The organism is Flavisphingomonas formosensis (genome assembly GCF_009755815.1).
Lineage (GTDB): Bacteria > Pseudomonadota > Alphaproteobacteria > Sphingomonadales > Sphingomonadaceae > Flavisphingomonas > Flavisphingomonas formosensis.
Genome location: NZ_WRPK01000007.1, coordinates 1 through 109,216, shown reverse-complemented (window position 1 = coordinate 109,216; position 109,216 = coordinate 1). Strand labels below are relative to the sequence as shown.

Sequence of the window (109,216 nt, the reverse complement as noted above, 5' to 3'; positions counted from 1 at the left end):
CTTTTACCTGCAGCTCACTTACAAGCTAGGCGGGGCCAAGCTCTGAGGCGTAGTTGAGAGGCGCCGTGCCGGGTGCCAGTCCGGGCAGGATCAGATCGGCGATCGCGCCGCCGGCGCAGCGGATCTGATCCGTGGAAAAGCAACGCTGCTGAAAGGCGGACCGCATCGCCTCCGCGAAGACGAGATCCACGCTGGCCGATGCGATCGCCATCGTATCCGCGCCGCGCATCTCGCCGCGCGCCACGACCACATCCAGGAAGTTTGCCAGAGGCCGGATCATCCGTTCCAGCGTCATCTGCTGCAGCAGCAGCGCCAGCTGCGGGAAGCGGTGTCCTTCCCGCATTACCAGCCGGCAGACGAGTTGTGCCCGCGGGCTCAGCGCATAGCGCAGATAGTCGCGAACGCGCCGGGTAAACCCTTCCGCCAGCGGATCGCGATCGTCATGCCGCGGCATCGCCGCATCGACGTCATCGGAAAGGCGGGCGATCACCGCGGCGAACATCGCCTCCTTGTTGGCATAGCGCTGATAGACAGCCTGCTTGCCGATGCCCGCCGCCAGCGCCACCGCCTCCATCGTCGCGCCGTCGAAGCCGCGCTCAACGAACAGCGCGGTAGCGGCCTCGAGCAGCTGCTCGCTCTTTCGCCGCGCATCGTCGAGTGTCGGCCGTCCGCCACGTCGCATCGCGACTCCGCTCATCCATCCTCTCGATTGACAACCATACGACCTCGAATGATTATATCTTTATAAAATAAATGGAGGATGCAGATGAACGGCATTCTGATCAAGGGCGGCACCGTTATCGACGGCACGGGCGCCCCTCGTTTCCAGGCCGACATTCGCGTGGAAGGCGGCGACATCGTGGAAGTCGGCCCCGGCCTCGCGCCGCGGTCGGGCGAGCGGCAGTTCGATGCGGCGGGATGCCTGGTGACGCCCGGCTTCATCGAAAGCCACACCCATTATGATGGGGTGATGTGGTGGCAGCCCGATCTCGATCCTCTGCCCGGCTATGGCGCAACGACGGTGGTGATCGGCAATTGCGGCTTCGGCACCGCCCCTGTCGCCGAGGATGCGACGGTGCGGGAGGAGATGGCGAAGATATTCTCCTTCTTCGAGGACATGCCGCTCCGCCCCTTCCTCGAAAAGCTGCCCTGGAGCTGGCGGAGCTGGCCGGAATATTGGGAGACGACTGCACGAACCGTGCACAATCCGCTCAACGTGGCGGCCTATGTCGGTCACATCCCCCTCCGTCTCGCGACGATGGGCATGGATGCCTGGGAAAGGGCGGCGAACGCCGAAGAGATCGCCGCGATGGCGCGGCTGCTCGACGAGGCCATGGCAGCCGGCGCGCTCGGCCTGTCCACCAATTTGGGCGATTACGACATCCAGTATCGGCCGGTGCCCAGCCTGAAAGCGGACGACGCCGAGTTCGACGCGCTGTTCGACGTGCTCGCGCACTACCCTCAGGCCACCGTCCAGATCGCGCTCGACGTGTTCATAACCAAGACCGCGCCTGACCAGGTCGATCGCTTCTCCCGCCTCGTCCGATCGCGCCCGATCCGGGTGCAGATGGCGGGCGGCGTGCCGCTCAGGAAGTTCCAGGAAGGTTTCCGCGACCGGATGGTGGCGCAGCATGCCGCGCATTCGGCCGCGGGCCGGGATTTCTGGGTGGGCTACGAGCATAGCGCACACACCTTCACCCTCGGCCTGTGGAAGACCCTGGTCTTCGGCCAATCGAACATCATGCCGTGGCAGGAGGTCGTCAATCTCGAGACGGAAGAGGAAAAGCGGGCATTGCTCGCCGATCCAATCTGGAGGGCGCGGGCGCGCGATGTGTGGAGCGCCTATCTCGAGAACGGCAATCCGCCACTCAAGGAGCCCGATACGCTGTTCCTCAACAATTCGGACAATGACCACGGGCCGGTCGGCATTTCGCTGCAGCGCTATGCCGACGAGAGCGGTCTGCACATTTCCGATGCACTTGCCGAATGGTTCCTCGCCAACGGCATCAACTCACTGATCGAAATTCCGCCGATGCCGCTGGACGAGACGCTGATGGTCACGCTGTTCCGCGATCCCCGCAGCGTCGGCAACATCACCGACTCGGGCGCGCACAGCCAGATGCTCTGCGGCGCAGGCGAGAATATGCATCTGCTCGCACATCTCGCGCGCGATCGCGGGCTCATCACCATCGAGGAAGCCGTGCATGTCATGACCGGCAAGCTGGCCGATCATTTCTTCCTGCAGGATCGGGGCGTGATCGCGCCCGGCAAACGCGCCGACATCGCAGTGTTCAGACTCGACGAAATCGAGAAACGCCCGCTGCGGAAGGCGCATGACGTCCCCAATGGCGAGGGCCGCTTCACCTGGCGCTGGACACGCGCACCCGCGCCGATGCGGCTCACCCTCTGCAACGGCGTGCCGACCTTCGACAATGGAGCCCAGACCGACGCGACGCCAGGCGAATATGTTCGCCCGTCGGCGCCCGCGCTCAAGGCCGCAGCCGAGTAGCAAGCGGCGGCGCGGCGCCGCATTACCGCGATGACGAGCCGGCGAGCGGCCGATCGGGAACCTTTTTCCCGTTTCGATGCTCATGCGCCGGAGGCAGGCCATGGATTGGCAAGGCAGTTTGCGCGCGCTGGGGCTCGAGGTTCCCGTCTCGCCCGATTTTTACGCCATCGTCGTCGCGGTGTTGATCGTGGCCGGCGCCTATGGGCTGGGAAGACTGATCGGCCTGCGTGCAGAAACCCGCGTCGCGGCAGCACTGCACCGCTGGACCGGACGGCGCGACGAAGGAGGGGCCGGCCTTGCCCGAGCGCTGATCCATTATGGAATCATGGCGCTGCTGCTGCTCGTTGCGGACAATGCGGCGTTGCTCAGCCCCTATGGGTTGATCATTGTCGCATTGGCGCTCGGCTGTGCGACCGCGCGGATCGTCCATGCGCTGGCGTCCACCTTCGCCCTCGGCCAGGCGGGATCGATGTTGCTTGCAGCGATCGCCCTGGTCGCGACCACGGCGGGCACGCTCGGCGGCATGGAGCCGCTGCTCGCCGCGCTCGACCGAATAGGGCTTACCGTCGGCACCCATCGCCTGACGCTGCTCGGCATCGTCAACTTCATCGTCGTCGCGTCCGTCCTGTATGTATCCGCGCGCGTGGCGAACCGGGTGCTGGTGCATTCGATCGAACGGATGCGCGGGCTGGACATCTCGCAACGTACCCTGGTGCAGAAGCTGGCCGGCATCACGGTGATGATCGTCGCCGTCCTGCTCGGCATCGATCTGCTCGGCATCGACCTCACTGCGCTGACCGTCTTTTCCGGCGCACTTGGCCTCGCTGTCGGCTTCGGCCTGCAGAAGACCTTCGGCAATCTGATTGCGGGCCTGATCCTGCTCATGGACAGATCGGTGAAGCCAGGCGACGTGATCGTCGTCGGCGATACGTTCGGCACGGTCGGCAAGATCGGGGTGCGCGCCGTCTCGGTGCTCACCCGCGACGGCAAGGAGCATCTCATCCCGAACGAGCAGCTGATGACCGAAGCCGTCGAAAACTGGTCCTATTCAAGCCGCAACGTGCGTATCCACATTCCCGTCGGCGTCGGCTACGGCAGCGACCTGCAGCTCGCCCAGCGCCTGATGATCGAGGCAGCGATCGCCGCCAAGCGCGTGCTGGACGAGCCCCGGCCGTCGGTCTGGCTGAAGGATTTCGGCGAAAACGCGGTGCAGCACGACATCATGGTGTGGATCGCCGATCCGGAACTCGGCACCGGCAATGTCCGGTCGGACGTTCTCAACCGCCTGTGGATCCTCTTCCGCGACAACGGGATCGAGCTTCCCTTCCCGCAGCGCGACATCCACGTCCGCAGCATCGCCGCCATGCCGGCGGCGAGCGACCATCCCTCCGGCAAAGCGGTTCCCGAGGACGGCCAGGCTGGGGACACATAGCCTGGCCGCCACCCGGGGCCGTGCCGCACAGGGTGGCCCGACGCGTTATTTCAGGACGGCTTCACGCACCAGCAGATCGCCCAGTATCGTGCGGATCGCGCCCCTGTCCGCCTGTTCCTGGTTGGCCTTCGACAACGAACCGAAAATCTGCTTCTGCAGGGCATATTCGTCGGCCACCGAATGATCGAAGGCGGCCATATTGGCGAATTGCGTGGCAAGGATGATGTCGGGCTCACCCTTGCGCGGATCGACGACCACCAGGACCTTGTAGTCGACGATACGCCCGGCCTTCTTGAGCGCCTCCTCCTGCGCGCGCCACTGCCCCGCCAGCCACTTCACATAATCGTCGAAATGCCCATCCTTGGTCTGGACCAGCCCGAAATCCCACACCGGCCCCTTATCATAGGACGGCGCGTCGTCGGCTGCCGCCCGAGCGGCGACCGCCGGAACAGCAGCAAGAGCCAGGGCCATGACGGCGGCGGATAGATGTCGCATCGATACTCTCCCCCAGGAACGAACGAACGCCTCACGCGCGATCGGGGAAGGTCCAGGCTCGTCGGCGGCACCGCCATCGCGAGCGATGCACGGTCGCCGCCGCGCCGGCCAACCCCGTTTCCGCAGGACGATCATTGGTAAGAGCCGCCCGTGCCGCAACTGAACAAATTTGACCGGACGGCACCGAAGCCGTTCTGCCGCCAGATGCGGCTAGACGATCCAGGCGGGCATGATACGCCGTGCAGACAGGGATCGTAGGCGCGAATCGAGCCCGGGCGGCAGCTTGTGGAGACTGCGGTGCAGATTGCGCGCGACGGTGCCTATATGCCCCATGGTCATGCTGATCTGGGGCAAGGGGAGGAATCCCTGCGGATGATCGCACATCCGCAATTCGCCGAGGCCGCACGCTCGCTCGCCACCAACATGCTGGCCTCTGCGGCAGGCGACGAGGCATTGGGCGGCGTGTTCAAGGATGCGGGCCGCTATGTCACGGCGCTTTGGGTCGGCTATCTCCACGCCACCGGAGGGATGACGCTGGCGCGACTCAAGGAATTGTGCGCAGCATCGGGCTATCTCAGCCCCGGACGCGCCCGCTCGCTGCTGCAGTTTCTGCAGCATGTCGGCTATGTGGCGGTGATCACGCCGCCTGGTGCGGGCGCCCGGCCTCGCTACGAGCCGACACCGCTCTATTTCGCAGCTTGGCGCAGCCACAGCGCAGCCGCATTGCGTGCCGCAGCGATAGTCGCTCCGGACGTGACGGGGCTGATCGATCGGATGGAGGAAGCCGGTGTGTTCGAAACCTTCCTGTGCGTGCACGCCGCACGGCTTCACGATCGGGCGCGGGTCAGCGACGCCATGTCCGCCTTCTTCCAGATCTTCCCCAATCGCTACGCAGGCTTGCTGATGGTGATGACCTTCGTCGAGACGGGCGGGCCGGACGACTTTCCCTCGGCGGGCGAGATTCCCGTCTCGCTCTCCGCCGCTGCCCGTCGCTTCGGCGTCTCGCAGATCCATATCCGACGCATGCTTACCGATGCGACGCGCGCCGGGCTGCTGCTCTACGACGCCAAGGGAACGGTGCGGCTGGAGGAAGAAGCGCGCACGGCCATTCGTTTCTTCTATGCGTCGCAGCTCGCCGAGCTCGTCGCCAGCGCGCAGCTGACGCTTGCCCGGCTCGCGGACGCGCGACCCGGCTGACGCCATGCATTCCCCTTGCCGCCCTCCTTCCCTAACTAGGGCGGGCCATGCCCAGCCACCGTGCCCGCGTTCTCCTGCTCAATGCCGCTCTCGGCCCGCTCGATTATCGGGTGGATCGGGAGCATGACGTCGTTCCCGGATCGATCGTCCTCGCCCCGCTCGGCCCACGCCAGATCGCCGGCGTCGTGTGGGAGGCGGATCGCATGCCCTCCGATGCCGAGGTGGGCGACAACCGGCTCCGACCGCTGGCCGGCGTCTATGACCTGCCCCCGATCGCCGCGCCGCTGCGTCGGCTGATCGAATGGACCGCCAGCTACTATCTGGCGCCGCCCGCCGCGGTGCTGCGCATGGCGCTTGCCTCGGCCAGCGCGCTCGACGGGGGACGCACCGTCACCGAATATCGCGCGACCGGCCATGTGCCCGATCGGATGACCGCGCAACGCACCCAGGCGCTGGAGCGGATCGGCGAGCGGCAGGGCCTGGTGCGCGAACTGGCGATGGCCGCCAACGTCTCCGACGCGGTGATCCGCGGGCTGGTGAAGGCCGGCGCGATCGAGGCGGTGACGGTCGCGGTCGACGATCCGTTTCCGATCCCCGATCCGGGCCATCATCAACCCGAACTTTCCAAGGCGCAGCATGAAGCGGCGGGTGCGCTGGTGGCGGCCGTCAAGGCCGAGGCGTTCCAGCCCTTCCTGCTCGACGGCGTCACCGGATCGGGCAAGACGGAGGTCTATTTCGAAGCGGTGGCCGAGGCGATCCGGCGAGGCCGGCAGACGCTCGTCCTCCTGCCCGAGATCGCACTGACCGAGCCCTTCCTGAAGCGGTTCGAGGCGCGTTTCGGCCATGTCCCGGTCGCCTGGCATTCGGATCTGCGCCAGTCGCAGCGCCGCCGCGCCTGGCGGGCGATCGCCAGCGGCGAGGCGATGGTGACGGTCGGCGCGCGTTCGGCCCTGTTCCTGCCCTATCGCAACCTCGGCCTGATCGTGGTCGACGAGGCACACGAGACCTCGTTCAAGCAGGAGGACGGCGTCACCTACCACGCCCGCGACGTCGCGGTGATGCGCGGCCATTTCGAAGGCTGTCCGGTGGTGCTCGCCTCGGCGACGCCTGCGATCGAGACGCGCCAGCAGGTCGCACTCGGCCGCTATGCCGAGCTGCGCCTGCCCGGCCGCTACGGCGCCGCCGAGCTGCCCGAGATCGTCACCGTCAACATGCTGGATACCCCGCCGCCGCGCGGGCGCTGGCTGTCGCCGCCGCTGGTCGAGATGATCGGCCAGACGATCGCGCGGCAGGAGCAGGCGCTGCTGTTCCTCAACCGGCGCGGCTATGCGCCGCTCACCCTCTGCCGTCACTGCGGACACCGCTTCCAATGTCCGAACTGCACAGCCTGGATGGTCGAGCATCGCCTGCTCGCCCGGCTGCAATGCCATCATTGCGGCCATATCATGCCGCCGCCGCGCGCCTGCCCGGAATGCCACGAAGAGGACGCGCTGGTCGCGTGCGGGCCCGGTGTCGAGCGCATCGCCGACGAGGTGGCGGCGCTGTTTCCCGATGCGCGCACCGCGATCGTCACCTCCGACACGCTCTGGTCGCCCGCCAAGGCGGCCGAGTTCGTGACGCGGATGGACGAAGGCGAGATCGACATCGTGATCGGCACGCAGCTCGTCACCAAGGGTTATCACTTCCCCAATCTCACCCTGGTCGGCGTGATCGATGCGGATCTCGGCCTGTCGGGCGGCGATCTGCGCGCGGCCGAACGCAGCTTCCAGCAGATCGCGCAGGTCGCCGGACGCGCCGGGCGCGGCGCCAAGCCCGGCCATGTGCTCGTCCAGACGCGCGAGCCCAGCGCGCCGGTGATCCAGGCGCTCGTCTCGGGCGATGCAGAAAGCTTCTATGCGGCCGAAACCGAATCGCGCCGTGCCGCCAACGCGCCGCCCTTCGGCCGCTATGCCGCGATCATCGTGTCGGCCGAGAAGCAGGACGAGGCCGAGGAGACGGCGAAGCGGATCGGGCGGACGGCGCCGCAGGTGGAAGGCATGGCGGTCTACGGCCCCGCCCCCGCCCCGCTCGCCATGCTGCGCGGACGGCACCGCTATCGCTTGCTCGTCCATGCCCGCCGCGCGCTCGACGTGCAGGACGTGATCCGCGACTGGCTGGGTGGAGTCGACTGGCCGCGCACCGTGCGCGTCGCGGTGGACGTCGATCCCTACAGCTTCGTGTGACTATTCTCGCCGTCAGCCATGCTCCCTGCGCAGCAGTTCGCGCTTGATCGGCAGCCCATAGGCATAGCCGCCCAGCGTGCCGTCGCCGCGCTGGGCGCGGTGGCAGGGAATCAGCACGGCGACCGGATTGGCGCCGCAGGCGGTTCCCGCCGCCCGCGCGGCGCCCGGCTTGCCGGCGCGGGCGGCGAGCGCCGCGTAGCTCAGGGTCTCGCCCGGAGGGATGCGGCTGAGCTCGCGCCAGACGGCCTCCTGGAACGCCGTGCCGCGCACGTCGAGCGGCAGGCCGTGGCCGCGACCGGGCTGCTCCACCGCCGCCACCGCGCTTTCGAGCAGGTCGCCGAGCGCGATGTCGTCGCGGTCGATCCGGGCGTTGGGAAACCGCTCCGACAGCGCCGAATCATCCTCCTCGAACGACAAGCGGCAGATACCGCGATCGGTCGCAGCCAGCAGTATCCGTCCCATGCTGGTCTGCGCCGTCGTCCAGCGAATCACCTCGCCCCGGCCGCCGTCCCGCCACGCGGAAGGCGTCATGCCGAGCCTTTTATCGGCCTCCGCATAGAATCGGCTGGGCACCGAATAGCCCGCTTCGTAGATCGCCTCGGTCACGCTCTGCCCTCCCGCGAGAGCGCCTTCCGCCCGCCGGGCACGAACGCCGCGGGCATAGGCGGCGGGCGTCACGCCGGTCGCACGCTTGAACAGGCGGTGGAAATGATGCGGGGCATAGCCGGCGGCGCCAGCCATCGCCTCCAGCGTGGGGAGCTCGTCCGACCTTTGGATGAGGGCGATCGCGCGGGCGACTCCGGCCTCGTCGCGAGCGATATCATCCGGCCGGCAACGCAGGCAGGGCCGCAGCCCGATCGCCCGCGCCCCGGCTCCATCCGCGAAAAACCGCACATTTTCGCGTTTTGGATGACGTGCCGCGCAGGACGGGCGGCAATAGATGCCAGTGGAAAGAACGCCGGTCACGAAGCGGCCGTCGCTGGCCCGATCGCGCGCAAGTACTGCACGCCAAGCCATATCCTCGTCGATCGAATCGGTTTGCGTGATACTTTGGGTCATATCCTCCATGTGGCGACGGCAATTTCATTCCGCATCCCGCGAATTGCTTCCAAAGCCAGCCGCCTTGCATCGCAGCACCTCCCCTGCTAACCGGCCCGCGACCCATCCGGGGACGCCTCCGGGCGGCCCCTTTTTCGTATGGGTCAGGGACAATCATCTGGGGGACGGTGCGCGCGTGGAGAATTCCGGCGGTATTCAGGCTAGCCTCTCGGGCCGTTATGCGACGGCGCTGTTCGAGCTCGCCCGCGACGAGAAGAAGCTGGACGCGGTTTCGGCCAGTCTGGCGACGCTGAAGACGGCTCTGGCCGAATCGGACGACTTCCGTCGCCTGACCACCAGCCCGCTGGTCAGCCGCGAGGAGGCAGCCAAGGCGATTGCGGCCACGGCGGGAGCCATGGCGCTCGATCCGCTGACCACCAATTTCCTCGGCGTGCTCGCCAGGAACCGGCGGCTCGGCCAGCTCGGCGCCGCGATTCGCGCTTTTTCGGCGTTGGCCGCCCGGCATCGCGGCGAAACCACGGCGGAGGTCACCTCCGCTCACCCGCTGTCTTCGGACCAGATCGACGCGTTGAAGGCCAAGCTCAAGAGCCAGCTCGCTCGTGACGTGGCGATCGACCTCACTGTCGATCCCGCTATTCTCGGCGGTCTCATCGTCAAGGTGGGTAGCCGCCAGGTCGACGGCTCGATCCGCACCAAACTCAATTCCCTCGCGCACGCGATGAAAGGCTGAACATGGATATCCGCGCCGCAGAAATCTCCAAGGTCATCAAGGACCAGATCGCCAGCTTCGGCACCGAAGCGCAGGTATCCGAGGTCGGCCAGGTGCTGTCCGTCGGTGACGGCATCGCCCGCATCCACGGCCTCGACAACGTCCAGGCCGGCGAGATGGTCGAATTCGCCAACGGCATCAAGGGTATGGCCCTCAACCTCGAGGCCGACAACGTCGGCGTCGTGATCTTCGGCGCCGACTCCGAGATCAAGGAAGGCGACACCGTCAAGCGCACCGGCACCATCGTGGACGTGCCGGTCGGCAAGGGACTGCTCGGCCGCGTGGTGGATGGCCTCGGCAATCCGATCGACGGCAAGGGGCCGATCGTTGCCGATCAGCGCAGCCGCGTCGAGGTGAAGGCGCCGGGCATCATCCCGAGGAAGTCGGTGCACGAGCCGGTGCAGACCGGCCTCAAGGCGCTCGATGCGCTCGTCCCCGTCGGCCGCGGTCAGCGCGAGTTGATCATCGGCGACCGCCAGACCGGCAAGACCGCCGTCGCGATCGACACCTTCATCAACCAGAAGGGCCCGAATGCCGGCGACGACGAGAGCAAGAAGCTCTACTGCATCTATGTCGCGGTCGGCCAGAAGCGCTCGACCGTCGCGCAGATCGTTCGTCAGCTCGAAGAGAATGGCGCGATGGAATATTCCATCGTCGTCGCGGCCACCGCCTCCGAGCCGGCGCCGCTCCAGTATCTCGCGCCCTATACCGGCGTCGCGATGGGCGAATATTTCCGCGACAACGGCATGCATGCCGTGATCGTGTATGACGATCTGTCCAAGCAGGCCGTCGCCTATCGCCAGATGTCGCTGCTGCTGCGTCGTCCGCCGGGCCGCGAAGCCTATCCGGGCGACGTCTTCTATCTCCACAGCCGCCTGCTCGAGCGCGCCGCGAAGATGAACGACGCCAATGGCAACGGCTCGCTCACCGCGCTGCCGATCATCGAGACGCAGGCCGGCGACGTGTCCGCCTACATCCCGACCAACGTGATCTCGATCACCGACGGCCAGATCTTCCTTGAGACCGACCTCTTCTACCAGGGCGTCCGGCCGGCCATCAACGTTGGCCTCTCGGTCAGCCGCGTCGGCTCCGCCGCGCAGACCAAGGCGATGAAGAAGGTCGCCGGCTCGATCAAGCTCGAGCTCGCCCAGTATCGCGAGATGGCGGCGTTCGCGCAGTTCGGCTCGGACCTCGACGCCTCGACGCAAAAGCTGCTCAACCGCGGCGCGCGCCTAACCGAGCTGCTCAAGCAGCCGCAGTTCAACCCGCTGCCCTTCGAGGAGCAGGTCGCGTCGATCTTCGCGGGCACCAACGGCTATCTCGACTCGATCCCGACGTCGGCGGTCACGCGCTTCGAGGCGAGCCTGCTCGCCCATCTGCGCAGCCACAATGCGGACGTGCTGACCGAGATCCGTGAGACCAAGGATCTTGGCGACGCCACCAAGACGAAGCTGAAGGACGCGATCGAAGCGTTCGCCAAGACTTTCGCCTGAACCGTGTCACCGTCGTCCCGGCGCGAGCCGGGATGACGATAAAGAGGAAAACGAGTGGCCAGCCTCAAAGCCCTCAAGGTTCGCATCACCTCGGTGAAGTCGACCCAGAAGATCACCAAGGCGATGAAGATGGTCGCCGCTGCCAAGCTGCGCCGTGCGCAGATGGCGGCCGAGGCCGGGCGGCCCTACGCCGAACGCCTCGCTGCCGTCATGGCCAGCCTCGCCTCCAAGGTCACGATCGGCCCGGAGAGCCCGAAGCTGCTTGCCGGCACGGGAAGCGACCGCAAGCACCTCTTGGTGGTCGCCACCTCCGAGCGCGGCCTTGCCGGCGCCTTCAACAGCAATATCGTGCGCGCGGCCCGCAAGACTGCCGACGCGCTGATCGCCGAGGGCAAGGAGGTCAGCTTCTACCTGATCGGCAAGAAGGGCCGCGCGGTCATCCAGCGCATCTATCCGGGCAAGATCGTCCACCAGGTCGATCAGAGCCACATCAAGAACGTCGCCTTCTCCGATGCGCATGAGGTCTCGGAAGACCTGATCCTGCGCTATCGCCGGGGCGAGTTCGACGTCGCGCATCTGTTCTTCGCAAAGTTCCAGTCCGCGCTGGTGCAGGAACCGACGGAAATCCAGCTCATCCCGGTTCCGCTGACGGCAACTCCGGCTGGCACGGCCGCGGCCGGCGCCTCCGCCGCGGTGGAATATGAGCCCGATGAGGAAGCGATCCTTGCCGAGCTGCTGCCGCGCAATATCGCCGTCCAGCTGTTCCGCGCGATGCTGGAGAATGCGGCATCCGAGCAGGGCAGCCGCATGACCGCGATGGACAACGCCACGCGCAATGCCGGCGAGATGATCAACAAGCTGACGATCCAGTACAACCGGACGCGTCAGGCCGCGATCACCACCGAACTCATCGAAATCATCGCTGGCGCGGAAGCGTTGTAGCGCCAAAATTCGCTGGCGCGGAAGCGCTGTAGCACCAACAGAAGCTGGCGCCGAAGCGCCTAACGGACCAGGCAGGCAAGGAAGAATAGCATGGCTACCGCAACCACCAACAATGTCGGCCGCATCAGCCAGGTCATCGGCGCCGTCGTCGACGTGACCTTCGAGGATCGCCTGCCGGCGATCCTCTCCGCGCTGGAGACGAAGAACGGCGAGAACCGCCTCGTCCTGGAAGTCGCCCAGCATCTCGGCGAGAACACCGTGCGCACGATCGCGATGGACTCGACCGAAGGCCTGCAGCGCGGCCAGGAAGTGACCGATACCGGCTCGCAGATCCGCGTGCCCGTCGGCCCGAAGACGCTCGGCCGCATCCTGAACGTGATCGGCGAGCCGATCGACGAGCGCGGCCCGGTCAATTCCGAATTCTCGGCCCCGATCCACGCCGAGGCCCCGCTGTTCATCGACCAGTCGACGGAAGCCAGCATCCTCGTCACCGGCATCAAGGTGATCGATCTCCTCGCCCCCTACGCCAAGGGCGGCAAGATCGGCCTGTTCGGCGGCGCCGGCGTCGGCAAGACCGTGCTGATCCAGGAGCTGATCAACAACATCGCCAAGGGCCATGGCGGCACCTCGGTGTTCGCCGGCGTCGGCGAGCGGACCCGCGAGGGCAACGATCTCTATCACGAGTTCCTCGACGCGGGCGTCATCGCCAAAGACGCCGACGGCAACCCGACGTCCGAGGGATCGAAGGTCGCGCTGGTGTTCGGCCAGATGAACGAGCCGCCGGGCGCCCGTGCCCGCGTCGCGCTCTCGGGCCTCACCATCGCGGAATATTTCCGCGACCAGGAAGGCCAGGACGTGCTCTTCTTCGTCGACAACATCTTCCGCTTCACCCAGGCGGGCTCGGAAGTGTCGGCGCTGCTCGGCCGTATTCCTTCGGCCGTGGGCTATCAGCCGACCCTGTCGACCGACATGGGCGCGCTGCAGGAGCGCATCACCTCGACCAACAAGGGCTCGATCACCTCGGTGCAGGCGATCTACGTGCCGGCGGACGACTTGACCGATCCGGCGCCGGCCACCTCCTTCGCCCATCTCGACGCGACGACCAACCTCAACCGCGCGATCTCGGAGCTCGGCATCTATCCGGCCGTCGACCCGCTCGACTCCACCAGCCGCATGCTGGAGCCGCGTATCGTCGGCCAGGAGCATTACGAGACTGCCCGCGCCGTCCAGGAGACGCTGCAGAAGTACAAGTCGCTGCAGGACATCATCGCCATCCTGGGCATGGACGAGCTTTCCGAAGAGGATAAGCTGACCGTGCAGCGCGCCCGCAAGATCCAGCGCTTCCTCAGCCAGCCGTTCCATGTCGCCGAGGTGTTCACCGGCATCCCCGGCAAGTTCGTCTCGATCGAGGATACGGTGAAGTCGTTCAAGGCGGTGGTCGAAGGTCAGTATGACCATCTGCCCGAGGCGGCCTTCTACATGGTCGGCGGCATCGACGAGGTCGTCGAAAAGGCGGCCAAGCTGGCGCAGGACGCAGCGTAACGAAGTATCTCCCTCTCCCGCCCGCGGGAGAGGGCAGCTGGAAGAGACGAAATGGCCCTGCACTTTGAACTCGTGACCCCGGAAAAGCTCCTCCGCTCGGAGGAGGTCTATATGGTCGTGGTCCCCGGCACCGAGGGCGATTTCGGCGTGCTGCAGGGCCATGCGCCCTTCATGTCCGTCGTTCGCACGGGCGAGCTGGCGATCTATTCGGGCCCTACCACCGTCTCGGCGCGGATCCGCGTCGAAGGCGGCTTCGCCGAAGTCAGCGAAAAGGGCCTGACCGTCCTGGCCGAAAGCGCCAGCGAGGCCTGAGCCGATAGCCTCTTCGCCCGATCCACGGGCTTCGCAAGGGCCGCGCCGATCATCGGTGCGGCCCTTCGCATGTCTGCCGCGGGGCCGGCTCCCGACGCCGAGGCCGCGTGTGGTTAGGATATTGTAAAACCTTTGCGAGCTATCCCTGCCACCGTGTCTACCGCCCACAGGTACGTGGGCGTTTTGGGGATCGTCGATGAGCGCATTCGGCAGGCGTGGCGGAATATCTGGGAACACGGCGCAGCGCCCCTCTTTCGGCGTTGCGAGGCCGATGAAGGGAGGCGCCGGCGGCCCCTCCCAGACCGGTGGAGAACAATTTCCCTCGATCGATTCGCTCCCCCTGCCCAGCGCTGCCATCGAGGAGGAGGCCGCTGCCCCGTCGCTTCACGGCGATGCGATGGCCCGGCTGGCCAGCCGCGAGGCCCAGTCGGGCGAGCGCGGCAGCCTCAAGGCGGAGGGTTTCGAAGCCTCGGTCCACAAGATCAAGGAGCAGGTGCTGCCACGCCTGCTGGAACGCGTCGATCCGGAAGCCGCGGCCACGCTCAACAAGGATGAGCTTGCCGAGGAATTCCGCCCGATCATCGGCGAGGTGCTGGCCGAACTGAAGATCAACCTCAACCGGCGCGAGCAATTCGCGCTCGAGAAGGTGCTCGTCGACGAACTGCTCGGCCTCGGACCGCTGGAAGAGCTGCTCAACGATCCGCTCGTCACCGACATCATGGTGAACGGCCCCGAGCAAACCTATGTGGAGCGCAAGGGCAAGCTGGAACTCGCGCCGATCAGCTTCCGGGACGAGGAGCATCTGTTCCAGATCGCGCAGCGCATCGTCTCGAAGGTCGGCCGCCGCATCGATCAGACCACCCCGCTTGCCGACGCCCGCCTGCTGGACGGATCGCGCGTCAACGTGATCGTCCCGCCGCTGTCGCTGCGCGGCACGGCCATCTCGATCCGCAAATTCTCCGCCAAACCGATCACGCTCGACATGATGGCACGCGGCGGATCGATGAACGAGAAGATGGCGACGGCGCTCAAGATCGCGGGCGCCAGCCGCTTCAACGTCGTCATCTCGGGCGGTACCGGCTCGGGCAAGACGACGATGCTCAATGCGCTGTCCAAGATGATCGATCCGGGTGAGCGGGTGATCACCATCGAGGATGCGGCCGAACTCCGCCTGCAGCAGCCGCACTGGCTGCCGCTCGAAACCCGTCCGGCCAATCTCGAAGGAAATGGCGCGATCACCATTCGCGATCTGGTCATCAACGCGCTGCGCATGCGGCCGGATCGCATCATCCTGGGCGAGATTCGCGGATCCGAATGCTTCGACATGCTGGCCGCGATGAACACCGGCCATGACGGCTCGATGTGCACGCTCCACTCCAACTCTCCACGCGAGGCGCTGGCCCGCATGGAGAATATGGTGATGATGTCGGACATCAAGGTGCCGAAAGAGGCGATCAGCCGTCAGATCGCCGATTCGGTCGATCTGATCGTGCAGGTGAAGCGCCTGCGTGACGGCTCGCGCCGGGTGACCAACATCACCGAGGTGATCGGCATGGAAGGCCCGGTGATCGTCACCCAGGAACTTTTCAAGTTCGAATATCTCGACGAGACGCCGGACGGAAAGATCATCGGCGAATATCGCTCGATGGGTCTGCGACCCTATACGCTGGAAAAGGCCCGCGCCTTCGGATTCGATCAGCCCTTCCTGGAAGCCTGTCTGTAGGATTCCCGCTTTCTTCAGCGGGCGGGAGAGGGGGAAAGGCTATTCCCTCTTGCCGCCCTGCCTCCGCCCAGCCACCTTCGGCGAAGGGACTGTATCGGAGAAGATCATGCAAAAGCGCGTCATTCTGCTGGCCGTCGCGGCCGCCCTAGCCTGTCCGTCCGTCGGCTTCGCCACTCCTGCCGAGGCCGCCGAAAAGGCATCGAACCCGATTGCCGCGGCAGTCGCCGACCACCGCCGCAGCGAGGCCAACCGTGCGCGCGATTCCTATCGCCACCCCATCCAGACGCTGGAATTCTTCGAAGTGCGGCCGAACCAGACGGTGCTCGAATATAATCCGGGCGGCGGCTGGTACACCGAGATCCTCGCGCCGCTGTTGAAGGCGGAAGGCCATTATATCGCCTATGGCTCGACGCGCGGCGAGGCGCCGACCAAGGCCATGCTCGCTGCCAAGACCGACTGGTTCGGCACCTCGCCGCGCTACATCGTCTTCGATCCAACGACGGGCAACTATCCGGAGCCCGGCACGGTCGATCGCGTGCTCACCTTCCGCAACGTGCACAATCTGCTGATGGCGGGCGACGCACAGGCCGCAGCCGCTTTCCGCGCATTCTACGCGGCACTGAAACCCGGCGGTATTCTCGGCATTGTCGATCATCGCCTCCCCGAAGAGGCGGACAACGCGCTGGAGCGCTCCAGTGGCTATATCAAGCGCTCGACGATCCTCCGGCTAGCCGAGGCCGCTGGCTTCAAGCTGGCCGGCGAATCGAACGTGAACGCCAATCCCAAGGATGATCACGACCATCCGAACGGCGTGTGGAGCCTGCCGCCCACCTATCAGGGGGGCGATACCGATCGTGCGAAATATCAGGCGATCGGCGAGAGCGACCGGCTCACCCTGAAATTCGTGAAGCCGAAATAACGAATTGATCCTCCCAGCGACCGGGAAAGATCACCCGCTCAGCTTGTCGATCTTGTCTTGCAGGCCGGCAAGCTGAGCCTTGAGTGCGGCGACTTCGTCGTCGCGCGTGCCGGTGGAGGCGGTGCCGGCTTCCTTCTTCGGCTTGAACGCGCTCGCCGCAGCCTCGAACATCTCCATGTTGCGTTTGGCGATCTCCGCGAAGGGACCGCCGGCAAAGGCGCCTTCCATCGCGCTGCGGAACTGCGCCTGATTACGGCGGAACGCGTCCATCGACGCTTCGAGATATTGCGGCACCATCGACTGCATCGAATCACCGTAGAGGGAGATCAGCTGGCGCAGGAAACTCACAGGCAGCATCGTCTGCCCGTGGCTTTCTTCTTCCATGATGATCTGGGTCAGCACGTTATGCGTGATATCCTCGTCGGTCTTTGCATCGACGACCTTGAAATCCCGCCCCTCGCGCGTCATCGCTGCGAGATGATCCAACGTGATGTAGCTTGAGCTTTCCGTATTATAGAGGCGGCGATTGGCGTATTTCTTTATAATGACCGTGCCCGAATTGTCCGTAGATTTCGCCATGGACGCGACCCCTAGCAACTGAAAACATGACGATAGCATCAACCAATGCCGCACCGCAACACGGACCGCGTCCATTGCCGTTGTTTCTCGCTTTGCTGCGTAGCGAGACTGCAACATCACCGGATCGGATGAAAAAGGCGCTTGCCGGATTGCGTGCTTATCAGGAGGCGGAACGCCGCCCTGCCCCGCCCGCCATGCCGATTGTTGCGCGTGCCGGACGCGCCATGCTGCGCGATTATGGCGGCTCCGGCCCATCTGTGCTGTTCGTCCCCTCGCTCATCAACCCACCATCGGTGCTCGATCTGGCGGAGGACAATTCGCTGCTGCGCCGGCTTGCTGCGGAGGGGCTGCGTCCGCTGCTGGTCGATTGGGGCGATCCCGATCCAGCCGAACGCGGCCTGAGCATAGCCGGCCATGTCGAAACCATGCTCCTGCCACTGATCGATGCAATCGGCGAACCGGTCTCGCTCGCCGGCTATTGCCTGGGCGGCACCATGGCGATGGCAGCCGCCGCGCTGCGGCCGCTGCGGTCGCTGGCGCTGATCGCCGCGCCGTGGCGCTTCGATGGTTTTCCGCAGACCGCGCGCGACGGCCTGTCGGACCTGTGGGATCAGGCCCATTCGTCCGCAGAAACGCTCGGCCTGTTGCCGATGGAGGTGCTCCAGGCGGCCTTCTGGCAGCTCGATCCCGCCAGGACGATCGGCAAATATGAGCGTTTCGGCACGCTCGATCCCGGCAGCGAGGGCGCCCGCGCCTTCGTCACACTCGAAGATTGGGCCAATGCCGGACCGCCGCTGACCTTCGCGGCCGCCCGCGAGCTGATCGACGACTGCTTCGTCGCCGATCTGCCCGGGCGCGGCCGATGGCGGGTCGGCGGCCGCGCGATCGATCCGGCCGCGATTGCCTGCCCCGTGCTGGACATCGTATCAACCACGGATCGCATCGTGCCCGCCGCCTCGGCCGCGGGCATCGGCGAAACGGTCACCCTCGCCCAGGGCCATGTCGGCATGATGGTAGGGGGCCGCGCCCGCGCCACACTGTGGCCGAAACTCTCCAGGTGGCTTTCGCAACCGCAATAAAGCCAGTACAGGCGCGGCAAAGAAGCAGGAGGAACAGGAACGCATGACCGGAGTCGTGATCACCGCCGCCAAGCGGACCCCCGTAGGCAGCTTCAACGGCGCCTTCGCCAACACACCGGCGCATGAGCTGGGCCGTATCGCCATCGTCGCCGCCCTCGAACAGGCCGGCGTCGCGCCGGGCGATGTGGACGAGGTGATCCTGGGCCAGATCCTTACCGCGGGGGCAGGCCAGAACCCTGCACGGCAGGCCGCGGTAAACGCCGGCATCCCGGTGGAAAAGACTGCGATCGGGATCAATCAGCTCTGCGGATCCGGCCTGCGCGCGGTTGCGCTGGCGGTCCAGGCCATCCAGACGGGCGACGCCAAGGTCGTCGTCGCGGGCGGCCAGGAAAGCATGTCGATGGCGCCCCACGCGCAGCATCTGCGCGGCGGCACCAAGATGGGTCCCGTCAGCCTCGTCGACACGATGATCCATGACGGCCTGACCGACGCGTTCAACAACTATCATATGGGCGTGACGGCGGAGAATCTGGCGGAGAAATATCAGGTCACCCGCGCCGAGCAGGATGCCTTCGCCGTCGCCAGCCAAAACAAGGCGTCGGCCGCGCGCGCGGCGGGCCGCTTCAAGGACGAGATCGTTCCGGTGACGATCGCCGGCCGCAAGGGCGACACGATCGTCGACGCCGATGAATATATCCGCGACGGCGCGACCATCGAGGCGATGCAGAAGCTGAAGCCGGCCTTCAAGAAGGACGGCAGCGTGACCGCGGCCAATGCGAGCGGCATCAACGACGGCGCCGCCGCGATCGTGGTCATGTCCGCCGACGAAGCGGCCAAGCGCGGGTCCAAGGTGCTCGCCCGCGTCGTCTCATGGGCGACCTGCGGCGTCGATCCGGCGATCATGGGCATCGGACCCGCCCCAGCCAGCCGCATGGCGCTGGAGAAGGCGGGCTGGAAACTTGCCGATGTCGACCTGATCGAGGCGAACGAGGCTTTCGCCGCGCAGGCGCTCTCGGTCGGCAAGGAGCTCGGTTGGGACGCGGACAAGGTGAACGTCAACGGCGGCGCGATCGCGATCGGCCATCCGGTCGGCGCGTCGGGCGCCCGCGTGCTCACCACGCTGCTGTACGAAATGGAGAAGCGGGACGCCAAGAAGGGCCTCGCCACGCTCTGCATCGGCGGCGGCATGGGCATCGCCATGTGTGTCGAGCGGGACTGAGCCTCTGAATTCCCCTCCCCACAAGGAGGGGATCTTCCTACCGTATCGGCCCGTCCGCGCGGCCCTGGACGAACTGGTCCACATAGGGATTGCCGGAGTCATAGAGCCGGTCGCGCGGGCCATGCCAGATGATCCGGCCTTCGTAGAGCATCGCCACGCGATGCGCGATCTTACGCGCCGAAGCCATGTCGTGGGTGATGGTCAGCGCCGTCACCCCCAGATCCTCGACCAGCGAGACGATCAGATCGTTGATCACGTCCGCGCGGATCGGATCGAGGCCCGTCGTGGGCTCGTCGAAAAAGATGATCTCCGGCCGCGGCGCGATGGCGCGGGCCAGCGCGACGCGCTTCTGCATGCCGCCCGAAAGCTCGCTGGGCCTGAGATTGAGAATCTTGCTGTCGAGCCCGACCCGCTCGAGATTCTCGGCCGCTACCTTGCGCATCCGCGCCGCATCGCGCGCCCGGCCCTGGGTGATGCCGAAGGTCACGTTGCGCCACACCGGCAGCGAATCGAACAGGGCGCCGCCCTGGAAGAGCATGCCGAACTTGGCGCGCTGCTTCTCCAATTCCCGACCGCCCATCCTGGTCACGTCCACGCCGTCGACGAGGATCTCCCCCCGATCCGGCTGCAGCAGGCCGAGAATGCATTTCAGCGTCACCGATTTGCCCGTGCCCGATCCGCCGATGATCGCCACCGATTCGCCGGAATGGATGGTGAGATTGACGCCCCTGAGCACCTCGTTCGTGCCGAATGCCTTGGCGACGTCGCGCATCTCGATCTTGGGGTCGCCGTTCATGTGAACACCATCACGGTGATCAGCAGGTCCGAAAGCAGGATCAGGATGAAGGTGGAAACCACCGCATCGGTGGTCGATCGGCCGACGCCGGCCGCGCCACCTTGGGTCGCATAGCCGTTGTAGCAACCGAGCAGTGCGATGAAGAAGCCGAATACCGCCGCCTTGACCAGTGACATGACGACATCGTCCATCTCCAGAAATTGGCGGGTCGTGTGGAGATAGTTGGAAGGATTGAAGCCGAGCTTGCCGATCGAGAGCATATAGCCGCCGAACAGGCCGATCGAATCGGCGATCAGCACCATCGCCGGAAGGGCGAGGACCGCGGCAAAGAGCCGCGGCGCGATCAGGTACCGGAACGGGTCGGTCCGCAACGTCTCCATGGCATCGAGCTGCTCAGTCACGCGCATCGTGCCGATTTCCGCCGCCATGGCCGAGGCGACGCGGCCGGCGACCATCAGGCCGACCAGCACGGGCCCCAGCTCGCGGACCATGCCGAAGGTGACGATCGCGGGCACCGTGGACTGCGCATTGAATCGCGAGCCGCCGGTATAGACTTGCTGGGCGAGCGCGGCACCGGTGAAGATCGCCGTCATGCCGACCACCGGCAGCGAGAACCAGCCGATACTGGCAAGCTGCTCCAGGAAACGACCGGGATAATAAGGCGGCGCGAGGCCGCGCGAGATGGTCCGCCAGGCGAAGATGGCGACGCGTCCGATCGCCGCGAACAGCCCGATGGGCACGCGTCCGATCGCGGCGAAGAATCCGAAAAGAGCAGCGATGAGACGCGTCATACCCATCGCCGCTGATAGCGGCGGCCTAGCAGGGTCAGCAACTCATATTGCGTGAGGCCTGAAAGGCGGGCCGTTTCGGAAAGGTTATAATCGATCTCGACCCAGTCGCCCTCCGCAACGTCCGGCATCGCGCTCACGTCCACGGCGGTGAGATCCATCGAGACGCGGCCAATCACGGGCAGCGGCACGCCGCCTGCCCGCGCCCGCCCGGTGCCGCCGGAAAAGATGCGGAGATAGCCGTCGGCATAGCCGATGTTGAGCACCGCGATTTCGGTCGCACGCTCCGCGACGAAGGTCGCACCATAGCCGACGCTGCCCCCCTGGGGCACGCGCCGGCGCTGCAGCACCTGCGCCTCGACGCGTACGACCTGCCGGATATGCCCGTCCGCTTCGGGACGCGGAATGCCGCCATAAAGGGCGATGCCCGGTCTGGTCAGCCCGAAGGCGTAGCGCGCGCCGAGGCAGACGCCCGCCGAATTCGCGAGGCTGTAGCGCGTGGCGGCTATGGCGCCCTTGAGGCCGCGGAAGGTGAAGAGCTGCGCCTCGTTCATCGCATGATCCTCGTCCGCGCAGGCGAGGTGGCTCATCAGCGTGCGGATCTCCAGCCCGTCGAGCAGCGCGGTACGGGTATCCTCCGGCGCGAGGCCGAGCCTGTTCATTCCCGTGTCGATCATCACGTCGCAAGGGCCGCCGCCCGCCGCCCGCCACCGCCTGACATCGCCGATGCTATTGAGCACGGGGCGGGCGCGGCTGCCCTGGGCGAAGGGGACATCCGCCTCCCGCACGCCGTGGAGCACCGACAGCGACAGCCCGTCCGGCCAATCCCCCAGCGCCGCCGCCTCGGCCCAGGTGGCGACGAAGAAATCACGGCACCCCGCGGCGGCAAGCCGCTCCACCACCTGCCGCGCGCCGAGACCATAGGCGTCTGCCTTGACCGCCGCGCCGCACGCGGCCCGCCCTCCGGCCTGGGCGAGCCAGCGCCAGTTTGCGACGAGCGCCTCTGTGTCGAGGGTCAGGCGGAGCGGAGCATCGGGCGAAATCACTGCGCAGGCGATAGCCGCCCCGGGCAGGCGAGGGCAAGCCGCGGCTTCTCCCTGATCCTCGGCTGCGACCAGAAGAGTATCTTTAATCCAGTTCCTTGCCCGCCGTCTCCGGTAGCCAGATCAGCGTCACTACGAACGCCATCGCGACGACACCGAACGTGTACCAGATGCCTGCAAAGGGATCGCCGGTCTTGGCCACGATATATTGGCTGATGAACGGCAGGAAGCCACCGAAATAGCCGGTTCCGATATGATAGGGCACCGACATGGAGGTGTAGCGAACCCGGGAGGGGAACAGCTCGACCAGCAGCGCCGCCGTCGGCCCGTAGGTCATGCCCGACAGGCAACCGATGCAGACGATCGCGAGCACCAGCACGATCGCGTGGCGGAAAGGCGGCGCGACCTTGTCCAGCCTGTAGCCGGCGCCTTTCAGCGCGGTATCGAGCGCCACCGGATCGAGCGCATCCACCGGAACGTTGCCGATCGTCACATGCGGCGCCGCGCCGGGCGCGCCGTCCACCTTGCGATAGCCGACGCCCTTCTTGGAGAGCGCGTCGAGCACCTTGCCGCATTCCGTCGCCTGCCCCTTGGTGGCGAAGGGATCATAGGCGCAGTTGCTGCCGGTCACGACGATGGGATTGCGCGCCATCGCCTCAGACAATTCGGGATTGGCCGCGCCAGCCATCCAGTGGAAGAGCGGAAACATCAGCGCCATGGTGAGCGCGTAGCCGATGAGGATCGGCTTCTTGCGCCCGACCTTGTCGCTCAGCCAGCCGAACAGGATGAACCAGAACAGGCTGAACACCGCGCCCGCGCCGATGATCAGCCGCGCCGACGTATCTTCGACGCGCAGCGCGTTCTGGAGGAAATAGAGCGCCTGGAACTGGGCGGTATACCAGATCACGGTCAGGCCGGAGGCGATGCCGAACAGCGCGACGAGGATCATCTTGATCTTTGGCCAGCTGTCGAAGCTTTCGCTCACGGGATTGCGCGCCGTTTCGCCCGCTTCCTTCATCGCCTTGAAGACCGGGCTCTCCTTGAGCTTCAGCCGGATCCAGAGCGAGATGGCGAGCAGCAGCAGCGAAAACAGGAAGGGCACGCGCCAGCCCCAGTCATGCTGCTGCTCCGGCGTCAGGAAAGCGTTGGAGGAGAGCACGACGATCAGGCTCAACAGGAAGCCGCCGATCACACCGGCCTGGATGAAGCTGGTATAGAAACCACGACGGTTGCGCGGCGCATGCTCGGCCACATAGATCGCCGCGCCGCCATATTCGCCCCCCAGCGCCAACCCCTGCAGCAGGCGGCAGATCACGAGCAGCACGGGCGCCAATATGCCGATCGCCGCGAAGGTCGGCAGCAGGCCGACCGCGGCGGTGGCGACGCCCATCAGCGCGATGGTGACGAGGAAGGTATATTTGCGACCGAGCTTGTCGCCGAGATAGCCGAACAGCAGCGCGCCCACGGGCCGCACGCCGAAGCCGGCCCCGAAAGTCGCGAGCGCTAGGAGAAAGCCCGCCGTTTCGCTCGCGGCCGGGAAGAACAGCTTGGCGATGACCGGCGCCAGCGTGCCATAGACGAAGAAGTCATACCATTCGAACACGGTGCCGAGCGTGGATGCGACGATCACCAGACGATCGCGCTTCACGTCGATCACATAATCCCCGCCCACACCGGCCATTCATCTCTCCCCCGCCCTTGCGGGCCGTTCTAAGGGTGAAATCGGCTGGTCCGCAAAGGATTTCCGCCGAGACGCCTATGAGCCGAGCGTGGCGCGCGCGGTATCCCAGTTCCGGCCATCGAAGGGCTCTATGCGCGGATCGAGGCCATGATCGTCGTCGACGCAGCGCCAGTTGATGCTGATCCCCTCGGGATGCGAACGCGGCCGATAGAAGCTCTTGATGCCGCATTGCGAACAGAAGATGTGCCGCGCCTGGCCGGAGCCGAACCGATAGGTGGAGGTCTCCCGCTGCCCTTCGATCAGGCGGAATTTGGTCTCCGGCACGATCAGATGGAGATAGCCGGTCATCCTGCATATCGAGCAGTTGCAATCGAGCAGCACGACATCCTCCGGCACGAAGGCCTCGAAGTGTACGAGGCCGCAATGGCATCCTCCGGTGATCTTCGGCATGACGGGTCCTTTCCGGTGCGCGCGGCGCGGCACATATCGCCGGCCTCGGCCGATGGCAAAGCCCCACTTCTTCCCGCTCGGAAAGCGTTGCCTCTGACCGCTCGGGCTGAGCTTGTCGAAGCCCTCCCTTCTTTTTTCTGCTAAACGCCTTTAATGGCATTTTGGACCTATATGCTGCACTGCGCGCCGACCGGAGCTTCTATGTCGGCCACACTGACAATCTCGACCTGCGTTTGGCCCAACATCATTCGGGCGGCTTGCGTGGTTACACATCCACCCGGTTGCCAGTCGTCCTGGTCTGGTCGGAGAATTTCCAGACTCGAGTCGAGGCGCTGGAGGCTGAAGAGCGCCTCAAGGGCTGGAGCAGAGCAAAGAAACTGGCCTCGATTCGTGCGGATTGGCCGCAAATCAGCGAATTGTCGCACGGACGAAAAGAATGAAGGGAGGGCTTCGACAAGCTCAGCCCGAACGGAGTTCCGTTCCATGAAAATAGACGTGCTCTGACGGAATGCCATGCCGACTCTCTTCCCCATCTCCCACGACGCCCTCGTCGCCGATATCCGCATCCTGGCCGAGCGGATCGCCGCCGATGGCTGGCGGCCCGACTATCTGGTGGGCATCGGCCGTGGCGGCCTCGCCCCCGCGGCCTATCTCAGCCACGCGACCGGCCATCCGCTGCTCTCCATCGATCACAGCACCAGGCTGGCAGCGTTCGGCGAGAAGCTGTTGGCGCGCATCGCCGCGATGAGCGCGGCGGGCAAGCGCATGCTGCTGGTCGACGACATCAACGATTCGGGCGGCACCATCGCCCATCTGCGCGGTGCCATCTCAGCGGCGGGCGGCGATCCGGCCAATTTGCGCGCCGCCGTGCTGATCACCAATGTCCGGTCGGACGCACGCGCCGATTATTGGGCCCGCAGCATCGATCGTGCCGAGGACAAGCGCTGGTTCGTCTTTCCCTGGGAAGCGATGGCGCCGCGCCAGACGGTGATCGAGGATGCGCTGGACGTGCCGGAACGGCTGGGCTGATCGCCCGTCCCGACCTTGCCGCCGCTCTCACTCCACCGTGACGGACTTGGCGAGATTGCGCGGCTGATCGACGTCGGTGCCCTTGGCCACCGCGACATGATAGGCGAGCAGCTGCACCGGGATCGCATAGACCAAGGGCGCGATCAGCGGATGCACCTTGGGCATGGTGATCGTCGCCATGCAGCCATCGCCGGCTGCCGAGATGCCGTCATAATCCGATATCAGCACCACCTTGCCGCCGCGCGCCTGCACCTCCTGCATGTTCGATACGGTCTTCTCGAACAACGGACCCGACGGCGCGATCACGATCACCGGCACATTCTCGTCGATCAGCGCGATCGGGCCATGCTTCATCTCGCCGGCAGCATAACCTTCGGCATGGATATAGCTGATTTCCTTGAGCTTCAGCGCGCCTTCCAGCGCCAGCGGATAATCCGGCCCGCGGCCGAGATAGAGCACGTCGCGCGCGGCCGCGATCTTCTGGGCCACGGTCTCGATCGCCTCGTCATAGGCGAGCGCCGCGTTGAGCGCCGCCGGTGCCTCGGCGAGGTGACGGACGACCGCCTTTTCCTCGGCGGGCGACAGCCGGCCCTTGGCATGGGCCAGATTGGCGGCGAGCGCCGCCAGCACCGCGAGCTGGCAAGTGAACGCCTTGGTGGAGGCGACGCCGATTTCGGGGCCGGCATGGGTCGGCAGCAGGAGATCCGCCTCGCGCGCCATCGAGCTGGTCGGCACGTTCACGACGACGGCGATCTTCTGCCCTTCCGAGCGGGCATGGCGCAGCGCGGCGAGCGTATCCGCCGTCTCGCCCGACTGCGAGATGAAGAGCGCCAGACCGCCCTCCTCCAACACCGGCGCGCGATAGCGAAATTCCGATGCGACATCGAGATCGACCGGCACGCGCGCGAACTGCTCGAACCAATATTTGGCGACCATGCCGGCATAGAAGCTGGTGCCGCAGGCGACGATCGTCACGCGGCGGATGGCACCGAGATCGAAGTCGGGAATCGGCAGCGAAACCTGGTCGTCCAGCCGACGCACATAGGATTTGAGCGTCTGGGCGACCACGATCGGCTGCTCGTAAATCTCTTTCTGCATGAAGTGGCGATGATTGCCCTTGTCGATGAGCGCACCAGTGACGCCCGACTGGGTAACCGGGCGGTCGACCGGATTATCCTCCCGATCGTAGATCTGCGTGCCCTCGCGGGTGATCACCACCCAGTCGCCTTCCTCGAGATAGGCGATATTCTGGGTCAGCGGCGCCAGCGCCAGCGCGTCGGAGCCGAGATAGGTCTCATTCTCGCCATAGCCGACGACCAGCGGCGAGCCCAGCCGCGCGCCGATCAGCATGCCCGGATGCTGGCGGAAGAGGATCGCCAGCGCGAAGGCTCCGTGCAGCCGCTTGAGCACGGTGCGCACCGCTTCGGCCGGAGCGACGCCCTGCTCGACCTGCTCGGAGATCAGATGCGCGACCACCTCGGTGTCGGTCTGGCTCTCGAATGTCCGGCCGCACGCGATCAACTCCTCGCGCAGAGGCTTGAAATTCTCGATGATGCCGTTGTGGACCAGCGCCACCTCGCCGGTGGCATGCGGATGGGCGTTGTCGGTGGTCGGCGCACCATGCGTCGCCCAGCGCGTGTGGGCGATGCCGATCTCGCCCGGCAGCGGCTCGGCGAACAGCTTCTTGGCGAGATTGTCGAGTTTGCCCTCGGCCCGCCGCCGATCGAGCACGCCATCGTGGATGGTGCATATGCCGGCGGAATCATAGCCGCGATATTCCAGCCGCCTCAGCCCGTTCAGCAGCCGCTCCGAAACCTCTTCAGCGCCCAAAATGCCGATGATGCCGCACATGCCCCGCAACTTCCTTCTGCTCCGGCCGCTCCGGCCGATCACGCGCCGCTGTGTAGCGGACGCGCCTTTCCTAAGTCTGAACTGCCTGCGACACGATCTATTTGCCGATCAGCACGTCGCTGGCCTTGATGAACACGGTCACGCCGTCGCCAACTGCAAGACCGAGATCGGCGATCGCTTCCTCCGTGATGCTGGAGGTGATCATGGTGCCGCCGCCGATATCCACCTTGATGGTTCCATTGACGGCGCCGGGTGTCACGGCGACCACGGTGCCCTGTATCTGATTGCGTGCGCTGATCTTCATCTGCATCCGCTCCCTTTCGCAATCCAGCCAGCTTAGCGGCCGCGCCGATTGACCTCCAGTGCGCCGGGGGTCACGCTCGCCGGAAGAGAGAGGGAGAAGGATGATGCCTACCCAGACCGGCGCCCCCGCCGTTGAGCCCGGCTTTCCGGAGGCCGTCACAGCCGAAACCATTGCCGCCGGCTATGATCTCAGCGGCAAGCGCGCCGTCGTCACCGGCGCCGCCAGCGGGCTTGGCCGCGAAACCGCCCGTGTCCTCGCCGCGCGGGGGGCCGAGGTGGTGCTCGCGGTGCGCGACGTCGCCGCAGGCGAGAAGGTCGCCGTGCGCATCCGCGAGGCGGGCGGCAAGGCGACGGTCGAGCAGCTGGATCTCGGCGATGCCACATCGGTCCGTGCTTTCGCCGACCGCGTCGGCCGGGCGCCGGTCCACCTGCTGATCGCCAATGCCGGTATCATGGCCTGTCCCGAAGGACGCACCGCGGACGGCCACGAGATGCAGTTCGGCACCAATCATGTCGGCCATTTCGCGCTGACGCTGCTCCTGCTGCCGGCACTCGAGCAGGCTGCGCCCTCCCGCGTCGTCGTCCTCTCCTCCGGCGGCCATGCGCTGGGCGACATCGATCTCGACGACGTCAATTTCGAACGGCGCGGCTATGATCCCTTCCTCGCCTATGGCCAGTCGAAGACCGCCAACATCCTGTTCGCGAGCGAGCTCGATCGCCGCTATGCCGATCGCGGCATTCGCGCCTTCTCGGTCAATCCCGGCGCGGTGGCGACGAGCCTCGGCCGCCATATGTCACCCACGGTGATCGCCGACCAGGGCTGGGACAAGATCGGCGAGATCCGCATGCAGACGCCCGGCGAAGGCGCCGCCACCCAGGTCTGGGCCGCGATCGGTCGCGAGCTGGAGGGCAAGGGCGGACTCTATCTGGAGGAATGCCACGAAGCGCCGGTTGCGGAGACCGACCAGCCGCTCCATGGCGTGCAGCCCCGTGCGCTGGATCCGGACCGGGCCAGGCGGCTGTGGGAGTGGTCGGAGAAGGCGACGGGCGTGCGGGGCTGACCTTCTCATCCTCCCCCGGAAGGGGAGGGGGACCGTCCGTAGGACGGTGGAGGGGCGCCCGCCCACGGCCGACGCATCGCTTGTTGTGGGCGGCGGCCCCTCCACCATTCGCTACGCGAACGGTCCCACTCCCCCTTTGGGGGAGGATGAAGAAGGTCAGCCCGCCTTTTTCTTCGCCACCATCATCGCGCGGAAACGCGCGGCCCAGCCCGGCTTCTCCTCCTGGCGACCGCGCGCCAGCGCCAGCGCGTCGGCGGCCACGTCGCGTGTCACCACCGATCCCGCGGCGACGATCGCGCCGTCGCCGATCACGACCGGAGCGACCAGCGCGCTGTTCGATCCGATGAAGGCGCCCTCGCCGATCTCGGTCTTGTATTTGAGGTAGCCGTCATAGTTGCAGGTGATCGTGCCCGCGCCGATGTTGGCGCCCGCGCCGACGCTGGCATCGCCGATATAGCTGAGGTGATTGGCCTTCGCGCCGACGCCCAGCCGCGCCTTCTTGATCTCGACGAAATTGCCGACCTTTGCCTTCTCGCCAATGTCCGCACCGGGACGCAGCCGCGCATAGGGGCCGATCTCCGCGCGGGGGGCGACCCTCGCGCCCTCGATATGGCTGAAAGCGTGGATGACGACATGGTCGCCGACCGCAGCGCCCGGGCCGAACCACACATTGGGCTCGATCGTCACATCGCGCCCCAGCACGGTGTCGTGGCTGAACCATACCGTCTCCGGCGCGATCAGCGTGGCGCCGTCAGCCATCGCCTGCGCGCGCCGCCGCCTCTGCCAGTCCGCCTCGACCTGGGCGAGCTCGCTGCGGCTGTTGACGCCCGCCACCTCCCACGCTTCCGCCTCGATCACCGCCGAGTTGCGGCCATCGGCCAGCGCCAGCATCACGATGTCCGGCAGATAATATTCGCTAGCGGCATTGTCGTTGCCGACCCGGGCGAGCAGTGCCCACAGGTCCGCCGCCTTCACCGCCATCAGCCCCGAATTGCACAGGGTGATCGCGCGCTCCTCCGGAGTCGCGTCCTTATATTCCACCATCTTGCGGATGACGCCGTCCACGGCCGCGATCCGGCCATAGGCCAGCGCGTCCGGCGGCCGGAAGCCGAGCACCACCACCGCGGGCCGATCGGCGGCATTCAGCCGCTCCAGCATGCGTGTCATCGTCGCGGCAGGCACCAGCGGCACGTCGCCATACAAGATCAGCACGTCGCCATCGAAGCCGGCCAGGCTGGCTTGCGCCTGCTGCACGGCGTGGCCGGTGCCGAGCTGCGGCTCCTGCACCACGATCTGCGCGCCGCCGCCGACGAAACGCTCCACCTGCTCGCGGCCGCTGCCGACCACGACGACCTTGGCCGCCGCGCCGATGCCGTCGACGCTGGCCAGCAGATGGCCGAGCATCGGCCGGCCGGCGATCGGATGGAGCACCTTGTGAAGATCGGACTTCATCCGTGTTCCCTTGCCCGCGGCAAGGATCACGGCGGCGATGGGCGATGTCGTCATGGCCGGGCTCCTTGCCACGGAACACTTGCCAATTCCATATCGTCCGCGGCAGGAGCGGCACCATCATGACCGCCTTCCCCTTCTCCGTCGTCGCCTTCGATCTCGACGGCACGCTCGCCGACACCGCCCCCGATCTCACCGCGGCGCTCAACCACAGCCTCACCGTGCTGGGCCGTGACACGGTATCCGAGGAGTCGGTGCGCCACATGGTCGGCCACGGCGCCAAGGCGCTGCTTCAAAAGGGGCTTGCTGCCACCGGCACGATGACGCCGGAACTGGTGGAGGAAGGCTTCCCGATCTTCCTCGATTATTACGAAGCGCATATCGCCGACCGCAGCCGCCCGTTCGAGGGGCTGGAACGGGCGCTGGACGAACTTTCAGGCATGGGCGTCAAGCTCGCCGTGTGCACCAACAAACTCGAATCGCTGAGCCGGCTGCTGATCGACGCGCTCGGCTGGCAGACCCGCTTCGACAGCCTGGTCGGCGGCGATACGCTGCCCGTGCGCAAGCCGGATCCCGCCCCCCTTTTCGAGGCGATCGCCCGTGCCGGCGGCGGCCGTGCGGCCTTCATCGGCGATTCGATCACCGACACGGACACGGCCCGCAACGCCGGCCTGCCGAGCGTCGCCGTGACCTTCGGCTTCTCCGATCGTCCGCACGACCAGCTCGGCGCCACCGCACTGATCGATCATTACGACGCGCTAATCCCCACGCTGCGGGCGCTGGGCTGAGGGCAGTTCGGAAGCTCTCTTTTCACCCTGCCCCTCGGGCTCCGCAGGGAGGATGAAGAAAACGTCAGCCCTTGCGCGCCTTGATCCACAGGTGCCGGGCCAGCATCAGCGGCGACATGCGCAGCCAGTGCGAGCGGATGTAAAAGGCGAAGCGCGTGACCGGACGGCGTTGCCGGCCCCAACCGTCACGGACCAGCAGACGCCGGACATACAGGGCATCGCTCACGCGCGCGGGACCGGCCAGATCGGGATCCACCCGCGTCCCGTAGAGCCGCTCGGCGAGGCGCAGAGCGCGAGCAAGCGGCTTGCCGAGCTGATGCAGCCGCCCGCGCGCCTCCAGTCTCTCCCAGAAGCCGTCTTCTGCGGAAAAATCACGCAGCAGCCGATCGATGTCCCAGAGGTTGCGCAGCCCGCCGGCAAGATCGCCATCGGCGAAGAGATGCGCAACGGCATGGACGATCATGTCCTCCGGGCAAAGCATGCGCAGCCCGTTCTCCAGGGTGACGCTGTCCGCCACCAGCGCCGCCGCATCCGGCGTCGGTCGAGCGGTCGGCGGCAATATGGTGTGGTGCACGTCGATCATCCGGTCGCGGGTGCGATGGATGAGCGGCGGCAGCTCGTGCATCCACTGCCGGTAATAGAGGTCGTCATAGGCGTCCTCTTTCACCCATTCCCACCCGGCGGCGATCAGCGCGGCTTCCACTGCGGGCAGATCCGCCCGATTCACCAATATGTCGAGATCGCCGATCGACCGTCCGATGCCGGCCGACAGACCAGCCGCGACGAACGCCGTGCCCTTCAGCAGGATCACGGGGATGCGGAGCCCTTCCAGTGCGCGACGCGCCATCTCGGCTTCCCACAGCGCGCTCATCCGCGCCTGCGCCGCCCCCGCACGTGCATCGCGCAGCAGCGCGAGCACGGGATCCGGCAGATCCAGTCCGTCGAGCCGGCAGGCGAGCGTACCGATGAGCTGCTCGGCCCGCGCGGCGGCGAGCAGCCCCGTCCACGCCGCGGGTGGCACCGCGCGCGCCTCCGCCGGATCCGCCAGCAGCCGGACGAGCAGCGCGGCTTCCTTCACGAGTCCAGATTTGCCCAGAGGGTCTCGACCAGCGATACCGCAGCCTCGGTATCGGGATAGTCGATCGCGCAGGCCGGCGTGGCGGCAACCAGGCCGGTGAGCGCGCGAAACCCCGCCTCGCCGAGCGAGACATAGTTGGTCGATGCCTGCGTCAGCCGGACGAACACTTCGGCCGGGCCGATCGGCCGTATCGCCCTGGCATGGCCGTAACGCGGGAAAAGGATCAGCGCGGGCGTAGCCGGATCGGCCATGCGCGCGATCGCGTCGGCGCGCGGCCGCAGATGGCGGATGCGGCCCTTCGGCGTATCTTCCAGCACCGGCCCGAAGCGATCCTCCGGCACGTCTGCCGCCATCAGCGCGATCGCGCTGTTCTTCAGGCTCACCGCGCGCGGGAAAGGATGGAGCGCTCCACTCGCCGGATCGAGCAGCGCGAACTCGTCGCCCATCAGGCGCCAGCCGCGTTCGCCCAGCAGGGCCGCGAGCGTCGATTTGCCAGCCCCGGATTCGCCCGTCATCACCAGCGCGCGCCCATCGCGCTCTACCGCCGAAGCGTGCAGCAACAGATAGCGGCGCAGGCCCAGCGCCATCTGCAGGTTCATCCCCATTTCCGCGGCGAGCAGCCCGTGGGCGAGCGCCAGCGGCGCGGCATCCGGCAGCATGTGATCGCCATGGATCGCGACGGACGGACGCAGCCAGCGGCGCCAGGGCCGCTCAGGCTCCAGCCGCACGGTGAAATCGGCGATGCCGTCGTCTGGCCCGGGATAGCCGGCATAGAGGCCGCGCAAGGCCGCGATCGGCCCGGGCCATGCGGAGCCGATGCGAAAACCGATCGGCCCGACCTTCAGCGACAGCCTGTATCTCATCCCCGGTGGACCAGCCCCGCCGCTTCGAGTTCTTCGAGCCGCGCCGCGATCACCGGCTCGATGCCGCCTCCGCCGTCCAGATCGTGCAGGCGCTGCAGGCGGCGCACCATCTCGGCGATATCGGCCGGTCCTTCCGCCAGCGCGGCGAGCAGTTCAGGCGCGGGCGGCCCCAGCACATGCGTGGTCCCGGATGGGCGATGATAGACGAGGGTCAGCCCCTCCAGCTCGATCGTAAGACGCAGCGCCGGTGAATCGGCGCGATAGACCGGCCCGGTCACCGGGCGCGGTTCAGCGCTGCGGCATCTGCAGCGAGGCGTAGCAGGTGAAGCCGCTCATGCCGCGCTGCAGGCGGCGGATATAATTGGTGTAGGCGCGGCTCTGCGCGTAATCGGTGCCCGGCAGCGAACGGCCGTAGCGGAGCGCCGCCTTCACATCCTCGCCCTTGAACGGCATCGGTGCCGGCGGGAAGGCGCCCGGCGTGTCGGAAGGCACCAGCGATCCGTCCGACGCGATATAATTGGCCGAAAGGCTCCGGTCCGGCACGGGGATCTCGCAGGTCAGCACCGATCCGAGCGTATTCGCCAGCGCAGGCCGGATGGTTACCACCGCGGACGCGGAAACCGCGCCGAGCATCAGCAGATGCCGCCGTGTCGGCGCCGCGCCGCCGGCCGCTTCCTCCGGCTGATCCTGATCGGGCTCGTCCATGCCTTCCTCCTGCCCGCACTTCCCTTACATATTCGTAAAAGGAAATGAAGGCGAGCGAATGGAACCCGTAACATTAGAAGCGTAGAAAGTCGGTGACATGACACGCATCGATCCGATTTTCGCAATTATCGCCCTGCTACTGCTCGTTGGAGGCACCATTGGTGCCGCGCTCGCAGGAGAGTCGAGCGTCGTGGCGGCGATCACCCTGCTCACCGGCCTGCTGACCGCATTGTTCGCGGTTATCTCCCGTCGGCGCGACGAGGAATCCGTGGCAGCACCACCTCCACCCATTGCCTTGTCCTCGCTGCCCCCCGGAATCGACGAACTGATCGAGGCGGTCGACGATCCCATGCTGCTCGTCGAAGGGCGGCTGGTGAAGCACGCGAACGCCGCGGCGCGTACCTTGCTCGGCGCGCATATCGTGGGTGAGGATATCCGCCTTGCGATCCGCCACCCGGCGGCGGCGGAACGGTTGACCGGACGTACTTCCTCCAGCGAGGCCGCGTGGCGGATCGCGATCGACGTCGTCGGCGTCGGCGAGCGCGAACGGCAATGGCAGCTGGTGATGCATCAGCTACGCGGCGGCAATCGTCTCGTCCGCCTGGTCGACCGCACCGCAACCTATGCCACCGAGCGGATGCGAGTCGATTTCGTCGCCAATGCAAGCCACGAGCTGCGCACGCCGCTCGCCACCTTGCTCGGTTTCATCGAGACGCTGGAGGACGGCAAGGCGGGCAATGACGAGGTGACGCGGGCGCGCTTCCTCAAGATCATGTTCCGCGAAGCGAAGCGGATGCAGCAGCTCGTCGACGACCTCATGTCGCTCTCGCGAATCGAGGCGGAGAAATACAGCGTGCCGCACGATCCGCAGGCATTGCTGCCGCTGGCGCAGGAGGTACGCGATTCGATGCGGGCGTCGCGCCAGGACGTCGACGAGCGGGTGCGCATAGACGCCGCGCCGCACACCGCCGACGTCATCGGCGATCGGGCGCAGCTCTCCCAGCTCCTCTACAATCTGATCGGCAATGCGCTGAAATATGGCCGTCCCGGCACCCCCGTCCGCGTCTCGCTCGATACCGCGCCAAGCGGCATGGTGCGGCTGACCGTGGCCGATCAGGGCGAAGGCGTCGCGCCCGAGCATCTGCCCCGCCTTACCGAGCGCTTCTACCGCGTCGATGCGGGGCGCAGCCGCTCGCTCGGCGGAACCGGGCTCGGACTCGCCATCGTCAAGCATATCGTGGAACGCCATCGCGGGCGGCTGGATATCGATAGCGTGGTCGGCGAGGGCACGACGGTGACGGTGCTGCTTCCGGCGGCGCCCGCTTCGTCATCAAACCGTAATGCAAATGCAACAGAGACGAATCGGAACGGCCTTAGCGGGATTGCCGGAACGGCATAGCCGACTGATATCTACCGGGGCATGCGCCCCTTGGAGTGAATGACGATGCCCAACGGCAATGCACATACCGTTTCTGCCTTCGACAACGACATGGGCCAGCTGCGAGCGCTGGTTTCCGAGATGGGCGGCCGGGCCGAAGCCGCGATAGCCGAATCGGTGCAGGCGCTGATGCGTCGCGATCTCGACGCCGCGGCCCGCGTCGTCGAGGAAGACCGCAAGATCGACATACTCGAGGTCGAGGTGGAGCGGCAGGTGCTGCGCCTGATCGCGCTGCGCGGACCGGTCGCCGATGATCTGCGCGAGGCGCTCGCCGCGCTGAAGATTGCTGGCATCATCGAGCGCATCGGCGATTACGCCAAGAATATCGCCAAGCGCGTGCCGATCATCCAGGACGCCAAGAGCATCGAGCCCATGGCGATCCTGCCGGCGATGGGACGCGCCGCCGCGGACATGGTGCATGACGCGCTCGACGCCTTCGCGGCGCGCGATGCGCAGAAGGCGCTGGACGTCAGCATGCAGGACAAGGCCGTCGACGATTTCTACAATAGCCTGTTCCGCGCTCTGCTGACCTGCATGATGGAAAGCCCGCAGAACATCACGCCTTCCGCCCATCTGCTCTTCATCGCGAAGAATCTCGAGCGGATCGGCGATCACGCCACCAATCTCGCGGAGATGGTCTATTTTGCCGCGACCGGCCAGATTCTTCCGGATCGCCCGCGCGGCGAGGACATGTTGGCAGCAGAGCGGGTATAACGCATGACTCGTGGTAGGTTGCTTCTCGTTGAGGACGATGCGGCGCTGTCCGAGCTGTTGCTCTGGCATTTCCGGCGCGAGGAATTCGAGGTCGAGCATACGGCGGATGGCGAGGAGGCTCTCCTGCTTGCCCAGGAATCCCCGCCGGACCTGGTCCTGCTCGATTGGATGGTCGAAAGCCTTTCCGGCATCGAGGTATGCCGCCGCCTGCGGCGGATGGCGGACACGGCCAATGTTCCGATCATCATGCTCACGGCGCGCGGCGAGGAGGAGGATCGCGTCCGCGGCCTGGAAACCGGCGCGGACGATTATGTCACCAAGCCCTTCAGCCCGCGCGAGCTCGTCGCCCGCGTCGGCGCGGTGCTGCGCCGCGTCCGCCCCGCACTGGCAGGCGAGCGCCTCGCTTATGCCGACATCGAAATGGATACGGTGAGCCACAAGGTCCGCCGCGACGGCGCGACCGTGCCGCTGGGCCCGACCGAATTCCGTCTGCTCCGGCATTTCCTGGAGCACCCCGGCCGCGTCTTTTCGCGCGAACGTTTGCTGGACTCGGTCTGGGGGCGCGATTCGGACATCGAGCCGCGCACCGTGGACGTGCACATCCGCCGCCTCCGCAAGGCGATCAACGAAGGCAATCGCCCCGACATCATCCGGACGGTACGCTCGGCCGGCTACGCGCTGGACGCCGAGGCAGCGGCTTGATTTCCCTTGATCCTCTCCCTGGGAGGATCGACGTCGACCTATTCCGCTACCAGCTTCATGAGCTTGCGCTCCACCGGCGCCAGCACCGGACCGAGCTCATGCCCGCGGCGGAGGATGGCGCCGGCTTCCCCGACCAATGCCCACATGCCTTGCCGATTGCGCAGTGCAGGGCGTTTCTCGATTCGATATTCCGGTCGTTCGGCGGCGCGGCGATAGGCGCAGAACACCGCGGCATCGCGATCGAAGCTGACCGAATAATCACGCCAGTGGCCGGCAGCGACCATGCGTCCATAGAGATCCAGAATGCGGGTGAGTTCCGCGCGATCGAAACCGACCTGACTCGGCTGCTGTCCGCCGGCGGTCGGGAAAGGCGTTACGACCCCCATATCAGGCGATGGTCTGCCTGTTCTTGGCCGGCTCCTCGGAACGGGCGTCGCGTTCCTCGATCAGCAGGGCCAGCCTGTTGCGAAGCGTCTCCACCTCGCATTTGAGCAGTTCCAGCTGCTGCGTCTGCGGATCGAAACGCTCGCTGCATGGCGTACCGTAGGGCACGAAACCTTTCTGATATTCCTGCGCGTCGACCAGCGTGGGACGTGCCGGGATCCCGGTCATCACCGCGCCTTCGGGCACGTCGCGCGTCACCACCGCATTGGCACCGATCCGCGAGCGCGGTGCAACGGTGATCGGGCCGAGCACCTGTGCGCCCGATCCGATGATCACGTCGTCCTCGATCGTCGGGTGCCGCTTGCCGGCAACGCCATTGGCCGGGTTGGTGCCACCGAGCGTCACGCACTGATAGATGGTCACGTTGTCGCCGATCACCGCGGTTTCACCGATCACGGTGAAGCCATGATCGATGAAGAAGTTGCGCCCGATCTTGGCGCCGGGGTGAATGTCGATCGCGGTCAGGAAGCGGGAGATATGGTTCACCAGCCGTGCGAGAAAATATAGCTCGCCGCTGAACAGCCAATGCGCGATACGGTGCAGGCCGAGCGCAAGCACGCCCGGATAGAGCAGAATTTCCCAGCGCGAGCGCGGCGCCGGATCGCGCGCCTTAACCGAATCCAGATAGGCGACAAGTCCGCTGAACACCGGCGGTCTCCCTCAACGACCCTTATAAAAACGGCATGTAGGGCGCACATCGCCAAAACGCCAGAGGCCGGGCGGAATTGGGGGGACACCCCTTCATCCTCCCCGTTCCGGGGAGGATGAATTCGATCGCCCTCAGGCCACCGCGCTGTGGACGGTCGCGACCGCCTTGATCACCGAGGCGACGCGCGCGCTGGTCTGGATGATCTCGCTGTTCACGCCGTGCTGGCGCAGCACCTTCTCATGGCTGTCGATGCACATGCCGCACCCGTTCATCGCCGAGACGGCGAGGCTGAACAGCTCGAAATCGGCCTTGTCGATGCCGGGCGAGCCGATCACGTTCATGCGCAGCTTCGCCGGCAGGGTGGAATATTCCTTGTTCGAGGCGAGGTGGGTGAAGCGGTAATAGACGTTGTTCATCGCCATGATCGCCGCAGCCGCGCGCGCCGCATTGGCCGCGTCGGGCGAGAGCTTGCCTTCCGCCTCGGCCTCCGCGGCCTCGACGATCGGCTTGTAGCCGGTGCCGTGCGCGCAGGCGAGCAGCAGGCCATATTTGCGCTGGTCGCCGAGCGCCGCGTCATTGAGCAGCGAGCTGACGTTGAGGCGCAGGTCCTTGGCGAAATCGGGAAGCGTGTCGGCAAATGCCTTCAGCGACATGTCGGTCTCCTTGAAATAGAAAAGGGGCGCGGAGTCTGAATTCCTCCGCGCCCCTCGACGTGAAGCCTGGTCGGCCCGGGGGCTGTTAGGCCGCCGGCTTCAGAACTTCCTCGCCCTGCTGCCAGTTGCAGGGGCAGAGCTCGTCGGTCTGCAGCGCGTCGAGCACGCGGATCGCCTCGGCCGGGTTGCGGCCCTGGTTGAGGCCGTTGACCGTGACGTGCTGGATCACATTGTGCGGATCGACGATGAAGGTGGCGCGCAGAGCGACGCCCGCTTCCTCATGGACGATGCCGAGCGCGTTCGCGAGCAGCTTCTTGTTGTCCGCGATCCACGGGAAGTCGCAGGCCGCGAGACGCTCATCCGACTTGCGCCACGCGAAGTGGACGAAATCGGTGTCGGTCGAGGCGCCGATCAGCACGGCGTCGCGATCGGCGAAATCCTGCTTCAGCTCGCCATAGCCGATGATCTCGGTCGGGCAGATGAAGGTGAAGTCCTTCGGCCAGAAGAACACGACCTTCCACTTGCCGCCCGTATCGCCGGTATCGATCGTCTCGCCGGCGGGAAGCGCGCTGACGCCCTGCTGGACGGGAAGGGTGAGAGCGGGGAACTTGTCGCCTACAGTGAGCATGATGTCTCCTCTTGGGGTGGCTCGGTGTTGAAGGGATGACGGGCAGGTATCGGAGTAGCATATAACGATCAAATTGATTATTCCAAGGTCAATGATCGAATGAGGCGATAAATGAGCACCTACCTTCCTACCCTCAAGCAGCTCCAATATCTGGTGGCGCTGAAGGATTACGGCCATTTCGGCCGCGCCGCGGATGCCTGTTTCGTTACCCAGTCGACTCTTTCTGCCGGCCTGCGCGAGCTCGAGTCCTTGATCGGGATCACTTTGGTCGAGCGCACGCGCCGCGTCGTGCGGTTTACGCCGCTGGGATTGCGGATCGCTGACAAGGCGCGCCGCGTACTGCGTGAAGCGGAGGAGCTGGGCGACATGGCCCGCGCCGCCGGCAAGCCGCTTTCGGGTGAGCTGCGCATGGGCGTGATCCCCACCATCGCGCCGTTCTTGCTGCCTCGCATGCTGCCCCAGCTGCGCGCCGCCTGGCCCGAGCTGAAACTCTACCTGCGCGAGGAAACCAGCCCCTCGGCGTGCGATTCGCTGCATCGCGGACTGCTGGATTGCGTCTTGCTCGCCCTTCCCTACGCCTGCGGCGAGGTCGAATCGGCAGAGCTGTTCGACGACCGGCTGTTCGTCGCCTTTCCAGAGCGCGACGCCGCCGGCCTCGCGGCCAGCGTGCGGCCGGACGCGATCGACGAATCGCGACTGCTGCTGCTGGAGGATGGACATTGCCTGAAGGACCACGCTCTCGCCGCCTGCAACCGGCCGGAGCTGCGGGCCGAAGCGGCCATGCTCGGCACGTCGCTGCACACGCTCGTCCAGATGGTGGATAACGGCCTCGGCGTCACGCTCCTGCCTGAAATGGCGCTGGATGCCGGCATATTGAAGGATACCTCGATCGTCGCACGGCCGCTCGACGCGGAGCATCCGACCCGCAAGATCGCCCTCGCCTGGCGAAAAGGGAGCCCGCGCGACAAGGAATTCCGGCTGCTCGCCGACGCCCTGCGCCAGGCGGCGTGAGCCGCGCGTCAGCTCGCCGCGCGTCCCCTTCCGGTGCGATCGAAACGCAGCAGATCGTCATGGGCACCGGCTGAGACGACGCAATTGCGGCCACGGCGCTTCGCCTCGTAGAGCGCGATGTCGGCCTGGGCGAGCGCGGCATCCAAATCGGGCTCGACATTGTTCACCGCGGCCGCGCCGATGCTGACCGTGAGACGCAAATCTTCGCCGATCTCCGGAAAGCGAAGCTGCTCGACGGACAGGCGAAGCTGCTCGCCGATCGCCAGGCCATGCTCGATATCGGCATTGGGCAAGAGCAGCGCGAACTCCTCCCCGCCGAGCCTCGCCGCCAAGTCGCTGCCCTTCAGCACGGAGGTACAGGCTTTGGCGAAGCTGCGCAGCACGCGGTCGCCCATCTGATGGCCGAAGCCATCGTTGATCAGCTTGAAATGATCGAGATCAACCATGAGCAAGGTGAGCGGCGCGCCCGTCCGATGGGCGCGGAGCATCTCGGTACGCGCGGCGGTGAAGAAGCTCAGCCGATTCGGCAGGCCGGTCAGCGTATCGGTGGACGCCAGCCGCTCGAGACTGCGCTCGATTGCCTTGCGGTTGCTGATGTCGATGATGCCGGAGATGATGATCGGCCCCTCGCGCGTGTCGACCTGCGTCGCGCGGATCATCACCGTGCGCTGCGCGCCGTCCGACAGCCGGACGTCAAGCTCCAGGTCGCGCACGCGGCCGTCGCGGTCTAGCAGCGCGAAGATTCGCTCGCGATCAGTGGGATCGACATAGAATTCCTGCAGCGACGTGCCCTCGACAGGCCCGGCGGTGAAGCCGATGAATTCTCGCGCGCTGTCGTTGAGATCGAGGATGCGGCCGTTACGGTTGCTGATCACCACCGGGATGGGACTCGCCGCGAAGATCCGCTCCAGCGTCGCGCGGCTCTCGATCAGTTCCTCGCGCGCATGGCGCTCCGCCCGGCTCGCACACCATTGCAGCCGGGCAAGCCGGTTCGCTCGCGCCGCCATCAGCGACAATGCCGATCCCATCATCAGCAGTGCAAGCGCGAGGCCCAGCATTGTGCCGTCGAACACGCCGATCTCATAGCCGACCAGCAACAGCAGGCTGCTTCCCGCGGCCGCCAGTACCAGCCAGCGCCAGGCGACCGGCACGACCATGAAATAGAGCGCCGGGAGCATCAGCATGACGAACAGCGCGATATCGCTGTGCGACGTCACGAGAACCGCGACCAGCACGGCGGTGACCCACATCCAGCCGATCAGGATTCGCTGGACATGCGCATGGTCGCGCGCTCGGCCGAGCAGGAAATGGCAAATGCCGGCCACGAGGATGACGAGTAGCCGGGCGGGCAACGCGACGAAAAAATGCGGCTGACCATAGAAGCGCCAGTCGCTCGCCAGGAACAAGGTGTTGAGCACCATGGCGGCCGTCATGAGCAACCGTGCGTGGCGCAGCACCTCTGGATAGCGGTCGATCAGGAATTCCTGCTCGGTCTCGCGATCGACGAACTCCCCGCTGAATCGCCCCAGCGCGCCCTTTTCGACACTGATGCTTTCTGGCGCACTCAGGGCGCGGGGCATCGAAGCCTCCGTTCTTCCGAGCAGGAGCAGTAACGGAGCAAGGTTAGCAAAATGCTAATGACCTCACCGAAACCCCCGATTTTGGGGCTATGGATGTGACCGTCATGAAGTTCGCCTACCGAGGCGGCGGCCTCTCGAACACGTGCCGGGCATGTGCCCGGCGATGCGCCTGGGCGCATGGCCAAGGAGATTCTCAGAGCACCGGGGTCTTGTAATGGTGCCAGGAAAAGATCGCCGCACTGCCGCGATGGGGACGCCATCGCTCGGCCAGAGCCCGTGTCGCGCGCTCGTCCGGCCGCGAATTGAGCCCCAATATCCGGCCCACTTCGATCTGAACGGCGAGATCCCCGGCGGGCCAGATGTCCGGCCGGCCTTCGGCAAACAGAAGATAGATTTCCGCGGACCAGCGGCCGATCCCCTTCACCGCCGTCAGCGCCGCGATCGCCGCCTCGTCATCCGCCGGCAGGGCCTCGAGATCGAGCCGACCTGACAACACCTCGTCGGCGAGGCTGCGCGCATAGGCGCTCTTCTGTCGGGAAAAGCCCGCCGCGCGCAGATCCTGGTCCGAAGCCGCCGCGATCGCCGCGGGATCGCGCGCCGGCCCCAGAATTTCACCGAGCTTCGCCCAGACCGCAGCGGCCGAACTCACGCTCACCTGCTGGCCTACGATGGTGCGCAGCAACGTCTCATAGCCGCGCGCACGCACTCGTGGCTCGGGGTAACCGACCCTCTCCAGGCCACGCGCGAAGGCCGGCTCGATCGCCGCGAGCGCATCCATCGCCTCGCGGATTCGATCCGCCGTCAATCCCATCGGCCTTCCCACCCCTTGATTTGTGACCGCGCCCGACCTAGGCGGCGCTAAATTTTTGTCAGGAGGATCCACCTAATGCCGAAGCTGATCGTCGTCACCCGCGAAGGCGAGGAATCGACCATCGACGGGCAGGCCGGCCTTTCGGTGATGGAAGTGATTCGCGACGCCGGCATCGACGAGCTGCTGGCGCTGTGCGGCGGCTGCTGCTCCTGCGCGACCTGCCACGTCCACGTCGATCCTTCCTTCCTCGACCAGCTGCCGGCGATGAGCGAGGACGAGAACGACCTGCTCGACAGCTCCGATCACCGCAACGAGACGTCGCGCCTCTCCTGCCAGGTGCAGCTGACCGATTCGCTCGACGGCCTGAAAGTGACGATCGCTCCGGAGGATTGATCCTCCGGCTGCCTCTTCTCATTTGCCTTGCCAATCGCCCATGGCGCTCTTCGCAGCACCGTGGGCGATTTGTCGTGAGCGGCGATCAGGAACGGCGAATCAGCGGTTGCGTGTCGCGGCCGCATAGAGAGCGATCGCGGCCGCGTTGGAAATGTTCAGGCTCTCGACCAGCGGGCTGATCGGCAACCGGGCCAGTTCGTCGCAATGCGCCTCGGTGTTGGGGCGCATGCCCTCGCCTTCGGCGCCGAGCACGATCGCAAGCCGCGCCTCGCCCATCACCTGCTGCAGCGTAGCCTGGGCATGGCCGGTGAGGCCGATTCGCCAGAAGCCCGCCTCGGCGATCTCGTCGAGAGCGCGGGCGAGGTTCACCACGCGGACCCAGGGAACCACTTCCAGCGCTCCGGAGGCGGCGCGCGCCAGCGCCCCCGATTCCGGCGGCGCGTGCCGATCCTGGGTGATGATGCCGAGCGCGTCGAACGCCGCGGCGGAACGCAGCACCGCGCCGACATTATGCGGATCGGTGACCTGATCAAGCACCACCAGCGGCCGCTGATTCGCCTGCCCCCGCTCCAGAAGGTCGCCCAGCCAGATATCCTCGAGCGGATCGACCTCGATCACCAGCCCCTGATGCGGCGCGTCATGCGGCACGAGCCGGCCGAGATCCGCGACATCGGCATAGGTGACGGGGATGACGGGCGGCAGATCCAGCGCCGAGAGCGCTTCGCGCGTGCCCCACATGCGCTTGATGATACGATCCGGGTTGGCCAGTGCGGCAATGACCGCATGGCGCCCCCAGAAGCGCGGACGCCCGCTCGGGGCGACGGATGGTCGATGGCCTTTTCTCATGATGCGCGCGCTTTTCCACGTGAGGCGTTGACAGTCCAGCCCGGTTTCGCCATGTGGCCGCCTCCGGCAGCGAAGCCTGACGGAAGGGTGGCCGAGTGGTTAAAGGCAGCAGACTGTAAATCTGCCCGCGTGAGCGTACGCTGGTTCGAATCCAGCCCCTTCCACCAGAGCAGCTTATCGCAGCTTCTCAGATATTCTAATCAGCCCTTGCAAAGCCCGCTTTTCCGGGCTTTCTGCGTTCTCAGGCGTTAGCAGAGATTGTCACTTAATCTCGCTTTCGGTGGGGGCTCGCTTGGGGGCCCCAATTTTTTGGTTGGGGGCCCCGGGTGGCAAGCGACTCGACATTCAGGACGGCAAAACCGCGGGACAAGCCGTACAAGATTGCGGACGAGAAGGGCCTCTATCTCTACGTTCTTCCGAGCGGGACGAAGTCCTGGCGTTTCAAATATCGCGTCGGTGGCACCGAGAAGAAGCTGACCTTCGGTCAATATCCCGAGGTGGGCCTGGCCGAGGCGAGGAGCAAGCGCGACGACGCACGGCGGCTTCTGCGGGATGCGGTCGATCCGGTTGTCGAGAAGAAGCAGCGGGCAGCCCAACTGCAGATCGGGACAGCGAACACCTTCCGTGTCATCGCCGAGATCTGGCATTCGAAGAATGCCCCGCGTTGGAGCAAGACGCACGCGCGCAACGTGCTTCAGAGCCTGCGGGACCACGTATTTCCGGAGCTGGGCAACGTGCCGATCAGATCGATCACCGCGCCAATGGCGCTGAAAGTGGTCGTAGCCATCGAGGAGCGCGGTGCGATCGAGACGGCTCACCGCGTCCGGCAACGCATGTCGGAGGTGTTCCTGTTCGCGATGGCGAGCGGATTAGCCGAAATCGATCCTACGGTGGCATCGAAGCCGGCTCTATCGGCACCATCAAAAGGGCGATTCCCTGCGCTCACCGATCTCGAGGAGGCGCGCGCTCTCATTCGAGCGACCGAGGCGCTGCCGGCAAATCCCGTAACGAAGCTCGCTGCGCGGCTCCAGGCTTTGGCTGTCCCCCGCCCCGGCGTGCTGATCACGGCGAAGTGGTCGGAGTTCGAGGGACTGGGCGGCAAGGAGCCCATCTGGCGGCTTTCCGCCACACGGATGAAGCTGCGTCTCGAGAAGAAGGTGCAGGCGAAATTCGAGTTCATCGTACCGCTCTCGCGCCAAGCGGTCGAAACCATCGAAGCAGTACGCATGCTCTCGGGGAGCCTGCCCTACCTCTTCCCCAACGAGCGTCACGCGCACGGGCATATGACGGACAATGCGATCGGCAAGATGTACCGCAGCCTCTCGCAGTTCGCCGGCCGCCACGTGCCGCATGGCTGGCGATCGACCTTCAGCACGATCATGAACGAGCGCGCGGTCGTGCTCGAAAATGCCGGCGACCGCGCGATCATCGACCTGATGCTGGCGCACCTGCCCAAGGGATCGGAAGGCATCTACAATCGGGCAGCCTATTTGCCGCGGCGGCGCCAGCTCGCCCAGGAGTGGGCCGATATGCTGTTGGCGGATTTTCCGCCGGCGGCCGACCTCTTGAAAGGTCCGCGCGGCTAGCAGCTGCGAGGGCCGCGGCATGACCGCGGCGGGGGGATTTGGCCGATCCATCGGCGAGCTGACCCGCGGCGTCCTGGGGGGACGTCGGACATTCCAGCCGGTGCGCCGGAACAGCTATCACGCCGGCACGCGCGAGAGCGAGGTCTGGCAGCCGATCGATCCCAAGGAGATCGGCGCCAGGATGAAGGCGGCCGAGCATTTCGACCGCACCAACAAGGAGCCGGGGAAGAAGAATGGCCCGCTCGGCCATGTCGCGCTCGAGGTGCTGCGTGAGCTGTATCGCCTGGTCGACTACAAGACCGGGCGGCTGGAGCCGTCGATCGAATATCTCGAGCAACGGCTCGCGCGATCGCGAGGCGCTGTCGTGGGCGCCCTCGCCCGCCTGCGCTCCAACGGCTTCCTGCGATGGATCCGCCGCACCGAACCGATTGAGGACGCCGACGGCGTCGGCCCACGCGTCCGCCAGATCACCAATGCCTATGGCTTCAGCCTGCCCGAGATCGCGCGCAAGTTCGTGCGTGCCGTAACCCGCAAAGCCCCCGCCCCGGACGACGACGGGCATCGCCGCGCCGAGGCTGGTGCCGAGGTCAACCGGATGCTGTCCCGCCTCCCCGCGGCCGAGCAGGCCGAGGCGATCGCCGGGGGCACCAGCCTGGGCGAAGCGCTTGCCCGCCTTGGTAAGGCTTTGGATTTGAACGCGAGTTCACTACTCAGCCAGAATCCGGCCCTAGAGATATGATGACGCGCTTCGCGCGGCGCCAACTTGAGGGACAGCCCCACCGCGGCACATAACCAGCATCGTCACCGAGGCTGCGCGACCTCCGCAATGTGCTCCCCAAGGGGCGCATGCGTTTTCTGCTGCGTGAAAAGGCAGCGCCATGCTTGCTGCCCGTGACGAAAGGTACGGAAGAGGTGTTGGCGTCTGGGATTGGCGAAATCGCCCAGTTGCGATCATAAATTGAACCTCGTTGAATCGGCTCGCCGTAGGCTGCTACACCGTCGTATGGGCTATTGGGTTAAGCGCATCGCACTGAAGGATGGCGAAGTCGTCACGGAGCGGGAGCTTCGTGAAGACGAAAATCGCTTCTATGGGCTAGCCCCAGTGATTGGCGATTTGATCGAGGTCACATGTCGCGGCCGCAAGTTCATGGCAGAAGTGGTGTGGGGTAATCCACCCGGGCGCAGTATTTCAGAGGGCGTGGTGGTTCCGCTTCGCGTTTCCGAAGTCGGACTTGATCCTGCGACGCCGCTTCGCTTTCCCCACGGTAGAACCTTCGCGCCGCGCAAATGACCGCTTCCCACCATCCTTGCCGTCCGGCGCCGACAGTGCGGTAGCATCATTCATCCAGCAAAGTCCGACACTGCCAGCGTGGCGGAATTGGTAGACGTATCGCTACAGCGATCCCGGTGACGGGCACGGGTTCGATCCCCTGCCGCTGGCATAGACAGCTATCGCCCCAGTAGCAGACGATCCGGTTCCAGATTATGATCACAGGCTATGACCGATACCGAGCTAACTGAGAAGATTAAGCGTCTCGACGAAACCAGCGATCATGCGGAGCGGCATTCGCTCGCGTTAGAGCTTGCAGATAATCCAGACCCGCGGATTTTTGATGTTCTGGTGAGGCTGATCCAGCGGCCGGAATTGGAAAATAGGCGCGGCACACTGCTCTTTTGCCTAGAGGCCCATGATTGCGCCTCTATTACGGGGCTGTTGGAAGGCATCGCTAAGACTGGCAACTTTGAAGCCGGAATGCAGGCCGAAATTATCCTCGACAATCAGGGATTGCGCTAGCCGTTGCTCGCATCCCTACGACCGCTTCCCACCATTCCTTGCCGTTCAGCGCCGGGTACCGCGTCACGAGGGGAATGGCGCGAAGCGCTGAGTAGCAGACCTTCGCTATCGGGCGATTACACCTGTGGATGCTGCGCTCTGCGTCGCTCCGATTTGGCAATCCGTATTCGCTGCTCGATCAGCCCCGCGATTGTAAGCCGTTCGGACATTCCATCCGCGCGCACGTTTAACGGAATAATCACGGTCTCGCCGTTCGTCAGAGCGAGGGTAAGCGACGTGGCCCCAACGTGGCCCGAGCGCCTCATTGCATTCTTCTCCCGCAGTAGCAGGTCGTGATCGTATAAACTGGCGTTCTCTATCTCATGGAAAGCCACAAACCGCACAACACCATCAGGATCTATCAACAGCCCATCGCGGCAAATAGCAAAGGGATGTCCTCCGTCGTCGTGGCAATAGGTCGCCAGCACTTCATGATCGACTGATGCTTGACCACCAGCGCGAAGTCCTGATGGCGTGCGGAGCAACCGGGCAACAACGGGGTCCGCTTGTTGGGTTGGAGGTTTGACCATACCGCCGATTTATAACGAGGAGCGTGCGCTTTCCACCATCATCGACCGATCCACCCGGCCAACATTAGAAAGCCGTACGCCGCCAGCAGAACGAAGAACGCCAGCGTCGCGGCTATTGCAATAATCAGTACAATCCCAACCCATGTTTTTCGCGTTGGCGTCATACGCCAAGATTACCTCCGCCGCCGCGCTTCGCAATGGTAGCTAACCACCACTTCCCGCCCTTGGGCATGCATCAAATTGCGTCAAGGGCGGATGAGGCTCCAGCTTCATCCTGATGCGCAGACGCTCATTTCCCAGTAAATTTTCCTGAGTTAGTGACGACTAAACGTAGAAAATCGCATCAAAAGTGACCCAAAAAGCGGGCGGGCGAGGCGCGGGGGCCAGCGCGGCGCTCGGAGCTGCGCGGGATCGTTTCGCGCCCGACGCTTGACCGACTCGGATCCAATGTTCCAATTTTGTTCTCATGGAGCATGACGTTAATCCCGCACTGCTGGACGCAGTGGCCCCGCTCGCCGAGCTGGTGCCGCAGATCGCGGGCTTCGATTATTCTTGGAAGGTATACCGCTCGAAGCGCGGCTGGGAGGCCGACATCAAGGCTGGCCAGAAAATCGGCACGCACCTTCAATGGGGCGCTCACGCGCAGACGCCCGAGGAGGCGTTGGCGAGGGCCGCCCACTTCGCCGCCCTACATTGGAGGGCGCATCATCTCGCCACTGTATAAAGCACCTCGTAGAGCAGCGAGGCCGGCGGTCATAAGCCGCCGGCCCCCCAACCCTCAGAGCAGCCAGGTGGACGTCGATGTCGTCACATTACCAGTAAACAGGATCGCCATGTCGGCGGCTGCGTCGCCATTGGTGTCGAACAGCGCCGTTGTCGTGTTCGTCCCCGCATCATAGGTGAGCGTGAACTCGCCCGCCGTGTGGGTAAAGGCCGATGCCAGCACGAAGGCCTGGTCGCCGGCGACCTTCGTGTTGGCGTCGATCGCTGACACGTCGAGGATATCGCCCTTGGCGAAATCGGTGATGCGGTCCGTGGCGGCCAGCGTGCTGTCGCCGACCGCAAGGTAGACGAAAGTGTCGTTCTGCGTGCCGCCGGTCAGCGTGTCGGCGCCCGCTCCGCCGGTGAGCGTGTCGAGGCCGACGCCGCCCGTCAGTATGTCATCGCCCGCCGCGCCTTTGAGGACGTCGTTGCCATAGCCGCCGTCCACCGTGTCGTTGGACGAGCCGGCATCGATCGTGTCGTTGCCATTGCCACCATAGAGGATGTTCACCTGCGCCGAGCCGGTGATGACATCGTCATAGGCCGAACCGGTCACATTCTCGATCGACAGCAAAGTGTCGATGCCCGCGCCATGCGTGTCCTGCGCCGTCGTCACCGCAAGGCTGATCGTCACGCCGGACGCGGCACCCACGTAGCTCGCTGTATCGCTGCCCGCGCCGCCGTTCAGCGTATCGTCGCCCAGGCCGCCGATCAGCGTGTCGTTGCCGGCATTGCCGACAAGGACGTTGTTGCCATTGTCGCCGGTTAGCTGGTCGTCATAGGCGCCGCCGGTGAGGTTCTCGATGCCCGACAGCGTGTCGGTGCCCGCCGAAATGGTCGATTGCGCCGTGGCGATCGCCAGGCTCACCCGCACCGCCCCAGCCGCATTGGCATAGCTCGCCGTGTCGATGCCGTCGCCGCCTGCCAGTGTGTCATTGCCGAGCCCGCCGTTCAGCACGTCGTCTCCCGCGCCGCCGGTCAGGATATTGGCGAAGTCGTTGCCGGTCAGCGTGTCGGCAAAGGCCGATCCGACCACATTCTCGATCGAGACGAGCGTATCCGTGCCCATGCCGGTCGTCTGCGCACCGGTTATGGCGAGGTTCACGCGCACCGCGACGTCGGCCGCAGCATAGGTGGCCGTGTCGGATCCTGCCCCGCCATCCAATGTGTCGTTGCCGGGGCCGCCGTCCAGCACATCGTCTCCGCCGCCGCCGCTGAGCCGATTGCCGAGCGCGTTGCCGATCAGATGGTCGGCATAGGCGGAGCCGGTCAGATTCTCGATCTTGACCAGCATATCGAATCCGGCGCCGAGGGTGTTCTGCCAGTCGGTGAGTCCGAGATCGACGGTTACGCCTGCCGTGGCATCGACATAGCTTGCCGTGTCGGAGCCATAGCCTCCGTCGAGATAATCGTCACCGTCGCCGCCATCCAATATGTCGTTGCCGTCACCACCATAGAGCTGGTCGTACCCGGCTTTGCCGTTCAACGTCTGGTTGCCGGCATCGGCAGACAGAATATTGTCCAGTCCGTTGCCCGTGCCGGTCAGCCCCGCGCCGCTAAGCGTAAGGAACTCGACATTGTCAGGCAGGACGAAAGACACGGTGGCATAGACGATATCGCCGTAATAATCCTCGCCGTTGCCCCCCTCGACCACCACGTCACCGGGCGAATCGACGAAGAAGCTATTGTCGCCGCTGCCGCCATACATCACGTCGCTGCCCGCGCCGCCGTCGATCAGGGTGAAGCTATATTCGGAAAAGCCGGAGCCGAAGCTGCCGTAGATGATGTCGTTGCCGGCACCCCCGTAGAGCGAGTCCGCGCCGACATAGCTATAGGGCGCGAAGCCACCGTAGATGACGTCGTTGCCGCCAAGCCCATAGACGTCGTCGCCCATGACCTCGCCGAATTCGTTATATTCGTCCGGGCTGAAGAGAGTATCGGCTCCCGCCGTTCCCGTGATCACAGCCATATTGTCCTCCTGATCCTGTCAGTCGCCGATGGATGCGGAAGGACTCGGTGCGCCGTACCGGCGCCGTGTTCCTCGTCTTCCCACGATTCTTGCCGCTATGCGGGCATTATCTTTTGTGGCGACCACATGCCCAGAAACCCCTGCAATAAACCTACCCGGTTCGAAGCGCCCTTCCAATGTAAGAATTATCCAGATTCGACCATCATAGGCTCTCACTATGGCGACCTGCGTCGCGAGTTTCGCTACAAATGAACAGTGACATCATCATCTCGATCGGCGTGAGATCGACCAGCTTGCCCCCTTCCTCGTCCCTGTGCATCGTTGGTCGAGAACGATAATTTACCGACAGTCGATCCGACGCGTCGAATTTCAAGGGGGTTTCGATAGAGCGGCTTGCAGTAGGTGGGCCGTTACGAGCCGGAAAGGCCCTTTATATTCCACTGAGTCGCGCATCATTTGTGATGCATGCCATTAATTATGGCAGCAAACTTCTCGTGCGGAAGTCATGAATGCCGTCCATACGGTGAAATATATTATTTCAAAAACGAACTTGAGCCCTATCGCCAACACCGCGCGGGCGTTCGCGATCAGGAGCAGATTGACGAAGCGATAGAGCGGCTGGCTGACGCGGCACCTATTTTGAAAGCAGCAACCGGAAGCGCACTCCACATACTCCGATCGGTTTGATTATCTAGCTGCCGTCGGCGACCTCAATACCCGCATTCTGGAATTAAGCCCTGAGTGCTCTAATGCGCCGCTCGGTCTTCGAACCGACGGAATGCGCTGGATCAGGAGCCCGCCAGCGCCACGGCCGTGGAGGGCTGATATGGCGAGAAAGCCACGGCCGCGGCGCCCAGCTGGTCGTTGATCTCCAGCAGCCGCGCCTGCAGCGGCTCGATCTCATTGGCGAAGAATATGTCGTTCGCCTTGCCGACGTCGCCGAACCCGCCATTGTTCATCGGTACGACGCCGAGCAGCTGCGGCGGCACGCGGTGCGCGGCCAGCATGTCGTCGCGCGAGGTGTTCTTGATGCCGGTGAACTCGTCCTTCGCGGCGACCTCGGCGATCGGGATCACCTTCACGCCATTTTCCTTGCCGCCCGGGATGTGGAGGAACAGGTTCTTGAAATTTCCCGGCCCCTTGGCGTCCTTCATCGCCTTGCGGATCGCGTCGGTCTCGGTCTGCCCGAAGTCGGTGCCGTTGAGGTAGAGGATAAAGCCGGCATGGCTGCCATTGGCATAATAGCGCCGGCGGAACAGCGTCGCCGCCTCGTTGAGCAGCCCGGCCTGGATCGCGCTCAGATATTCGGGCAGGCCGTAAATCTCCTGGCTCGGATGCTCCTGCTGCAGGTGGATGACGCTGTCCCTTGGAAACTCATAGCTCTGCTTCCACCCGGGCACGAAGAAGAAGCGCCCCTCCTCGACGCCGCAGCGCGTGAACCGCGCCAGCGAATGCTCGAGCCGCATCGGCCGCCCCGCCAGATTGTCGATCCGCTGCAGGAACAGGTTGCCCAGGACGAGATAGTCGAGCGCTGCGCGCCGGAAGGTCGCGCGATCGAGATAGCGCGACGGGATGAAATGCTTGGTGAGCAGGTTCACCTTCAGCCGGATCGCGCTGGCATGATGCGGCGCCATCTCGAAAGACCGCGTCAGCCCGTCGAAGCTCACCGGCGGCTCATACCAGTCGCCCGCCCGGAAACATTCGACATAGCTGAGCAGCTCGCGCCGATCGAGCACGCCCTCGGCATCGCCGAAGCTGAACGCGATCGCCGTCTCGGCCTCGCCGGCCGCCGGCCCCTCGCTGCGGGCGACCAGCTCGCCCTCGATCACGTCGCCCATGTCAGGAGATCTCCACGATGTTGCTGGCGGTCAGCAGCTCGCCGTCCAGCGGTTCGAAATAGAGGGCGTGCATCACCGCCCAGGCGAGGTCGGCATGGCCGGTATCGCCGGCGCGCGAGGCGACATAGGTGACCTCGCGCTGGCTTGGGGTGAGCTGCGCGTTGATCGCCATGAAGCTCTGCGCCAGATCGATCCAGCCGGCGTCGAACTCGAGCCGGCCCTTGCTGATCACGTTCTTCGCCTTCAGCACCATCGCGGTCTTGAGCGCGACGGAATAATCATAGCGCCTGGCGGCCGGAAACCGCTTGACCACCAGCTGCCACACCGCGGCGCCGATGCCGGTCGTGTCGATGCCGATATCGGTGACCCGATAGCGGCCGCACAGATCCAGGATCTTCGCCGCCTGCTCCTCGAAATCGAATCCGCGCCAGCGGAACTTGGCGAGGATGCGGTGCTTGCCGCCGGCGACCTTGGGCTTCGCCACCACCACGCAGGCGCCGTCGTCGCCGGCGGCGCTCTCCTGCGGATCGTAACCGATGGCGACATCGCCATCATAGGGATCGAGCGCATAGGGATCGAAATCGTCCGCCCAGGCATCCCAGCTGTCGACCATGCAGCGGCGCATGAGGTCGAACGGGAACATGCTCTTGCTGTCGTCGATGAACAGGCAGCGGAACAGCTGGTCCATCTCGTCCGGCGAATAGTCGAGCGCGAGCTGGTCGAGATCGAACAGGTCGCACCCGCCGGCCTCGGCATCGTCGATCGTGACGATCTGCCGCCAGATGCCGTCGGCGCCCTTCGCGCCGCCCTGCAGCGCGCCATGGCTTACATCGAACTTCGCCTGGTCGGCCTTGGTCCGCCGGCGGTTGAACCGCTCGCCGCTCCACAGCGCATAGGCTTCGTGCGCCATGGTCGACGGGGTCGAGAACAGCGTCTTGCGATAGCGTTTCTGGCTCGCCATCGCGCTGGCGACCTTCCAGATCTGCTCGAAGCCGTAGATCCAGAAGGCCTCGTCGATATAGACGTCGCCATGATAGCCCTGGGCGGTGCGATAGTTGGTGCCGAGGAAATAGAGCTTGGGCGGCTCGCCGCCCGGCCCCTCCACCCCCTCCAGCTCGAGGATGATCGGATCGCCTTCCAGCTTCACGCCGGTCACGCCCTGGACGAAGGCGACGATATATTCCCGGAAGATGTTTGCCTGGTTGCGCGAGGCCGAGATGAAGATCTGGTTGTTGCCGGTCTCGATCGCGCGGACCAGCGCTTCGCGCGCGAAGTAGAAGGTCGCGCCGATCTGGCGGCTCTTGAGGATGAACCGGGTGGAGAGCGCCGATGAGGCGCGCCAGTCGATCTGATACTGGAACAGCCCGTCGCTGAACGCGGCGAGCAGCTTTTCCTGCGCCTCCTGGTCGAGATAGTTGCGCTTCGCCTTCTTCTTCGGACCGGCGTTGCGCGCCTCGATATTGGGATTGAGGTCGGCCTCGTTGCCGCTCTGGCGATATTTCTGGCAGCGATGGAAGCGCTCGATCTGGCGGCCGAGCAGGTCGATTTCCTTGAAGTCGTGCCCGCTCTTCCTGTCCTTGGCGACGAGCGCGGCGTAGCGGACCTCGGTCACATCCTCCATGCGGCGCACGCTCGGCGCCTCGTCCCATTTGTCGCGTTGCTTCCAGCTTTCGACGGTCGGCCGCTTCAGCTGCAGCTCCTCGGCGATCTCCGTCACCCCCCAGCCGCGCCAATAGAGCGAGCGCGCCTCGCGGCGCACATCCAGGAACAGCTGCTTGTCGTCGGGTGATCTCAACATCGCCGGCGGACGCTAACCGCGCCGGCCCCCGAAGCTCCCGCCGCCGCTGTTGTGGCGCCCGCGTCAACAACAGCGCCACGTTGCGAACAAGGGCGCCTCCGGTCCCTGTTGCACCGTCTCCGCGCGATGCCGCGCACCGAACGAACCGGAGCTGCCGAGGACCATGGCCAAGACGTCCAAATTCTTCCGCGTCGCCATCGAGGGCGACACCTGCGACGGCCGCGTGATCGCCCGCAAGGATCTCGAGGACATGGCCGCGACCTATAATCGCGACACCTATGGCGCGCGGGTCAATATGGAGCATATCCGCGGCTACACGCCCGAAGGCCCGTTCAAGGCCTATGGCGACGTGCTGGCGCTCAAGACCGACGATGTGCAGATCGAGCTCGGCGGCAAGACCGTCACCAGGCGCGCGCTGTTCGCGCAGATTGATCCGACCGACGAGCTGGTCGCGATCACCGGCGCCCGCCAGAAGATCTTCACCTCGATCGAGATCAACCCCGATTTCGCGAGCAGCGGCAAAGCCTATCTGCAGGGCCTCGCGGTCACAGATTCGCCCGCCTCGCTCGGCACCGAGATCCTGCAGTTCGCCGCGGCCCAGGGCGACAACAACCCGTTCAACTCGCGCAAGCTCCACCCCGGCAATGTCTTCTCCGCCGCGATCGAGACGAAGATCGAATGGGAGGAGCCCGCGGCGCCGGCGGATCCCACCACGGGCATCTTCAGCAAGCTCGACGCGCTGCTCACCAAGTTCACGGGCGGCACGAAGCCGGAGGAACCGAAGCCGCCGGTGACGCCGCCGGCGCCGGGCAACGACAATGATCCGATGGCCGCCTTCTCGGCCGCCATTGCCGAGGGCTTCACCGAGCTGCGCGGCGCCGTCCAGCAGATCGGCACCAGGTTCGCCACCGACATCGCCACGCTGCGTGCCGACCAGGACGCGCTGAAGGCATCGATCGAGACCACCGAGAAGCCGGGCCAGCAGCCGCGCCCGCGCGGGACCGGCGCGGGCCATTTCGCCCTGGCCGACTGCTGATCGCGCAGCCCGCCGCCCCTAACGCACCGGAGTATCCTTCATGCTGCACGAAACCCGCGAAGCCTGGGAAGCCTATACCCGCCAGATGGCGCAGGTGAACGGCGTCCGCGACGTCTCCAAGAAGTTCACCGTCGATCCTTCCGTCCAGCAGACGCTGGAAACCAAGATCCAGGAATCGAGCGGCTTCCTCTCCGCGATCAACATCTTCGGCGTGCCCGAGCTGCAGGGCGAGAAGATCGGCCTCGAGGTCAACTCGACGATCGCCGGCCGCACCGACACCAGCGGTGCGGGGCGCCGGCAGACCCAGGATCCGACCGGGCTCGATTCGACCGGCTATCAGCTGAAACAAACCAACTTCGATACCCATCTCGGCTATGGCAAGCTCGACGTCTGGGCGAAGTTCGCCGACTTCCAGACCCGCATCCAGGCAGCGATCATGCTGCGCTGCGCGCTCGATCGCATCATGATCGGCTGGAACGGCACCTCGGCCGCCGCCACCACCAATCGCGTCGCCAATCCCCTGCTACAGGACGTCAACATCGGCTGGCTGCAGCATATGCGCACCGACAATGCCGAGCGGGTGATGGACGAGGGCGCCAGCGCCGGCGTCATCACCGTCGGGCCCGGCGGCGATTACAAGAATATCGACGCGCTGGTCTATGACGCCATCTATTCGCTGCTGCCGAGCTGGCAGCGCGAGCGCCAGGACCTGGTCGCGATCTGCGGCTCGGATCTGCTCCACGACAAATATTTTCGCCTGGTCAACAAGGAGCAGGCGCCCACCGAGCAGCTCGCCACCGACATCATCATGTCGAGCAAGCGGCTTGGCAACCGCCAGGCCGCGTCGGTGCCTTATTTCGTGCCCAACGCGATCCTGGTCACGCCGCTCAAGAACCTCTCCATCTATTATCAGGACGGCAAGCGCCGGCGCACCATCCGCGAGGCGCCCGACGCCGACCGCGTCGAGGATTTCCAGTCGTCCAACGAGGGCTATGTGATCGAGGATTATGAGGCGGCCTGCCTCATCGAGAATATCCAGCTCATCACCCCGGACGACGACTGATGGCGCTCTCGCCGGCCCAGCGCTTCCACGCGCGCAAGCTCGCGCAGAAGGCGGCGGCCTCGGCCGCCGCCGCACCCGCCGGCGCGCGCGAGCTGCGCGGCGCGCCGGCGAGCGAATATGAGCTGCTCCGCGCGCGGCTCGGGGTCGACCTGCGCCGGCTCAAGACCATCCAGGCGACCGATCGCAAGATCGAGGCGAAGCGCGAGATGATCGCGGCCTATCTGCCCTGGGTCGAGGGCGTGATCGATGCCGGCAAGCTCATGCCGCGCGGCAAGGCCGAGCCCGACGACATCGTCATCCACATGATGATCTGGGCGCTGGACCTGCAGGACTATGCCGTCGCCTTTCCGATCGTCGAGCATGTGCTCGCCCATGACCTTCCCCTGCCCGAGCGCTTCAGCCGCACCGCGCCTGCCCTGATCGTCGAAGAGATCGCGGATGCCGCGCTCAAGCGCCTCGGGCAGGGTGAAGACGCCGACATCGAGCCGCTGCTGCTGGTCGAGGATCTGACCGCGGATCACGACATGCATGACGAGATCCGCGCCAAGCTGCTGAAGGCGATCGGCCTGCAGATCGTGCGCGATACCGAGAAGCTCGAGCCCGGCGCAGATGGTCCCGCCGGCGGCCGCCGCGCCGGGGTCGAGACGGCGCTGCGCTACCTGCGCCTCGCTTATGGCCACAGCCACACCGCCGGCGTGAAGAAGGATATCGACCGCCTCGAGCGCGAAGCGAGGAAGCTCGCGGCCGAGGCAGCCACTCCGCCGGCCTGAGCCGGCGCACCAGCTCGCCCCGCGGCGCTCGGGGGGCGGAACGAACGGGACGGCCGGTCTCATCCCGGCTCCGTCCCCGATCGCTCCTCACCCCCCCGCTTGCCGCGGGGCGAACCATCGGGAAGATCCGCGTGACCGGCTTCGTCTCCTCACCGCCGCCCAGCAGCTCCGCGACGATCCTCGGGGCCGACGGATGGTGGCCCGACATCGATCTCGCGCACCTGCGCGACACGATGCGGCTCGGCACCGTCGTTACCGATGATCGGCTCACCGAGGCGGCGATCGGCGCGATGATCTCGGTGCGCCGCGATCTCCGGACATGGAAGCTGGCGCGCGTCCTCGATGGCGCCGCCACCCTCGCCGACGTCCCGGCCGAGCCGCTCGCCGGGGTGAGCGAGCTGGTGCTGCTCTGGCGCCGCGCGGTCTACAATCATGCCTGCGCCGATCTGTGCGAGACCTATCGCGATCTCTCCGCCACCAGCGACGGCAGCGACCGCGCCGAAGCCAGGGCGCTCGGCGCCGACGACTATCGCCGCAACGCCCTGTTCGCGGTGCGCGACATGCTCGCGGTCGGCCGCGTCGCGGTCGAGCTGATCTGATGGCGGTCTATGCCGCCAACCAGGACGAGAGCCTGGACGCGCTGGTCTGGCGTACCACCGGCGGCGGCCCGGCTGCGCTCGAGGCGGTGCTGGCCGCCAATCCCGGCCTCGCCGCGATCGCCGCCGCGCTTCCCGAAGGAACGCCGGTCACCATCCCCGACACCGCGCCCGCCCAGGACGAGCGGGCGCTGGTCAACCTTTGGGACTGACGATGGACCGCGACCATATTCTCTCCGCCCTCGTCGCCGGCGCGGTGGCCGTGGCGCCGGCGGCGTTCGGCGCCACGGTGAGCCAGCTCTTGAAGCGCGGGCTCACCTGGCGCGAGCGCGCGGCGCAGCTGTTCATCGGCATCTGCACGAGCTGGTTCGTGACCAAGGGGGTCGCCGCCTGGTTCTCGCTGGATCCGTTCGTCGCCCAGGCGATCGGGTTCACCTGCGCCTTTCTCGCCGCCGATGCCCTTCCGGCATTCCGCGACCGTGCCGTAGCGGTGATCGCATCGATCCCGGATCTGCTGCGCGATCGCTTCGCCTCTCGAAAGGACCGCCCATGAGTACCGAGCTGTTCAACGTCATCCGCGGGATCAAGGGCAGCGGCCTGACCCAGGCCGAGGTCGACCGCGTCAACCGCGCGCTCGCCGGCGGCATCGCCGCGGCCGCCGGTGCGATGAAGACCAGCGCGAAGGGCATCGCGCTGATCAAGAGCTTCGAATCGCTCGCGCTGAAAGCCTATCCGGATCCGGGCAGCAAGGACGGCAAGCCGGTCTCGATCGGCTGGGGATCGACCAGCGACGAGCAGGGCAAGCCGATCGCGATCGGCACAGTCTGGACCGAGGCCCGCGCCGATGCGCGCTTCCTAGCCGATCTCGCGAAAGTCGAGATCGGGGTGAACATGCTGCTTGGCGGCGCGCCCACCACCCAGGGCCAGTATGATGCGCTGGTCTCGTTCGCTTATAATTGCGGGCTCGATATCGACGACGACACGATCGCCGAGGGGCTGGGCGATTCGACGCTGCTCAAGAAGCATCTCGCGAGCGACTATGCCGGCGCGAAGGCGCAGTTCGCCTTGTGGAACAAGAATGACGACAAGGTGCTCGCCGGCCTGGTGCGGAGGCGCGCGGCCGAGGCCGCGCTCTACGCATCGTGATCGAGATCGGAAGCGCGCTCGGCGCGAGGCTCTGGAGCTGGATCGCGCCGCACTGGATGACGATCCTCGCGGCGATCGGCGCCGCGGGCCTGATCACATGGCTGGCGCTCGGCCGCGCCGAGCTGCAGGCGTTCGCCGATCGGAGCTGCGCAACCGCCGGCGCACCCTACGCCGCTGGCCCTGATGCCTGCGAGACGCGGATCCTCGCGCTCGCGACATATGAGCGTGACACCCAGGCCGCCACGGCCAGGGCGCTCGCCGCTGCGGCGGCCGAGCGTGAGAGCAAGGCGGCGGCCGATGCCAGGGCCGCCCAGGCCAATGACGCGGCGGCGCGCAGCGCGGCCGACACCATGGAGAAGGAAGATGCGAAGATCGGTCCGGACGGCCGTGTCGATGGCGACTGGCTTGCTGCTCTCAACCGTGCTGGCGGGCTGCGCGCACCGGCCCGCTGAGCCGCCGCACACGGTCGCGGTCGCGATCCGCGACACGCCGCCGGCGGAGCTGACCCGCTGCCCGGTCGCGCCCGAGGGATTTCCGACCGATGCCTCCGCCACGATCAGCGAGCCGGTGCGCGCCGCCGCGATCCGGCTCGCCACCGCCTATCGCGCGCTCGCCGACCAGCTCGCCCGCCTGATCGCCTGGACGGCGCCCGCAACGCCCTGCAGCCCGCATGATCAAGCCCGATAGCCTGCGCGCCGCGCTGGCCGCCGTGTTCCCGGATCTCGTGCGCGATCCGGAGCGCTGCAAGCTGTTCATCGACAAGGGCCGCATCGCCGCGCGCTTCCCGCCACCCGGGCAGCCGCCGGTCTGGGAATATCGCTATCGGCTCAACCTGCGGGTCTTCGATTATACCGATCATCCCGACCGGCTGATCCTGCCCATCCTGGCCTGGTTGACGGTCCACCAGCCCGAGCTGCTGCTCAACCATGCCAGCGGCGACCAGGCGCTGCCGTTCGAGGCCGACATCATCGACGACCACACGATCGACATCTCGATCGACCTCGAGCTCACCGAGGCGGTACGCGCGCAGCCGCGCGGGGGATGGCGGCTATGACATGGTCCACCTTGCTGAACCTTCCCCGCTCGATCCGCTGCTCACCGGCGCCGTTCCCGATGTGTCGTTGCGGGAGATCTGGATCGGCGGCGAGAAGCTGCTGCCCTGATCGATGGAAGCGGACGATCTCCAGCCGCTCGAGCAGGCGATCGGCGCGCTCATCGAGCAGCTCGCGCCGGTAAAGCGCCGCGCGATCGCCCGCAAGATCGGCCAGGGCCTGCGCCGCCGCACCGTCGAACGCATCGCCGGCCAGGTCAATCCGGACGGATCCCCGTTCGAGCCGCGCAAGCTGCGCGAGGCAGCCCCTCGCGATCGCGCGCCGCTGCGCGGCAAGGCCGGACGGATCAAGCGGCGCGAGAAGGCGCGGGCGATGTTCGTCAAGCTATGGCGTGCTTCGTGGCTGAAGGTCGAGGCTACGGTCGAGCAGGTCGGGATCGGGTTCGTGGGCACGGCAGCGCGGATCGCGGCGGTTCACCAGCTCGGATTACACGACAGGGTGTCGAAGGAACCGGGCGCGCCAGAGGTGACTTATCCGGTGCGGCAGCTGCTTGGGCTGACCGAGGAGGATCGTGCGTGGATCCTCGAGGAAGTGTTCAATCTGGTCGACGCTGCACCACGCGTAGCCTGACGCAACGTCTTAAAATGGTGGATTTGCGACAGGCAGGCTCCGGAGAAGAGTGGTATGAAGCTGCCGTCCGCATCGGAGGGGGGCTGCGTGGTATGCGAATTTTCATAGTCGGTCTGGCGGCTTTGGCGTTGGGTGGGCTCGGAGGCGCAGTCCTTCCTACAATGATCGCAGGAGCGGGAGCTCAAGGGGCCGACATTCAGTGCTTTCAGGTTTCGGGACGCCCAATTTGTAAGGGCCAAGCGGTTACAGAACTTCCGTGGGACTGGGATAAGAAGCTTGGAGGCATTGTGTCCGTGTCGTGCGATTTCGAACGATTGGGCAAATCAAAGGATAGCGGTAACTTACGTGACGTCCCGAGCATCGCCGCTGGCTGCAAAACAGGACGATACGCTGTCTCTCTCAATGATGGTGCCGTGTTGACAAACTTCTGGATTGACAGCGGTCACATCGCCCAAATTGACCGCTATGATGCCAATCCAATCGATCTTTGAAGGTCCCGGCGCTTCCAGCCGTCTTCATTGGCGATTCGGTGGCTAGTGCCGAACGGTAAGGAATGGTGGAAAGCAGACGGTCCGCTCGTCAAGAAAAATTTGGAAGCAGGCCCGAAAAGCAGGCAAGGGCGGCAATCAGGTGCACAAATATCAAAACGGCTGGCCGAGTTGTCCGCATTGCCACGGCCCAGCCGATCAGTGCTCCGTATAGAGGAAACTGCAACAGCCCCACCGCTATAGAAACTGGCCCGATCGAACCCTCCAACAGCGTGAGGAGCATGGAGAATGGAAACAGCGCGCGTGCCGCGATATAAGAGCCATGGCCAGCGCCACCTGACATGATTGCTGCAAAGATCGCCGGACCCATCATGAGGGTGCCAATTCCGGCCCCGCACAATATGCCGAGCCAAGCATTCATCGCGGCCGAATTGGACTTATCCATTGGCGAAAATTACCTTGCCGCCTTTGTATCCGTAACTGGAGCGGAGGAGGCCGCCCCCATATTCCTCGCCGAACGCAGCTTAACTTACGGAGTCGCCTTTACTGGACCATGTTAGGTGATAGCTCCGCAATCTGTTGGTGCACTTGCGGGAGTTCGCTCTCCGTATATTGCCTGCATGGGTAACTGAGATCCGGATTCGTCAAAGCTGCCGTCAAAAGTGTTTCTATATGGATGAGGAGCGCCAACTCACCCTCATGACGCCAAATCAACTCTCTGCGTATTGCTTCATCGAAAACTTCGTCCGGGGTTTTCTCCCGCTCTCCCCAGAACAGCAAGTCGCTCACGTTCGCATGTGGAACCAGCTCGTCCAATTGGTTGATCAATGCATCGAGTTCCTGTTCAGGATCCTCGCGAGAAAGCGCCTCGTTATAGGATACCCACATCGCCTGGAGAGCCCTCTTAAGTTCTCCTTCAGACTGCACTTACCACCCTATCAGGAGTCACCCTGCTCTCGAGAATACGCATTGCGCAAATGTCCGCCAGTGGCGATTCCTGACGGTCTGTTTGCATCGGCATAGCCAGCCCGCCGCACCGGCGCTGTTGTTGGACCGCGCCCTACAACAGCGCCCCTTTGCGGCCTCGCCGCGTGCATGGCGACACAGTCGCCCATGGCCGATGACCTCAAGTCGATCAGCCCCACCACCGTAGACCTGTCGCGCCTGCCGGCGCCGACCGTTGTCGTGCAGATGGGCTATGAGGATATCCGCGCCCAGCTGGTGGCGAAGATGGTGGCGCTCACCACCGCCGCGGGCCTCGCCCCCTTCGATGCGACCGTCGAGTCCGATCCCGTCGTCAAGCTGATCGAGGATTTCGCCTATCGCGAGCTGCTGCTGCGCGCCGATTTCAACGACCGCGCGCGGCAGCTGCTGCTCGCCTATGCGCAGAAGAGCAACCTCGATCATCTCGGCGCTCTGTTCAACGTCGAGCGCCTGGTCGTCACGCCGGCGTCCGATAGCGCTGTGACCGTCTACGAGGACGATGACAGCTTCCGCCAGCGGATCCTGCTGTCGGTCGAGGCGCTGTCCGTCGCCGGGCCCGAGGCCGCCTATGTCTATCACGCCAAGAGCGCACGCATCGATATCGCCGATGCGAGCGCGACCAGCCCGAGCCGGGGCGCTTTCATCGACACGCTGGTCGCCTCCTTCCAGGCCGCCGGCGGCACCGAAGAACAGGTCGCCGCAGTGCGCGCCACCATCGATGCCATTGCCTGGCCGGCGACGTCACCGTGACCGACAGTCCGCTTCCCACCAACTATCGCCGTTCCGGCTGATGCCGACCTTCTCATTATCGCGCGCGCGACGGGTTCCGGGACGCCGTTGGCATTCTCGTTTATCGATCCCTTACGAGACGGTCATTCAGGCAGATGGCAGCAAACACAGAGCTTATTCCCATCGGGATCGCGAAAATAGGCACCGTAGTAATTAGGATGGTAGTGCGGGCGAACGTCGGGCTGCCCCGCGTCAGTTCCACCTAACTGAAGCGCCAAAGCGTAGCATTGATCGACCGTGGCGCGTTTGTCCGCCATCAGAGCGATCATCTGACCATTGCCGACAGTAGCTTCCTCACCATCGAACGGCCGGGTCACAATGAATAACGGCCGGTCGCCAAGGGATGGTTGCCACCCGGCCCAATGGGCGTCGGCAAATCTCGGCTTTAGACCAAGCGCCTTTAAAATCGGACCGTAAAAGCGACGAGCTTGCTCAACATCTTTGACGCCAACAGTTACATGCGACAGCATCTTTCTCGTACCTGAAAATATGAATGGGGCGTTTTATGACGGTCAGGCGTGTGCCCGCAATGAATCTTGAACGAACCGCTACTGCCATCCCGTTTCCCGATCGTTTATGGGAAGCCGTTGCCCTTTCGATCCTGCGCGCAACCCGTCATAGTTAGCGCATGAGCGAGATAATCCGATTAGCCACCCTCGATGATGCTGCGGCTGTTACTGCTCTCACCAGATTGGCCTATTCCAAATGGATTCCGCTCATCGGTCGCGAGCCGCTACCGATGAGGGCGGATCATGCCGCGCATATCCGGGATCATCGCGCCGACCTCCTGTTTGTCGGAGAAGAGCTGGCAGCCCTTGTCGAAACCATCGAACGCGACGATGACGTGCTGATAGAGAATGTGGCCGTCGATCCGAGCTTTCAAAAACGCGGCTACGGTCGAAAGATGGTCACTTATGCCGAGCAACTGGCGCGTGCGGCCGGACTGACCACGGTTCGTCTCTACACGAACCAGAGGTTTGAAGAGAACTTACATCTCTACGCCTCGCTCGGATATGAGATCGAGCGGGAGGAAGCCCTTAATGGGGGCGTTCTGATCCACATGGTTAAGGCGGTCGTGTAGCTTTCCCAATTGACCATCCTTTTCGCGACGGCAGCTATCGGCGTCTGCCTGTCGGGATCCGCCAGAACGATTCTTCACCAGTTTAAGCGTTCGGAGCCGGCCACGGGGTCGCTGATCGAAACGATGGGTCGCCCCAGTAGCGGACAGGGAATCCACGGGTCAATTTCTCCCCTGCCAAGCAAACGCCGAGGTTGCGGGCCTGTTGGCCGGCAACCATCCGCAACATGCCCTTGCGGTCCCCGGTGAGCGGATGGAAACCGAAGTTCGGCGGCGTGCCGAGTCCATCGCGCCCGGCCGCCGCGACGATGAAAGCGATCATGTCGATCAGGCGCGGCCTCGATCAAGCCCTTGGCGCCGCCCTTCTCGACGAGTTTGCGAAGCGCCTTGTGCTTGATGCTTTCGATTTCCAAGTGTCGACCGGCAATTGACACGGCGTAGAGCTGCCGGCGGGTCACGTATGTAATCCCACTCAACTAGAGGCTTAGCACATGATCGACCATGTTGATCAATCGCCTCGTGCCCACGGGTTTCTCGCAAAGTGCCACGCCACTGAAGCGGCTGGGGAGGGCAGACTTGTCGTAGCCGGTCGTCAACACCACGGGGACACCGCGTTCGATCAACAGGTCCGCGGCTGGGAAAACCATCTCGCCGCCAAGATTGACATCGAGGATCGCAGCATCGATCCGCTGCTCACGCTGGATCAACGCCATCGCGTCGACAAGGTCGCCGACGGGCCCAACAACAATGGCGCCAACGTCCTCGAGCTCGATCGCAAGCTCGACGGCAAGCATATACTCATCTTCCACGACGAGCACGCGGCAGCCCCGTAGCGCAGGATCAGCCATGCTCTTCCTCCTCCACGTTTCGGGTTGCAGATACCGGAAGCGATATGGTGCAATGGGCACCGTCCTGGCCCAGTTCGAACGTGGTTCGCGCCTTGAGCTGATACGGCAGGGCGCGCTCGATCAACTCGCGGCCCTGGCCTCCGCCTCTCGGCGTTGAACCGGCGCTCGGCATCGTGACACCGCTCTCGCGCCAGTCGATATGGAGCCATGGGCTATCGGCCGCGCCGTTCCGCTGCTCCAGCCGCCACTCTATCCGCAATCTGCCATTCGGCTGCCCGAGCGCGCCATATTTCACTGCGTTGGTCGCCAGTTCATGGAGGGCCATCGCGAGCGTCTGCACCGTCGACGAGCGAAGCCGAACGCCTTCCGGACCATCGAGACTCACCCGGTCGGCAGCTCCATCCAATGCCGCCAGTTCGGTCTTGATCAACTCGCCGAAGGTCACTCGATCATGCTCGTTCAGGCGTGACAGGAGGCCTTGAACGCGGGCCAGCGCGTCCAGGCGGTCGCGAAAGCGATCATGGAAATCGGGCAGATCGGCACTGGCGCGCGCCGTCTTGTCGGACATTGAGCGCACTACGCCCATCATGTTGCGTGTGCGGTGCTGGAGTTCGGCGACCAGCACCCGCTGGCGCTCCTGCAGCTCGCGAATGTCATGAATGTCGGTCGACGTCCCAAGCCATTCGGCAATGGTGCCGCGATCGTCGAGCACGGGCGCCGCACGGGTCTGAAACCATCGATATTCGCGGGTCGCGGCGTGGCAGATGCGGGCCTCTATCTCAAAGCTGCGACGCTCCGATGCTACCTCCCAGGCGTGGCGCGCAGCATCACGATCATCGGGATGGAACGCTTCGAGCCATCCCCACCCCACGCTGTACTCAGCTGCGAGCCCGGTATGTTCGCTCCATTGGGGGCTGGACCAGGTCCAATCGCCTTTTCCGACCGCTCGCCATACGAGCTGAGGGATACCCTCCATCAACACCTGGAGGCGCAGCTCGGCCTCTCGCAGCTCCGTCAGATCATGCCCGACGCCAGCGATGAGAACGACCTTGCCGCTCGCGTCGGTTATCGGGAAATCGGTGTCGCGCAGCCAGCGGATCGTACCGTCGATTGGCCGCCTTATCCGGTAATCGAATGTGACCTGCTCACCTTCGCGGACGCGGTAGGTCGCCCGCCCCGCATGTTCGCGATCTTCGGGCAGGATGAGATCGAGCCAGGTACGGAAATTGTCGCCGGTCAAAGCCTCGTCGCGGCCCATCCCGTACACCGCCTCGAAAGCGGGCGTCAGATACCGCCACTGGAGCGTTTCGGCATCCCGCATCCACAGAATGTCACGGGAGGCCTCACCGAACTGGCGGAGTCGCTCCTCGCTTTCACGCAGCACCGCTTCCGTGCGCACCCGTTCGGTGACGTCCTGGCCGATCTTCAGATAACCACGAAGGCTTCCCGCCTTATCCTTGAGAGCGATCGTCTGCCCATCGAGAAAGACCCGCGTCCCATCTTTCCGCTGGTGCCAGCGAACATTGGGGAAGGTTCCTCGCTCGCGCGCGCCGGAAAGCTCCCGATCGGGCACGCCTGTCGCGCGATCCTCCGGCGTGAAGATCATGTCGGTCGTCACACCCATCGCCTCGGACGACGACCAGCCAAGGATATCTTCCGATCCGCCGAGCCAGTCGGTGATCCGATCGTCCGCATTGCTGACCACCAGGACATAGGCCCTGGCATTATCCACGATGAGGCGCAGCCGTTCGTCGGTTTCCTTCAGGGCCGCGGCCGTCTTCCAGCGATCGATCACCGGGCCGAGCACCATCGAATAGGTCTTGAGAAACTCGATATCCTCCTGATCGAACTTCTGGGGGCTACGGGCGTCCACCTGCAGCACGCCGAAGGGCACGCGGCCCGGCAGAAGGATCGGCACGTTCACCATCGCGACGACGCCATGATCGACCAGGAAGCGCGGAAACTCGAAGCGTTCCTCGTGCCGGATATCGTTCGTGATCACAGGCTCGGTTTTTTCGATCGCATATGCTTCCGACGATCGCTCCGAGAGGCTGATACGCTCCTGCCCGACGATCCCTGGGCTCCATCCCACGCCAGCGCGAATGAAACCCATCCCCGTATGCCGCTCGATCTCGACCACCTTAGCCAGATCGACGTCCAGTGCCCTGGCGATCAGCCGGCAAGCCTCGTTGAGGATCTCATCGAGATCATCGCCGTCGAGCACGAAATCGCCGAATTCGGAGAGGACGCGCTGGCGCCTCGCAAATTCTTCTTGGCCAGCCATCTTGGCTAAACGTCCTGGCAGCTATTTCGCCCCGAACGATGCGATTCTTTTCCGATTGATCCAGAGCAGTCGCGCTAGATTAATGAGCGGCTGCGACCGTTCGGCCATAGCGATTCCGCTCGATGTGGCGGATCCGCGTCGCCGGTCGCGGCGCGCAGGCGCCAGTCGAGGCGAATGGGCCTCCCGGCGCACAATCGCGGCTCGGCCGACACTGCCCCGGAAGGCCCGGTGCGTCGATGCCGCACAAATGGATCCTCTCACGCCCGCAGCGCAGCGTGTCGCCATCGACGACGCGGCAGTCTGTTATGATGTTTTGCGGGGGGCGTCGCGAATAGCGCCCGCGTCGTGATCGCCACATGGGTGGACGACTACAACCCAGAGCGCCCGCGCGCGGCCTTGGATACGAGACCCAGCGTCCTTCACCGCCAAACTACTCAAGCAATGCCACCGGGCTCTAATCGCTGCTGTTCGAACCAGAGGGTCACCGTCAATGCCTCACGGATAACGGCGCTAGCGGGCGGCCTCGACCAAAGCCTCCATATTTTCCCTATAAACAGGATGTTATGGGACTGTTTGGCGGAGAGGGAGCCCATCACAAGGAGGCTCAGGAATGGCGGATTTCTGGGATTTCGACAAATAGGATGATCGCGCTTACCCCGACATGTACCCCTATGCCATTTTGAGGCATTTTCCGGGCTGGTGCATCATACCTCGGCCGGCCGGCTCCCGCCACCGAATCCGGAAACCGCAATGCTGTTCCGATTCGTCCTGCGATTGTGTATGCGTTGATATGCGGAGGCGATCCCGCAACGCGGCCTCGCCAGGGATGGCGAGCTGCTCAAGCTCGTGACAAAGCGGGTCTCCGGCGCTCTGCGCGATCAGCGGGGAGAAGGGGCGCGCCGTGCCTGACGTGGGGCTGGGGACGTACCAGCTATGGGCCGTAGCGCGGCAGGTGGGCATGTCGGTTGTCCGTGGTCACAAACTGAAAGCGCCGCCTTGTGGAAGGGCGGCGCTGAGTTGGATAGGATAGGATAGGATAGGATAGGGCGTAGTTAGGCAGCGTCTTTCCATTCATCTTCTGCAAAGCAGAAATCCAAACGCTGCGGAGGACGCTCGTCCATTTCCTCAATGTTTTGAAGTAGGCTAAGAAATTCCTCCCGCTCTTCGGGGTCCATGGTCTTAAGCAGGAATATGGCTCTAAGGAGCCGATCGGCTGGCCCCGGGATAACAGATTGCCCCTTCTCCCATCTCGCAACTTGCTGACTGCTCTGACCAATGCAGCGGCCAAGTTCCGACTGTGTCATATCCATTGTCTTCCTTAGGAACTTTATTTCTGCAGGTGCCAGTTCCTTGCGGTTGAATACAATGTGCGCGCCTATGCAGCGGTGCAATCCTTTGGTATCTACGACTGAAACGTACTGTTCTCCGTCATATTCAACGGCGTCATATCCATTATGGAGGAAGATACCCTGCAATCCGCTCTCTTTGTATTCATACGGAACAGAGCGGACATCCTCTCCGTTGCGGATAAAATGGCGTGCGGTGCTCATTTCAAATCTTCCCATTCTACGGTCTTTATGAAAATTTTCTTCCCTTCGACGACTATTGTTACAACCCCAATCTCTCGGCTACCCTTTACTCGCGCTACAACCTTGCACTTCCATTCCCCGGGCTTGAGTCCAGTCGAAATCGGACCCTTAATGGATCCGATTTCAAGGACACGGAGAACGTCCGGACGCGTTATAGTACGCTCGTCCATTCGATCACGTGTGTGCGCTCCCAGATAGACGTACCTATCTGCGATCGCGATCGCGTGAATGATGGTTTCCAGATCGGCTGCGCGGGGCCTAAAGGGCACCACCTTCTTGCGGTCATCACTCATGCACCTATCAATATGGTAGTTCGATGTTCGGAGTCAACTAGCTCGCCATCTAGGATTGCCGCAACCGCTAAGCCGCCACTGGCAGTATCCGGCGAACCTCCGTGACATAGGCGCCGACGTCGAGCGTCGCCGTGTCGATTGCCGGGCCTTGCTCGCCCTTTAGAGCGACCGCCAACCCATCGGGTTCGCCACCCACGCGTTGATGTCACTCTCGTACCAGGCGACTAGCCCGGCCGAGATCTGAACGGATGGCGGGAAGGTCCCCTTCCCTATCCGATCGTAGATGGTGGAGCGCGACAGCTTGGTGCGGTCCTTCACCTCGCGGAAGCGGAGCAGATTGTCGCGGCTGCGGTCGATCATCATTCTTTCGCTCCATTCGGCAGCGCCGCCCGCCCAGGCATGCGCCGCACCTCCTGCGCCATGCCCCATAGCAGGCGCGATCCGCGGTCCGGAGGTGGCCCCTCATTCCGCCGCTCGGGCGGACGCCGGTCGCGGATGGCGGCCTGCCGCTCGAGCATGTCCGCGATCGTGTCGCGCATCTGTTCGCTGGCGAGGAGTTCACCCTCCCGGCTCACGCCGCCGCCGTTGTCTTCCATGGCCACCTCACTACGACCTCCTGCGGCGCTCGCTCGCCGGGATCCGGATCTCCGCCGACCGCCCCTTCCCGCTCCTCCTCCCAATGGCTGCAGAAGCGATCATAGGTCGTCTCGGGATAGCGGCTCACCAGCTGCCCGCTCATGTTCACCAGATCGGGCGGATAGAGCTGGCAGGTGCCAACATGCTGGTCCGCGACCGCATTCCGCACGGCATTGGCGAGCGGGGCCGCCGCCTGCGCCCACCAGCGGCAGGTCTCGCACCGGTTAGAGCGCGGCGTCATGGTTGCTGTCCTGGGCCGCCGTCTCGGCCTTGCGGGCTTTGTACCGGCCGACGAAATGCTGCAGCATCTCGTCCGCGCTCGCGAACTCGTCGATCTCCGCCGCGTCCGACAGTGCCGCGATCCCACCGCCGCGCATCTCGACAAAGGAATCGACTCCGGGATTGACGACGCCGATCGGGATGACCGGACGAATCCGGCCATCCAGGCAGAGCGCCCAGCCGATGATCGGGGAGCGGAAGATCATCGGCGGATCCGACGCGTCGAAGCTGACCAGATTGGTGCCGGTCTCCGCCGGCATGATCTGGATCGGGCGGTGCATCAGTTCATTATATTCGAACTCGAACAGCTCGACGGCTCGGTTCCCCCTGAGCTTCACCGGATAACGGTCGGCCTCCTTGGCACGCGCGTCGAGCGGCTTGATCCACTCGATGTCGGCGATCGGGAAGTCGCCCTTGCACATGATGTTGAAAAAGCCGCTCAGCATATCGGCATCTCCGGGTCCGCCGGCTGGTGCTCGCCGCACCGCATGTTCGCGGCGGTGCGGGGCCACAGCGTGGCGGCGCTGATATTTTCGGGGTCGATCAGACCAGCGAATGAGGTGCCCATCCGGCCGATGTGATTCAGCGCGGCCTCGCTGATGCGCGGCGCCTCGCGAAGGCACGCGGCTCGGGAGACACCGTCGCGATCGCGCGACGACCTCTCCCAATGTGCGCAGGTCGAGCAGCGCACGCTCATGACCACACCGCCGATCCCGCAAAGCGCGTGATCTCATGGGCGATTTGCTCGTGCGGTGACGAGGCGCCGTAGTCGTCGTGGCAGAAGACGGCCATTTTATAGACGACCGCTTCGGCGTCGGGCGCTGGGCAGGATATCAAGGCGTCCTGAGCGTAGGCGCGGGCCTCTGTGAGGCGGTTGGCCGCATCGGTGACGGCTTGGGGGATCGCGTCCACCAACGCCGACCGTTCCGGCCCTATCGGCAGAGCCTCCAGTTCGGGCGGATAGTTGGCGGCGATGTAGCCGCGTTCCGCGGTCAGAGCGGCTTCATAGCGCAGACGAGCGGCTTCCCATGCAGAGCTCCCGTCCAAAGGCGCCGCCGGCGCGGTGGGCGGCGCCCCACGAAGTGCCGCGATAGCGGAGACCAAGACGGCCTGAGGCCAATTGAGCTTCCTGCGCAGAGCGAGAAGGGCGTCGAGATCCTGGTTGAGGACCAATTCGTCATACTGGTCATCGATTCCGGAATTGGCGAGCGAGATCCAGATCAGCATCTCGGATCGGTCTATACCGGCGGTCTCGTTCTGGTCGATCGCCACTTCCGCGTCACAGACGATATCCCAGAGATCGTGCTCGATGTCCTTCGTCGGCAGCGTGTTCAGGGCGCGCCACGTCGCGCTCCAGCGGGCAAAGGTTGCCTCCAGCGTCTGCGCTGGCGCGCAGATCACTTTGGCGGCCGCAGCCTCGGCAGGGATGATGACGTCCGGCTGAAAGGTCACGGCCGGCGCGCTCACGGCGCCGACCCTCCCCTCTCTCATGCGGGCAGATCCGCCGTCGACGGCGATTTTCGAAAGGGCGCCCATCACAGCACCTCCGCTGCCGCGAGGCGCTCTACCTCATCCCACAGGGCATGATGATTTACAGCCGCGAGTTCGCCGCCTTTCCATGCCACGACGAGCTTGCGCAGCATCTGGCGGGCGTTGGTCGTCGGCAGAGCCATCAGGGCAAGCTCCGCCTCTGTCATCGCATCCGCAGCATCGTCGATGTCGGACTCGCTCTCGGCGAGCGCGACCTTGGCTTTGGTCTCGGCGAGCGCTCTTTCCGCCGCGATCCATTCGGGACTGTCGCTGTTGGCGCTCATGACGGCGCCCGCTGCCGCAAGGCGGCGCAGGTCAGCCTCAACCGCTTCCAGCGCATCCCTGTCGTCCAGCACGCCATGCTCGCGATGAAAGGCGAGCTTGGTGAACACATCTGCGAAGTTCGTGGCCGGGATCGCGTAGATAGCGACAGCGAGTTTGCAGAGCGCGTCGCCTCGCCTGATCTCCTCATCGGAAAGCTCGTCGAGCTTGTAGCGCTGGTCAATGCGCTGCTTCTCATGCTCCCGCTCGGCCAGCAGAGCCATCAGTTCGCGCGACGCCTCTACCCAATCGGCTCGCCCGCCCGCTATGTGGGAATCCGCTCTCTCCACAACGCCTTGTGCGATCGCCACCGAGGTTTCGTCCGACGTCGAAAGGTGGCGAACGCCGCTGTTGCTCTCGTAGCTGGCCTTGGTCGTCTTGTGCGGGATGGCCGCGATCTCGGCCTTTGCGCCGTCATAGGCGGCCTGCATCACGCTCCGGCCCCATTCGCTCGCCTCGGCGAGAACTCCCTCGTAGCGGGTAATGGCTTCGGTCAGGATGGATACGGCCGAAGCGCTCGCGGCCTCCATGGCCTGCGCTGCGCCGCTGGCGCGTACGCTGTTGGCTGGAGCGGCGGTGGTGGGATTTACGGTGATCGCGGGCTCAGTAGAGGCGGCGTCTTCGAACGCGCGCGAGGTGCCCATATCAACAACGTCGACCATAGCGGTCTCTCCTGCTTGAGGTTGCGCAGGAGATCCGCGGAGGCTGCCTTGGCGAGCGCGCTTATCCGGCCTGCGTCATCAGCGTCTTCGGCCCGAAGGCGATCGGCTGATGGCGCATTCAGTACAACGCGTATCGAACAACTGTCAATACAGTGCGTATCGCTAAAGCCGGTGCCCGACCCACAGCACCTTTCCGATGATGCCACCGTCCTCTGCGCTTACCGTCAACGCCGGTCGTCCGGATCCGTCAGAGAGAATCACCCCTTGTCCATCTTCTCTTTGCGTCACCCAGCCAATCACGATGTCTTCAACCTCAGCATTCCTCACCACCAATAGTTCGGGGCGAGCGTTCACCTCACCATATTCTCCATCTACCAAAACGAGATCGCCAGCGTGAACAGCAGGCTTGGATGAGAGGACAGGTGCTCGCATAAAGAAAAGAAATCCGTTCTTGAATTTCTCTTCGGGAATAGAAAGTGTCTCAGGCGAGACAATGTGAAAAACTATATCTCCGCTTTCCTTTCGTTTGACCTCCATTGACCTAACACCCACATCGAGCTCGATCACAAAGCTCATCCCGAAAGATCTTCCGGCGAGTTCAAGGAGTTCTTCGAGGCCCTCTCGATAGGTGAGTTCGGGATAAACAACTTCGGTGAAAAATTTCCCTACCGGGACGCGCCAAGATTCGCGGGCCGAAGGGCCGATATCGAGAAGCCAAATTGGGGAAACTCCGAAAGCCTCGCCATACATCTGAGCCTGGTCGATGCCATAAGCACGGGTGCCGTTTTCATGGTGGCGGTACGTCGCATCGCCCCAACCAAATTTACGTGCCGCAGCCGAGGCGGATTTAAATCCAGCTTCGATCCGCGCTTGGCGCAGGCGTTCAAAAGGCTTTTCCATAGACCTCTCTTAATCGGGAAGCGATACGCAGGGTATTGCCTTTATTTGATACGTTGCGTACTGAATCGGGCATGCGTTCGATCGAAGATATCTTTCAGTTGTGGCCGTCAGCCGCAGCACTAGCGAGGGCGATCAACGTCCCCGCAGTGACAGTGCGGCAATGGCGGAACCGCGGTTATCGCATTCCGAGCCGTTATTGGCCGGACATCCAGTTCGCTGCCAGAACACAGGGGAATGATGTCCCTCTGGAGGCGTTTCTGACACAAACGGCGAACTGCACCTCAAGAAAAAGCTTGGGCGAAGCAAAGCGTGCCGATAACCGCAGTCAGCCAAACAAGTGAACCTCTCCGGTAGCGCCCTACCTGCTAGCCCGGGCACCGGTAGTGCGGTCGATTTAGGGGTAGTGTGGGGCAGAAGCTCTTGCAGCCCATTGCAGCCCAAGATGCAGCGCCTCTTAGGACTTCCGCGCCTAAGGTCGGTGAGAGATCTAAGACACGTCAATTTCGATCGCTCAATCATTCACCGCCACCATCCGCCGAAACACCGTCGTGATCTCCAGCGCGAACCATCGCCGCGGGCCGGTCAACGTCATCTCGTTCGCCGTGTCGAGCTGATCGAGGAAGCTATGGATCAGATCCTCCGGAACGCCTGCGCTCACCATCGTGTGGACGAGTGCGCCCACCGTGTTCGCCCAGGCGAGCATCATTTCATCAATGCGTGCGCGCGCCCGCTTGTCCTTGACCATGCTGCAGGTGCTAACAAATGACCGCACCGCACATCCACCGGGCGCGCCGGACCTTTTCCGCGAATAAGTCGGTCGAGGTCCAGGGCCGGGTTCTCTCGGATATCAAGGCCGAGGACGAGATCACCTTCAAGGACATGGCGCGGGTGCTCGGCAAATCCGAGGACCGGGCCGCCATCTATACGGCGGGCGGATCGGCGGTGGATCTGCCGACCTTCCTGGCCGGGTGCGCGGAATGGGGCGGACGCTTCGCCGACCCACTGCTGGCCCTCGTCGGCGGCCGGTGGGCCGAGGCCGGCGCCATCTGCACCAGCGACGATCGCGGCGCGCTTACTCTCGCCACCCTCCTGCCCGCCATCATCGCGGTCGAGTCCGACGGGATGGTCGAGGCCGGCGAGCTGACGCCGCACGAGACGCTGATCCGGCGGGTGCACGCGCTGACGTCGGTCTGGCTGCAGATGATCGCCGACGGGAAAGCGACGGGGAACTGACCATGGCCAGGGGAAAGGATGACGCCTCGATGTTGCCAGCGCCGCTAACGTCGGCTGACTGCGATCTGCGCGACTTCGGCCGCATCATGATCGACATCACGCGCCTGTTCGGATCGACCTTCAACGCCAAGGCATCGCGTCATCCGCTTGCCTGGATGGTCGGCCACAAGCTCTGGTACCGCAGCTGGCACCAGGTGCCTGCCGCGTCCCTGCCGGACGACGATGACGAGCTCTGCTACCTCGCCGAACTGGGGTTCGACCGTGTCACATGGGACAGTGTGCGCGATGTCGCGATGCACGGGTGGGTGCGGTGCAATGACGGCCGTCTGTATCATCCCGTCGTCGCGGAAGAAGCGCTCACTGCATGGGCACGCAAACTCAGAAAGCGGCATCTGACCCTCTGTGCAGCGGTCCGAAAACACAATGAACGGCATCCCGACGCCACGATAGAAGCGCCAAATTTCGAGCAATGGGAAGGACTTGGCCGTCCCGATCGGGTCACGCAAATGTCACGCGTGACAGCGGGGTCCGCGTCACGCCCAAGTCACGCGAAAAAAAGCTCCAAGGGACAGGGACAGGGACAGGGACAGGGACAGGGACAGGGACAGGGACAGGGACAGTCTTATAATAATATACCTTCGGTAGGCGCCGCGACGCGCGGCACACGACTGCCCGCCGATTTCGTCATGCCCGACGACTGGATCGATGCGGCGGTGGCGAAGGGCCTTCCCCCGCCGGAGGTGGCCCGCGAGGCGGAGAAGTTCGCGAACTACTGGCAGGCGAAGAGCGGCCGGGATGCCACGAAGATCGACTGGCGGAAGACCTGGCTGAACTGGGTGCTCAACGCCGGCAGTCGCGCCGGTCGCGCCGAGCCCGAACGCGAGAACGATCCTCGCGTCCTCGGCGGCATGCGGTTTTCCTCGCCATGCTGAGCGCCGCCGAGATCCTTTCCGAGGCGCGCATCGTCCTGAAGAACCGCGGGCCGGGGAACCACAAGACGCTGTGCCCGCAGTGCTCGCACACCCGCAAGCATAAGCTCGACCCCTGCCTGTCCGTCACGATCGGCGACGATGGCGTCGTCTGGAAATGCCACAATTGCCCTTGGAGGGGCGGAAAACCCTATGCAGATCCATCCGAAACACGTCGAATGGCTGGAGGCCAGAAGCCTCAGCGCGGAACTGGCGGTCGACCTGGGGCTCACCTCGATCGAGCGCGGCGGAAAGCACTGGCTGACCGTGCCGTACCTCGAACACGGCAAGGTTGTGAACCACAAATACCGGCTGACCGGCGCGAAGCGTCACATGATGGATTCGGGCGCTCCGCTCTGCCTGTGGAACCACGACGTGCTGCTATCGGAGGAGGTCCGGAACGGGGCCGCGGTGGTGATCACCGAGGGGGAGTGGGATGCGATCGCAGCGATCCAATCCGGGTTTCACCCGTCGGTGTCCGTCCCGAACGGCGGCCCGGATCAGGCCCACAAGGGCGAGATCAGCGAGGAAAATGACGCTGAGCGGTATCGCTTCATCTGGCGGGCCAAGGCGCTCCTGGACGAGGTGAAAACCTTCATCCTCGCCGTCGACGGCGACCATGTCGGGCGGATCCTGGCGGCCGAGCTCGCCCGCCGACTCGGTCCGGAGCGATGCCGGTTCGTGACCTATCCGGACGGCTGCAAGGACCTGAACGAGGTTCTCGAGGCGCACGGCGAGGGCGGCGTGGCGCGGGTGCTGAACAGCGCGAAACCCTATCCGGTGAAGGGCCTGTATCGGCTCAGCGACTTTCCCGAACCGCCCCCGCTGGAGACGGTCAATCTGGGCATCCCCGGCATGGACGATCCCCCGATGCTCGTCATGGGGACGCTGACGGTCTGGACGGGATTCGCCGGCGCCGGCAAGACATCGCTGCTCGTGTTCGTCATCGGGCAGCTGCTCCGCCGGGGCATCCGGATCGCGCTCGGCAGCTTCGAGACGCTGGTGAAACCGATCCTGCAGACGAAGCTCCGGGCCACTCTGCTCGCCTGCTCCGACAAGGACGTGGACAATCGGAATTTCGTGTCGGCGGAGCGCCTGGCCGAGGTCGATGCGATGCTCGAGGAACGCGTCGTCATCATCAGCCAGGACATTGCCGACGAGGAACACGAGCTGACGCTCGAGGAGCTTCTGGAAGATTTCCGCATCTCCGCGATCCGCGATGCGACCCGGCTGTTCATCGTCGATCCGTGGAACGAGATCGAGCACAAGCGGCGGCCCGAGGAATCGGAGACGGATTACACGGGCCGCGCCATCCGCGCGCTGAAGGCGTTCGCCCGCCTGTACAACGTCGCGGTCTGGATCGTGGCGCACCCGAAAAAGCCCATGCAGTGGGGGCAGAGACCGGTGGCGCCGGGCCTTTACGACGTGTCGGGCTCTGCCCATTGGGCGAACAAGGCCGATTACGGCTTCGTGATCGATCGCCCGAACAAGGAACTGCCGGTGACCGAGCTCGCATGCACGAAGGTCCGCATGGGTCTTCCCGGCCGCGAGCAGACCATCAAGCTCGAATGGCACTGGCGGTACAGCAACTATCTGCCAGCCGAAAACCGCGAGGAGCGTGGATCATGATTATCGATTTCGAAGACGTCGAAGTGTCCGATGGGCCGGACCGCATCCCGCTCAGCGATCTGACGATATTATGGAATTTTGGGGAGGATCGCGGTCAGGACGGCGCAATTTATGCCGTTCGTCAGTCCGACGAAGCCAAGCCGTTGACCCAGCGATCCGACGGCGCCTGCTGTGGCGACTGGCTGCAAATGAGCCGCCACCAGCGCTGGGATGCCGTCTGGCGCATCCTCGGCCAGGCCGTGATCCGCGACGGCGCGAAGCTCGAGGACGCGCGCGCCGTCGTCGGGATGATTGAGGATGACGACGCGGCGCTCTGATGCGGTCGATGATCTGGGTACGGATGTAGGGGTGAAGATGAGCGGGGACGTGACAGAGACGCCGACGCAGCGGAAGGCGCGGGAACGGCGCGAGCGGATCGCCGCTGCACGCCAAGAGCTCGCCCGTCGCTATGCCGAGGATCCGGAGGCGGTCGACCGCTACAACGCGCGTCGCGCGCGCCTGGATGCCGCCGACAAGCGCGAGCGGGAACGGTTCGAGCATCTCGTGCTCGGCCGGGCACGTCCAAAGGAGGTGGTCACGGTCGGCAAGCGCGGCGGGCGGAAGAAGCCGAAGCGAGTTGCGATGCCGGTTCAGCTTTCGCCGGGGATCGAGGAAGCCGTTGCGATCCGGGAGCAGTTCGGCGCCGGCGGAACGCCGGAGACCGAGGCCCAGGCTGCCCGGACCCACACCGACAGCATTGCCCAGCTCGTCAGGAACGGCACGATCGACAAGGATCAGCAGGAATGGGCAGATGCGATCGCGAACGTCTATCGCAGCATCGAGGCTGACGTGGGCGTGAAAGGCGCCAGTCTGGAGATGCGTGTCGATCAGTCGCCGCGGCGCGCCGGCGTCGCGGAGGGTATCCACCGTGTACGCTTGCACCTGGCATACTGGCGCTGGCGGGAATTGCTGCCGCAGCCGAAGCAGATGGTGCTCGACATGATCGTCGGCGACGCGGTGGGCTACACCGTCGCGGCAAAGCGATACGGGCTCGACTGGCGCCGAGCCCGGCGCGAACTGATCGCGGCGCTCGATCGCTGGCCCGAATGCGTCGCCGAGGTCTATCGATCGGTCAGTGAGCAAGAGATCGAACGGGCTCGGAACGATGCGTATCGCTTTTGAGAGACAAACGAAACAGCTTGCCAGATTCTTGTGTATGCTTCGCGCGAAACATGGAGGAATCGAATGCTGCAAATGGAACGACAAGCCACGCTGGCCTTCAAGCAGCAAATCGAACGCGACATGTTCGGCAATCTGCGGCTGATAGGAGATGGCCGGCGCGGGCCGCCTGTCGCCCGCGACCGTCTGGCCGACGCCGAGCGTAGGCTCACAGACTGCAAAGCGATTCTGTTCAATGCCTGAAGGACCAAGCGCGAGAAGCACCCCCGCCGATGGGAAATTGCGGATGTCGCGAAGCTGGAGAGGACGCGGAAGAGGCCCCAGCGAACCGCGGTTCCTGTAGGAAGCGGATAGAATGACATGTTCGAAACGACCGTCTTGAAAATCGGAAGCCCGGATGGTCAGAGCGAGCTGGAAGTCGCTCGCTTGCCGACAGGAATGTACCAATTCACAGAGTGGACCAAGCAGGCTGGCGACGAATCCACTGGCCCCTGCACCGCGTTAACGCACCTGTCGGGCCTATATGAAACCCAAGAGGCTGCTGAGACTGACGCCCGCCAGATACTACCGTGGTTCCGCGATATTTCAAAATGACCCACCCCCTCGCCCCGTATTGACGCCGTTACGAAAATGCGCGAAAAAGGGGCTCCACAATTGCGCCTGACGCGCACCGTTACCCCACCCTGCGGGGTTTGTGATCGGGCTCTCCCTGTGTTCTTGCTATTGTTGGTGGTCTCGGCGGCTGCCGTTGGTGCGATGCTGTTGGTCAAGGTCAAAGGGTAGCGATGATAACTGGCCTTGTTCTGGCATTGGCGGGCGTCACCGAAAGGCCATTTGCAACGGTTAGCGATGAACTGATTTGCTGGGCATACGTTAACAAGGTCGCACCCCAAAATAATGGTAAGACATATGCTTACATTCATGTTTCTGACGCTAAGGCGAATTGTTCTGAAAAGGTCCTCGATTTTATAATCGACGTTAATTTGGACGTGAATAAGACGCCTTTCGACGCCGACCGCTTCCTGAGATTGGAAAACAAATTTCAATGCCAGAGTCTCGCGGTTGCGGAAGCCATGAAGCGTGGCTGGTATTACCGTTATACTTTTCGGTTTCCGAACGCTCGTCCGACAACCAGATTGCTGCGCTGCTGACCGCCCTTGCGTCGGGGCACGCCACCGGCACGAGCCTGTCGCCTGACGCGCAGCAAGACCCCGCTCCGGCGGGGTCTTTCGTATCCAGATCACAGCGGCGTAGAGCAGTGGTAGCTCGGGTTGCGCAGCAAAGTCGGCTATGCCAAAGCATCGCTCTATGGCGCAGGATGAAGTTCGCGGTGGCATCGCCAGGTCTCGAGCAATGCGAGCTGCCTATTTTGCAAACCCGCCGCTCTGCAATCATTGTAACGGTCCGATCGGGTTGAGCGGAAAAGACCGTCCGGCTGACGGCAGAAAGAAGAAATTCTGCTCCCGCTCGTGCGCCGCATCGTTCAACAACTGCTTGCCAAAGCGGGCACGAGCTGTGGTTCCCTGCAGAACCTGTGGTGCGAATGTCAACGAGGGCATTCGCGGCGTTTCATTTAGCGGGCGAGCCTACTGCAAGGGGTGCTGGTCGAACCGAAGGGGCTTGCTCGGGCGACGCGAGAAGAGCGAGTGTTCACATTCGGTGATCCGAGCCCATGCTCGATCGACCATTTCGCGATCGCCGAAGCGCTGCATGATCTGCGGATACGATCGGCACGCCGAAGCGTGTCATCTGCGACCGGTAGCAGCCTTTCCTGGTACTGCTCGGCTCGACGAGATAAACTCATCTACGAACCTCGTGTGGCTCTGCCCCAACCATCATTGGGAACTAGACCACGGAATGCTCGCATTCGAACGTCTCTTGGACGAGCGATCCTAAGTCCGCAGGTCATTGGTTCGACTCCGATCGCCGCGACCAGTTCACCGGAGATGCTTATATGGCGATGGTGCGCGTGAACAGGGAACTAATGATCAACGCCGCCTACGTGTCTCACGTGAAATGGGATCGGCGCCAGTACATAAACGCGCCGGGCGACAGCATGCTTGTCATCACCATGGCGGACGGTGCCGTCCATCGCGTTAGGCACGAACCTTGGCTCATGGGCGGAACGGACTGCTATGCCGTAGAGCGCGAAATAGACTCCGCGCTCGCCCAAGCCGGCCTATGATCGTCGTCAACCTCAAGCCCGACATTCGCACACTGCATCGGGACATGACCGCGTTCCACCGCGACCAGATGCCCTTCGTCGACGCGCTGGCGCTCACCACGCTGGCCAAGGGTGTTCAGGGCGAGGAACGCGAGCAGGTCATCGAGACCTTCGACAAGCCGACGCGGTTCACCGAGAACGCCTTCGCCATCCTGCCGGCCACGAAGAGCACGCCGATAGCCGTGATCTTCCCGAAGGATATCCAGGCCGAGTACCTGGCGCCATTCGTCGACGGTGGCTCGGGCATGCAGGAGCTGCGCGGCAAGCGCGGCATGCTGGTCCCGAAAGGCCTGCCGGTGAATGCCTACGGGAACATCCCCAAGGGGAAGGTGGCGCAGCTCAAGGCCAAGCCGAACGTGTTCGTCGGTTCGGTCAAGGCCAAGGACGGACGGATCATCAACGGGGTGTGGCAGCGGCCGACGGCGGCCAGGAAGGCGAAGCGCGCCAAGCCCGGCACCGCGCAGCCGGGCCACCTCAAGCTGCTGATCCGCTTCTCTGACCCGGCGCCGGTGAAAGAGCATCTGGATTTCTTCCGGGCAGCCGAAGCCTATCTGCGCCGCAACGCGCGCAAGGCATTCGAGGATGCCTATGCGCAGGCGATCGCGACGAAGCGGGTCGTTTTCAGCTGATGCCTTCAATGCTATCATGCCAGCATGACGAAGGATGCACGACAGTCATTGATAGCGCTGTGTTCGGTGACTTTGCTCATCGGGTTATCCGTCGTCAGTGTCAGCCTCCTCAAAGGCATCGACATTCCCGATTGGGTTCTCCCGCTGGGATTGGTGCTCATGACTATCGATTTTGGTTGGCGCTTCATCCTGTGGATACGGGCCAAACGATCCGCCTCTGAGGAAACACCCACCTAGGCATTTCGTCCGCGCGCCTGGGAGTGGTCACCCTCCCCTCCTCCGGCCGCTATCGAGGCAACCACAGATGGTGAGCGTGGGTCCTTCCTGACCCCTCAGGCAACGAGGGTATTTCGCGCGCGCGTCTCGCGGCCAGCGCTGAGCTGCGAAAGGTGTCCGCACCCCGATGTCCGCACCGTCCGCGCCGGTTTCCATCCGCGAGTTCGCCCGCCTCGATGGTTGCGATGAAAAGCTGGTTCGCCGCGCCGTAAAGGCCGGAAAACTGCTGCTGTCCGGCGATGGCAAGATCGATCCTGCGCTCGCCGGATCGGGTTGGCGGAGACAGAATCGCCGCACTGAAAATGGTGCGGACACTGCATCATCGGCAAAAAAGGTGTCCGCACCCGCACAGCCTGTGCGGACAAAGCGGAAAGCATCGCGCGGGGCCACGGCGGAAGACCTGCAGGAGGCACTGGACGCGATCGCCGGCGAAGAGGTCGACGACTTCCTTGCCAAGGTGTTGCGCGGCGATTTCGCATCTGTCGTCCGCGCCGAGCAGATCAAGGAAAATGGCCTCGCAGCGAAACACCTGATCGCGGCCAGGAAGGAAGCTGGCAGCCTCGTGGAGGTCGAGCGCGCCGAGGCGATATTCTTCGAAGCTGCGCGATCATGGCGCGACGCCTGGATAGGGTTCCCGACACGGGTCGGCCCGCTGCTCGCGGCGGACCTCGACGTCGACACAGATCGGGTCGTGGAGGCTCTCACGATCCATGTCCAACATCAGCTTGAGCAGCTCGGCGAGCCGCAGGGCGACTTCACCGCTCAGCAGTAACGAGGAGCGCTTGCACCGCGCCGCGCGGCGGGGCTGGACGCCGCCGCCGCGGGATAGCCTTCCCGACTGGGCCGACAAGGAGCGCCGCTTGGCCAAGGAGGCCGGCAGCAGCTCCGGTCGGTGGCGGACCTCGACGGTAGAGATTGCGCGCGGCCCGATGCTCGCGGCCACCGAACCGGGTGTGCACGTCATCACCGCGATGGTGGCCACACAGCTGCTCAAGACATCGCTGCTCGAGAACATCGTGGGGTTTCACGCGCATCGCGATCCCTGCCCGATCCTGCTCGTCCAGCCCAAGGAAGACGCGGCCGAGCAGTTCAGCAAGGAGCGCATCGGCCCGCTTATCAATGCCACGCCCGCGCTTCGCGAGCTGGTCGGTACGGTCAAGACACGGAAGGCGGAGGAGACCCTTCTATTCAAGTCTTTCCCGGGCGGCTTTCTGGCCCTTGTCGGCGCCGGCAGCCCGGACAACCTTGCGCGCCGGCCCGTGCGGATCGTGCTGTACGACGAGGTCGATAAATACCCGGTCACCCGCGAAGGCGATCCGATCGACATCGGCGACGAGCGCATGGCGTCGTTTCCGAACTGGCTTTCGGTGCGGGTATGCTCACCGACGGTCAAGGACGAGAGCCGGATCGAAGCGAGCTTCCTTGCGTCTGATCAGCGCCGTGCGAGCGTCGAATGTCCGGATTGCGGTCACCGGATGGTGCCGGAGTTCTTCAAGCACGTTGAATGGGACAAGGGCGAGGATGGCAATCGCCATCGGACGGAAACGGCCCGGATCTTCTGCGAGGCCTGCGGATCGGGCTGGACGGAGGGACAGCGCCGCCGCGCCCTCGCGACGATCCGCTGGCACCAGACGCGCCCGTTCGAATGCTGCGGCGAGCGGCAGGCGCCCCTCGAGGCATACGAGGCAGCATGGCGCGCGGGCGATCCGGATCCGGTCGCCAAGGTCTGGGACTGGTGGGAAGGCGATCGCTGGGCGGTCTATCGCGCCCGGTGTGTGCACTGCGGTTCGTGGCCCGTGCCCAACGAACATGCCGGCTTCCAGGCCGGCAAGCTCTATTCGCCCTGGCCAAAGGATGCGCCGCCCTACATTGCGCGGAAATGGATCGCCGCGGAGGGCGACGAAGACAAGAAACAGGTGTGGTGGAACACGCAGGCTGCGTGGCCATACCGCCGCCACGGCGGCCGCGAAGTCGAGATGTCGGAACTGCTGGCCCGCCGGGAGAACTGGCCGCCAGGCATCGTGCCGGACGGTGTAGCGCTGCTGACCGCCGGCATCGACGTCCAGGACTATCGCCTTGAGATCGAAATCGTTGGATGGGGGCGAGACGAGGAAAGCTGGTCGATCGAGCACCATGTGATTGACGGCGAAATGTCAGACCCAGCGACGCAGGCGCAACTCGACGAGCTGCTGAAACGGGTGTGGTACCGGGCAGACGGCCGTCCTTTCGAGATACGGGCCGCCTGCATCGATTCCGGCGGCCATCACACCGACCGCGTCTATGACTTTTCGAAGGGTCGGTTGGGCCGCAAGATCTGGGCGATCAAGGGTGAGAGCGCGCGGACCGGCTATCGCAATCCGGTGTGGCCGGTGAAGCGGCCGAGCTCGCGAAGCAAGAAGACGTTCCGGCCGGTGATCATCGGCGTCAACGCCGCAAAGGATGCCTTGCGCAGCATGCTGCACAAGATGGCGCCGGGCCCCGGATACATGCATTTCAACGGCGATTGGGATCAGCCGGCGTTCGAGCAACTCACCGCCGAGCGGATCCTGATCGAGGGTGAAGGGGCACAGAAGGTCAAGAAGTGGGTGCCGATCCCCGGCCGGGCCAATGAGCGGCTCGACTGTCGGGTGTATGCGCTCGCCGCTCTGCGCGGCCTTGTCCACATGGGCCTGAAGCTCAACCGGATCGCGAACGAAGTCGGAGCGATGGTCACGGAATGGCTCGCGCCTGCCTCGCAGGATGAACCCTCCCCTGCCCCGGCGGCGCCGACAGTACCCGCCAAAGTTACCGATGAACCGCCAGCGGCGCCCGTCTCGCCGCCGCCGAAAAGGCCGAGTGGCTCGCTGAGCCGCCGCCTCGCCTGAAGGAAGATGCCCATGCGCTACGATCCGAGCCGCAGCATCCTTGCCGGCATGGACACTGCCGTACTGCAGGCGCGCCTGCAGCAGATGCAGCGGGACTATCTCGATCTCATGTCGGGCAAGAAGGTGATCAGTGGGTCCTATACGCAGGGAGATGGCGCGAAGAGCGTCACCTATTCCATGACGAATATCGGCCAGCTCACGCTCGCCATTCGCCAGTTGCAGACACAGCTCGGCATCATCTCCTCGCCACGCCGCGCGCTCTCGGTCGGATTTCGCTGATGCCGAACGTGCCGCAGCTGATCGACAATCGCGGACAGCCGATCCCGTCCGCGATCATCGCCCAGATCCGCGACAATGCCCGCACGCGCGGGCGCATGCGTGGCTCCATCAACAGTGGCGGCGGCCCGCAGAATTTCTTCCCCTACGACGCGGGCAGCTGGTTCTCGCAGGAGACGGGGGATTGGTATCCGGTCATCCGTTCGCCGGACACCGAGATCAACATCTACCGCGACCGGATCGCCTCGCGCGCCCGGGACCTTCGGCGCAACGACAGTTGGGCGAGTGGCGCGGTCAGCCGGATCCTCGATTCGACGATCGGCGCATCCTATCGGTTCGTGGCAAAGCCGGATTATCGCGCGCTTGGGCTGCACGCGAAGGGCTTCGACGCTGTCTGGGCAAACGAGTATCGCCAGGCCCTGGAGGCGCTGTGGCGCACCTATTCGGAAGACCTCGGCCATTATAACGACGTCAATCGCCGGCTGACCGTCTCGCAGCAGTTCCGCCTCGCGCTCGGCCACAAGCTGGTCGACGGCGAATCGCTGATCGTCGCGCAGTGGCGGCCGGATCGGCTCGGGCGCGGCGCGGCAACCTATGCGACGGCATTCGAGGGCGTCGATCCGGATCGGCTGTCGAACCCGTACATGCAGACGGACACTAAGATCCTGCGCGGCGGCGTCGAGCTCGACAAGGATCAGGTGCCCGTCGCCTACCATATTCGCCGGGCGCATCAGAACGACTGGTACAATGCGGTCGAGAGCATGGAATGGGACCGCATCGAGCGCGAGGATCCCGACGGCTGGCGGCGCGTCTATCACGACTATGATCCCGAGCGGTTCGGCCAGAACCGCGGCGTGTCGGTGTTCGCGCCCGTCATCAACCGGCTGAAGATGCTGGCCAAGCTCTACGGCGTGAAGCTGCAGGCAGAGACGGTCGCGTCCGCCTTCGGCATGTATGTCACCTCGCCGTTCGATACGGAGATGGTCCGCAGCGCCCTCGAGAACGAGGACGACGAGGAAAGGGGCTGGTCCTGGTACCAGGGCATGCGGTCGGACTTTCACAGCGATCGCGACATCAACATCAACGGCGTGCGGGTTGCGACGCTCGCGCCCGGCGAGAAGATCGAGACGGTCGCTCCCGGCGGCAATGCCGGCGATTTCAGCCCGTTCACGCATGAGATGCTGCGCGCGGTGTCGGTCTGCCTCGGCATGTCGGCGGAAGAGGTCCACAACGATTATTCGGATTCGAGCTGGTCATCTGCCCGGGCCGGCATCGTCCAATCGGAAAAGACCTACAATCGGCGCTGCGACGAGTTCGACATCAACACCGCAACGCCCGTCCTCGCCACCTGGCTGGAGGAGCCTTTCGAGCGCGGCGAGCTCCCCCTGCCCCGCAATGCCCCGTCCTATCTTGAGATGCGCACCGCCTATGCGCGCGGTCGCTGGCTGGGCGTCGCGCGCGGCTGGGTCGATCCGGTCGCAGAGCGCCAGGGTGTCGTTCTCGGCCTCGATGCCGGCCTCTCCACGATGGAAGAGGAGTGCGCCAAGCAGGGCATGGATTGGGAAGAGAATCTGGAGCAGCGCGCCGTCGAATATCAGCGCATGCAGGATCTCGGCCTGCCGCATCCGCAGTGGTTCGGGCCCGAAGTCTCGGCCACCGAAGCCTCCGAGAAGCCGAAGACGGAGCAGGCCTGATGTTCATCGACGTCACCCGCTACGGCGGGATGCGTACGCTCCGCCTCGCGGTCGCGGCGATCGCCTATCTCGACGCGGTCGAGGGCGGATCTTCGGTGCACCTGATCGGTAGCGAGCGTCTGCGCGTGAACGAAAGCCCGGACGAAATCGAGGCACTGATAGCCGCGGCTGCTCCGAAAACGCAGGCGCTAGAGCCGATCGCCGTTGAGAAGATACCGGCCATGCCTGCGGTTGCGCCGGGCGCGCGCGACGGACGGCAGCGGAGGCGCTGATGCATAGCTTTCCACTCCACCTCGCCTCGCGACTGTTCAATGCCGGCATTGCGCTCAATGAGTCCGACGCCCCCCTCGCGCTCCAGCTTCTCGGCCAGTCGTTTCCGTTGCGGGCCGATGGCGGCGCGGCAAGCGAGATCGGCGCCGGCGAGGAATGGGGATCACCGCGCCGGGGATCGGGCAGCGAACGACCCTACGACGTGATCGCGGGTGTTGCCGTCATTCCGGTCAAGGGCGTTCTCATTCAGCGCCTCGGCTGGCTTTGGCACTATGGCGAATATTTCGGAATTTCCGGATATGACCGGATCCGCTTCCAGTTCGTGGCGGCGCTGGCCGATCCCGACGTCGACGCGATTGCGCTCGATGTCGACAGCCCCGGCGGCGAAGTAGCCGGCTGTTTCGACCTCGTCGACACGATCTATCGCGCGCGTGGCGTCAAGCCGATCGCCGGGATTCTGGGCGAAAACGCCTATTCGGCGGCCTATGCGCTCGTCTCTGCTGTCGACCCCGGCCGGCTTTGGGTGCCGCGGACGGGCGGCACCGGATCGGTCGGCGTCATCTATCTGCACCTCAGCATCGCCAAATGGCTGGCGAACAACGGCATCACGCCGACGCTGATCACAAAGGGCGCACTGAAGGGCGAGGGCAGCGAGATGATCGACCTGTCCGATGACGCCCTCGCGCGTATCCAGGCCGACGTCGATGCCGTCGGCGAGATCTTCGATGCCACCGTCGCGCGCAACCGCGGCATGGCCAAGAAAGACGTGACCGCCACGCAGGCGGGCACGTTTCCAGGCTCCAAGGGTGTCGACATCGGCTTCGCTGATGCCGTGGCGGCGCCCGACGAGGCATTCCGGGCGCTGCTCAAGCAGCTCGACTGAACGCAGGGGGCCCGGCCCCGGCAGGCTTCGCGCCAATCACAAGGATGTGCATATGAAATCCTCCAGCCAGCTTATGGCCGGCGCGAGCCGCTTCGCGCATTTTGCCGGCCTCACCCGTGCCTCGCGTCGGGCGGCCGACGACGATCAGGACAAGGACGCCCGCGCCGAAGAGGACGAGCGTGACGACGACGCCTCGGAAGAGGACGACGAGGAGCCCAAGGGCAAGAAGGGCAAGGGTGCTCGCCGCGCCGAGGACGATGATGGCGACGGCGATGACGACGAGCCCCGGGGCAAGAAGGGATCGCGCGCCGAAGACGACGACGGCGACGACGAGGAGCCGAAGTCTCGCGGCAAGCGCTCGCGCCGCGCCGAGGACGATGACGACGATTCCGAACCCGAGGATGATGACGACAAGGAAGAGATGAACGGCCGCAGCGCCAAGGCGGCCGCACGTCGCCGAGAGCGCGCGCGGTGCGCAGCCATCTTCGCGCATCCTTCGGCTGCCCGCAACGTGGCTCTCGCCGCCTCGCTGGCATTCGAGACGACCATGACCCGCAAGGAGGCGATCGCCGTCCTGCGCAGTCAGGCGGACCGCTCTGACGACCGTGGGGACCGCGAGCCGCAGGGCAATCGTCACGCCCGGACCGACCGGTCCGCGCGCAACGTCAGCCTGGGCGGCGATGCCCCGCCGCTCAACGGCAAGGCTGCCGTGAAGGCGAGCTGGGACACCGCCTTCAAGAAGGCGGGTGTCGCAACTCGCTGACCGCCCTCCCCCCTCATTGAGAAAGGAGCCCGATCATGGGCAATCCCACTGTCACCCCGCTTGTCGAACTCCGCCACGAGGGCGGTTACGTCGTTTGGGATCCGAGCGACGGCATGCTTACCCGCGAGGCCATTGTCCTCGCCTCCGGCGCCGGCGTGTGCACCGCCGGCCTGGTACTTGGCGCGCTGCTGACCGGCGGCGCCGGTGTCGCCACCGCCATCGGCACCAACACCGGCAACGGCGCCATGGGCGCGATCACGGTCGGCAGCTCGGCAAAGCTCGGCGACTATGATCTCGAAATCGTCGAGCCGGCGGCCAATGCCGGCGCATTCGTCGTCCGCGATCCCGATCATAACCTGGTCGGGCACGGCACGGTCGGCGTCGCGTTCAACGGCGGCGGTCTCGGCTTCACGCTCGCCGACGGCGCGACCGACTTCGTTGCGGGCGATACCTTCAAGATCACCGTGACCGGTGCCCTGAAATATCAGGCGTACGATCCGACCGTGACCACCGGTCTCGAGCGCGCGGCGGCGATCCTCTGGAGCGGCCGGCGCGATGCCACATCCGCCGATCGGCGCGCGGTGGCGAACGTGCGCGGCCCGATGAAGGTCCAGGCGGCCGAACTGATCTGGGGCGCGAACGTCACGACGCAGCAGCACCAGACCACCGCCCTCGCCCAGCTGGCGAAGCTCGGCATCCTCAACGTCTGACCGGCGCGGCCGAGCGCCGCGCCCCTTCCCTGACGGTTGCGCTCCATCGCCGGCGCGACCCCTTTTCGATGGAGCATCCGCATGAGCATCATCAACATCTTCCACAACGACGCGTTCTCGGAAATCGAGCTCACCACCACCGTCGAGCGCATCCCCCACCTGCCGTCGACGCTGGGCGACATGAACATCTTCACGCCCAACCCGATCCGTACCACTGCGCTCGCGGTCGAGGAGCGCAATGGCGTGCTGAGCATCGTTCCGATGAGCCAGCGCGGGCAGCCGACCAATTCCGAACGCACGACCGAGCGCCGCAAGATGCGGTACTTCGACGTGCCGCGCATCTTCAAGGGCGACACCATCCACAGCCACGAGCTGCAGAACATCCGCGAGTTCGGCCAGGAAACGGTGTTCATGCAGGTGCAGGCGGAGGTTGCGCGCCGTCTGGGCGGGCCGACCGGTATTCTCTCGCACCTCGATTATACCGAGGAGTTCCAGCGCCTCGCGGCCGTGCAGGGCCTCCTGCTCGATGCCGACAACAGCGTCTGGTATAACTGGTTCGACGAGTTCGAGATCGTCGCGCCGGACGAGATTGCGTTCAATCTGACCGCCAATGTCGAGTTCTCGCTGCGGCCTATCATCAATGCCATGGTCCGCAGCATGGCTCGCTCGTCTCAGGGCGCCTTCACCACCGAGACGCGTGTCGTCGCGCTCTGCGGCGACGATTTCTACGACAAGTTCACCAATCACATCGACGTGGTGAAGACCTACCAGAACTGGTCGGCCGCGGCTGACCTGCGGCAGGGTGGCGCCTTCCAGACCTTCCCCTTCGCGGACGTCGAATGGGTCAACTATCGCGGATCGGATGACAACAGCACGATCAAGATCCCGAACGACAAGGTGAAATTCTTCCCGCGCAACGCCCCGGGCGTGTTCGAGAAGGCTATGGCGCCGGGTGAGAGCTTCGAATGGATCAATACGCCCGGCAAGGAGCGCTACGTGGTTCCGATCTTCGATCGCGATCGCAACAGCTGGTGGCGGATGGAGGCGTACGAATATCCGCTCTTCATCTGCAAGCGGCCCGAGGTCCTGCGCACCGGCCGCATCGGCGCCTGATCGACGATGTCGATCGACTGGGACGCGCTCGTCCTCTCCCCTGTCATGGCCATCTTTGGCGAGGGGGATGGGACGGACGCGTCCTTGCCGACGTATATGCCGGCGGCCGGCGGCTCGTTCGCGCTCGCCGATGCCGTGTTCGACCGCGAATATCTCGCGGTCACGACCAACGATGACGGCAGCGAGAACGCGACGCGCAAGCCGATCCTCGGCGTGCGCCTGGCGCGCTTCGCGGAGGCGGGCGTCGGCGGCCCGGTGCAGAACGACAAGGTGCTCATCCCCTCGGTCGGAATTACGTACATCGTGCGTGAGGTGCAGCCCGACGGGCACGGTCACGCGCTGCTGCTGCTGAACGCGACGGCGCTATGACGACGACGTCCGACACCATCCTCGACCTGGTGAAAGCAGCGCTCAAACCCGACGCTGCCCCCTACCCCACCGATGCCGAGGGCCGCGTCTATCGCCCGGGTGACTGGGTCACCTGGGACCAGCAATATCCGGCGATCAAGCTGCGCCTGATGAGCGAGGAAAAGACCTCGCTCGGCCGCGCTGACATCGCCTTCACCGTCGTCTCGACCGTGCGCGTCATCGCCCAGGTCGCCGCCTTCGCATCTCCGGATGACGGCGGCGCGGGCGACGCCGAGGAGGCGCTGTGGCGCCTGCAGCGACAGATCGAGGTCGCGGTGATCAACAGCTATCCGCTGACCAGCAAGCTGCAGCAATTCCCCTTCGTGCGCGCTGTGCCCGGCTTCTCCGCCGAGGGTGAGAAGCACCTCGCCGGCATCAACATCGATATCGGCTGCGAGTTCTATCAAGGACCCGAGGACTTCGCGCCGATCACGGCCGACGATCTCACCGAAGTAGGCGTCACCTTCCCCGGTTTCCCCGGCCTCGGCGCCGACATCCCCACCGATCAATAGGAGCGCTTCATGCGGATCATCGCTGCTCCGGACCGCCGCGTGCGCGATCCGGAAACGAAGGCCCTCGTGCCCGACGACGGGCAGGAGGTGTCCGAACATGACGTCTATTGGGCGCGCCTGCTCGCCGATGGCGACGTCGTGCCCGCTCCCGAAACCCCGGCCGAACCGGCCCCCAGCCAGGAAGAGCAGGAATGACCGTCCCGTTCGCACAGATCCCCGCCGGCGATGCGATCCGCGTCCCGCTCTTCTATGCCGAGATCGATCCGAGCCAGGCCAACACGGCGCAGCTCATCCAGCGCGCGCTGATCATCGGCCAGAAGACGAGCGCCGGCACCTATCCGCCCAACCTCCCCGTGCTCGTGCAGAGCGTGACCGCCGGCATCCAGGGTGGCGGCGCGGGCTCGCTGCTGGCCGACATGATCAAGACCTATCGGCTCAACGACACGTTCGGCGAGCTGTGGGCGCTGCCGCTGGTGGACGATGGCGCTGCGGTGGCCGCGACCGGCTCCATCTCCTTCACCGGCCCGACCACGGCCGTTGGCGTGCTCAGCCTCTACGTCGCCGGTCAGAAGGTCTCGATCGCTCTGGCGTCCGGCACCACGGCCGCCCAGGCGGCAACCGCCGTCGCCGCAGCGATCAACGCAGCAACCGCGCTGCCCGTCACCGCGGCGGTCGACGGCACGACCACCAGCAAGGTCAACGTGACCGCCAAGAATGCGGGAGCGACCGGCCTCGACATCGACATGCGCGTCGGGTTCCGCGGTGCGCCGGGGGGCGAGCGCACCCCCGCCGGCCTCGGCGTGACCATCGTCGCCATGACGGGCGGCGCGACGCCGCCGAGCCTGACCGCCGCGCTCGCCAACCTGCAGGACGAGCCGTTCGATTTCATCGTCAGTCCCTACAACGATCCGACCACGATCGCGGCGATCACGGCCTTTCTGAACGATTCGACGGGCCGGTGGTCGTGGCAGACGCAGGTCTATGGCCATTGCTTCATCGCGAAGCGCGGCAGCCAGGGCGCGCTGGCGACGTTCGGCAACGGCTTGAACGACCAGCATCTCAGCTGCATGGGCATCTACGATAGCCCCTCCCCCTCGTGGGAATGGGCGGCGGCGATGGCTGGCGCGGCCGCGGTGAGCGTCCGCGCGGATCCTGGCCTGCCCCTCCAGACGCTCGCCCTGCGGGGCGTGCTGGCGCCGCACCTCGGCGGCCGCTTCTCGCTCAGCCAGCGCAACACGCTGCTGTTCGACGGCATCTCGACTTTCTCAGTCGCGTCCGACGACACGCCGCTGATCGAGAATGTCATCACCACCTACCAGTTCAACGCGCTCGGCGATCCGGACAATAGCTATGTCCAGGTCGAGACGATGTTCCTGTTGATGTATGTGTTGCGTCAGCTTTCCACGGTCATCACGACCAAATATGCTCGCAAGAAGCTGAAAGCCAACGGAACCCGCATCGCACCCGGGTCCAACGTCGTCACGCCGAACACGATCCGCGCCGACCTGATCGCCAAATACAGCGAGATGGAAGAGCAGGGATATGTGCAGCAGTCCGACACCTTCGCGGAAAATCTGGTGGTCGAGAAAAACGCCACCGCCCCGAACCGGGTCGACGTCCTTTATCCGGCGATCCTCATCGACCAGCTGCGCATCTTCGCGCTGCTGATGCAGTTCCGGCTGCAATAATCCCCTCAATCATCGGAGAAGCTTATGGCGACCGATCCCAATCGCCTGGCGGGCACCGCGTACATCGCGGTGGACGGCCAATCTTACGCCATCGTCGGCGAGGGCACCTATCGACCCGATCAGGAGACTCGCGAATCGCTGCCCGGGCAGGACGGTATTCACGGATACAAGGCCATGCCCGCGCCTGGCCGCATATCGTGGCGCGGCCGAGATCAGGGCGGTGTCAGCCTTAAGTCTCTCGGCGATGCCGGCAACGTGACCATCACGCTCGAGCTCGCAAACGGAAAGACCGTCGTCGGCCGCAATATGTGGCGCGTCGGAGACCCCCTCGAGGTGAACACGGAAGAGGCCACTTACGAGGCCGCCTTCGAAGGTCCCGAGGTGCGGGAGCACTGACATGTCCAAGATCGATGAAATCCCCGACGAGCTCGTCATCACGCTTCGCAAGCCGGTCGAGCATGGCGGCGAAACCTATACCGAGCTGAAGTTGAAAGAGCCGACCGCCGGTCAGCTGCTCGAAATCGACAAGCACGACGGCCGCGCCGCCGACGTTTTCAGCGTGTCCCTGATTGCCGGCATCCCGAAAGGCGCCATCGAGAAGATCGGTGCGCGCGATCTCATCAAGGGGGCGAGGTACATCGCGTCTTTTTTGGCCGAAGACCCACCGACTGGCGTCGCATCGTAGACGCGCTCGCCGGTCGCTGGGGCGTTCATCCGCGCGAGATTCTGCGTGACCCTTGGTCTGAAATTCTGGTGTGGGCGGAAACGGCCGGCGTGCTGCGGAGGGACTGATGCAATCTCGCTTCGCCGTGGCCGTCGTTGCCGACGACAAGACGGAAAAGGGCGCGCGCTCCGCCGAGCGACGCCTCGGCCAGGTCGGGAAGAAGGCGGCGAACGACAACCGCGCCGCCTTCGATCGCTTCCGGCGCGATGCTTCGAACGCGAACAAGTCGGTGATCCAGTCGATCAGCCGGGTTGAGGGCGCTGCATCGAAAGCCTTCGGCCGCAGCTCGGTGATGGCGCCCTTCTTGAAGCGGATGGGCGCAATCCGGGAAATGACCGAAGCCGCCAGCGATTCGATGGGGCGGGCCGCGATGGCCGGCGGTGTGCTCACCCGCACCATGGCCGGTATCGGCGTCGCGGGCGCTGCCACGGTCGCCGTGCTCGTCGCGGCGGGTGCCGCAACCTATAAGCTCGTGTCGAACTGGTCCGAAGCTGGCGCCGCGGCAGGCCGCCTCTCCCGCTCGATCGGCATCGCCACCAAGGATCTGATGGCTTTCGAGGGCGCCGCGGCGCGCTACGGCGTGGACAAGGGCGCTGCCGATACGGCGATGGCCAACATCGCCCAGACCGTGCACGATGCCTATCACGGCCGGAACGCCACCGCACTCTTCACCATGAAGAAGCTGGGCATCGGGTTCAAAAAGGGGGCGGACGGCAACCTCGATTACAACGCGACCACCGCCGACATCGCCGATGCGCTGAAGCGCCAAAAGGATCCGCAGACCGCGAACGCGATCGCGGGCATATTCGGCGCGACGGGCGCCCTCCCCTTGCTTCGCGAGGGCTCCGGCACGCTCAAGGCCGAGATGGCCGACGTTGCGAAGCGGGGTCCGGTGCTCGACGACGCCCAGGCGGCGCGGGCCCAGCGGGTGCAGCGCGAAGGCGTGATCGCAAGCCAGATCAAGGACCGCGCTCTGCTGGGCGCTGGTGACTGGCTGGGCGGGAAGATCGAGCCCGTATTTGGTCGCCTGGTCGACGGTGTGTCGCGGTTTCAGGAGAGCGTCGAGCGCAGCTTCTCGCCGGCGGCCACCAAGATAGACCGCGCGGCGGACAAGATTGCGGCCGCAGCGCGAACAACGGGATCAGCCGCTGGCGGCGGCGCGGCGGCGGGCGCCGATCACCGCGTTCTGTCGCGCTTCGGTCCGCGTGCGGCGCCCAAGGCCGGAGCCTCCACCTATCACAATGGCGTCGACCTTCGGGCGGCTGTCGGCACTGCACTCCACGCGCCCAAGGACGGCGTGATCCATATCTTCCGGAACGGCAAGGGCGGGCTCCAGGCGGTGATCGACCATGGCAACGGCCTGGCGACCGGCTATGCTCATCTCAGCAAGGTCAACGTCGCCAATGGCGCCCGGGTCAAGGCCGGCCAGACCTTTGCGCTAAGCGGCGCATCGGGAAACGTCACCGGGCCGCATCTGCATTTCACGGTGACGCAGGACGGGAAGAAGATCGATCCCGAGACATCCGGGCTGATCGGCAGCCTGTTCGGCAGTGGCAACAACAATCTCGGCGGCATCAAGGGCAAGGACGGGCGTTTCCGCAAATTCGCGTCCGAGGCCGAGAGTATCGGCGAAATCGACAAGATCATTCGCCGCGACGTGCGCCGCGGTCAGACGACTCCGGAAAAACTGCTCGATGCTCCGGGCCAGGGCTACGCTCCGGCCGCGGATGGCAATGACGTCCCGGCCTATCTCCGACACATCCGCCAGCGCACGGGCCTGGGCCCGAACGATCAGATCGACATCAACAATCGTGATCAGATGAACGCGCTGATTGCGGCCATCGTCCAGATGGAGAGCGGGCGGAAGATGACCAACGATCAGGTCGGCCGGATCATCGTCGAGCATCGATTCGAAGGACTCCCCGCCGGAGCCAAGGTGACGTCGCGCGATAGCGAAGGCCGTAGCGGCGTGCATTATGCAATGCCGACGAGCGCCGGCGGCGGCGGCTGGTAGAGTGGCCCTCTTCTCCAACGGGCTGCTGCCCGCCTCCTTTCGGGGGGTTCCCTTCGCCGTGGCGCGCTCGGCCAACGAAGGCGGCCGGCGCGTCGTCGTGCACGAATATCCTGGCCGCGATCTGCCCTCCACCGAGGATATGGGGCGCGGGGCGCGGCGCTTCTCGTTCAACGGCTTCCTCGTCGAGGGCGATCTCGTCTACCTCGGCGGGCCCGTGCAGCTGCAGCGTGCGCTCCTGCTCGCCGCGCTCGAGGCGAAGGGCCCCGGCATCCTTACGCATCCGACGCTCGGCATCCTGAACGTCAACGTCCTTCGCTATTCCATGGACGAGGACCTCGGTGCGGGGCGAATGAGCGAGATCTCACTCGCCTTCGTCGAGAGCGGAAAAAAGAGCCTGGCGTCCGTGTTCGCCGCGACGGACGCCGGCGTGCTCAGCGCCGCGACCATCGCCAAGATTGCGATCGTGGCGGACATCGCTCGCGTGCTCGTCTCCGCGCTCTCGGGCGGCGGCACGCATAGCGGGATCTCGAGCTCAGCAAGCCAATGGAGCGGCCAGACCACGGCGCTGGCCGGCGATGCCACGGCGATCAACAAGCTGACTGCCCGGCTGCCTGGCAACAATGGCCGTTTCACGTCGGGCGCGAACGCGGGTTTCACCACCGCCGCGAACGACGCCTATTCGGCCGATGCGACGGTCGCCAGCCTGATCGTTCAGGCGTCGGAGCAGCGGCAGGATGTCGCGGCAGCTGCGGCGACCCTCGCCGCCGCCGTTGCCACCTTGGGCATAGGAGCAACCGAGACCGATGTCGGAAACGCTGCCGGCGACCTGGTCGACGCGCTGGTGAATGCCTGCGCCGACCCGGCGGACGCGCTGCGGCTCCTGGCTAAGCTGCTCGCGTTCAGCCCTGCGGGGATCGATGCAGCCGGCACCACGGGCAGCGCGATCACCGCACTGTTTCAGCGCATGATTGCCGTTGCCCTGGCGGTGAGCTCGGCGCGCTATCAGCCGTCGAGCTACGACGATGCGTTCAAGACGCTGGTGCTGGTCACGTCCTTGATCGACACGGTTGCCACTGCCGCAGCGGATGCGGGCCAGGACAGCACCTATGACGTGCTTCGCGATCTGCGCATCGCCGTGACCCAGGATCTCAAGGCCCGCGGTGCGACGCTCGCACCGATCCGATCGTTCAACGTTCCGCGCTCCCGCTCGGCGCTGGCATTGGCGCAGTCCATCTACCGCGACGCGTCGCGCGCGGATCAACTCATTGCCCAGGTGGTCCCCGTCTCGCCACTCTTCATGCCACCATCATTTCAGGCGCTCGCATCATGACCGACACGACCCCGGAGGAGGTCACGCTTAAGGTCGATGGACGCGCGATCACCGGCTGGCAGAATGTGAGCCTCACCCGCGGGTGCGAGCGCATCCCCAACAGCTTCTCGATCGGTCTCACCGCCCTGAACCCCTCCGACGGGTCCAAGGTCGTCGCCTTCGCAGGGCAGGCTTGCGAGCTGGCGCTTGGAAGCGACGTCGTCATCACGGGGTATATCGATCGCGACACCAACGGAGGCGATGCGAACGGACATCAGCTTTCCATAACGGGGCGCGGCAAATGCCAGGACCTTGTCGATTGCTCGGCACAATGGCCATCGGGCCAGCTCGTCAATGGCAATGTGCTGCAGGTCGCTTCGCAACTGGCATCCTATTACAACATCGGCGTATCGGCGCTGAACGGCGTCGACGTCGGTCCGCAGATCCCGCAGTTCCAGCTTGAGTTGACCGAAACGCCGGTTGGCCTGATCGAGCGCCTCGCGCGCAACGCCGGCCTGCTCTTCTACGAGGACGAAAAGGGCGACCTCGTCCTTGCCCAGGCAGGCCAGGAAAAGCACTCGAGCGGCGCGAAATACGGCGATGGCGGGAACGTCCTTCGGTGGCAGTTCGAGCGGTCGATGGACGAGCGGTTCAGCGAAGTGGTCTGTTCACTGCTGAGCGTGGATCCCCTCATTGAGGCGGGCGACGCAGGCTTCCAGATCGACATGCAGAAGGACGCGAACGTCAAACGGCATCGGCGCCTCTATGTGGTCGCCGACCAGTCCAGCCAGGGACAGGATCTCTGCAAGCGTCGCGCTATATGGGAGGTCGCTCGCCGGGCAGGCCGAGGCACGCAGGTTCGCGTCCTGCTCGACAGCTGGCGCGACAAGGACGGCAAGCTGTGGACGCCGAACAAGCTGATGCCTGTGACGGTGCCCGGTCTCGACGGGGCAGACGTCATGCTCTGCATATCCGAGGTGACTTATCGCCGGGACGATCGTACTGGCACCACCGCCGAGCTGCTCCTGATGCCAAAAGAAGCGTTCACCCCCGAACCTATCATTCTTGTTCCCGATCCTATCATCGAGGCCGTGCAATGATGCGCCAGTTCTGGGAGTTCGTCCGGCGCGGCCGCGTCACCGTCGTTGACGACAGTGACGTCGTGCAGAAAGTCCAGATCGACGAAGGTCCGATGGATCCAGACGGCGGGCGCCGCATCTCCGATGGCGTGATCCGAGTGGCCGAGTTCGGTTTCGCTTCGTCGCCGCCCGTCGACTCTGATGCCGTGCTGGTTCGGCTGCCAGGCAACCGAGCGCTCTCGCTGGTGGTGGCCACCAATCATCGGGATAGCCGCCTGCGCAACCTCCAGGCGGGCGACGCGGCGCTCTACGACGCGCGCGGCGCCTATGTCTGGTTCAAGGATGGCGAGGGCCTGATCATCGACGCTGCCGGGCAGGCGGTCACGATCCGTAACTTCAGCAGCTGCACTATTGACGGCGATCTCCACGTCACCGGCGACGTGCTGAGCCGCAATGGCGACGTCAGCATGAACGGCGTGCACGACGCCTATAACGGCCACACGCACGGCGGCGTGCAGGCCGGCAGCGACAACACAGACCCTCCCACTCCGGAGGCCTGAATGCCCGACATTGCGACGATATGGGATCCGGACAGCGGCACCGGAGACTGGGTGCTGTCCGTCCCGCAGCTCAATCTGCTGGTCGACGAAAACGGCAACTCGGTCGTCGATGACAGCGCCGCGCCGATCTGGACGGATATCGAGGCCTATACGGCGGGCACGGGCCTGCTCGCCGGCAATGACCTGGTCACGGCCGTCCTGATCAGCCTGTTCACCGATGCGACGGCCGACACCGAGGACACAATCCCCGACGGCACGACCGATCCGCGCGGCTGGTGGGCCGGTGACATCGGTTCGAAATTCTGGCTGCGGACCCGGTCCAAGCAGACGCCGACCGTGCTTGCTCTGGTCAAGAGCGATTTCGCCAACGCCCTGCAATGGCTGCTCGACGACGGCGTCGCCGCCGACGAGACCCGCGCGACCGAGGCGACGGGCGACCAGCTCACCGTCGCCAATGCCCTCTATGACGTGCAGCCGGTGACGGTGCTGCTCTATTCGGTCGCGCCCGAGCCGAACACGGTGAACCTCACCATTGCCGGCATTTCGGGCGTCAGCACGTCGGTCAAGAACGCGATCGCCGCCGCCTTCGCCTCCGCGCTCCAGACCGGCGCCGTCCCCGGCGGCACGACGAACATCTCGGCCATCCAGGGCGCGATCGAGAGCGTGCCCGGCAGCGCCGGCTTCGTGCTGACCAACGTCGCGGTCAGCAACGGCACCGTCACTCCCGGCAGCGCCGGCAACATCCAGTCTGCCGGCGGCTATCTGCCGGTGCCCGGCACGATCACCTACGCATGAGCGGAAAATTCTCAGCCGATGATTATGCCGGCGCGATCCGCGACCTGATGCCCACCGGCAGGGTCTGGCCGAAGGATCCGGGCAGCGTGCAGGGCAAGCTCATCGCCGCCCTCGCTCTCCTGCCGGCGCAGATCGATGCGGACGCCATCGCACTCCTGGCCGACGCCTTTCCCGCCGGCACGACCGGTCTGCTGCCCGAATGGGAGGAATCGCTGGGGCTGCCGGATCCGTGCCTGGGCAACAGCCCGACGCTCGCGCAGCGACAGGGATCGGTCCTCGCCCGCTTCACGGCAGGCGGCGGCCAGTCGCGGCAGCGCTTCATCGACTTCGCCGCAGCGCTCGGCTTCACGATCAGCATCGAGGACTATGCGACCTTCCGCGCGGGCGAGAGCAGCGCAGGGCAGCCGGCGTGCGGCGACGAATGGGCCTTCACCTGGGGTGTCACCATCATCGCCAATACCAGCAACCTGCCGGTGAGCGCGCTCAATTGCGAGATGGAGGCCATCAAGCCCGCGCATACCTATATCTTCGCAGCTGGCGGCACGTTCGTCAGCGAGGACGGCTTCGACACCTTCGTCGGCGAAGACGGCACGACCCACTTCATCCAGGAGTAAATCCGCATGCTCAAACGGCTGTTCGCCGTCCTCGGGGCGGCGCTGCTCGCGTGCGCGCCTTCCATGGCGGCCGAGGTCAAATATTCGCAGCTGCCGCTCGCCGGGACACTGGTCGGCAGCGAGCGCATCGTGTCGGTGCAGGGCACCGGCTGCCCGGCCAGCACGGCGCCTTGCAACAACGTCATTATCAGCCCCGCCCAGATCGCCACCTTCGCGGCGACCAACAGCGCACTGACCTCGGCATTCCAGCCGCTCGACGCGGACCTCACCAGCCTCGCCGCCGCATCCGGCACGAACACCCTCTATTACCGCTCCGGCGCAGGCACCTGGTCGCCGGTCACGCTGGGCACCGGCGTCACCCTGTCGAGCGGCACGCTCGGCGCGACCGGCACCGGCCTCATGCCGGCGAACAACCTTTCCGACCTGTCGAATCTGTCGACCGCCCGCACCAATCTCGGGCTCGCGATCGGCACGAACGTCCAGGCCTACAACTCCAATCTCGCGGCCATTGCTGGCCTGACGACCGCGGCGAACAAGGTCGATTACTGGACGGGCTCCGGCGCGGCCGCCACCACGGACCTTACCTCCCTCGGCCGGACGATCATCGGCGCATCGAGCGGATCGACGGTCCTTTCCGCGATCGGCGCGCCCTCTTCCGACGATATTCAGTCCTTCTCCTCGTCCGGCACATGGACGAAGCCGAGCGGCGCCAAGCTCGTGCATGTGATCGTCACTGGCGGCGGCGGCGGCGGCGGCGGTGGCGCGTTCGCAGCGACGTCGACCGCGACCTCGGGCGGCGGTGGCGGCGGCGGTGCATCCCGCACGGAAGTATGGATCGCTGCCTCCGCCGTGGGGGCGACAGAAACTGTCACCGTCGGCGCGGGCGGCACGTCGGGCGCGGGCGGCACGTCGGCGGCCGGATCGGCTGGTGGTGTCGGCGGCGCGAGCTCGTTCGGATCATGGCTGACTGCCTATGGTGGCGGTGGCGGCGCGGGCGGCCAGGTCGGCACCGCGTCGGGCGGTGGCGGTGGCGGCGGCATCGTCGGCGCCGGCAGCTCCGGCAGCGGCTCGACGGCAGGGTCCGGCACGGTCGGCGGCGCGAGCGGCGGCAGCGGCGTGGCGGGTTCCATCGGCAACGGCGGTGGTGGTAGCGGCGGCGGCGGATCGAGCGCGGCGGGTGCATCGTCCGCAGGCGCTGCATCTCCCGGCGGATCGGGCGGCGGCGCTGCCGGCGCCGGCATCACATCCGCAAACGCAACGGCGGCCGGTGGCGTGGGCGGCAAATCGCTGGGCGCACAGGCGGCGGCAGCGGCGGCAGGCGCAAGCGGTGGCGGCAATGGTGGCACGCTGACGGCGACGACCGCCTATCTGCCGGGCGGCGGCGGTGGTGGCGGCGGATCGTCGACCACCACGAATGGTGGCACCGGCGGCGATGGCCAGACCCCCGGCGGTGGCGCGGGCGGTGGCGGCTCCGCGCAGACGGGCTTTGTCGGCGGAGCCGGCGGAACGGGCGGCGCGGGCCGCGTCGTCGTCATCACGTCATTCTGAGGGGATCACATGTCCGCAACCTGGCTTGTGCTCGACGCCGAGGGCGTCGTCGTCAACTCCGTCGAATGGGACGGCAGCACCCCATGGATGCCGCCCGCCGGCTGCTCGATCGTGCCCGGGGCGGCAAACCCCGGCGTGGGCATCGGCTGGACGCGAGATAGCACCGACTGGCGGACACCCGCGACGCCCGATCCTGAGAGCGTGGAGGGCTGAGCGCACATGCAACGGATCGATCACGTCACGGCATCGCCCGCGCTTCCCCCGCCGGCCGCTCCGGGCACGCCGGGCTACTTCACCGGCGGCGACCCACTTACCGCCACTCCGCCGACGACCGTCACGCCCGATTGGCTGAACGGCTTTCAGGAGGAGCTGGTCAACGTCATCCTTGCGGCCGGGCTCACGCTCGACAAGACGAACAATGCCCAGCTGCTCGCGGCAATCATCGCAATTACCTCGCCCGGGGGCGGTGGTGGCATCGTTCCCGCGTCGGCGGCTGAGATCCTCGCCGGCACCATCAACAACAAGGTTCTGACCCCGAAGAACCTGCGCGATGCGATGCCGCGCGATTATACGGCCGGCTGGCGGCAGGAGGCCGATGGCTGGCTGGAGCAGTGGGGGCAATCCGTTGCCGTGTCGGGTGGAACCAGCACCACCACCGCATCGATCACCTTCCCCATCTCGTTCCCGGTCGAATGCATCGACGTCTACGCGGTGCCGCTCAACCCGCCGCAGCCGTTCCTATGGAACCCGCTCACCGTTCTGCGAACCGCGGTGTCGCAGACCGGCGCAACGTTCCTGTTCGACACCACCGACGCTGCCAAGCCTTTCACGCAGAACGTCAATTTCCGGTTCTTCGCCAAAGGCCGTTGAGGACATCGCCATGCTCTATTTCAGCCCATCGACCGGCGGATTCTATCACCGCAAGGTGCACGGCATGCGCGGCACGCCGAAGGACGCGATCAAGATCAGCCAGGAGCGCCACCGCGAGCTGCTCGAGGCGCAGAGGCAGGGCCATCGCATCGTTGCCGGCGACGACGGCAAGCCGGTCGCTATACCGCACGAAGAAGCGCCGCCCGAGGCCTGATCCGCCCGCCATCGCAGACGAACACAGCCCGCCTTGCGCGGGCTTTTTCATGAGGTTTTCATGGGCACTATCCCATCTTACCCGCCGCCCTCCCGGCCGCTGGACGGAACCGAAGATCTCGCCACCTGGCAGGATGGCAAGCAAGTCTCGGCGACCACCGGCGAGGTGGCCGCCCTTGCGACGGAGCTGGTCCAGGCCGGCAGTCCGAATTTTGCGCAGGCGACGGGCACCGCCAACGCGCTGACCGCCACGCTCACCCCTGCGCCGACGGCCGATATCGCCGCCGGCTTCCGCATCAGCCTGCTGGTCACCAGCGCCAACACCGGCGGCGTGACGCTCGCCGTGAACGGCCACGGCCCATATGCGGTGACGCAGCGCGGATCGGCGCTGACGCCGGGCAAGCTGCAGCCGGGCATCATCGCCAACATGACCTTCGACGGGAACGTCTTTCAGGTCGACAGTCTCTACGAGACCTTCACCGACGCCGCGCGCCGTATCGGCTCGATCGGCACGGTTCCGGTGCCTGCCGACGCGACCGACGCGCAGGTCATGGCTCTGCTCGCGACCGCGCAATCGGCAGACGTCAACAACGCGATCGCCGCGGCCCTGGTCACGCTCAACGGCTTCGTCGCGACCGGCTCCGCGCAGCTCGCCGCGACGCAGGGCTATGCGATCCTGGCGCAGCAGTCGGCGGCCAGCCTGGCGAGCACCATCGGATTCACCGCTTCGCTCTACAATGGCTATGCCAGCCTGCTTGCGCGGGTCTCCGCCCTCGAAAATCTCGGCGCAACCCCGGCCCCCTGGCTGCAGGCGGCGTCGATCAATGCCAACGGCTCCTATGTCGACCTGACCGTCGCAAACACCTACAGCGGCGGCACGCTCAATCCCTTCCAGGCCGGCAAAAGCCTGATGGGCGTGCGCGTCTGGCGGCAGGGCTTCGACGTCAACGGCAACCCGGCCGTCTATGAAGAGGTGATCCCGATCACCAAGGCGGTGCGCAAGGCGTGGCCGAACAATGCCCAGATGGATGACACCGTCACCGGCAGTATCGCCATCATTCGCTGCTGGCTGGCGAGCAAGATCTATTCGACCGACGTGGCCGTCGTCAGCGGCACGCCGCTGCTTCCGATCGTCGAGTTGAAGGCGGGCTGGTTCACGAAGAGCGCAAGCAACGCGCCTGCGCAGACGCTCCAGCTCACCGCGAACAATTCCACCGTCACGTCGCCGCCGGCGGTGATCAACCATGTGACGCCGCATCGCCTGACCGTCGGCAATACGATCAGCGGCGAAATCCTCGCGTTCCACCGCAATGCGCGCAAGGGCCTGCAGGTGCCGTGCATCAAGGTGACGGCGAGCGACGGAACCACGAGCGTCTCGGGCACCTTCACCGGCACGGCCCCGTCGCCGCGGACGAGCGATCGATCGCCTGTGGTGGTCTACGCCTGGTCGTTGGACATCACGAGCCTCACCGACAACCACATCGTCGAGATCACCGCGCAGGGCATCCCATGGATCGGCACGTCGGCGTCGATCGCGGACAGCACGACTGGCGTCGCCGGCCGCGGCTTCAACAAGCGGCATTTCCTGAAGCATGTCGCCTGGGCGGCAAACCCGCCACTGGTCTATCTCTCGCGGACCGGCAGCGACAGCACGGGCGTCTGCTCGACCAACAAGGCGACGGCCCAGGCCAATCCCTGCCTCACACCCGATGGTGCGATGCTGAAGGCGATGGCGGCGAATGCTCGCATCGATTCCGTGGTGGTGAAGGCCCGGAAGGAAGGCAGCAGCACGCCCTATGTGCTGAACAGTGCGGGCGCCGGTGCGGGCAACAATCGCACGCAGAATGTTGCGGCGCCGACCTTCACCTATGACGACGAGGAGGCGGGTGGCTGGACCGCGACCGACAACGTCTACAGCTTCGGTGCGGCGGCCTATGCGCCGAAGATCGTGCAGGGGTTCACCTCGCCCGTCACCAGCGCCTACATCCGCTTCAACAAGGTCGGCGTGCTGCGGACTGGCTCTAGCAACATGCAGGGCAGCAATCCGGGCTCGGGCACGGTCACGCTCAACATCATCTGGGACGACTGCGTTTTCGACAATGCTGGCTATGCCTTCACCTATCTGTCGAGCGCGGCCGATTGGATGTATGGCCTCAAGATCCTCAATCCGACGAGCCAGGCCGTCACGATCGGCGGCACCGAACATCGCATCATGCGCGGTGTGGAGTCGAATGCGGGTGGAACGTTCACTGCAGGAACAGGTGGTGTCAGCAGCACCACGTTGACGGTCACTGCGATCAAGCCGGGCACCGTGCTGAATGCGGGCCAGCGCCTCCAGGGCGCGGGCATCGCGGGCACATCGACGATCAGCGCCCAGGTGTCGGGAACGACAGGCGGCGTTGGCGTCTATACGCTGAGCGCGCCGCAGACGATCGCCGACGGTTCGGAGCTCCACACCACCATCCCGTTCGAGACATGGCTGACGATCGGCTGCAAGTTTACCGGCGCAAGCTTCGCAGCATCCAACACGCGATCGATCGACGGCGGCATGTTCGCCTTCAACGAGATTCGCCAGACGCCCGATGGCTGCCTCGGTATCGCCGGCAGCTACAATGTCACCGGTTTCGCGATCGTCCAGAACCTCTTCGAGCGGATCAACAGCTACGAAGGGACGACTCTCGTCATCTCCGCCGACAGCGCGACCGGAAATACCGATCACATCATTGAGTTCTACAACACTTACATCGGGGCATATCTGCTCGGTCGCGACAACAGCTATTATGATGAGACGACCGGTCTCCTGCGGACCCAGGCGCGCGCCGTGGCGAAGAAGGACATTCGGACGTATCGCGCCATCAAGAGCGACATCTTCCAGGCGGGAAGCCATGGCGATCCGAATGCTGGATTGCACGTGGGGAATTGGGATCAGGCGAACGGCGTCGATTTCGCTTATGAATGGACGACCTATGGCGGGTTCATCGCCAGCGCCACTCCCGAATATTTTGGGTTCGGCTCGGTATCGGGCAGTTCCCAGACGGTCATGCTGGATCCCGGCTTCAGGAACTTCCAAGGATCGACGACCAGCAGTCCCGGCGTCTATGTCTCAGGCCAGGGCGGCGGTGATTACCGCCTCAAGTCGATCGATCTCTATGGCGATGCGACCGACGGCCCCGGGCGCTTGCTCGGTGGCGATACCTACCTGAGTCACGACCTCAACGCCGTCGCGCGCATCTCCAAGGACGCCGCGGGCTGTTACGCCTGATCCCTGCTCCGATCGAAAGGAAACCCCATGGATGCGCACGCCCTGCGCCACGGGAGGACATGCATGAACCCGTGGCTTGAAACCGCGATGACGAAATATGGTTGGATCTGGATCGGCCTCACGGTCGGCCTCGCGGCCAAATATGCGCTGCTGATCAAGCGGGGCGTCCAGATCCGGCCGTGGCTGCTGGTGGCGGACTTGCTGCTGCTGCCGCTGGTGGCGCTCATTGCCTATTCGATCGTCAGCAAGTTGGGAGCGAGCGGCGAGACCGCGGCGCTCATCACCGCGCTGGCGACCGTCGGCGCTGATCGGCTGGTCAAGCTCTATACCGAGCGCTTCCTGCGCCAGGTCGACGCCCTGACGATCGAGCGTTCCGAGCAGGTGCATGGCAAGATCCGGCAGGAAATCCAGCTGGGCCTCTCCGGCGAAAACGTGATCCGCGATGCCGCGCAGGGCCGGCTTTCGGACGGGCCACCGATCGCGCCTCGCCACATCATCAACGACGACGTTTGACCATGACGACCTATCCCAAGGGCTATGAATGGCTCGGCCGTCTGGGCGTGCTGCCCAAGGTCACGGAGGCTGGCCTCGCCATCTATGGCACGAAGGAAGCGCCCGGTCCTGCCGACAATCCCGCGATCCTCTATTGGCGTGACGAGCTGATCGCCGCCGGCGTGAAAGGGCTCGGCGGCTACACGCATGACAGCGTCGCATGGTGCGGGCTCACCATGGCCTATGTGGCATTCCGCGCCGGCAAGCCCGTGATCGATAATCCGCTCTGGGCGCTCAATTGGGCGGCCTACGGCATGATGATCGCGCATAACGCCGGCACCACCGCGTCGCCCCGCCTCGTGTTCGAGAAGGGCGCGCAGGCGATCCTGGGCGACGTGCTGGTATTCAGCCGCCCCATCGCAGGCGGCTATGCCGGTCATGTCGGCACATACGTTGCCGAGGATGCGAGCGCCTATCATGTCCTGGCAGGCAACCAGGGCGATGCGGTGAGCATCTCGCGTGTCGCCAAGGCGCGGTGCGTCGCCGTGCGCCGGCCGCCGGTCAAGACGGTGCTTCCGGCGTCCGCCAAGCCCTATCGCGTGGCCGCGGGCGGAACCCTTTCGACGAACGAAGCCTGATTCCCGGCCCCCGCTGAAACCCTCTCGCCCGACGTCGAGCCGGCGGCGCGGGCCGATCCCCTATGGAGTTCGAACATGCTCGATACGAAAGCGTGGTGGCAGAGCCGCACGATCTGGCTCAACATCGTTGCTACCGTCTTCGCCGTGCTGGGCGCGATGAAGTTGCTTCCCGAAGGCCTCGAACAGGACCAGGTCGTCACTGCCATTATGGCCATTGTCGGCGTGGTCAATTTCGTGCTGCGCATCGCGACGAAGCATGCGATCGGACCGGCACAGTGAGGCGCGCTCTGCTCGTCCTGGCGCTCGCGGCCGGCCTCGCCGGCTGCAAGACGCTGGGCAGCCCGGCCACGGCTGGGCAGACGCTCTTTGCCGCTGTCGGCACCTATAAGGCGGCGGTGATCGGCGCGACGACCTATGCCGAATCGCCCGACGCCTCGCCGGCGGTGGTCAAGGCCGCAACCGAGGCCAATCGGGCAGTGCAGCCGGCCGTGAAGCTTGCCGACGCCTATCGGCTCTGCACGACCGGCGCGGCTAGCGTGGGCGGCACGCCGTGCGCCTCGTTCGACTTCTCGACGGCAAACCTGCTCGCGGTCACGACGCAAATCCGTGATGCGGCGGCCAAGCTACAGGAGCGCTGATCATGGGGAATGCCCTGCAACTCATCCTGCATCTGCTGAATGTCGCCATCGCGGCCGGCGCGGCGATCGACCAATTCACGCGCATCCGCGCCCAGGTCGAGGCGATGGTCGCGGAGGGCCGCGATCCGACCCCGGAGGAGTGGGAAGGCTTGCTTGCCGATCTTCCCGATTGGTCGGCGAGGCTCGAGGCGGCAAACGCGAAGCTCAATCCGGGCGAGTGATCGGGTCCGGTCTAAACCGGAACAACCGCAATTGCCCCGTTGCGGACGTTCCGCGCATTAAGTTAGGTTGAAGTATGGATCACTCTGACAGATACGCATTCGTTGAATTCGTGATCGCTGATGAAGCCGCATTTGATCGGTTGGCGACAGTCGTGGCGGAGTTGCAGAAACAGAAGTCGGGGGATATCACCTGCGATGAAGATCATTGGCTTCCCTATTTCACCGCTTCGGATCTGTCAGAGTTTTGGTGGCCCGACGACGTCGAGATGGAACTTTGGAATAAATTCTGGTTCTCCACGCCTTTGCCGGACCGACACAGTCCCGAGATGCCGGCTACCCCTTGGGATTTTCGCTCGCTGATAGAAGCTGTTCTTGGCGGGGAGTATGAATTGATTGGCGTCCGAAGAACCGGTCCAAGTTTGGCGCGACTGGAGATCGACCCATACGCCTACCCATATGGCGGCATCGACGCCGCACGCACCTTGATTCGCGCATTCGGCCATAAAATCATAGGTTTCGATGACGGCGCAGGGTTCATCAAAGACGACCCGCAACGCCCTCGCTGGCACAAGGACATGCCGCCGTTCGCACTCAAGAAGGCTGTCTCCTAGATCGATTTAGACGTTTTGATAGACGCCGGCTTTCCACTATTCCTTGCCGTCCGGAGCCGGAGACCGCGTTGCCAGGGGGAACGGCGGGAAGGGCCACAATGACCATTCGGGTCGGATCAAACAATACGTGCACCAAAGCCGGTGCATTGTTATTCGTCATCCATGCGATCGGTGTTTCTTGAAGGTATTCTAAGCGAACAGTTGGCAAGCAATGGACTCTCCGCGGAATTTCCCGATCAGTCCGGGTCGACGAGAGTGGTGTTCGATCCGTCAGGAAAACATTCCATAGGCTGGCTTTATGTCTCGGAACCGGTTGACCCTACAGAGCAGCTAGGACCCTACATGATCCAAGCCGACTATTCGGGAAGGCGTTGGGAGTTCGACGTGAAGCAAAGGGTGGTCGAAGCGCTCCTACGCATTCAGGTGCACATCGGGGGCGAGTTTCGGGACTATGGAGATTGAAGCGGAGACGTCCACTTCCACCCAGTTTGCGGCGTTGATAGCCGCGCATCCGTTCGGCGAGCGCGGCGGCGGCTAACGCCCCAATAGCGGACGCCGCTCAGGTCCGTTAAGGGAGAGGGATGCGGAAGAAGTCACTGCTCGAAGCTATGAAGGGGCTGTCCGCTCTCACCACGCTGGCGTTGTTGGTCAGCTTCCCTCTAATGATCATTGGTCACCTCGCGATGGTTGAGCATGACCGTCGGATCCAGTTAATCCGCAACGGGGAAACGGCTCACGCCATCGTCACAGATTCGAAGTCGGTGCTTCGGTCGTGCTTATTTCGATACCGGTTCCAACTTCAGAACGTCACCTACGAAGGTGGCAAAAATGGCGGTTGCAAGCTGATTTCTCAAAAACCCGTCGGGAGCGTGGTTATCGTGCGGTTCGACCCACGTGATCCCACTAGGTCGATAGCCGTGGGTGGAGACCTTTGGCCGGGTTGGGCGATTGTTCCCGTCCTAATTGGGTTGCCCATACTGTTCGTCTGGGGAGTGGCAGCCTACTCTGTTATTGGCAACGCGTTCAGCCCACGGCGGCGAGGTAAGCGAGCGGAGAGAAGATCATAGGGCGCGCTCGCAGTTTCCTGAGTAAGGGCAGCTTTCCACCATTCCTTGCCGTCCGGCGCCGGCCACGGCGTCGCCAACGGGGAACAACGTGAATCGCCCCAAAAGCGGACCTTACGCAGAGGTCACGGGCGGGTGCTTCCGGGCGTCAAGCCGTTTCCCATAGACGCCATCGAAGCGATCGGTGCGGCACCGTCCCTTCTGATCAACGACGGTGACAGAAAACTCCCTACCAGATTGTGTCTTTGTGAAGCGGGCGGTGAAGCCAGCAAACGCCTCGGATGATATCCCGTGCCGCAAGCATAGGCTCTCAAACACGCGAGGGGAGTCCTCAATAAAGCTACGAAGTTCTGGGGAGGATACACCCGCTAGCAGTCTACCACGAAGAACATCTATCTCGATCGTTCCGCCCTCGCTCTGTCCCGCATCATCATATGGGTAGAAGCCATAGCTGTTGAACAGCAGGCTTGCGCCGCTCCCAAACGAGTCGGCGAAATTATGTGCGATTGAGCAAAGGTCGTCGAATTTCATACCGCTGCCCTCGTTGGCAGCCTCCATACTGCGTCATCTCTCGCCCGCGACGCAAGCGGTGTGCTATCGCCCTCATCAACAAAGCTGATGGGGTGGACGCCCCCCGACGGCATCGATGTGCCAGAGTGGAGGTGTTTGAAGCACCACTGAGGGAGGCGTCCGTGTCGCAAGCTATCACAATCGGGCTGGATATCGCCAA

General features: G+C 64.8%; 129 protein-coding genes, 1 tRNA gene and 1 pseudogene (1 of these 131 cut by a window edge). 87 read left to right on the top strand and 44 right to left on the bottom strand.

The window, feature by feature from the left end; genetic code table 11:
- Positions 1-46, top strand: the end of a protein-coding gene (locus tag GQY20_RS19240; protein ID WP_157218766.1) for a TonB-dependent receptor domain-containing protein. 2,789 nt of this gene lie to the left of the window's left edge; the window shows 46 of its 2,835 coding nt (coding positions 2,790-2,835); its start codon lies off the left edge, out of view; the stop codon is at positions 44-46.
- Here the strand turns inward: GQY20_RS19240 and GQY20_RS19235 are convergent.
- Positions 26-697, bottom strand: a complete 672-nt coding sequence (locus GQY20_RS19235; RefSeq protein ID WP_157218765.1) for a TetR/AcrR family transcriptional regulator — start codon at positions 695-697, stop codon at positions 26-28. The genes GQY20_RS19240 and GQY20_RS19235 overlap by 21 nt on opposite strands.
- Positions 698-766: 69 nt before the next feature.
- Here GQY20_RS19235 and GQY20_RS19230 point away from each other — a divergent pair, with 69 nt between their 5' ends.
- Together GQY20_RS19230 and GQY20_RS19225 are read left to right on the top strand one after the other, a co-directional pair.
- Complete coding sequence (locus tag GQY20_RS19230; protein WP_157218764.1) at positions 767-2,509, top strand: N-acyl-D-amino-acid deacylase family protein; 1,743 nt, start codon at positions 767-769, stop codon at positions 2,507-2,509.
- 100 nt (positions 2,510-2,609) lie between these two features.
- Positions 2,610-3,941, top strand: a complete 1,332-nt coding sequence (locus GQY20_RS19225) for a mechanosensitive ion channel family protein (RefSeq protein ID WP_232476156.1) — start codon at positions 2,610-2,612, stop codon at positions 3,939-3,941.
- A 45-nt stretch (positions 3,942-3,986) separates the two neighbouring features.
- On the opposite strand, the gene GQY20_RS19220 is transcribed toward GQY20_RS19225, so the two are convergent.
- The gene (locus GQY20_RS19220; protein WP_157218762.1) at positions 3,987-4,436 is read right to left on the bottom strand and encodes a hypothetical protein; all 450 of its coding nucleotides are present in this window, start codon (positions 4,434-4,436) and stop codon (positions 3,987-3,989) included.
- A 297-nt stretch (positions 4,437-4,733) separates the two neighbouring features.
- On the opposite strand from GQY20_RS19220, the gene GQY20_RS19215 reads away from it, so the two are divergent.
- Together GQY20_RS19215 and GQY20_RS19210 are read left to right on the top strand one after the other, a co-directional pair.
- A complete protein-coding gene (locus GQY20_RS19215; RefSeq protein WP_198351065.1) occupies positions 4,734-5,633 on the top strand; it encodes a hypothetical protein in 900 nt (299 codons plus the stop codon).
- A gap of 47 nt (positions 5,634-5,680) precedes the next feature.
- Complete coding sequence (locus tag GQY20_RS19210) at positions 5,681-7,855, top strand: primosomal protein N' (RefSeq protein ID WP_157218760.1); 2,175 nt, start codon at positions 5,681-5,683, stop codon at positions 7,853-7,855.
- Between the two features lie 12 nt (positions 7,856-7,867).
- Here GQY20_RS19210 and ada read toward each other — a convergent pair whose 3' ends face one another.
- Positions 7,868-8,914 (bottom strand): bifunctional DNA-binding transcriptional regulator/O6-methylguanine-DNA methyltransferase Ada, encoded by a 1,047-nt coding sequence (gene ada / locus GQY20_RS19205; RefSeq protein WP_198351064.1) that lies wholly within the window; start codon positions 8,912-8,914, stop codon positions 7,868-7,870.
- Between the two features lie 175 nt (positions 8,915-9,089).
- Here ada and GQY20_RS19200 point away from each other — a divergent pair, with 175 nt between their 5' ends.
- The 7 genes from GQY20_RS19200 (at position 9,090) to GQY20_RS19170 (ending at position 16,614) form a co-directional block, all read left to right on the top strand.
- Complete coding sequence (locus GQY20_RS19200; RefSeq protein ID WP_157218759.1) at positions 9,090-9,644, top strand: F0F1 ATP synthase subunit delta; 555 nt, start codon at positions 9,090-9,092, stop codon at positions 9,642-9,644.
- A 2-nt stretch (positions 9,645-9,646) separates the two neighbouring features.
- On the top strand, positions 9,647-11,176 hold the full coding sequence (atpA, locus tag GQY20_RS19195) for a F0F1 ATP synthase subunit alpha (RefSeq protein WP_157218758.1): 1,530 nt from the start codon (positions 9,647-9,649) through the stop codon (positions 11,174-11,176).
- 54 nt (positions 11,177-11,230) lie between these two features.
- Positions 11,231-12,118 (top strand): F0F1 ATP synthase subunit gamma, encoded by an 888-nt coding sequence (locus GQY20_RS19190; protein WP_157218757.1) that lies wholly within the window; start codon positions 11,231-11,233, stop codon positions 12,116-12,118.
- 90 nt (positions 12,119-12,208) lie between these two features.
- Positions 12,209-13,660 carry a F0F1 ATP synthase subunit beta gene (atpD, locus tag GQY20_RS19185; protein ID WP_157218756.1) on the top strand — a complete coding sequence of 484 codons (1,452 nt, stop codon included), beginning with the start codon at positions 12,209-12,211 and terminating at the stop codon, positions 13,658-13,660.
- Between the two features lie 51 nt (positions 13,661-13,711).
- Positions 13,712-13,972: an ATP synthase F1 subunit epsilon gene (locus GQY20_RS19180; RefSeq protein ID WP_157218755.1), complete on the top strand. Its 261-nt coding sequence runs from the start codon at positions 13,712-13,714 to the stop codon at positions 13,970-13,972.
- Between the two features lie 196 nt (positions 13,973-14,168).
- Positions 14,169-15,695 (top strand): CpaF family protein, encoded by a 1,527-nt coding sequence (locus tag GQY20_RS19175; protein WP_157218754.1) that lies wholly within the window; start codon positions 14,169-14,171, stop codon positions 15,693-15,695.
- Positions 15,696-15,801: 106 nt separating this feature from the next.
- Positions 15,802-16,614: a class I SAM-dependent methyltransferase gene (locus tag GQY20_RS19170; RefSeq protein ID WP_232476155.1), complete on the top strand. Its 813-nt coding sequence runs from the start codon at positions 15,802-15,804 to the stop codon at positions 16,612-16,614.
- Positions 16,615-16,644: 30 nt separating this feature from the next.
- On the opposite strand, the gene phaR is transcribed toward GQY20_RS19170, so the two are convergent.
- Entirely contained in the window at positions 16,645-17,193 is a 549-nt protein-coding gene (gene phaR, locus GQY20_RS19165) for a polyhydroxyalkanoate synthesis repressor PhaR (RefSeq protein ID WP_157219002.1), read from the bottom strand.
- Positions 17,194-17,321: 128 nt separating this feature from the next.
- On the opposite strand from phaR, the gene GQY20_RS19160 reads away from it, so the two are divergent.
- Both GQY20_RS19160 and GQY20_RS19155 read left to right on the top strand, forming a co-directional pair.
- Entirely contained in the window at positions 17,322-18,272 is a 951-nt protein-coding gene (locus GQY20_RS19160) for an alpha/beta fold hydrolase (RefSeq protein WP_232476154.1), read from the top strand.
- 43 nt (positions 18,273-18,315) lie between these two features.
- Positions 18,316-19,491, top strand: a complete 1,176-nt coding sequence (locus GQY20_RS19155; protein WP_157218752.1) for an acetyl-CoA C-acetyltransferase — start codon at positions 18,316-18,318, stop codon at positions 19,489-19,491.
- 37 nt (positions 19,492-19,528) lie between these two features.
- On the opposite strand, the gene GQY20_RS19150 is transcribed toward GQY20_RS19155, so the two are convergent.
- The 5 genes from GQY20_RS19150 to GQY20_RS19130 all read right to left on the bottom strand — a co-directional run bounded on the left by GQY20_RS19150 (position 19,529) and on the right by GQY20_RS19130 (position 24,249).
- Complete coding sequence (locus tag GQY20_RS19150; RefSeq protein WP_157218751.1) at positions 19,529-20,287, bottom strand: ABC transporter ATP-binding protein; 759 nt, start codon at positions 20,285-20,287, stop codon at positions 19,529-19,531.
- Complete coding sequence (locus GQY20_RS19145) at positions 20,284-21,078, bottom strand: MlaE family ABC transporter permease (protein WP_157218750.1); 795 nt, start codon at positions 21,076-21,078, stop codon at positions 20,284-20,286. Before GQY20_RS19145 ends, GQY20_RS19150 begins: the two co-directional genes overlap by 4 nt.
- Positions 21,075-22,121 carry an alanine racemase gene (gene alr / locus GQY20_RS19140; RefSeq protein ID WP_157218749.1) on the bottom strand — a complete coding sequence of 349 codons (1,047 nt, stop codon included), beginning with the start codon at positions 22,119-22,121 and terminating at the stop codon, positions 21,075-21,077. The genes GQY20_RS19145 and alr overlap by 4 nt, the downstream gene beginning before the upstream one ends.
- 82 nt (positions 22,122-22,203) lie before the next feature.
- A complete protein-coding gene (locus tag GQY20_RS19135; protein ID WP_157218748.1) occupies positions 22,204-23,799 on the bottom strand; it encodes an MFS transporter in 1,596 nt (531 codons plus the stop codon).
- Between the two features lie 75 nt (positions 23,800-23,874).
- Complete coding sequence (locus GQY20_RS19130) at positions 23,875-24,249, bottom strand: GFA family protein (protein WP_157218747.1); 375 nt, start codon at positions 24,247-24,249, stop codon at positions 23,875-23,877.
- A 161-nt stretch (positions 24,250-24,410) separates the two neighbouring features.
- Between GQY20_RS19130 and GQY20_RS19125 the strand changes: the two genes are divergently transcribed.
- Both GQY20_RS19125 and GQY20_RS19120 read left to right on the top strand, forming a co-directional pair.
- Positions 24,411-24,689 (top strand): GIY-YIG nuclease family protein, encoded by a 279-nt coding sequence (locus GQY20_RS19125; RefSeq protein WP_232476153.1) that lies wholly within the window; start codon positions 24,411-24,413, stop codon positions 24,687-24,689.
- Between the two features lie 73 nt (positions 24,690-24,762).
- Complete coding sequence (locus GQY20_RS19120) at positions 24,763-25,278, top strand: phosphoribosyltransferase (RefSeq protein ID WP_157218746.1); 516 nt, start codon at positions 24,763-24,765, stop codon at positions 25,276-25,278.
- Positions 25,279-25,305: 27 nt separating this feature from the next.
- Here the strand turns inward: GQY20_RS19120 and glmS are convergent, their stop codons facing one another.
- The gene (gene glmS / locus GQY20_RS19115) at positions 25,306-27,129 is read right to left on the bottom strand and encodes a glutamine--fructose-6-phosphate transaminase (isomerizing) (RefSeq protein WP_157218745.1); all 1,824 of its coding nucleotides are present in this window, start codon (positions 27,127-27,129) and stop codon (positions 25,306-25,308) included.
- Between the two features lie 97 nt (positions 27,130-27,226).
- On the bottom strand, positions 27,227-27,433 hold the full coding sequence (locus GQY20_RS19110) for a TOBE domain-containing protein (protein ID WP_157219001.1): 207 nt from the start codon (positions 27,431-27,433) through the stop codon (positions 27,227-27,229).
- A 103-nt stretch (positions 27,434-27,536) separates the two neighbouring features.
- On the opposite strand from GQY20_RS19110, the gene GQY20_RS19105 reads away from it, so the two are divergent.
- Positions 27,537-28,493 carry an SDR family NAD(P)-dependent oxidoreductase gene (locus GQY20_RS19105; protein WP_157219000.1) on the top strand — a complete coding sequence of 319 codons (957 nt, stop codon included), beginning with the start codon at positions 27,537-27,539 and terminating at the stop codon, positions 28,491-28,493.
- A 156-nt stretch (positions 28,494-28,649) separates the two neighbouring features.
- On the opposite strand, the gene glmU is transcribed toward GQY20_RS19105, so the two are convergent.
- Complete coding sequence (gene glmU / locus GQY20_RS19100; protein ID WP_157218744.1) at positions 28,650-29,999, bottom strand: bifunctional UDP-N-acetylglucosamine diphosphorylase/glucosamine-1-phosphate N-acetyltransferase GlmU; 1,350 nt, start codon at positions 29,997-29,999, stop codon at positions 28,650-28,652.
- A 65-nt stretch (positions 30,000-30,064) separates the two neighbouring features.
- Between glmU and GQY20_RS19095 the strand changes: the two genes are divergently transcribed.
- Complete coding sequence (locus GQY20_RS19095; RefSeq protein ID WP_157218743.1) at positions 30,065-30,730, top strand: HAD family hydrolase; 666 nt, start codon at positions 30,065-30,067, stop codon at positions 30,728-30,730.
- A 64-nt stretch (positions 30,731-30,794) separates the two neighbouring features.
- On the opposite strand, the gene GQY20_RS19090 is transcribed toward GQY20_RS19095, so the two are convergent.
- From GQY20_RS19090 to GQY20_RS19075, 4 genes are read right to left on the bottom strand one after another with little or no spacing between them, the layout of a single operon-like run.
- The gene (locus GQY20_RS19090) at positions 30,795-31,808 is read right to left on the bottom strand and encodes a nucleotidyltransferase domain-containing protein (protein WP_157218742.1); all 1,014 of its coding nucleotides are present in this window, start codon (positions 31,806-31,808) and stop codon (positions 30,795-30,797) included.
- Positions 31,805-32,671 carry an HprK-related kinase A gene (locus tag GQY20_RS19085; protein WP_157218741.1) on the bottom strand — a complete coding sequence of 289 codons (867 nt, stop codon included), beginning with the start codon at positions 32,669-32,671 and terminating at the stop codon, positions 31,805-31,807. Before GQY20_RS19085 ends, GQY20_RS19090 begins: the two co-directional genes overlap by 4 nt.
- Positions 32,668-32,949 (bottom strand): HPr-rel-A system PqqD family peptide chaperone, encoded by a 282-nt coding sequence (locus tag GQY20_RS19080; protein ID WP_157218740.1) that lies wholly within the window; start codon positions 32,947-32,949, stop codon positions 32,668-32,670. Before GQY20_RS19080 ends, GQY20_RS19085 begins: the two co-directional genes overlap by 4 nt.
- Positions 32,950-32,959: 10 nt before the next feature.
- Complete coding sequence (locus GQY20_RS19075; protein ID WP_157218739.1) at positions 32,960-33,376, bottom strand: hypothetical protein; 417 nt, start codon at positions 33,374-33,376, stop codon at positions 32,960-32,962.
- Between the two features lie 97 nt (positions 33,377-33,473).
- On the opposite strand from GQY20_RS19075, the gene GQY20_RS19070 reads away from it, so the two are divergent.
- The 3 genes from GQY20_RS19070 to phoB are packed head-to-tail and all read left to right on the top strand — an operon-like array spanning position 33,474 to position 36,230.
- Entirely contained in the window at positions 33,474-34,775 is a 1,302-nt protein-coding gene (locus GQY20_RS19070; protein WP_157218738.1) for an ATP-binding protein, read from the top strand.
- Positions 34,776-34,820: 45 nt separating this feature from the next.
- Positions 34,821-35,528 carry a phosphate signaling complex protein PhoU gene (phoU, locus tag GQY20_RS19065; protein WP_157218999.1) on the top strand — a complete coding sequence of 236 codons (708 nt, stop codon included), beginning with the start codon at positions 34,821-34,823 and terminating at the stop codon, positions 35,526-35,528.
- A 3-nt stretch (positions 35,529-35,531) separates the two neighbouring features.
- Positions 35,532-36,230, top strand: coding sequence for a phosphate regulon transcriptional regulator PhoB (phoB, locus tag GQY20_RS19060; protein ID WP_157218737.1), 699 nt, complete (start codon positions 35,532-35,534; stop codon positions 36,228-36,230).
- Positions 36,231-36,268: 38 nt separating this feature from the next.
- Here the strand turns inward: phoB and GQY20_RS19055 are convergent, their stop codons facing one another.
- The 4 genes from GQY20_RS19055 to GQY20_RS19040 all read right to left on the bottom strand — a co-directional run bounded on the left by GQY20_RS19055 (position 36,269) and on the right by GQY20_RS19040 (position 38,604).
- Positions 36,269-36,616 (bottom strand): DUF2794 domain-containing protein, encoded by a 348-nt coding sequence (locus tag GQY20_RS19055; protein WP_157218736.1) that lies wholly within the window; start codon positions 36,614-36,616, stop codon positions 36,269-36,271.
- A gap of 1 nt (position 36,617) precedes the next feature.
- Positions 36,618-37,322: a serine O-acetyltransferase EpsC gene (epsC, locus tag GQY20_RS19050; protein WP_157218735.1), complete on the bottom strand. Its 705-nt coding sequence runs from the start codon at positions 37,320-37,322 to the stop codon at positions 36,618-36,620.
- A 132-nt stretch (positions 37,323-37,454) separates the two neighbouring features.
- Complete coding sequence (locus GQY20_RS19045; protein WP_157218734.1) at positions 37,455-37,976, bottom strand: carboxymuconolactone decarboxylase family protein; 522 nt, start codon at positions 37,974-37,976, stop codon at positions 37,455-37,457.
- Positions 37,977-38,061: 85 nt separating this feature from the next.
- The gene (locus GQY20_RS19040) at positions 38,062-38,604 is read right to left on the bottom strand and encodes a peroxiredoxin (protein WP_198351063.1); all 543 of its coding nucleotides are present in this window, start codon (positions 38,602-38,604) and stop codon (positions 38,062-38,064) included.
- Positions 38,605-38,715: 111 nt separating this feature from the next.
- Between GQY20_RS19040 and GQY20_RS19035 the strand changes: the two genes are divergently transcribed.
- Positions 38,716-39,615, top strand: a complete 900-nt coding sequence (locus GQY20_RS19035; RefSeq protein WP_157218733.1) for a hydrogen peroxide-inducible genes activator — start codon at positions 38,716-38,718, stop codon at positions 39,613-39,615.
- 8 nt (positions 39,616-39,623) lie between these two features.
- On the opposite strand, the gene GQY20_RS19030 is transcribed toward GQY20_RS19035, so the two are convergent.
- Entirely contained in the window at positions 39,624-41,195 is a 1,572-nt protein-coding gene (locus GQY20_RS19030; RefSeq protein ID WP_157218732.1) for a GGDEF domain-containing protein, read from the bottom strand.
- Positions 41,196-41,388: 193 nt separating this feature from the next.
- Positions 41,389-42,006: a DNA-3-methyladenine glycosylase family protein gene (locus GQY20_RS19025; protein ID WP_157218731.1), complete on the bottom strand. Its 618-nt coding sequence runs from the start codon at positions 42,004-42,006 to the stop codon at positions 41,389-41,391.
- 75 nt (positions 42,007-42,081) lie between these two features.
- Here GQY20_RS19025 and GQY20_RS19020 point away from each other — a divergent pair, with 75 nt between their 5' ends.
- The gene (locus tag GQY20_RS19020; protein WP_157218730.1) at positions 42,082-42,399 is read left to right on the top strand and encodes a 2Fe-2S iron-sulfur cluster-binding protein; all 318 of its coding nucleotides are present in this window, start codon (positions 42,082-42,084) and stop codon (positions 42,397-42,399) included.
- A 99-nt stretch (positions 42,400-42,498) separates the two neighbouring features.
- On the opposite strand, the gene rlmB is transcribed toward GQY20_RS19020, so the two are convergent.
- Positions 42,499-43,245: a 23S rRNA (guanosine(2251)-2'-O)-methyltransferase RlmB gene (gene rlmB, locus GQY20_RS19015; RefSeq protein WP_157218729.1), complete on the bottom strand. Its 747-nt coding sequence runs from the start codon at positions 43,243-43,245 to the stop codon at positions 42,499-42,501.
- A gap of 81 nt (positions 43,246-43,326) precedes the next feature.
- On the opposite strand from rlmB, the gene GQY20_RS19010 reads away from it, so the two are divergent.
- From GQY20_RS19010 to GQY20_RS18985, 6 genes and pseudogenes are all read left to right on the top strand, one after another.
- Positions 43,327-43,412: transfer RNA gene (locus GQY20_RS19010), tRNA-Tyr, on the top strand.
- A gap of 159 nt (positions 43,413-43,571) precedes the next feature.
- The gene (locus GQY20_RS19005) at positions 43,572-44,831 is read left to right on the top strand and encodes a tyrosine-type recombinase/integrase (RefSeq protein WP_157218728.1); all 1,260 of its coding nucleotides are present in this window, start codon (positions 43,572-43,574) and stop codon (positions 44,829-44,831) included.
- A gap of 19 nt (positions 44,832-44,850) precedes the next feature.
- Positions 44,851-45,570 carry a hypothetical protein gene (locus GQY20_RS19000; RefSeq protein ID WP_157218727.1) on the top strand — a complete coding sequence of 240 codons (720 nt, stop codon included), beginning with the start codon at positions 44,851-44,853 and terminating at the stop codon, positions 45,568-45,570.
- A 264-nt stretch (positions 45,571-45,834) separates the two neighbouring features.
- Entirely contained in the window at positions 45,835-46,122 is a 288-nt protein-coding gene (locus GQY20_RS18995) for a hypothetical protein (protein WP_157218726.1), read from the top strand.
- 72 nt (positions 46,123-46,194) lie between these two features.
- Positions 46,195-46,273, top strand: a pseudogene (locus GQY20_RS18990).
- A gap of 56 nt (positions 46,274-46,329) precedes the next feature.
- Positions 46,330-46,626: a hypothetical protein gene (locus GQY20_RS18985; RefSeq protein ID WP_157218725.1), complete on the top strand. Its 297-nt coding sequence runs from the start codon at positions 46,330-46,332 to the stop codon at positions 46,624-46,626.
- A gap of 116 nt (positions 46,627-46,742) precedes the next feature.
- On the opposite strand, the gene GQY20_RS18980 is transcribed toward GQY20_RS18985, so the two are convergent.
- The 4 genes from GQY20_RS18980 to GQY20_RS18965 form a co-directional block, all read right to left on the bottom strand.
- Positions 46,743-47,093 carry a hypothetical protein gene (locus GQY20_RS18980; RefSeq protein ID WP_157218724.1) on the bottom strand — a complete coding sequence of 117 codons (351 nt, stop codon included), beginning with the start codon at positions 47,091-47,093 and terminating at the stop codon, positions 46,743-46,745.
- An 880-nt stretch (positions 47,094-47,973) separates the two neighbouring features.
- Positions 47,974-49,926, bottom strand: a complete 1,953-nt coding sequence (locus GQY20_RS18975; RefSeq protein ID WP_157218723.1) for a calcium-binding protein — start codon at positions 49,924-49,926, stop codon at positions 47,974-47,976.
- 788 nt (positions 49,927-50,714) lie between these two features.
- Positions 50,715-51,764, bottom strand: coding sequence for a phage portal protein (locus GQY20_RS18970; protein ID WP_157218722.1), 1,050 nt, complete (start codon positions 51,762-51,764; stop codon positions 50,715-50,717).
- A 1-nt stretch (position 51,765) separates the two neighbouring features.
- Entirely contained in the window at positions 51,766-53,562 is a 1,797-nt protein-coding gene (locus tag GQY20_RS18965; RefSeq protein WP_157218721.1) for a terminase large subunit domain-containing protein, read from the bottom strand.
- A 163-nt stretch (positions 53,563-53,725) separates the two neighbouring features.
- Here GQY20_RS18965 and GQY20_RS18960 point away from each other — a divergent pair, with 163 nt between their 5' ends.
- The 11 genes from GQY20_RS18960 to GQY20_RS18910 all read left to right on the top strand — a co-directional run bounded on the left by GQY20_RS18960 (position 53,726) and on the right by GQY20_RS18910 (position 59,855).
- Positions 53,726-54,598, top strand: a complete 873-nt coding sequence (locus GQY20_RS18960) for a GPO family capsid scaffolding protein (protein ID WP_157218720.1) — start codon at positions 53,726-53,728, stop codon at positions 54,596-54,598.
- A gap of 40 nt (positions 54,599-54,638) precedes the next feature.
- Entirely contained in the window at positions 54,639-55,661 is a 1,023-nt protein-coding gene (locus GQY20_RS18955) for a phage major capsid protein, P2 family (protein WP_157218719.1), read from the top strand.
- Positions 55,661-56,431, top strand: coding sequence for a phage terminase small subunit (gene gpM, locus GQY20_RS18950; protein WP_157218718.1), 771 nt, complete (start codon positions 55,661-55,663; stop codon positions 56,429-56,431). The genes GQY20_RS18955 and gpM overlap by 1 nt, the downstream gene beginning before the upstream one ends.
- Before the next feature lie 131 nt (positions 56,432-56,562).
- Positions 56,563-57,030, top strand: coding sequence for a head completion/stabilization protein (locus GQY20_RS18945; protein ID WP_198351062.1), 468 nt, complete (start codon positions 56,563-56,565; stop codon positions 57,028-57,030).
- Positions 57,030-57,239, top strand: coding sequence for a tail protein X (locus GQY20_RS18940; protein WP_157218717.1), 210 nt, complete (start codon positions 57,030-57,032; stop codon positions 57,237-57,239). The genes GQY20_RS18945 and GQY20_RS18940 overlap by 1 nt, the downstream gene beginning before the upstream one ends.
- Positions 57,240-57,241: 2 nt before the next feature.
- Entirely contained in the window at positions 57,242-57,580 is a 339-nt protein-coding gene (locus GQY20_RS18935; RefSeq protein WP_157218716.1) for a hypothetical protein, read from the top strand.
- Positions 57,577-58,173 (top strand): lysozyme, encoded by a 597-nt coding sequence (locus GQY20_RS18930; protein WP_232476152.1) that lies wholly within the window; start codon positions 57,577-57,579, stop codon positions 58,171-58,173. Before GQY20_RS18935 ends, GQY20_RS18930 begins: the two co-directional genes overlap by 4 nt.
- The gene (locus tag GQY20_RS18925; RefSeq protein ID WP_157218715.1) at positions 58,170-58,625 is read left to right on the top strand and encodes a hypothetical protein; all 456 of its coding nucleotides are present in this window, start codon (positions 58,170-58,172) and stop codon (positions 58,623-58,625) included. Before GQY20_RS18930 ends, GQY20_RS18925 begins: the two co-directional genes overlap by 4 nt.
- Positions 58,579-58,860, top strand: coding sequence for a hypothetical protein (locus GQY20_RS18920; protein WP_232476151.1), 282 nt, complete (start codon positions 58,579-58,581; stop codon positions 58,858-58,860). The genes GQY20_RS18925 and GQY20_RS18920 overlap by 47 nt, the downstream gene beginning before the upstream one ends.
- A complete protein-coding gene (locus GQY20_RS18915; protein ID WP_198351061.1) occupies positions 58,844-59,227 on the top strand; it encodes a phage tail protein in 384 nt (127 codons plus the stop codon). The genes GQY20_RS18920 and GQY20_RS18915 overlap by 17 nt, the downstream gene beginning before the upstream one ends.
- Before the next feature lie 112 nt (positions 59,228-59,339).
- Positions 59,340-59,855, top strand: a complete 516-nt coding sequence (locus GQY20_RS18910) for a phage virion morphogenesis protein (RefSeq protein ID WP_157218714.1) — start codon at positions 59,340-59,342, stop codon at positions 59,853-59,855.
- A 579-nt stretch (positions 59,856-60,434) separates the two neighbouring features.
- Here GQY20_RS18910 and GQY20_RS18905 read toward each other — a convergent pair.
- Both GQY20_RS18905 and GQY20_RS18900 read right to left on the bottom strand, forming a co-directional pair.
- A complete protein-coding gene (locus tag GQY20_RS18905) occupies positions 60,435-60,788 on the bottom strand; it encodes a hypothetical protein (protein ID WP_157218713.1) in 354 nt (117 codons plus the stop codon).
- A gap of 98 nt (positions 60,789-60,886) precedes the next feature.
- Complete coding sequence (locus GQY20_RS18900) at positions 60,887-61,231, bottom strand: hypothetical protein (protein WP_157218712.1); 345 nt, start codon at positions 61,229-61,231, stop codon at positions 60,887-60,889.
- 225 nt (positions 61,232-61,456) lie between these two features.
- Between GQY20_RS18900 and GQY20_RS18895 the strand changes: the two genes are divergently transcribed.
- Entirely contained in the window at positions 61,457-62,077 is a 621-nt protein-coding gene (locus GQY20_RS18895; RefSeq protein WP_157218711.1) for a baseplate J/gp47 family protein, read from the top strand.
- A gap of 122 nt (positions 62,078-62,199) precedes the next feature.
- Here GQY20_RS18895 and GQY20_RS18890 read toward each other — a convergent pair whose 3' ends face one another.
- Complete coding sequence (locus GQY20_RS18890; protein ID WP_157218710.1) at positions 62,200-62,586, bottom strand: VOC family protein; 387 nt, start codon at positions 62,584-62,586, stop codon at positions 62,200-62,202.
- 158 nt (positions 62,587-62,744) lie between these two features.
- On the opposite strand from GQY20_RS18890, the gene GQY20_RS18885 reads away from it, so the two are divergent.
- On the top strand, positions 62,745-63,197 hold the full coding sequence (locus GQY20_RS18885; RefSeq protein ID WP_157218709.1) for a GNAT family N-acetyltransferase: 453 nt from the start codon (positions 62,745-62,747) through the stop codon (positions 63,195-63,197).
- Between the two features lie 473 nt (positions 63,198-63,670).
- On the opposite strand, the gene GQY20_RS18875 is transcribed toward GQY20_RS18885, so the two are convergent.
- The 12 genes from GQY20_RS18875 to GQY20_RS18825 all read right to left on the bottom strand — a co-directional run bounded on the left by GQY20_RS18875 (position 63,671) and on the right by GQY20_RS18825 (position 72,536).
- Positions 63,671-64,042 (bottom strand): response regulator, encoded by a 372-nt coding sequence (locus tag GQY20_RS18875; protein ID WP_157218707.1) that lies wholly within the window; start codon positions 64,040-64,042, stop codon positions 63,671-63,673.
- Positions 64,035-66,326, bottom strand: a complete 2,292-nt coding sequence (locus GQY20_RS18870; protein WP_157218706.1) for a PAS domain S-box protein — start codon at positions 66,324-66,326, stop codon at positions 64,035-64,037. Before GQY20_RS18870 ends, GQY20_RS18875 begins: the two co-directional genes overlap by 8 nt.
- Before the next feature lie 1,052 nt (positions 66,327-67,378).
- A complete protein-coding gene (locus tag GQY20_RS18865; RefSeq protein ID WP_157218705.1) occupies positions 67,379-67,876 on the bottom strand; it encodes a helix-turn-helix domain-containing protein in 498 nt (165 codons plus the stop codon).
- The gene (locus GQY20_RS33065; RefSeq protein ID WP_408641128.1) at positions 67,873-68,208 is read right to left on the bottom strand and encodes a DUF4258 domain-containing protein; all 336 of its coding nucleotides are present in this window, start codon (positions 68,206-68,208) and stop codon (positions 67,873-67,875) included. Before GQY20_RS33065 ends, GQY20_RS18865 begins: the two co-directional genes overlap by 4 nt.
- A 159-nt stretch (positions 68,209-68,367) precedes the next feature.
- Positions 68,368-68,568, bottom strand: coding sequence for a helix-turn-helix transcriptional regulator (locus tag GQY20_RS18860; protein ID WP_332836099.1), 201 nt, complete (start codon positions 68,566-68,568; stop codon positions 68,368-68,370).
- Positions 68,568-68,804: a hypothetical protein gene (locus tag GQY20_RS18855; RefSeq protein ID WP_157218703.1), complete on the bottom strand. Its 237-nt coding sequence runs from the start codon at positions 68,802-68,804 to the stop codon at positions 68,568-68,570. The genes GQY20_RS18860 and GQY20_RS18855 overlap by 1 nt, the downstream gene beginning before the upstream one ends.
- A complete protein-coding gene (locus GQY20_RS18850) occupies positions 68,780-69,085 on the bottom strand; it encodes a hypothetical protein (protein WP_157218702.1) in 306 nt (101 codons plus the stop codon). Before GQY20_RS18850 ends, GQY20_RS18855 begins: the two co-directional genes overlap by 25 nt.
- Complete coding sequence (locus GQY20_RS18845) at positions 69,069-69,569, bottom strand: hypothetical protein (protein WP_157218701.1); 501 nt, start codon at positions 69,567-69,569, stop codon at positions 69,069-69,071. Before GQY20_RS18845 ends, GQY20_RS18850 begins: the two co-directional genes overlap by 17 nt.
- Complete coding sequence (locus GQY20_RS18840; RefSeq protein ID WP_157218700.1) at positions 69,563-69,820, bottom strand: hypothetical protein; 258 nt, start codon at positions 69,818-69,820, stop codon at positions 69,563-69,565. Before GQY20_RS18840 ends, GQY20_RS18845 begins: the two co-directional genes overlap by 7 nt.
- Positions 69,817-70,659 (bottom strand): hypothetical protein, encoded by an 843-nt coding sequence (locus GQY20_RS18835; RefSeq protein ID WP_157218699.1) that lies wholly within the window; start codon positions 70,657-70,659, stop codon positions 69,817-69,819. Before GQY20_RS18835 ends, GQY20_RS18840 begins: the two co-directional genes overlap by 4 nt.
- The gene (locus tag GQY20_RS18830) at positions 70,659-71,636 is read right to left on the bottom strand and encodes a hypothetical protein (protein WP_157218698.1); all 978 of its coding nucleotides are present in this window, start codon (positions 71,634-71,636) and stop codon (positions 70,659-70,661) included. The genes GQY20_RS18835 and GQY20_RS18830 overlap by 1 nt, the downstream gene beginning before the upstream one ends.
- Before the next feature lie 162 nt (positions 71,637-71,798).
- The gene (locus tag GQY20_RS18825; RefSeq protein ID WP_157218697.1) at positions 71,799-72,536 is read right to left on the bottom strand and encodes a helix-turn-helix domain-containing protein; all 738 of its coding nucleotides are present in this window, start codon (positions 72,534-72,536) and stop codon (positions 71,799-71,801) included.
- Between the two features lie 71 nt (positions 72,537-72,607).
- Here GQY20_RS18825 and GQY20_RS33060 point away from each other — a divergent pair, with 71 nt between their 5' ends.
- Positions 72,608-72,877 (top strand): carph-isopro domain-containing protein, encoded by a 270-nt coding sequence (locus tag GQY20_RS33060; protein WP_408641127.1) that lies wholly within the window; start codon positions 72,608-72,610, stop codon positions 72,875-72,877.
- A gap of 170 nt (positions 72,878-73,047) precedes the next feature.
- On the opposite strand, the gene GQY20_RS18820 is transcribed toward GQY20_RS33060, so the two are convergent.
- The gene (locus GQY20_RS18820) at positions 73,048-73,281 is read right to left on the bottom strand and encodes a hypothetical protein (protein ID WP_157218696.1); all 234 of its coding nucleotides are present in this window, start codon (positions 73,279-73,281) and stop codon (positions 73,048-73,050) included.
- Between the two features lie 17 nt (positions 73,282-73,298).
- Between GQY20_RS18820 and GQY20_RS18815 the strand changes: the two genes are divergently transcribed.
- From GQY20_RS18815 to GQY20_RS33050, 44 genes are all read left to right on the top strand, one after another.
- Positions 73,299-73,769, top strand: a complete 471-nt coding sequence (locus tag GQY20_RS18815; RefSeq protein ID WP_157218695.1) for a hypothetical protein — start codon at positions 73,299-73,301, stop codon at positions 73,767-73,769.
- A 2-nt stretch (positions 73,770-73,771) separates the two neighbouring features.
- A complete protein-coding gene (locus GQY20_RS18810) occupies positions 73,772-74,701 on the top strand; it encodes a hypothetical protein (RefSeq protein ID WP_157218694.1) in 930 nt (309 codons plus the stop codon).
- Positions 74,702-74,890: 189 nt separating this feature from the next.
- Positions 74,891-76,366: an AAA family ATPase gene (locus GQY20_RS18805; RefSeq protein ID WP_198351060.1), complete on the top strand. Its 1,476-nt coding sequence runs from the start codon at positions 74,891-74,893 to the stop codon at positions 76,364-76,366.
- A complete protein-coding gene (locus GQY20_RS18800; RefSeq protein WP_157218692.1) occupies positions 76,363-76,683 on the top strand; it encodes a hypothetical protein in 321 nt (106 codons plus the stop codon). Before GQY20_RS18805 ends, GQY20_RS18800 begins: the two co-directional genes overlap by 4 nt.
- Positions 76,664-77,527 carry a hypothetical protein gene (locus GQY20_RS18795; protein WP_157218691.1) on the top strand — a complete coding sequence of 288 codons (864 nt, stop codon included), beginning with the start codon at positions 76,664-76,666 and terminating at the stop codon, positions 77,525-77,527. Before GQY20_RS18800 ends, GQY20_RS18795 begins: the two co-directional genes overlap by 20 nt.
- 63 nt (positions 77,528-77,590) lie before the next feature.
- Entirely contained in the window at positions 77,591-77,767 is a 177-nt protein-coding gene (locus tag GQY20_RS18790) for a hypothetical protein (protein ID WP_157218690.1), read from the top strand.
- Between the two features lie 117 nt (positions 77,768-77,884).
- Positions 77,885-78,118, top strand: a complete 234-nt coding sequence (locus GQY20_RS18785) for a hypothetical protein (protein ID WP_157218689.1) — start codon at positions 77,885-77,887, stop codon at positions 78,116-78,118.
- Positions 78,119-78,814: 696 nt separating this feature from the next.
- Positions 78,815-79,420, top strand: coding sequence for an HNH endonuclease signature motif containing protein (locus GQY20_RS33055; RefSeq protein WP_408641126.1), 606 nt, complete (start codon positions 78,815-78,817; stop codon positions 79,418-79,420).
- Between the two features lie 58 nt (positions 79,421-79,478).
- Entirely contained in the window at positions 79,479-79,709 is a 231-nt protein-coding gene (locus tag GQY20_RS18775; protein ID WP_157218687.1) for a hypothetical protein, read from the top strand.
- Positions 79,706-80,377 (top strand): hypothetical protein, encoded by a 672-nt coding sequence (locus GQY20_RS18770; RefSeq protein ID WP_157218686.1) that lies wholly within the window; start codon positions 79,706-79,708, stop codon positions 80,375-80,377. The genes GQY20_RS18775 and GQY20_RS18770 overlap by 4 nt, the downstream gene beginning before the upstream one ends.
- Positions 80,378-80,401: 24 nt before the next feature.
- On the top strand, positions 80,402-80,614 hold the full coding sequence (locus GQY20_RS18765; protein ID WP_157218685.1) for a hypothetical protein: 213 nt from the start codon (positions 80,402-80,404) through the stop codon (positions 80,612-80,614).
- A 166-nt stretch (positions 80,615-80,780) separates the two neighbouring features.
- On the top strand, positions 80,781-81,425 hold the full coding sequence (locus tag GQY20_RS18760; RefSeq protein WP_157218684.1) for a hypothetical protein: 645 nt from the start codon (positions 80,781-80,783) through the stop codon (positions 81,423-81,425).
- 88 nt (positions 81,426-81,513) lie between these two features.
- Entirely contained in the window at positions 81,514-83,517 is a 2,004-nt protein-coding gene (locus tag GQY20_RS18755) for a phage terminase large subunit family protein (RefSeq protein ID WP_232476150.1), read from the top strand.
- Positions 83,518-83,529: 12 nt separating this feature from the next.
- On the top strand, positions 83,530-83,796 hold the full coding sequence (gene gpW, locus GQY20_RS18750; RefSeq protein WP_198351058.1) for a gpW family head-tail joining protein: 267 nt from the start codon (positions 83,530-83,532) through the stop codon (positions 83,794-83,796).
- On the top strand, positions 83,796-85,487 hold the full coding sequence (locus GQY20_RS18745; protein WP_157218681.1) for a phage portal protein: 1,692 nt from the start codon (positions 83,796-83,798) through the stop codon (positions 85,485-85,487). The genes gpW and GQY20_RS18745 overlap by 1 nt, the downstream gene beginning before the upstream one ends.
- Positions 85,487-85,759 (top strand): hypothetical protein, encoded by a 273-nt coding sequence (locus GQY20_RS18740; protein WP_157218680.1) that lies wholly within the window; start codon positions 85,487-85,489, stop codon positions 85,757-85,759. The genes GQY20_RS18745 and GQY20_RS18740 overlap by 1 nt, the downstream gene beginning before the upstream one ends.
- On the top strand, positions 85,759-86,640 hold the full coding sequence (locus GQY20_RS18735; protein ID WP_157218679.1) for a S49 family peptidase: 882 nt from the start codon (positions 85,759-85,761) through the stop codon (positions 86,638-86,640). The genes GQY20_RS18740 and GQY20_RS18735 overlap by 1 nt, the downstream gene beginning before the upstream one ends.
- Before the next feature lie 52 nt (positions 86,641-86,692).
- On the top strand, positions 86,693-87,403 hold the full coding sequence (locus tag GQY20_RS18730; protein WP_232476149.1) for a hypothetical protein: 711 nt from the start codon (positions 86,693-86,695) through the stop codon (positions 87,401-87,403).
- A 35-nt stretch (positions 87,404-87,438) separates the two neighbouring features.
- Positions 87,439-88,113 carry a head decoration protein gene (locus tag GQY20_RS18725; RefSeq protein WP_157218677.1) on the top strand — a complete coding sequence of 225 codons (675 nt, stop codon included), beginning with the start codon at positions 87,439-87,441 and terminating at the stop codon, positions 88,111-88,113.
- An 81-nt stretch (positions 88,114-88,194) separates the two neighbouring features.
- Positions 88,195-89,226, top strand: a complete 1,032-nt coding sequence (locus tag GQY20_RS18720) for a major capsid protein (protein WP_157218676.1) — start codon at positions 88,195-88,197, stop codon at positions 89,224-89,226.
- A gap of 6 nt (positions 89,227-89,232) precedes the next feature.
- The gene (locus GQY20_RS18715; RefSeq protein WP_157218675.1) at positions 89,233-89,595 is read left to right on the top strand and encodes a head-tail joining protein; all 363 of its coding nucleotides are present in this window, start codon (positions 89,233-89,235) and stop codon (positions 89,593-89,595) included.
- Positions 89,592-90,146, top strand: coding sequence for an ATP-binding protein (locus GQY20_RS18710; RefSeq protein ID WP_157218674.1), 555 nt, complete (start codon positions 89,592-89,594; stop codon positions 90,144-90,146). Before GQY20_RS18715 ends, GQY20_RS18710 begins: the two co-directional genes overlap by 4 nt.
- 9 nt (positions 90,147-90,155) lie before the next feature.
- Positions 90,156-90,341, top strand: a complete 186-nt coding sequence (locus GQY20_RS18705) for a DUF2635 domain-containing protein (RefSeq protein ID WP_157218673.1) — start codon at positions 90,156-90,158, stop codon at positions 90,339-90,341.
- Positions 90,338-91,834 carry a phage tail sheath subtilisin-like domain-containing protein gene (locus GQY20_RS18700; protein ID WP_157218672.1) on the top strand — a complete coding sequence of 499 codons (1,497 nt, stop codon included), beginning with the start codon at positions 90,338-90,340 and terminating at the stop codon, positions 91,832-91,834. Before GQY20_RS18705 ends, GQY20_RS18700 begins: the two co-directional genes overlap by 4 nt.
- A gap of 24 nt (positions 91,835-91,858) precedes the next feature.
- On the top strand, positions 91,859-92,230 hold the full coding sequence (locus tag GQY20_RS18695; protein ID WP_157218671.1) for a phage tail tube protein: 372 nt from the start codon (positions 91,859-91,861) through the stop codon (positions 92,228-92,230).
- Position 92,231: 1 nt separating this feature from the next.
- Positions 92,232-92,519: a phage tail assembly protein gene (locus tag GQY20_RS18690; RefSeq protein ID WP_157218670.1), complete on the top strand. Its 288-nt coding sequence runs from the start codon at positions 92,232-92,234 to the stop codon at positions 92,517-92,519.
- A 106-nt stretch (positions 92,520-92,625) separates the two neighbouring features.
- Positions 92,626-94,572 carry a peptidoglycan DD-metalloendopeptidase family protein gene (locus GQY20_RS18685; RefSeq protein WP_157218669.1) on the top strand — a complete coding sequence of 649 codons (1,947 nt, stop codon included), beginning with the start codon at positions 92,626-92,628 and terminating at the stop codon, positions 94,570-94,572.
- Position 94,573: 1 nt separating this feature from the next.
- Positions 94,574-95,902 carry a DNA circularization protein gene (locus GQY20_RS18680; RefSeq protein ID WP_157218668.1) on the top strand — a complete coding sequence of 443 codons (1,329 nt, stop codon included), beginning with the start codon at positions 94,574-94,576 and terminating at the stop codon, positions 95,900-95,902.
- Positions 95,899-96,981: a phage baseplate assembly protein gene (locus GQY20_RS18675; RefSeq protein ID WP_157218667.1), complete on the top strand. Its 1,083-nt coding sequence runs from the start codon at positions 95,899-95,901 to the stop codon at positions 96,979-96,981. Before GQY20_RS18680 ends, GQY20_RS18675 begins: the two co-directional genes overlap by 4 nt.
- Positions 96,978-97,520, top strand: a complete 543-nt coding sequence (locus GQY20_RS18670; RefSeq protein WP_157218666.1) for a phage baseplate assembly protein domain-containing protein — start codon at positions 96,978-96,980, stop codon at positions 97,518-97,520. Before GQY20_RS18675 ends, GQY20_RS18670 begins: the two co-directional genes overlap by 4 nt.
- Positions 97,521-98,315 (top strand): phage GP46 family protein, encoded by a 795-nt coding sequence (locus GQY20_RS18665; protein WP_157218665.1) that lies wholly within the window; start codon positions 97,521-97,523, stop codon positions 98,313-98,315.
- The gene (locus GQY20_RS18660; RefSeq protein WP_157218664.1) at positions 98,312-98,929 is read left to right on the top strand and encodes a YmfQ family protein; all 618 of its coding nucleotides are present in this window, start codon (positions 98,312-98,314) and stop codon (positions 98,927-98,929) included. The genes GQY20_RS18665 and GQY20_RS18660 overlap by 4 nt, the downstream gene beginning before the upstream one ends.
- A 6-nt stretch (positions 98,930-98,935) precedes the next feature.
- On the top strand, positions 98,936-100,477 hold the full coding sequence (locus GQY20_RS18655) for a hypothetical protein (RefSeq protein ID WP_157218663.1): 1,542 nt from the start codon (positions 98,936-98,938) through the stop codon (positions 100,475-100,477).
- A gap of 9 nt (positions 100,478-100,486) precedes the next feature.
- The gene (locus GQY20_RS18650; RefSeq protein WP_157218662.1) at positions 100,487-100,690 is read left to right on the top strand and encodes a hypothetical protein; all 204 of its coding nucleotides are present in this window, start codon (positions 100,487-100,489) and stop codon (positions 100,688-100,690) included.
- Between the two features lie 6 nt (positions 100,691-100,696).
- The gene (locus GQY20_RS18645) at positions 100,697-101,347 is read left to right on the top strand and encodes a gp53-like domain-containing protein (protein ID WP_157218661.1); all 651 of its coding nucleotides are present in this window, start codon (positions 100,697-100,699) and stop codon (positions 101,345-101,347) included.
- Positions 101,348-101,357: 10 nt separating this feature from the next.
- Positions 101,358-101,561, top strand: coding sequence for a hypothetical protein (locus GQY20_RS18640; RefSeq protein WP_157218660.1), 204 nt, complete (start codon positions 101,358-101,360; stop codon positions 101,559-101,561).
- Between the two features lie 60 nt (positions 101,562-101,621).
- Positions 101,622-104,822, top strand: a complete 3,201-nt coding sequence (locus GQY20_RS18635; protein ID WP_157218659.1) for a hypothetical protein — start codon at positions 101,622-101,624, stop codon at positions 104,820-104,822.
- A 63-nt stretch (positions 104,823-104,885) separates the two neighbouring features.
- Positions 104,886-105,335: a hypothetical protein gene (locus tag GQY20_RS18630; protein ID WP_157218658.1), complete on the top strand. Its 450-nt coding sequence runs from the start codon at positions 104,886-104,888 to the stop codon at positions 105,333-105,335.
- A gap of 2 nt (positions 105,336-105,337) precedes the next feature.
- Positions 105,338-105,952: a C40 family peptidase gene (locus GQY20_RS18625; RefSeq protein WP_232476148.1), complete on the top strand. Its 615-nt coding sequence runs from the start codon at positions 105,338-105,340 to the stop codon at positions 105,950-105,952.
- A gap of 75 nt (positions 105,953-106,027) precedes the next feature.
- Positions 106,028-106,231: a hypothetical protein gene (locus GQY20_RS18620; protein ID WP_157218657.1), complete on the top strand. Its 204-nt coding sequence runs from the start codon at positions 106,028-106,030 to the stop codon at positions 106,229-106,231.
- On the top strand, positions 106,228-106,590 hold the full coding sequence (locus tag GQY20_RS18615; RefSeq protein WP_157218656.1) for a hypothetical protein: 363 nt from the start codon (positions 106,228-106,230) through the stop codon (positions 106,588-106,590). The genes GQY20_RS18620 and GQY20_RS18615 overlap by 4 nt, the downstream gene beginning before the upstream one ends.
- Positions 106,591-106,592: 2 nt before the next feature.
- Entirely contained in the window at positions 106,593-106,811 is a 219-nt protein-coding gene (locus GQY20_RS18610) for a hypothetical protein (RefSeq protein WP_157218655.1), read from the top strand.
- 74 nt (positions 106,812-106,885) lie between these two features.
- Positions 106,886-107,422, top strand: coding sequence for a hypothetical protein (locus GQY20_RS32210; protein WP_198351057.1), 537 nt, complete (start codon positions 106,886-106,888; stop codon positions 107,420-107,422).
- Positions 107,423-108,003: 581 nt separating this feature from the next.
- Positions 108,004-108,489: a DUF3592 domain-containing protein gene (locus tag GQY20_RS33050; protein WP_157218654.1), complete on the top strand. Its 486-nt coding sequence runs from the start codon at positions 108,004-108,006 to the stop codon at positions 108,487-108,489.
- Between the two features lie 111 nt (positions 108,490-108,600).
- On the opposite strand, the gene GQY20_RS18595 is transcribed toward GQY20_RS33050, so the two are convergent.
- Entirely contained in the window at positions 108,601-109,017 is a 417-nt protein-coding gene (locus tag GQY20_RS18595; RefSeq protein WP_157218653.1) for a hypothetical protein, read from the bottom strand.
- Positions 109,018-109,216: the final 199 nt, after the last annotated feature.

Coding starts and splice junctions, on each gene's coding strand:
- GQY20_RS18760 (WP_157218684.1), top strand. CDS start 80,781: ATGTCCGCACCGTCCGCGCCGGTTTCCATCCGCGAGTTCGCCCGCCTC.
- GQY20_RS18870 (WP_157218706.1), bottom strand. CDS start 66,326: ATGGCTGGCCAAGAAGAATTTGCGAGGCGCCAGCGCGTCCTCTCCGAA.
- GQY20_RS18725 (WP_157218677.1), top strand. CDS start 87,439: ATGGGCAATCCCACTGTCACCCCGCTTGTCGAACTCCGCCACGAGGGC.
- GQY20_RS18960 (WP_157218720.1), top strand. CDS start 53,726: ATGGCCAAGACGTCCAAATTCTTCCGCGTCGCCATCGAGGGCGACACC.
- GQY20_RS18705 (WP_157218673.1), top strand. CDS start 90,156: ATGCGGATCATCGCTGCTCCGGACCGCCGCGTGCGCGATCCGGAAACG.
- GQY20_RS18955 (WP_157218719.1), top strand. CDS start 54,639: ATGCTGCACGAAACCCGCGAAGCCTGGGAAGCCTATACCCGCCAGATG.
- atpA (WP_157218758.1), top strand. CDS start 9,647: ATGGATATCCGCGCCGCAGAAATCTCCAAGGTCATCAAGGACCAGATC.
- GQY20_RS19130 (WP_157218747.1), bottom strand. CDS start 24,249: ATGCCGAAGATCACCGGAGGATGCCATTGCGGCCTCGTACACTTCGAG.
- GQY20_RS18620 (WP_157218657.1), top strand. CDS start 106,028: ATGCTCGATACGAAAGCGTGGTGGCAGAGCCGCACGATCTGGCTCAAC.
- GQY20_RS18825 (WP_157218697.1), bottom strand. CDS start 72,536: ATGGAAAAGCCTTTTGAACGCCTGCGCCAAGCGCGGATCGAAGCTGGA.
- glmU (WP_157218744.1), bottom strand. CDS start 29,999: ATGACGACATCGCCCATCGCCGCCGTGATCCTTGCCGCGGGCAAGGGA.
- phoB (WP_157218737.1), top strand. CDS start 35,532: ATGACTCGTGGTAGGTTGCTTCTCGTTGAGGACGATGCGGCGCTGTCC.
- GQY20_RS18845 (WP_157218701.1), bottom strand. CDS start 69,569: ATGCTGAGCGGCTTTTTCAACATCATGTGCAAGGGCGACTTCCCGATC.
- GQY20_RS18855 (WP_157218703.1), bottom strand. CDS start 68,804: ATGGAAGACAACGGCGGCGGCGTGAGCCGGGAGGGTGAACTCCTCGCC.
- GQY20_RS18710 (WP_157218674.1), top strand. CDS start 89,592: ATGACGACGACGTCCGACACCATCCTCGACCTGGTGAAAGCAGCGCTC.
- GQY20_RS18770 (WP_157218686.1), top strand. CDS start 79,706: ATGATCGTCGTCAACCTCAAGCCCGACATTCGCACACTGCATCGGGAC.
- GQY20_RS33060 (WP_408641127.1), top strand. CDS start 72,608: ATGCGTTCGATCGAAGATATCTTTCAGTTGTGGCCGTCAGCCGCAGCA.
- GQY20_RS18800 (WP_157218692.1), top strand. CDS start 76,363: ATGATTATCGATTTCGAAGACGTCGAAGTGTCCGATGGGCCGGACCGC.
- GQY20_RS19180 (WP_157218755.1), top strand. CDS start 13,712: ATGGCCCTGCACTTTGAACTCGTGACCCCGGAAAAGCTCCTCCGCTCG.
- GQY20_RS18830 (WP_157218698.1), bottom strand. CDS start 71,636: ATGGTCGACGTTGTTGATATGGGCACCTCGCGCGCGTTCGAAGACGCC.
- ada (WP_198351064.1), bottom strand. CDS start 8,914: ATGACCCAAAGTATCACGCAAACCGATTCGATCGACGAGGATATGGCT.
- GQY20_RS18765 (WP_157218685.1), top strand. CDS start 80,402: ATGACGAAGGATGCACGACAGTCATTGATAGCGCTGTGTTCGGTGACT.
- GQY20_RS32210 (WP_198351057.1), top strand. CDS start 106,886: ATGGATCACTCTGACAGATACGCATTCGTTGAATTCGTGATCGCTGAT.
- GQY20_RS18660 (WP_157218664.1), top strand. CDS start 98,312: ATGAGCGGAAAATTCTCAGCCGATGATTATGCCGGCGCGATCCGCGAC.
- rlmB (WP_157218729.1), bottom strand. CDS start 43,245: ATGAGAAAAGGCCATCGACCATCCGTCGCCCCGAGCGGGCGTCCGCGC.
- GQY20_RS18885 (WP_157218709.1), top strand. CDS start 62,745: ATGAGCGAGATAATCCGATTAGCCACCCTCGATGATGCTGCGGCTGTT.
- GQY20_RS18970 (WP_157218722.1), bottom strand. CDS start 51,764: ATGGGCGACGTGATCGAGGGCGAGCTGGTCGCCCGCAGCGAGGGGCCG.
- GQY20_RS18715 (WP_157218675.1), top strand. CDS start 89,233: ATGTCGATCGACTGGGACGCGCTCGTCCTCTCCCCTGTCATGGCCATC.
- GQY20_RS19070 (WP_157218738.1), top strand. CDS start 33,474: ATGACACGCATCGATCCGATTTTCGCAATTATCGCCCTGCTACTGCTC.
- glmS (WP_157218745.1), bottom strand. CDS start 27,129: ATGTGCGGCATCATCGGCATTTTGGGCGCTGAAGAGGTTTCGGAGCGG.
- GQY20_RS18650 (WP_157218662.1), top strand. CDS start 100,487: ATGTCCGCAACCTGGCTTGTGCTCGACGCCGAGGGCGTCGTCGTCAAC.
- phaR (WP_157219002.1), bottom strand. CDS start 17,193: ATGGCGAAATCTACGGACAATTCGGGCACGGTCATTATAAAGAAATAC.
- GQY20_RS18790 (WP_157218690.1), top strand. CDS start 77,591: ATGCTGCAAATGGAACGACAAGCCACGCTGGCCTTCAAGCAGCAAATC.
- GQY20_RS18595 (WP_157218653.1), bottom strand. CDS start 109,017: ATGAAATTCGACGACCTTTGCTCAATCGCACATAATTTCGCCGACTCG.
- GQY20_RS18905 (WP_157218713.1), bottom strand. CDS start 60,788: ATGGATAAGTCCAATTCGGCCGCGATGAATGCTTGGCTCGGCATATTG.
- GQY20_RS18655 (WP_157218663.1), top strand. CDS start 98,936: ATGCTCAAACGGCTGTTCGCCGTCCTCGGGGCGGCGCTGCTCGCGTGC.
- GQY20_RS19135 (WP_157218748.1), bottom strand. CDS start 23,799: ATGGCCGGTGTGGGCGGGGATTATGTGATCGACGTGAAGCGCGATCGT.
- GQY20_RS19170 (WP_232476155.1), top strand. CDS start 15,802: ATGCAAAAGCGCGTCATTCTGCTGGCCGTCGCGGCCGCCCTAGCCTGT.
- GQY20_RS18665 (WP_157218665.1), top strand. CDS start 97,521: ATGCCCGACATTGCGACGATATGGGATCCGGACAGCGGCACCGGAGAC.
- GQY20_RS18995 (WP_157218726.1), top strand. CDS start 45,835: ATGGGCTATTGGGTTAAGCGCATCGCACTGAAGGATGGCGAAGTCGTC.
- GQY20_RS18910 (WP_157218714.1), top strand. CDS start 59,340: ATGGAAGCGGACGATCTCCAGCCGCTCGAGCAGGCGATCGGCGCGCTC.
- gpW (WP_198351058.1), top strand. CDS start 83,530: ATGCGCTACGATCCGAGCCGCAGCATCCTTGCCGGCATGGACACTGCC.
- GQY20_RS18730 (WP_232476149.1), top strand. CDS start 86,693: ATGAAATCCTCCAGCCAGCTTATGGCCGGCGCGAGCCGCTTCGCGCAT.
- GQY20_RS18860 (WP_332836099.1), bottom strand. CDS start 68,568: ATGATCGACCGCAGCCGCGACAATCTGCTCCGCTTCCGCGAGGTGAAG.
- GQY20_RS19025 (WP_157218731.1), bottom strand. CDS start 42,006: ATGGGATTGACGGCGGATCGAATCCGCGAGGCGATGGATGCGCTCGCG.
- GQY20_RS18775 (WP_157218687.1), top strand. CDS start 79,479: ATGGCGATGGTGCGCGTGAACAGGGAACTAATGATCAACGCCGCCTAC.
- GQY20_RS18610 (WP_157218655.1), top strand. CDS start 106,593: ATGGGGAATGCCCTGCAACTCATCCTGCATCTGCTGAATGTCGCCATC.
- phoU (WP_157218999.1), top strand. CDS start 34,821: ATGCCCAACGGCAATGCACATACCGTTTCTGCCTTCGACAACGACATG.
- GQY20_RS18930 (WP_232476152.1), top strand. CDS start 57,577: ATGAGTACCGAGCTGTTCAACGTCATCCGCGGGATCAAGGGCAGCGGC.
- GQY20_RS19000 (WP_157218727.1), top strand. CDS start 44,851: ATGACCGCGGCGGGGGGATTTGGCCGATCCATCGGCGAGCTGACCCGC.
- GQY20_RS18820 (WP_157218696.1), bottom strand. CDS start 73,281: ATGGTCAAGGACAAGCGGGCGCGCGCACGCATTGATGAAATGATGCTC.
- GQY20_RS18690 (WP_157218670.1), top strand. CDS start 92,232: ATGTCCAAGATCGATGAAATCCCCGACGAGCTCGTCATCACGCTTCGC.
- GQY20_RS19120 (WP_157218746.1), top strand. CDS start 24,763: ATGCCGACTCTCTTCCCCATCTCCCACGACGCCCTCGTCGCCGATATC.
- atpD (WP_157218756.1), top strand. CDS start 12,209: ATGGCTACCGCAACCACCAACAATGTCGGCCGCATCAGCCAGGTCATC.
- GQY20_RS19040 (WP_198351063.1), bottom strand. CDS start 38,604: ATGCTCACTGTAGGCGACAAGTTCCCCGCTCTCACCCTTCCCGTCCAG.
- GQY20_RS18735 (WP_157218679.1), top strand. CDS start 85,759: ATGCATAGCTTTCCACTCCACCTCGCCTCGCGACTGTTCAATGCCGGC.
- GQY20_RS19035 (WP_157218733.1), top strand. CDS start 38,716: ATGAGCACCTACCTTCCTACCCTCAAGCAGCTCCAATATCTGGTGGCG.
- GQY20_RS19160 (WP_232476154.1), top strand. CDS start 17,322: ATGAAAAAGGCGCTTGCCGGATTGCGTGCTTATCAGGAGGCGGAACGC.
- GQY20_RS18670 (WP_157218666.1), top strand. CDS start 96,978: ATGATGCGCCAGTTCTGGGAGTTCGTCCGGCGCGGCCGCGTCACCGTC.
- GQY20_RS18745 (WP_157218681.1), top strand. CDS start 83,796: ATGCCGAACGTGCCGCAGCTGATCGACAATCGCGGACAGCCGATCCCG.
- GQY20_RS33055 (WP_408641126.1), top strand. CDS start 78,815: ATGCCAAAGCATCGCTCTATGGCGCAGGATGAAGTTCGCGGTGGCATC.
- GQY20_RS19055 (WP_157218736.1), bottom strand. CDS start 36,616: ATGGGGGTCGTAACGCCTTTCCCGACCGCCGGCGGACAGCAGCCGAGT.
- GQY20_RS18835 (WP_157218699.1), bottom strand. CDS start 70,659: ATGGGCGCCCTTTCGAAAATCGCCGTCGACGGCGGATCTGCCCGCATG.
- GQY20_RS19105 (WP_157219000.1), top strand. CDS start 27,537: ATGCCTACCCAGACCGGCGCCCCCGCCGTTGAGCCCGGCTTTCCGGAG.
- GQY20_RS18875 (WP_157218707.1), bottom strand. CDS start 64,042: ATGGCTGATCCTGCGCTACGGGGCTGCCGCGTGCTCGTCGTGGAAGAT.
- GQY20_RS19225 (WP_232476156.1), top strand. CDS start 2,610: ATGGATTGGCAAGGCAGTTTGCGCGCGCTGGGGCTCGAGGTTCCCGTC.
- GQY20_RS18720 (WP_157218676.1), top strand. CDS start 88,195: ATGAGCATCATCAACATCTTCCACAACGACGCGTTCTCGGAAATCGAG.
- GQY20_RS18695 (WP_157218671.1), top strand. CDS start 91,859: ATGGCGACCGATCCCAATCGCCTGGCGGGCACCGCGTACATCGCGGTG.
- GQY20_RS19235 (WP_157218765.1), bottom strand. CDS start 697: ATGAGCGGAGTCGCGATGCGACGTGGCGGACGGCCGACACTCGACGAT.
- GQY20_RS19110 (WP_157219001.1), bottom strand. CDS start 27,433: ATGAAGATCAGCGCACGCAATCAGATACAGGGCACCGTGGTCGCCGTG.
- GQY20_RS19145 (WP_157218750.1), bottom strand. CDS start 21,078: ATGACGCGTCTCATCGCTGCTCTTTTCGGATTCTTCGCCGCGATCGGA.
- GQY20_RS19045 (WP_157218734.1), bottom strand. CDS start 37,976: ATGTCGCTGAAGGCATTTGCCGACACGCTTCCCGATTTCGCCAAGGAC.
- GQY20_RS18625 (WP_232476148.1), top strand. CDS start 105,338: ATGACGACCTATCCCAAGGGCTATGAATGGCTCGGCCGTCTGGGCGTG.
- GQY20_RS18630 (WP_157218658.1), top strand. CDS start 104,886: ATGAACCCGTGGCTTGAAACCGCGATGACGAAATATGGTTGGATCTGG.
- GQY20_RS33065 (WP_408641128.1), bottom strand. CDS start 68,208: ATGAGTGATGACCGCAAGAAGGTGGTGCCCTTTAGGCCCCGCGCAGCC.
- GQY20_RS19030 (WP_157218732.1), bottom strand. CDS start 41,195: ATGCCCCGCGCCCTGAGTGCGCCAGAAAGCATCAGTGTCGAAAAGGGC.
- GQY20_RS18865 (WP_157218705.1), bottom strand. CDS start 67,876: ATGAGCACCGCACGCCATTTTATCCGCAACGGAGAGGATGTCCGCTCT.
- GQY20_RS19095 (WP_157218743.1), top strand. CDS start 30,065: ATGACCGCCTTCCCCTTCTCCGTCGTCGCCTTCGATCTCGACGGCACG.
- GQY20_RS19085 (WP_157218741.1), bottom strand. CDS start 32,671: ATGAGATACAGGCTGTCGCTGAAGGTCGGGCCGATCGGTTTTCGCATC.
- GQY20_RS19020 (WP_157218730.1), top strand. CDS start 42,082: ATGCCGAAGCTGATCGTCGTCACCCGCGAAGGCGAGGAATCGACCATC.
- GQY20_RS18700 (WP_157218672.1), top strand. CDS start 90,338: ATGACCGTCCCGTTCGCACAGATCCCCGCCGGCGATGCGATCCGCGTC.
- GQY20_RS19220 (WP_157218762.1), bottom strand. CDS start 4,436: ATGCGACATCTATCCGCCGCCGTCATGGCCCTGGCTCTTGCTGCTGTT.
- GQY20_RS18890 (WP_157218710.1), bottom strand. CDS start 62,586: ATGCTGTCGCATGTAACTGTTGGCGTCAAAGATGTTGAGCAAGCTCGT.
- GQY20_RS18740 (WP_157218680.1), top strand. CDS start 85,487: ATGTTCATCGACGTCACCCGCTACGGCGGGATGCGTACGCTCCGCCTC.
- GQY20_RS18940 (WP_157218717.1), top strand. CDS start 57,030: ATGGCGGTCTATGCCGCCAACCAGGACGAGAGCCTGGACGCGCTGGTC.
- GQY20_RS18935 (WP_157218716.1), top strand. CDS start 57,242: ATGGACCGCGACCATATTCTCTCCGCCCTCGTCGCCGGCGCGGTGGCC.
- GQY20_RS19150 (WP_157218751.1), bottom strand. CDS start 20,287: ATGAACGGCGACCCCAAGATCGAGATGCGCGACGTCGCCAAGGCATTC.
- GQY20_RS19210 (WP_157218760.1), top strand. CDS start 5,681: ATGCCCAGCCACCGTGCCCGCGTTCTCCTGCTCAATGCCGCTCTCGGC.
- GQY20_RS18795 (WP_157218691.1), top strand. CDS start 76,664: ATGACGACGCGGCGCTCTGATGCGGTCGATGATCTGGGTACGGATGTA.
- GQY20_RS18915 (WP_198351061.1), top strand. CDS start 58,844: ATGATCAAGCCCGATAGCCTGCGCGCCGCGCTGGCCGCCGTGTTCCCG.
- GQY20_RS18805 (WP_198351060.1), top strand. CDS start 74,891: ATGCAGATCCATCCGAAACACGTCGAATGGCTGGAGGCCAGAAGCCTC.
- GQY20_RS18675 (WP_157218667.1), top strand. CDS start 95,899: ATGACCGACACGACCCCGGAGGAGGTCACGCTTAAGGTCGATGGACGC.
- GQY20_RS18895 (WP_157218711.1), top strand. CDS start 61,457: ATGGCCGATGACCTCAAGTCGATCAGCCCCACCACCGTAGACCTGTCG.
- GQY20_RS18975 (WP_157218723.1), bottom strand. CDS start 49,926: ATGGCTGTGATCACGGGAACGGCGGGAGCCGATACTCTCTTCAGCCCG.
- GQY20_RS18685 (WP_157218669.1), top strand. CDS start 92,626: ATGCAATCTCGCTTCGCCGTGGCCGTCGTTGCCGACGACAAGACGGAA.
- GQY20_RS18635 (WP_157218659.1), top strand. CDS start 101,622: ATGGGCACTATCCCATCTTACCCGCCGCCCTCCCGGCCGCTGGACGGA.
- gpM (WP_157218718.1), top strand. CDS start 55,661: ATGGCGCTCTCGCCGGCCCAGCGCTTCCACGCGCGCAAGCTCGCGCAG.
- GQY20_RS18815 (WP_157218695.1), top strand. CDS start 73,299: ATGACCGCACCGCACATCCACCGGGCGCGCCGGACCTTTTCCGCGAAT.
- GQY20_RS18900 (WP_157218712.1), bottom strand. CDS start 61,231: ATGTGGGTATCCTATAACGAGGCGCTTTCTCGCGAGGATCCTGAACAG.
- GQY20_RS33050 (WP_157218654.1), top strand. CDS start 108,004: ATGCGGAAGAAGTCACTGCTCGAAGCTATGAAGGGGCTGTCCGCTCTC.
- GQY20_RS18645 (WP_157218661.1), top strand. CDS start 100,697: ATGCAACGGATCGATCACGTCACGGCATCGCCCGCGCTTCCCCCGCCG.
- GQY20_RS18785 (WP_157218689.1), top strand. CDS start 77,885: ATGTTCGAAACGACCGTCTTGAAAATCGGAAGCCCGGATGGTCAGAGC.
- GQY20_RS18985 (WP_157218725.1), top strand. CDS start 46,330: ATGACCGATACCGAGCTAACTGAGAAGATTAAGCGTCTCGACGAAACC.
- GQY20_RS18640 (WP_157218660.1), top strand. CDS start 101,358: ATGCTCTATTTCAGCCCATCGACCGGCGGATTCTATCACCGCAAGGTG.
- GQY20_RS19075 (WP_157218739.1), bottom strand. CDS start 33,376: ATGGACGAGCCCGATCAGGATCAGCCGGAGGAAGCGGCCGGCGGCGCG.
- GQY20_RS19155 (WP_157218752.1), top strand. CDS start 18,316: ATGACCGGAGTCGTGATCACCGCCGCCAAGCGGACCCCCGTAGGCAGC.
- GQY20_RS18965 (WP_157218721.1), bottom strand. CDS start 53,562: ATGTTGAGATCACCCGACGACAAGCAGCTGTTCCTGGATGTGCGCCGC.
- GQY20_RS19230 (WP_157218764.1), top strand. CDS start 767: ATGAACGGCATTCTGATCAAGGGCGGCACCGTTATCGACGGCACGGGC.
- GQY20_RS19175 (WP_157218754.1), top strand. CDS start 14,169: ATGAGCGCATTCGGCAGGCGTGGCGGAATATCTGGGAACACGGCGCAG.
- GQY20_RS18810 (WP_157218694.1), top strand. CDS start 73,772: ATGGCCAGGGGAAAGGATGACGCCTCGATGTTGCCAGCGCCGCTAACG.
- GQY20_RS18840 (WP_157218700.1), bottom strand. CDS start 69,820: ATGAGCGTGCGCTGCTCGACCTGCGCACATTGGGAGAGGTCGTCGCGC.
- GQY20_RS18850 (WP_157218702.1), bottom strand. CDS start 69,085: ATGACGCCGCGCTCTAACCGGTGCGAGACCTGCCGCTGGTGGGCGCAG.